This is a genomic window from Pseudoalteromonas sp. QJM3NY_22 (assembly GCF_056173065.1).
This window is the reverse complement of record NZ_CM149655.1, coordinates 3399171-3514513: the sequence shown is the minus strand read 5'-3', so window position 1 is coordinate 3514513 and position 115343 is coordinate 3399171. Positions and strand designations below refer to the sequence as shown.

Annotated in this window: 91 protein-coding genes, 2 tRNA genes, 1 other RNA gene and 4 pseudogenes (2 of these 98 cut by a window edge); 62 read left to right on the top strand and 36 right to left on the bottom strand. The window is 38.3% G+C overall.

What is annotated here, in order from left to right; genetic code table 11:
- Together AC0VZ4_RS16130 and AC0VZ4_RS16125 are read left to right on the top strand one after the other, a co-directional pair.
- Positions 1 to 458, top strand: partial view of an efflux RND transporter periplasmic adaptor subunit gene (locus AC0VZ4_RS16130; RefSeq protein WP_007378385.1) — the 3' end only. 859 nt of this gene lie to the left of the window's left edge; 458 of the gene's 1317 nt are visible here — the last part of the coding sequence; its start codon lies beyond the left edge, outside the window; it ends in the stop codon at positions 456 to 458.
- Entirely contained in the window at positions 455 to 3538 is a 3084-nt protein-coding gene (locus tag AC0VZ4_RS16125; protein WP_475440162.1) for an efflux RND transporter permease subunit, read from the top strand. Before AC0VZ4_RS16130 ends, AC0VZ4_RS16125 begins: the two co-directional genes overlap by 4 nt.
- Before the next feature lie 137 nt (positions 3539 to 3675).
- Here AC0VZ4_RS16125 and ssrS read toward each other — a convergent pair.
- A non-coding RNA gene (ssrS, locus tag AC0VZ4_RS16120) (6S RNA) lies at positions 3676 to 3858 on the bottom strand.
- A gap of 193 nt (positions 3859 to 4051) precedes the next feature.
- Between ssrS and AC0VZ4_RS16115 the strand changes: the two genes are divergently transcribed.
- From AC0VZ4_RS16115 to rlmB, 8 genes are all read left to right on the top strand, one after another.
- Complete coding sequence (locus AC0VZ4_RS16115) at positions 4052 to 4615, top strand: UPF0149 family protein (RefSeq protein WP_007378383.1); 564 nt, start codon at positions 4052 to 4054, stop codon at positions 4613 to 4615.
- Positions 4616 to 4643: 28 nt separating this feature from the next.
- Entirely contained in the window at positions 4644 to 5966 is a 1323-nt protein-coding gene (pepP, locus tag AC0VZ4_RS16110; RefSeq protein WP_475440161.1) for a Xaa-Pro aminopeptidase, read from the top strand.
- 15 nt (positions 5967 to 5981) lie between these two features.
- Positions 5982 to 7169: a 2-octaprenyl-6-methoxyphenyl hydroxylase gene (gene ubiH, locus AC0VZ4_RS16105; RefSeq protein ID WP_475440160.1), complete on the top strand. Its 1188-nt coding sequence runs from the start codon at positions 5982 to 5984 to the stop codon at positions 7167 to 7169.
- The gene (locus AC0VZ4_RS16100) at positions 7166 to 8332 is read left to right on the top strand and encodes an FAD-dependent monooxygenase (RefSeq protein ID WP_475440159.1); all 1167 of its coding nucleotides are present in this window, start codon (positions 7166 to 7168) and stop codon (positions 8330 to 8332) included. Before ubiH ends, AC0VZ4_RS16100 begins: the two co-directional genes overlap by 4 nt.
- A 421-nt stretch (positions 8333 to 8753) precedes the next feature.
- Entirely contained in the window at positions 8754 to 9488 is a 735-nt protein-coding gene (locus tag AC0VZ4_RS16095) for an enoyl-CoA hydratase/isomerase family protein (RefSeq protein WP_306725177.1), read from the top strand.
- 147 nt (positions 9489 to 9635) lie between these two features.
- Complete coding sequence (locus tag AC0VZ4_RS16090) at positions 9636 to 10895, top strand: IS4 family transposase (RefSeq protein ID WP_475439645.1); 1260 nt, start codon at positions 9636 to 9638, stop codon at positions 10893 to 10895.
- Positions 10896 to 11063: 168 nt separating this feature from the next.
- Positions 11064 to 13559, top strand: a complete 2496-nt coding sequence (gene rnr / locus AC0VZ4_RS16085; RefSeq protein ID WP_475440158.1) for a ribonuclease R — start codon at positions 11064 to 11066, stop codon at positions 13557 to 13559.
- The gene (rlmB, locus tag AC0VZ4_RS16080) at positions 13556 to 14299 is read left to right on the top strand and encodes a 23S rRNA (guanosine(2251)-2'-O)-methyltransferase RlmB (RefSeq protein ID WP_475440157.1); all 744 of its coding nucleotides are present in this window, start codon (positions 13556 to 13558) and stop codon (positions 14297 to 14299) included. The genes rnr and rlmB overlap by 4 nt, the downstream gene beginning before the upstream one ends.
- Before the next feature lie 429 nt (positions 14300 to 14728).
- Here the strand turns inward: rlmB and AC0VZ4_RS16075 are convergent, their stop codons facing one another.
- The 3 genes from AC0VZ4_RS16075 to AC0VZ4_RS16065 form a co-directional block, all read right to left on the bottom strand.
- Entirely contained in the window at positions 14729 to 16885 is a 2157-nt protein-coding gene (locus AC0VZ4_RS16075) for a TonB-dependent receptor family protein (RefSeq protein ID WP_475440156.1), read from the bottom strand.
- A 91-nt stretch (positions 16886 to 16976) separates the two neighbouring features.
- Positions 16977 to 17861: an IS982 family transposase gene (locus tag AC0VZ4_RS16070; protein ID WP_475441613.1), complete on the bottom strand. Its 885-nt coding sequence runs from the start codon at positions 17859 to 17861 to the stop codon at positions 16977 to 16979.
- Positions 17862 to 18161: 300 nt separating this feature from the next.
- Entirely contained in the window at positions 18162 to 19007 is an 846-nt protein-coding gene (locus AC0VZ4_RS16065) for a LysR family transcriptional regulator (RefSeq protein ID WP_007378851.1), read from the bottom strand.
- 126 nt (positions 19008 to 19133) lie between these two features.
- On the opposite strand from AC0VZ4_RS16065, the gene AC0VZ4_RS16060 reads away from it, so the two are divergent.
- The 4 genes from AC0VZ4_RS16060 to gcvP all read left to right on the top strand — a co-directional run bounded on the left by AC0VZ4_RS16060 (position 19134) and on the right by gcvP (position 24430).
- The gene (locus tag AC0VZ4_RS16060; RefSeq protein WP_096793690.1) at positions 19134 to 19733 is read left to right on the top strand and encodes a hypothetical protein; all 600 of its coding nucleotides are present in this window, start codon (positions 19134 to 19136) and stop codon (positions 19731 to 19733) included.
- Between the two features lie 98 nt (positions 19734 to 19831).
- Positions 19832 to 20914: a glycine cleavage system aminomethyltransferase GcvT gene (gene gcvT, locus AC0VZ4_RS16055; protein WP_182736215.1), complete on the top strand. Its 1083-nt coding sequence runs from the start codon at positions 19832 to 19834 to the stop codon at positions 20912 to 20914.
- 73 nt (positions 20915 to 20987) lie between these two features.
- A complete protein-coding gene (gene gcvH, locus AC0VZ4_RS16050; protein WP_024590231.1) occupies positions 20988 to 21377 on the top strand; it encodes a glycine cleavage system protein GcvH in 390 nt (129 codons plus the stop codon).
- 161 nt (positions 21378 to 21538) lie between these two features.
- The gene (gene gcvP / locus AC0VZ4_RS16045) at positions 21539 to 24430 is read left to right on the top strand and encodes an aminomethyl-transferring glycine dehydrogenase (protein ID WP_475440155.1); all 2892 of its coding nucleotides are present in this window, start codon (positions 21539 to 21541) and stop codon (positions 24428 to 24430) included.
- A 34-nt stretch (positions 24431 to 24464) separates the two neighbouring features.
- On the opposite strand, the gene AC0VZ4_RS16040 is transcribed toward gcvP, so the two are convergent.
- Entirely contained in the window at positions 24465 to 24590 is a 126-nt protein-coding gene (locus tag AC0VZ4_RS16040; RefSeq protein ID WP_262501067.1) for a hypothetical protein, read from the bottom strand.
- A gap of 103 nt (positions 24591 to 24693) precedes the next feature.
- Here AC0VZ4_RS16040 and AC0VZ4_RS16035 point away from each other — a divergent pair.
- A protein-coding gene (locus AC0VZ4_RS16035) for an IS3 family transposase (protein WP_475440154.1) occupies positions 24694 to 25874 on the top strand; the annotation gives its coding sequence in 2 pieces (ribosomal slippage) (positions 24694 to 24952 and positions 24952 to 25874; 1182 coding nt in all).
- 2524 nt (positions 25875 to 28398) lie between these two features.
- On the top strand, positions 28399 to 28785 hold the full coding sequence (locus AC0VZ4_RS16030) for a hypothetical protein (protein WP_033038093.1): 387 nt from the start codon (positions 28399 to 28401) through the stop codon (positions 28783 to 28785).
- A gap of 229 nt (positions 28786 to 29014) precedes the next feature.
- On the opposite strand, the gene AC0VZ4_RS16025 is transcribed toward AC0VZ4_RS16030, so the two are convergent.
- A complete protein-coding gene (locus AC0VZ4_RS16025; protein WP_475440153.1) occupies positions 29015 to 29824 on the bottom strand; it encodes a DUF2306 domain-containing protein in 810 nt (269 codons plus the stop codon).
- Positions 29825 to 30103: 279 nt separating this feature from the next.
- On the opposite strand from AC0VZ4_RS16025, the gene AC0VZ4_RS16020 reads away from it, so the two are divergent.
- Together AC0VZ4_RS16020 and AC0VZ4_RS16015 are read left to right on the top strand one after the other, a co-directional pair.
- Positions 30104 to 31186 carry a helix-turn-helix domain-containing protein gene (locus AC0VZ4_RS16020; RefSeq protein WP_475440152.1) on the top strand — a complete coding sequence of 361 codons (1083 nt, stop codon included), beginning with the start codon at positions 30104 to 30106 and terminating at the stop codon, positions 31184 to 31186.
- 406 nt (positions 31187 to 31592) lie between these two features.
- Positions 31593 to 32903 (top strand): hypothetical protein, encoded by a 1311-nt coding sequence (locus tag AC0VZ4_RS16015; protein ID WP_008134260.1) that lies wholly within the window; start codon positions 31593 to 31595, stop codon positions 32901 to 32903.
- A 285-nt stretch (positions 32904 to 33188) separates the two neighbouring features.
- Here the strand turns inward: AC0VZ4_RS16015 and AC0VZ4_RS16010 are convergent, their stop codons facing one another.
- Positions 33189 to 34232 carry an acyltransferase family protein gene (locus AC0VZ4_RS16010; RefSeq protein ID WP_008134261.1) on the bottom strand — a complete coding sequence of 348 codons (1044 nt, stop codon included), beginning with the start codon at positions 34230 to 34232 and terminating at the stop codon, positions 33189 to 33191.
- Between the two features lie 444 nt (positions 34233 to 34676).
- Positions 34677 to 35774 carry an ISAs1-like element ISPsesp1 family transposase gene (locus AC0VZ4_RS16005; RefSeq protein WP_475440151.1) on the bottom strand — a complete coding sequence of 366 codons (1098 nt, stop codon included), beginning with the start codon at positions 35772 to 35774 and terminating at the stop codon, positions 34677 to 34679.
- Between the two features lie 61 nt (positions 35775 to 35835).
- Here AC0VZ4_RS16005 and AC0VZ4_RS16000 point away from each other — a divergent pair, with 61 nt between their 5' ends.
- Positions 35836 to 36831: a metal-dependent hydrolase gene (locus AC0VZ4_RS16000; protein ID WP_475440150.1), complete on the top strand. Its 996-nt coding sequence runs from the start codon at positions 35836 to 35838 to the stop codon at positions 36829 to 36831.
- A gap of 72 nt (positions 36832 to 36903) precedes the next feature.
- Here the strand turns inward: AC0VZ4_RS16000 and AC0VZ4_RS15995 are convergent, their stop codons facing one another.
- Complete coding sequence (locus AC0VZ4_RS15995) at positions 36904 to 37212, bottom strand: hypothetical protein (RefSeq protein WP_008134263.1); 309 nt, start codon at positions 37210 to 37212, stop codon at positions 36904 to 36906.
- Between the two features lie 433 nt (positions 37213 to 37645).
- Between AC0VZ4_RS15995 and AC0VZ4_RS15990 the strand changes: the two genes are divergently transcribed.
- The 5 genes from AC0VZ4_RS15990 to AC0VZ4_RS15970 all read left to right on the top strand — a co-directional run bounded on the left by AC0VZ4_RS15990 (position 37646) and on the right by AC0VZ4_RS15970 (position 40992).
- The gene (locus AC0VZ4_RS15990) at positions 37646 to 38392 is read left to right on the top strand and encodes a CPBP family glutamic-type intramembrane protease (protein WP_008134264.1); all 747 of its coding nucleotides are present in this window, start codon (positions 37646 to 37648) and stop codon (positions 38390 to 38392) included.
- A 491-nt stretch (positions 38393 to 38883) separates the two neighbouring features.
- Positions 38884 to 39378, top strand: coding sequence for a hypothetical protein (locus AC0VZ4_RS15985; protein WP_007378461.1), 495 nt, complete (start codon positions 38884 to 38886; stop codon positions 39376 to 39378).
- 156 nt (positions 39379 to 39534) lie between these two features.
- Positions 39535 to 40122, top strand: coding sequence for an acyl carrier protein phosphodiesterase (locus tag AC0VZ4_RS15980; RefSeq protein ID WP_008134267.1), 588 nt, complete (start codon positions 39535 to 39537; stop codon positions 40120 to 40122).
- A 54-nt stretch (positions 40123 to 40176) separates the two neighbouring features.
- Positions 40177 to 40368: a hypothetical protein gene (locus AC0VZ4_RS15975; protein ID WP_008134268.1), complete on the top strand. Its 192-nt coding sequence runs from the start codon at positions 40177 to 40179 to the stop codon at positions 40366 to 40368.
- 282 nt (positions 40369 to 40650) lie between these two features.
- Positions 40651 to 40992, top strand: coding sequence for a YajD family HNH nuclease (locus AC0VZ4_RS15970; RefSeq protein ID WP_475440149.1), 342 nt, complete (start codon positions 40651 to 40653; stop codon positions 40990 to 40992).
- Between the two features lie 3 nt (positions 40993 to 40995).
- On the opposite strand, the gene AC0VZ4_RS15965 is transcribed toward AC0VZ4_RS15970, so the two are convergent.
- The 5 genes from AC0VZ4_RS15965 to AC0VZ4_RS15945 all read right to left on the bottom strand — a co-directional run bounded on the left by AC0VZ4_RS15965 (position 40996) and on the right by AC0VZ4_RS15945 (position 46254).
- Positions 40996 to 43173 (bottom strand): GAF domain-containing hybrid sensor histidine kinase/response regulator, encoded by a 2178-nt coding sequence (locus AC0VZ4_RS15965; RefSeq protein ID WP_007378465.1) that lies wholly within the window; start codon positions 43171 to 43173, stop codon positions 40996 to 40998.
- Positions 43174 to 43469: 296 nt separating this feature from the next.
- Positions 43470 to 44147, bottom strand: a complete 678-nt coding sequence (locus tag AC0VZ4_RS15960) for a DUF799 domain-containing protein (protein ID WP_007378466.1) — start codon at positions 44145 to 44147, stop codon at positions 43470 to 43472.
- A 1-nt stretch (position 44148) separates the two neighbouring features.
- Positions 44149 to 44496 carry a DUF4810 domain-containing protein gene (locus tag AC0VZ4_RS15955; RefSeq protein ID WP_007378467.1) on the bottom strand — a complete coding sequence of 116 codons (348 nt, stop codon included), beginning with the start codon at positions 44494 to 44496 and terminating at the stop codon, positions 44149 to 44151.
- Entirely contained in the window at positions 44496 to 45176 is a 681-nt protein-coding gene (locus tag AC0VZ4_RS15950) for a CsgG/HfaB family protein (protein ID WP_475440148.1), read from the bottom strand. Before AC0VZ4_RS15950 ends, AC0VZ4_RS15955 begins: the two co-directional genes overlap by 1 nt.
- Before the next feature lie 307 nt (positions 45177 to 45483).
- Positions 45484 to 46254, bottom strand: a complete 771-nt coding sequence (locus tag AC0VZ4_RS15945; RefSeq protein ID WP_007378469.1) for a DUF1223 domain-containing protein — start codon at positions 46252 to 46254, stop codon at positions 45484 to 45486.
- A gap of 176 nt (positions 46255 to 46430) precedes the next feature.
- Between AC0VZ4_RS15945 and AC0VZ4_RS15940 the strand changes: the two genes are divergently transcribed.
- Positions 46431 to 47108 (top strand): glutathione S-transferase family protein, encoded by a 678-nt coding sequence (locus AC0VZ4_RS15940; RefSeq protein WP_007378470.1) that lies wholly within the window; start codon positions 46431 to 46433, stop codon positions 47106 to 47108.
- A gap of 235 nt (positions 47109 to 47343) precedes the next feature.
- Here the strand turns inward: AC0VZ4_RS15940 and AC0VZ4_RS15935 are convergent, their stop codons facing one another.
- Entirely contained in the window at positions 47344 to 50397 is a 3054-nt protein-coding gene (locus tag AC0VZ4_RS15935) for a hypothetical protein (protein ID WP_475440147.1), read from the bottom strand.
- 770 nt (positions 50398 to 51167) lie between these two features.
- On the opposite strand from AC0VZ4_RS15935, the gene rpsF reads away from it, so the two are divergent.
- The 9 genes from rpsF (at position 51168) to alr (ending at position 57573) form a co-directional block, all read left to right on the top strand.
- Positions 51168 to 51509, top strand: coding sequence for a 30S ribosomal protein S6 (rpsF, locus tag AC0VZ4_RS15930; RefSeq protein ID WP_007378473.1), 342 nt, complete (start codon positions 51168 to 51170; stop codon positions 51507 to 51509).
- 44 nt (positions 51510 to 51553) lie between these two features.
- Entirely contained in the window at positions 51554 to 51871 is a 318-nt protein-coding gene (gene priB, locus AC0VZ4_RS15925; protein WP_033015549.1) for a primosomal replication protein N, read from the top strand.
- Between the two features lie 12 nt (positions 51872 to 51883).
- Positions 51884 to 52111, top strand: coding sequence for a 30S ribosomal protein S18 (gene rpsR / locus AC0VZ4_RS15920; protein ID WP_007378475.1), 228 nt, complete (start codon positions 51884 to 51886; stop codon positions 52109 to 52111).
- A 35-nt stretch (positions 52112 to 52146) separates the two neighbouring features.
- Complete coding sequence (gene rplI, locus AC0VZ4_RS15915) at positions 52147 to 52599, top strand: 50S ribosomal protein L9 (protein ID WP_002962755.1); 453 nt, start codon at positions 52147 to 52149, stop codon at positions 52597 to 52599.
- A 437-nt stretch (positions 52600 to 53036) separates the two neighbouring features.
- The gene (locus AC0VZ4_RS15910) at positions 53037 to 53585 is read left to right on the top strand and encodes an RNA polymerase sigma factor (protein WP_008135684.1); all 549 of its coding nucleotides are present in this window, start codon (positions 53037 to 53039) and stop codon (positions 53583 to 53585) included.
- A complete protein-coding gene (locus AC0VZ4_RS15905; protein WP_096793670.1) occupies positions 53572 to 54054 on the top strand; it encodes a hypothetical protein in 483 nt (160 codons plus the stop codon). The genes AC0VZ4_RS15910 and AC0VZ4_RS15905 overlap by 14 nt, the downstream gene beginning before the upstream one ends.
- 9 nt (positions 54055 to 54063) lie before the next feature.
- Complete coding sequence (locus tag AC0VZ4_RS15900) at positions 54064 to 55002, top strand: DUF4097 family beta strand repeat-containing protein (RefSeq protein WP_475440146.1); 939 nt, start codon at positions 54064 to 54066, stop codon at positions 55000 to 55002.
- Positions 55003 to 55114: 112 nt separating this feature from the next.
- Positions 55115 to 56494 (top strand): replicative DNA helicase, encoded by a 1380-nt coding sequence (gene dnaB, locus AC0VZ4_RS15895; RefSeq protein ID WP_002963050.1) that lies wholly within the window; start codon positions 55115 to 55117, stop codon positions 56492 to 56494.
- On the top strand, positions 56494 to 57573 hold the full coding sequence (gene alr / locus AC0VZ4_RS15890; protein WP_475440145.1) for an alanine racemase: 1080 nt from the start codon (positions 56494 to 56496) through the stop codon (positions 57571 to 57573). Before dnaB ends, alr begins: the two co-directional genes overlap by 1 nt.
- Before the next feature lie 18 nt (positions 57574 to 57591).
- On the opposite strand, the gene AC0VZ4_RS15885 is transcribed toward alr, so the two are convergent.
- Positions 57592 to 57831: a DUF2960 domain-containing protein gene (locus AC0VZ4_RS15885; RefSeq protein ID WP_007378480.1), complete on the bottom strand. Its 240-nt coding sequence runs from the start codon at positions 57829 to 57831 to the stop codon at positions 57592 to 57594.
- 100 nt (positions 57832 to 57931) lie between these two features.
- Between AC0VZ4_RS15885 and AC0VZ4_RS15880 the strand changes: the two genes are divergently transcribed.
- From AC0VZ4_RS15880 to AC0VZ4_RS15870, 3 genes are read left to right on the top strand one after another with little or no spacing between them, the layout of a single operon-like run.
- Entirely contained in the window at positions 57932 to 58183 is a 252-nt protein-coding gene (locus AC0VZ4_RS15880) for a hypothetical protein (RefSeq protein ID WP_008135690.1), read from the top strand.
- A 39-nt stretch (positions 58184 to 58222) separates the two neighbouring features.
- Positions 58223 to 58840, top strand: coding sequence for a nicotinamide riboside transporter PnuC (pnuC, locus tag AC0VZ4_RS15875; RefSeq protein WP_002963042.1), 618 nt, complete (start codon positions 58223 to 58225; stop codon positions 58838 to 58840).
- Positions 58841 to 58843: 3 nt separating this feature from the next.
- Positions 58844 to 59650: a phosphotransferase gene (locus tag AC0VZ4_RS15870; RefSeq protein ID WP_475440144.1), complete on the top strand. Its 807-nt coding sequence runs from the start codon at positions 58844 to 58846 to the stop codon at positions 59648 to 59650.
- Here AC0VZ4_RS15870 and AC0VZ4_RS15865 read toward each other — a convergent pair.
- Positions 59647 to 59829: a helix-turn-helix domain-containing protein gene (locus AC0VZ4_RS15865; RefSeq protein WP_475440143.1), complete on the bottom strand. Its 183-nt coding sequence runs from the start codon at positions 59827 to 59829 to the stop codon at positions 59647 to 59649. The genes AC0VZ4_RS15870 and AC0VZ4_RS15865 overlap by 4 nt on opposite strands.
- A gap of 244 nt (positions 59830 to 60073) precedes the next feature.
- Here AC0VZ4_RS15865 and AC0VZ4_RS15860 point away from each other — a divergent pair.
- The 4 genes and pseudogenes from AC0VZ4_RS15860 (at position 60074) to AC0VZ4_RS15845 (ending at position 62938) form a co-directional block, all read left to right on the top strand.
- Positions 60074 to 60148, top strand: a tRNA-Arg gene (locus tag AC0VZ4_RS15860).
- 363 nt (positions 60149 to 60511) lie between these two features.
- Positions 60512 to 60832: pseudogene (locus AC0VZ4_RS15855) on the top strand (DUF3391 domain-containing protein); the annotation flags it as partial.
- A 74-nt stretch (positions 60833 to 60906) separates the two neighbouring features.
- Positions 60907 to 62004: an ISAs1-like element ISPsesp1 family transposase gene (locus tag AC0VZ4_RS15850; protein ID WP_475439755.1), complete on the top strand. Its 1098-nt coding sequence runs from the start codon at positions 60907 to 60909 to the stop codon at positions 62002 to 62004.
- On the top strand, positions 61967 to 62938 hold the full coding sequence (locus tag AC0VZ4_RS15845; protein ID WP_475440142.1) for an HD-GYP domain-containing protein: 972 nt from the start codon (positions 61967 to 61969) through the stop codon (positions 62936 to 62938). The genes AC0VZ4_RS15850 and AC0VZ4_RS15845 overlap by 38 nt, the downstream gene beginning before the upstream one ends.
- Here AC0VZ4_RS15845 and AC0VZ4_RS15840 read toward each other — a convergent pair.
- On the bottom strand, positions 62898 to 63221 hold the full coding sequence (locus tag AC0VZ4_RS15840; RefSeq protein WP_475440141.1) for a hypothetical protein: 324 nt from the start codon (positions 63219 to 63221) through the stop codon (positions 62898 to 62900). The two genes, AC0VZ4_RS15845 and AC0VZ4_RS15840, sit on opposite strands and share 41 nt — an antisense overlap.
- Positions 63222 to 63505: 284 nt before the next feature.
- Here AC0VZ4_RS15840 and AC0VZ4_RS15835 point away from each other — a divergent pair, with 284 nt between their 5' ends.
- Complete coding sequence (locus tag AC0VZ4_RS15835) at positions 63506 to 64774, top strand: outer membrane protein transport protein (RefSeq protein ID WP_337119352.1); 1269 nt, start codon at positions 63506 to 63508, stop codon at positions 64772 to 64774.
- A 113-nt stretch (positions 64775 to 64887) separates the two neighbouring features.
- Here AC0VZ4_RS15835 and AC0VZ4_RS15830 read toward each other — a convergent pair whose 3' ends face one another.
- The 3 genes from AC0VZ4_RS15830 to pepA form a co-directional block, all read right to left on the bottom strand.
- Positions 64888 to 67743, bottom strand: a complete 2856-nt coding sequence (locus AC0VZ4_RS15830) for a valine--tRNA ligase (protein WP_342863031.1) — start codon at positions 67741 to 67743, stop codon at positions 64888 to 64890.
- Positions 67744 to 67803: 60 nt separating this feature from the next.
- A complete protein-coding gene (locus tag AC0VZ4_RS15825) occupies positions 67804 to 68250 on the bottom strand; it encodes a DNA polymerase III subunit chi (RefSeq protein WP_007377064.1) in 447 nt (148 codons plus the stop codon).
- Between the two features lie 158 nt (positions 68251 to 68408).
- Positions 68409 to 69920, bottom strand: coding sequence for a leucyl aminopeptidase (gene pepA, locus AC0VZ4_RS15820; protein ID WP_475440140.1), 1512 nt, complete (start codon positions 69918 to 69920; stop codon positions 68409 to 68411).
- A gap of 288 nt (positions 69921 to 70208) precedes the next feature.
- Between pepA and lptF the strand changes: the two genes are divergently transcribed.
- Both lptF and lptG read left to right on the top strand, forming a co-directional pair.
- Positions 70209 to 71321 (top strand): LPS export ABC transporter permease LptF, encoded by a 1113-nt coding sequence (lptF, locus tag AC0VZ4_RS15815; RefSeq protein ID WP_007377062.1) that lies wholly within the window; start codon positions 70209 to 70211, stop codon positions 71319 to 71321.
- Positions 71318 to 72385, top strand: coding sequence for an LPS export ABC transporter permease LptG (lptG, locus tag AC0VZ4_RS15810; protein ID WP_337119350.1), 1068 nt, complete (start codon positions 71318 to 71320; stop codon positions 72383 to 72385). Before lptF ends, lptG begins: the two co-directional genes overlap by 4 nt.
- Before the next feature lie 91 nt (positions 72386 to 72476).
- Here lptG and AC0VZ4_RS15805 read toward each other — a convergent pair whose 3' ends face one another.
- On the bottom strand, positions 72477 to 72971 hold the full coding sequence (locus AC0VZ4_RS15805; RefSeq protein ID WP_007377060.1) for an RDD family protein: 495 nt from the start codon (positions 72969 to 72971) through the stop codon (positions 72477 to 72479).
- A gap of 729 nt (positions 72972 to 73700) precedes the next feature.
- Between AC0VZ4_RS15805 and AC0VZ4_RS15800 the strand changes: the two genes are divergently transcribed.
- The 3 genes from AC0VZ4_RS15800 to AC0VZ4_RS15790 all read left to right on the top strand — a co-directional run bounded on the left by AC0VZ4_RS15800 (position 73701) and on the right by AC0VZ4_RS15790 (position 74959).
- A tRNA-Leu gene (locus tag AC0VZ4_RS15800) sits at positions 73701 to 73785 on the top strand.
- A gap of 268 nt (positions 73786 to 74053) precedes the next feature.
- The gene (locus tag AC0VZ4_RS15795; protein ID WP_475440139.1) at positions 74054 to 74428 is read left to right on the top strand and encodes a hypothetical protein; all 375 of its coding nucleotides are present in this window, start codon (positions 74054 to 74056) and stop codon (positions 74426 to 74428) included.
- A gap of 75 nt (positions 74429 to 74503) precedes the next feature.
- Positions 74504 to 74959 carry a hypothetical protein gene (locus tag AC0VZ4_RS15790; RefSeq protein ID WP_475440138.1) on the top strand — a complete coding sequence of 152 codons (456 nt, stop codon included), beginning with the start codon at positions 74504 to 74506 and terminating at the stop codon, positions 74957 to 74959.
- A gap of 466 nt (positions 74960 to 75425) precedes the next feature.
- Here the strand turns inward: AC0VZ4_RS15790 and AC0VZ4_RS15785 are convergent, their stop codons facing one another.
- Complete coding sequence (locus tag AC0VZ4_RS15785) at positions 75426 to 76685, bottom strand: IS256 family transposase (protein WP_475439694.1); 1260 nt, start codon at positions 76683 to 76685, stop codon at positions 75426 to 75428.
- A gap of 214 nt (positions 76686 to 76899) precedes the next feature.
- On the opposite strand from AC0VZ4_RS15785, the gene AC0VZ4_RS15780 reads away from it, so the two are divergent.
- Complete coding sequence (locus tag AC0VZ4_RS15780; protein ID WP_475440079.1) at positions 76900 to 77415, top strand: hypothetical protein; 516 nt, start codon at positions 76900 to 76902, stop codon at positions 77413 to 77415.
- A 142-nt stretch (positions 77416 to 77557) separates the two neighbouring features.
- On the opposite strand, the gene AC0VZ4_RS15775 is transcribed toward AC0VZ4_RS15780, so the two are convergent.
- Together AC0VZ4_RS15775 and AC0VZ4_RS15770 are read right to left on the bottom strand one after the other, a co-directional pair.
- Positions 77558 to 78226, bottom strand: coding sequence for a hypothetical protein (locus tag AC0VZ4_RS15775; protein WP_475440137.1), 669 nt, complete (start codon positions 78224 to 78226; stop codon positions 77558 to 77560).
- An 87-nt stretch (positions 78227 to 78313) separates the two neighbouring features.
- Complete coding sequence (locus AC0VZ4_RS15770; RefSeq protein WP_475440136.1) at positions 78314 to 78823, bottom strand: hypothetical protein; 510 nt, start codon at positions 78821 to 78823, stop codon at positions 78314 to 78316.
- A gap of 298 nt (positions 78824 to 79121) precedes the next feature.
- Here AC0VZ4_RS15770 and AC0VZ4_RS15765 point away from each other — a divergent pair, with 298 nt between their 5' ends.
- Positions 79122 to 79925, top strand: a complete 804-nt coding sequence (locus AC0VZ4_RS15765) for an ADP-ribosylglycohydrolase family protein (protein WP_475440135.1) — start codon at positions 79122 to 79124, stop codon at positions 79923 to 79925.
- A gap of 135 nt (positions 79926 to 80060) precedes the next feature.
- On the opposite strand, the gene AC0VZ4_RS15760 is transcribed toward AC0VZ4_RS15765, so the two are convergent.
- The gene (locus AC0VZ4_RS15760) at positions 80061 to 82436 is read right to left on the bottom strand and encodes a hypothetical protein (protein WP_475440134.1); all 2376 of its coding nucleotides are present in this window, start codon (positions 82434 to 82436) and stop codon (positions 80061 to 80063) included.
- A 637-nt stretch (positions 82437 to 83073) separates the two neighbouring features.
- On the opposite strand from AC0VZ4_RS15760, the gene AC0VZ4_RS15755 reads away from it, so the two are divergent.
- The 5 genes from AC0VZ4_RS15755 to AC0VZ4_RS15735 all read left to right on the top strand — a co-directional run bounded on the left by AC0VZ4_RS15755 (position 83074) and on the right by AC0VZ4_RS15735 (position 91885).
- Positions 83074 to 86964, top strand: coding sequence for an AAA domain-containing protein (locus tag AC0VZ4_RS15755; RefSeq protein WP_475440133.1), 3891 nt, complete (start codon positions 83074 to 83076; stop codon positions 86962 to 86964).
- A gap of 45 nt (positions 86965 to 87009) precedes the next feature.
- Positions 87010 to 87759, top strand: a complete 750-nt coding sequence (locus AC0VZ4_RS15750; RefSeq protein ID WP_475439649.1) for an IS5 family transposase — start codon at positions 87010 to 87012, stop codon at positions 87757 to 87759.
- 23 nt (positions 87760 to 87782) lie between these two features.
- Positions 87783 to 88865 (top strand): DEAD/DEAH box helicase, encoded by a 1083-nt coding sequence (locus AC0VZ4_RS15745; protein ID WP_475440132.1) that lies wholly within the window; start codon positions 87783 to 87785, stop codon positions 88863 to 88865.
- A 5-nt stretch (positions 88866 to 88870) separates the two neighbouring features.
- Complete coding sequence (locus tag AC0VZ4_RS15740; protein ID WP_475440131.1) at positions 88871 to 90256, top strand: hypothetical protein; 1386 nt, start codon at positions 88871 to 88873, stop codon at positions 90254 to 90256.
- Between the two features lie 513 nt (positions 90257 to 90769).
- The gene (locus tag AC0VZ4_RS15735) at positions 90770 to 91885 is read left to right on the top strand and encodes a cysteine desulfurase family protein (protein WP_475440130.1); all 1116 of its coding nucleotides are present in this window, start codon (positions 90770 to 90772) and stop codon (positions 91883 to 91885) included.
- Positions 91886 to 91968: 83 nt separating this feature from the next.
- Here the strand turns inward: AC0VZ4_RS15735 and AC0VZ4_RS15730 are convergent, their stop codons facing one another.
- From AC0VZ4_RS15730 to AC0VZ4_RS15720, 3 genes are read right to left on the bottom strand one after another with little or no spacing between them, the layout of a single operon-like run.
- Entirely contained in the window at positions 91969 to 93048 is a 1080-nt protein-coding gene (locus AC0VZ4_RS15730; protein ID WP_475440129.1) for a phosphoadenosine phosphosulfate reductase domain-containing protein, read from the bottom strand.
- On the bottom strand, positions 93049 to 96279 hold the full coding sequence (locus tag AC0VZ4_RS15725; RefSeq protein WP_475440128.1) for a hypothetical protein: 3231 nt from the start codon (positions 96277 to 96279) through the stop codon (positions 93049 to 93051). It lies immediately after the preceding gene.
- Complete coding sequence (locus AC0VZ4_RS15720; RefSeq protein ID WP_475440127.1) at positions 96279 to 97223, bottom strand: DUF4007 family protein; 945 nt, start codon at positions 97221 to 97223, stop codon at positions 96279 to 96281. The genes AC0VZ4_RS15725 and AC0VZ4_RS15720 overlap by 1 nt, the downstream gene beginning before the upstream one ends.
- A gap of 252 nt (positions 97224 to 97475) precedes the next feature.
- Here AC0VZ4_RS15720 and AC0VZ4_RS15715 point away from each other — a divergent pair, with 252 nt between their 5' ends.
- Genes AC0VZ4_RS15715 through AC0VZ4_RS15705 form a run of 3 tightly spaced genes read left to right on the top strand, consistent with a single transcriptional unit; the run spans position 97476 to position 101837 of the window.
- Complete coding sequence (locus AC0VZ4_RS15715) at positions 97476 to 99284, top strand: hypothetical protein (RefSeq protein ID WP_475440126.1); 1809 nt, start codon at positions 97476 to 97478, stop codon at positions 99282 to 99284.
- Positions 99277 to 100791, top strand: coding sequence for a methylation-associated defense system protein MAD7 family protein (locus tag AC0VZ4_RS15710; protein ID WP_475440125.1), 1515 nt, complete (start codon positions 99277 to 99279; stop codon positions 100789 to 100791). The genes AC0VZ4_RS15715 and AC0VZ4_RS15710 overlap by 8 nt, the downstream gene beginning before the upstream one ends.
- Positions 100788 to 101837 carry a hypothetical protein gene (locus AC0VZ4_RS15705; RefSeq protein ID WP_475440124.1) on the top strand — a complete coding sequence of 350 codons (1050 nt, stop codon included), beginning with the start codon at positions 100788 to 100790 and terminating at the stop codon, positions 101835 to 101837. The genes AC0VZ4_RS15710 and AC0VZ4_RS15705 overlap by 4 nt, the downstream gene beginning before the upstream one ends.
- 20 nt (positions 101838 to 101857) lie before the next feature.
- Here AC0VZ4_RS15705 and AC0VZ4_RS15700 read toward each other — a convergent pair whose 3' ends face one another.
- On the bottom strand, positions 101858 to 103075 hold the full coding sequence (locus AC0VZ4_RS15700) for an IS4 family transposase (RefSeq protein WP_475439829.1): 1218 nt from the start codon (positions 103073 to 103075) through the stop codon (positions 101858 to 101860).
- A 274-nt stretch (positions 103076 to 103349) separates the two neighbouring features.
- Here AC0VZ4_RS15700 and AC0VZ4_RS15695 point away from each other — a divergent pair, with 274 nt between their 5' ends.
- Positions 103350 to 107459 (top strand): FtsK/SpoIIIE domain-containing protein, encoded by a 4110-nt coding sequence (locus AC0VZ4_RS15695; protein ID WP_475440123.1) that lies wholly within the window; start codon positions 103350 to 103352, stop codon positions 107457 to 107459.
- Here AC0VZ4_RS15695 and AC0VZ4_RS15690 read toward each other — a convergent pair.
- From AC0VZ4_RS15690 to AC0VZ4_RS15675, 4 genes and pseudogenes are all read right to left on the bottom strand, one after another.
- On the bottom strand, positions 107407 to 108090 hold the full coding sequence (locus tag AC0VZ4_RS15690; RefSeq protein WP_475440122.1) for a DNA phosphorothioation-associated putative methyltransferase: 684 nt from the start codon (positions 108088 to 108090) through the stop codon (positions 107407 to 107409). The genes AC0VZ4_RS15695 and AC0VZ4_RS15690 overlap by 53 nt on opposite strands.
- Positions 108087 to 108428 (bottom strand): annotated as a pseudogene (locus tag AC0VZ4_RS15685) (integrase core domain-containing protein); the annotation flags it as partial. The pseudogene AC0VZ4_RS15685 and the gene AC0VZ4_RS15690, both read right to left, overlap by 4 nt.
- A 9-nt stretch (positions 108429 to 108437) precedes the next feature.
- Complete coding sequence (locus AC0VZ4_RS15680; RefSeq protein WP_475439694.1) at positions 108438 to 109697, bottom strand: IS256 family transposase; 1260 nt, start codon at positions 109695 to 109697, stop codon at positions 108438 to 108440.
- Between the two features lie 97 nt (positions 109698 to 109794).
- Positions 109795 to 110642, bottom strand: a pseudogene (locus AC0VZ4_RS15675) (IS3 family transposase); the annotation flags it as partial.
- Positions 110643 to 110714: 72 nt separating this feature from the next.
- On the opposite strand from AC0VZ4_RS15675, the pseudogene AC0VZ4_RS15670 reads away from it, so the two are divergent.
- Positions 110715 to 110984, top strand: a pseudogene (locus AC0VZ4_RS15670) (response regulator); the annotation flags it as partial.
- A gap of 16 nt (positions 110985 to 111000) precedes the next feature.
- Positions 111001 to 111615 carry a fumarylacetoacetate hydrolase family protein gene (locus tag AC0VZ4_RS15665; RefSeq protein ID WP_475440121.1) on the top strand — a complete coding sequence of 205 codons (615 nt, stop codon included), beginning with the start codon at positions 111001 to 111003 and terminating at the stop codon, positions 111613 to 111615.
- Positions 111616 to 111669: 54 nt separating this feature from the next.
- Here AC0VZ4_RS15665 and AC0VZ4_RS15660 read toward each other — a convergent pair whose 3' ends face one another.
- Positions 111670 to 112722, bottom strand: a complete 1053-nt coding sequence (locus tag AC0VZ4_RS15660) for an aldo/keto reductase (RefSeq protein ID WP_475440120.1) — start codon at positions 112720 to 112722, stop codon at positions 111670 to 111672.
- 12 nt (positions 112723 to 112734) lie between these two features.
- Positions 112735 to 113166, bottom strand: a complete 432-nt coding sequence (locus AC0VZ4_RS15655) for an acyl-CoA thioesterase (RefSeq protein ID WP_007377033.1) — start codon at positions 113164 to 113166, stop codon at positions 112735 to 112737.
- A 202-nt stretch (positions 113167 to 113368) separates the two neighbouring features.
- Here AC0VZ4_RS15655 and dinB point away from each other — a divergent pair, with 202 nt between their 5' ends.
- Both dinB and AC0VZ4_RS15645 read left to right on the top strand, forming a co-directional pair.
- On the top strand, positions 113369 to 114421 hold the full coding sequence (dinB, locus tag AC0VZ4_RS15650; RefSeq protein WP_475441671.1) for a DNA polymerase IV: 1053 nt from the start codon (positions 113369 to 113371) through the stop codon (positions 114419 to 114421).
- A 130-nt stretch (positions 114422 to 114551) separates the two neighbouring features.
- Positions 114552 to 115343, top strand: partial view of a M17 family metallopeptidase gene (locus AC0VZ4_RS15645; protein WP_475440119.1) — the 5' portion only. The gene runs 744 nt beyond the window's last position; only the first 792 of its 1536 coding nucleotides appear in the window; it begins with the start codon at positions 114552 to 114554; its stop codon lies beyond the right edge, outside the window.

Here is a 115343-nt window from a genome sequence, read left to right as displayed (position 1 = left end):
TTAATGACCCGTATAAAGCAACAGCAAATAACCAGTACCCAATAAAAATTGGGCAGTATATAAAAGCGCAAATTACCGGCAGAACAGTATCTAACGCACTTATAATTCCTAACAGTACAATTTATCAAGGAACGTACGTTTACATTGTTGAAGGTGGCGTACTTAAGCGCAAAGACATCACACTAGCTTGGCAAAATGCGACTCAGGCGATGATAAAAACCGGTTTAAACGCAAATGACAAGCTTGTTATTACGCCGCTTGGGCAAGTGAGTTCAGGAACTCAAGTAAGTATTTTAGGTGAACAAAGTGCAGATCAACCTAAAAGCCGTGGAGCGAATGGGCAAGGTAAAGGAAAGCGCCCTACAGCTGAGCAACTTGAACAAAAAGCAAAAGAGCTTGGTATTAGTGTTGAAGAGTTAAAAAAACGCCGTCCAGCAAAGCAAGGAGATAAGCCATGATAGCTTGGTTTGCCAAAAACCATGTTGCAGCTAACTTATTGCTAGTAACGTTGCTGCTGTCGGGGCTTTTTAGTTTATCGACTAAAATACCGCTTGAAGTATTCCCTTCATTCGAAACCGACATGATAAGCGTGAACGTAAGTTTGCGTGGCTCAACACCAGAGGATGTAGAGCAAGGCGTAACAATTCGTATAGAAGAAGCCGTACAAGATTTAGAAGGTATTAAGCAAATATTTAGCCGCTCTTCTGAAGGCTCAGGCTCTGTAACAATTGAAGTTGAAACGGGCTACGACCCGCGTGAGCTTTTAGCTGATATTAAAAGTCGTGTAGATGCAATTAACACCTTTCCAGCCGATGCTGAGAAGCCAATAGTCGCGCTTGCGGAGCGAATTCGCGAAGTTATCGCGGTTACTGTATCAAGTGATTACGGCGAAAAAGAAACGCGCGAATACGCGGAAACAGTACGCGATCAAATTCTACGTTTACCTAATGTAACACAGGTAGAGCTAAGTGGCGTTCGTGATTACGAAATTGCCATTGAAGTAAGCCAAGACGTTCTTCGCCAGTACGATTTAAGCCTTGCACAAATATCGAGTGCCATTGCTAATTCAAGCTCTGATATTTCTGCTGGTAACTTAAAAACTGAAGGTGGGGACGTACTTATAAGCTCTAAAGGGCAAGCATATCGTAAAGATGAATTTGCCAATATTGTTGTTAAAAACCAAGCTGACGGCACGATTATTCGCTTAGGCGATATTGCAATAATTAAAGACGATTTTGAAGAAACCCCAGTACGTACTCGCTTTAATGGTAAGCAGGCTGCATTTATCGACGTATATCGAATTGGTCCGCAAAGTGCGATTACTGTTGCTGACGAAGTTAAAAATTACATAAAAGAGCAACAAAGCTCTCTCCCGCAAGGGTTTGAACTAAGTTACTGGGATGATGATTCGGAGCTGGTTAAAAGTCGTATTTCGACCCTTACTACCAATGCTTTACAAGGCGGTATTTTAGTACTGGCTTTACTTACTTTGTTTTTACGCCCTGCAATTGCATTTTGGGTATTTATTGGTATTCCGGTTTCGTTTATGGGCGCGTTTATAGCGATGCCTATTTTTGGCGTAACCCTTAATATTATGAGCTTATTTGGCTTTATATTGGTACTGGGGATTGTTGTTGATGACGCCATAGTTACCGGTGAAAACGTCTACACCCATTTAAAAACAGCTACGTCGGGCGAGCAGGCCGCAATTTTAGGTACTCAAGAAGTAGCAACACCAGTAACATTTGGTGTGTTGACTACCGTTGCTGCCTTTTTACCTTTGGCCTTTATTGAAGGGGCGCGTGGTGCCTTGTTTGCACAAATACCGGTAGTGGTTATTCCGGTATTATTGTTTTCATTGATTGAATCTAAATTTGTACTACCAGCACATTTAAAATATATAAAACTACGCCACGAAAAAGGCGAACCTTCAAAGTTTGATGTTATTCAACAGCGTTTTGCAGATGGATTTGAAAACGCGATTTTAAAATACTATCAACCCACTTTAAATTTAGCACTGCGCCATAAATTGGCTTCGGTAAGCTTGTTTATTGGTGTATTTGTTATAATTTTAACCATGATCACCAGCGGTTGGACTAAGTTTGTATTTTTCCCGCGCATACCAAGCGAAACAGTCCGCGTTAACTTAACACTACCGACAGGTACACCGTTTGAAGTAACTAATAAATACGTAATTGACATGTCGCAAAAGGCGCAGCAATTACAAGAAAAATACCGCGATCCAGATACTGGCGAAAGCGTTATTTTAAATATATTAGCCACAACAGGCGGGCGTGGTGGTGTATCTAATTCAGGCTCTGTACGCTTTGAAATAACACCGGCTGAAAAGCGTGAATCAGACATAGGATCACGAGAACTTGCCAGCGAATGGCGCGATTTAATTGGTGTCATTCCAGGTGCCGAAAGTTTAACGTTTAGAGCCGAAATTGGCCGAAGTTCTGACCCAATTGATGTTCAGCTTAGCGGCACTTCGTTGACTATTTTACAAGACGTGGCTGATCACATTAAAACCCGTTTATCGACCTATCCAACGGTATTTGATATTGCCGATAGTATGTCCGACGGTAAAGAAGAGTTACAAATAGAGCTTACGCAACAAGGTTTGGCGCTGGGCTTAAATAGAGTTAATGTTGCAGGGCAAGTGCGTAACTCGTTCTTTGGCTCACAAGTACAGCGTATTCAGCGCGGACGTGATGATGTACGTGTAATGGTTCGCTTACCTATAGATGAGCGTCGCTCTGTAGCCGATTTACAAAATATACTTATAAATACACCAGCTGGTGGCTCGGTGCCGTTATCGCATGTTGCAACCCTTACCGCAGGACAAAGCCCGTCAACTATTAACCGAATAGACCGCTATCGTACTTTAAATGTAACAGCGGATATCGAAAAAAATAACACCAACATGACCATACTTCAGGCTGACCTAACGGAGTATTTAGATGAGTTAATGCAACAATATCCTGGAGTAGATTACAAACTAGAAGGTGAGGCTAAAGAGCAGCGAGAGTCTTTTGGGTCGTTGGCTTGGGCACTTGTGTTTGTATTTTTCATAATTTATGCGCTATTAGCAATACCGCTTAAATCTTACTTACAGCCAATTATAGTAATGAGTGTAATTCCATTTGGCATGATAGGTGCCGTAGTCGGGCATTGGATTATGGGTATGGATTTAACTATTATGAGCTTGCTTGGTATGCTCGCCTTAACTGGGGTGGTAGTAAATGACTCCCTTGTACTAGTTGATTTTATTAATAAAAAGCGCAGTGAAGGTGGAAAGTTATTAGATGCGGTTAAAATTGCAGGTGCATCGCGTTTTCGCCCTGTAATGCTAACTAGTTTAACGACCTTTATTGGCTTAATGCCGTTATTATTTGAAAAAGCGACTCAGGCGCAGTTTTTAATACCTATGGCGGTAAGTCTAGGGTTTGGGATTATTTTTGCGACCTTTATTACTTTATTGTTAGTGCCAATAAACTACATGATGATGGAGCGCTTTCAAGGTTGGTTTAAGTAAATAAGCGTAAGCATTTAAAATTTAGCTGTAAGTAAGAAATTGTTTGCAGCTTTTTTTTGCCAAAAATTATAAAAATAATGTACGAAGGTATAGCAAAGAAATGAATAAGTAATAAGAGGGAGTATAAAAATAAGAAGGTGTTCCCCAAGATACGGTACTCGGTTTCAGTCCTGAAACCAGAAGGTTTCAGGGCGGGAATCTGCGGTTTACCGTAGGCTTCTCGGTACATGCCGAGCTTGCACAATAGTAGACGAACAGAAACCCTAGTATAAAATTTATCGGCTCAGGGACTTAACTAAGCTCCGGTACCCCAGGGAACAATTTAAGTATATAAGACATAATCCAATCCTTAAACCCCAAACGTAAAAAATTAAACTGTTCGCTTAGTTTTTCCGCATCTTTAACCCGTCATTTACTTAATTGCATGGTTTTTGAGCTTGATCATACAATTAATTGGAGTTGCTTTTTATCGAGTGGTAGCATTGCCTTAACTTGCAAAGCGAAGATTCGATTATGAACGATTTACCCGATTACGAAAAAGCTCAACTGCTTTTAGAAAAAAACGAAATATTTGTATCACCTGCCGAAGCGCATGGTGTAATTAGTGGTTTACTTGCGTGTGGTTTAACCATTGACGACAAAGAATACTTAGGCCTTTTAAGCGATGTGTTTAATGATGGTGAATCGTTTAGTAACGATTTAAAGCAGTTTTTTGGCACTATTTATAAGCAAGTAGTTGCGAGCTTTAATGATGATGAATTTCAGTTTGATTTATTTTTACCAAGCGACGACGAAACACTCATCGATCAGGCTAATGGTCTCGTATCATGGGTAGCAGGCTTTATGCTTGGTTTTGGCTTAAAGCAAAAAGATTACGGTAAACTATCGAGCGATGTTAAAGAAGTTATTACTGATTTTAGCGAAATCACTCGCCTAGATACCACTTTTGAAGAAACCGAAGAAGACAGCCAAGCGCTGCACGAAGTGATTGAATATGTGCGCGTATCAGCACTACTTTGTTTTGCAGAGCTTGGTAAAGAGCAAAACACGCAAAGTACTAAAAAAACACTTCATTAGTTTAAAAAGTTAAACGGGTTGGTTAATAATGGTTGAAGTACAAAAGTCAGAATTTAAAGCACGCCGCGAGCGTTTACTTACGCAAATGGATAAAAATAGCGTTGCTATTATCCCTGCTGCGAGCGAAGTGACGCGTAGCCGCGATACCGAATATGCATTTAGACAAGATAGCGACTTTTTTTACCTAACAGGCTTTAACGAACCCGACGCTGTACTTGTACTATGTAACAACAGCGATGCACCCAGTACTTTATTTTGCTTAGATAAAGACAAGCTTGCCGAAATTTGGCATGGCCGCAGGGTTGGCTTTGATAAAGCTAAAAGTGACTACTTGTTTGATGAAGCTTACCCGCTAAGTGAATTAAACGATAAGCTACTCGATATACTAAATGAAAAAGATGCGATTTATTTTGCACAAGGTGCTTATCCTTCATTTGATACTAAAGTGTTTTCGTTACTAGGTACACTTCGAAGTGGCTCACGAAAAGGCCTTAATGCACCGAGTACTTTAAAAGAAATACGCGGCCTTATTCATGAAATGCGTTTGTTTAAATCGCCAAGCGAGATAGATGTTATGCGAGAAGGCTGTGAAATTAGTGCGCGAGGGCACATGCGCGCTATGCGTTTTTCACACCCCGGAGCTACTGAATTTCAGCTAGAGGCTGAGCTACATCATCATTATGCTATGAATGGTGCGCCGCATCCGGCGTACGGCACAATTGTTGGTAGTGGCGACAACGCCAATATTTTACATTACACGCAAAATAGCGACGTATTAAAAAATGGCGACCTGGTACTTATAGACTCCGGTTGTGAACTACAAGGTTACGCCGCCGATATTACCCGTACTTTTCCAGTAAATGGACAATTTAGTGAAGAGCAAGCCGCGCTTTATAATATTGTACTTAAAGCGCAAGAAGTTGCCTTTGGTGAAGTAAAACCCGGTGGTTACATGTCGCATGCTAATAAACTAGCAATGGAAGTAATGACCCAAGGTTTACTTGATTTAGGTATTTTAACCGGCGACTTTGATGAGCTAATGGCAAAAGGGGCATGTAAAGAATATTACATGCACGGGCTTGGGCATTGGCTTGGTTTAGATGTACATGATGTTGGCGATTACAAAGTAAATAACGTTGAGCGTGCATTTGAGCCGGGTATGGTACTCACTATAGAGCCTGGGCTTTATATCAGCGAAGACTCAAGCGCACCGCAAAAATACAAAGGCATTGGTATTCGTATCGAAGATAACTTGCTAGTTACCGAAACCGGCCATGAAAACTTGACCCTAAGCGTACCTAAAAAAATTAGCGATATAGAAGCACTTATGCAAAGTGCTAAAAACGTATAAAGCTCGGAGAGTAAAGTGGCTAAGCAGTTTGATGTAGTTATTATTGGCGGTGGTTTAGCGGGAGCAAGCTGCGCATTAAGTGTGGCTAAAACTAATCCCGCGTTAAATATTGCCGTTGTAGAAGCTAATCAAGTAACCGGCGACTACCACCCAAGCTTTGACGACAGAAGCATTGCACTTGCTCAGCAATCGGTAGAGTATTTACAAAGCCTCAATTTATTTGAGCAAAATGCCCCTTACACCGCAGCAATCAAAAAAGTGAGCGTGTCTGATAGAGGCCACTTTGGCAAAGCGCACATTAATTGCGACGAATTTGCTAAGCCCTCACTTGGTTACGTAGTAGAAGTAAATCCATTTGGCCGAGCGCTTCACCTGCGTTTAACGCAGTCAAATATTACGCTTTTGTGCCCCGATAGCGTAACTGCCATTGAGCAAACTCTGCATAGCAATACACTCACCCTACAAAGCGGCGAGCAATTAAACGCAGCGCTATTGGTTATTGCTGATGGCGCACAATCACCAACACGTAGTTTACTTGGGCTTGGTTTTAATACCCAGCCTTATGAACAAGGCGCTATTATTGCTAATGTAGAAGTGGCTGGTGGGCATAATAATCATGCCTTTGAGCGCTTTACACAAAACGGGCCTATGGCGTTATTACCCATGAGCAATAACCGTTATTCGTTAGTATGGTGTATGCGTCAAGATCAAGTCGAACAGCACATGGCACTTAATGAACAAGACTTTATAAGTGCACTGCAAAGCGCGTTTGGTTATCGCGGTGGGCAATTTACTAAAGTAGGCATGCGCACGAGTTACCCGCTCGTTTACGGGCAAGTTGAGTCTTTAATTGCGCACCGTACAGTGGTTATTGGTAATGCTGCACATGCTATTCATCCTATTGCAGGGCAAGGTTTTAATTTAGGCCTTCGCGACGTGCAAGTACTTAGTAATTTAATAGCAAACAGCCAACACGATTTAGGCAGCTATGCGTTTACACGTGAATATTCAAAAAAGCGCTGTGATGATATAAAAACCGTAATGAGTTTAACCGATGCACTTGTTAGGCTTTTTTCAAACTCATCGCGAGTGCTCGCATTGGGGCGCAGTATTGGGTTGTTTTCGATGGATTTATTTCCCGTATTAAAAGCGCCATTAGCCAAACAGTTAATGGGGCAAGTTAAACAAGGTAGGCGTTTATGAAGCAAGCACAGGTTTGTATTGTAGGTGGTGGCTGCGTAGGGTTGACACTGGCACTTGGATTGGCAAAAGCCGATATAAGCGTCGTTGTACTCGACGGCGCACCAACACAAGCGTTGCCAACTGACGAATATGGTTTGCGCGTAAGTGCGCTAAGCATTGCAAGTCAAACCTTGCTTGAGCAATTAAACGTATGGCCCGAAATTATCGCACAGCGAGCGTGCGCTTATACGCATATGGATGTACGTGATGCCGACAGTTTTGGCAAAATAGCGTTTAATAACGAACAACTTGAGCTTGAACATTTAGGCCATATTGTTGAAAACGACATTATCCGCTACGCGCTTATAAAAGAGCTAGAGCAACAACCAAGCGCCACGCTAATGTTCGATACGCAGTATCAGCAAATACATCAAAGCGAATCAGATGTATTTATAACGCTTAAAAGCGGCGAGCCTATTATTGCTAAGCTGCTGGTGGCGGCCGATGGCGCAAACTCGGCTATTCGTAAACAATTTAATATGGCGCTTAGCTTTAAAGATTACGACCACCATGCGCTAGTTGCGACTGTTAAAACTAAAGAGCCGCACGCAAATACCGCACGCCAAGTGTTTTTACCAACCGGGCCACTGGCATTTTTACCTCTGAGCGATGCAAATACGCATTCAATAGTATGGTCTACAAGCCCAAACCACTGCGATGAGCTGCTTGCAATGGATGATTGTGCCTTTAATAAAGCCGTTATGGCTGCAATAGATGGTCAATGCGGTTTGTGTGAAGTGCAAAGTAAGCGCGTGGCTTTCTCACTTAAAATGCGCTACGCTCAGCAATGGGTTTCAGGCAAAGTGGTACTCATTGGCGATGCTGCACATACAATCCATCCACTTGCAGGGCTTGGTATGAACCTAGGCCTAAAAGACGCCGCTTATTTAATTGAGCTTTTAACAAGTAATAATAAAGAATTTGCAAGCACGCGCACACTGCGCGATTACGAACGTACCCGTAAGCTCGACGCACAAAAGCACATCGCCATGATGCAAGGGCTAAAAGAGTTATTTGAAGGGGCTAATCCGTTTAAAAAGCTTATTCGCGGAGTAGGGTTGTCGCTAGTTGATAACCTAGGGCCAATAAAACACTTGTTCGCCAAAGAAGCGATAGGAAAGTAAAAACATCGACAATAAGTTTTGTAAAGAACGATGCTTAATTTAAGAGCGCCTTTTTTAATGTTTATATTGAGTTAAATTAAGTGCTTCTTATTTTTTGAAATTCATCCAAACTAAACACTTGAATTCAAGACGATTAATTACCAAACCTCGAATATTACAAGCGCCAAGTTAAACATACCGCTGGAAATTTAACCTCAAAAAATAAACATGCCTTATACCAATACTTAATCAATTTGAGGGATTAAATCTGACACTAACTGTGTTAAAATTTTCTGATATAGAACAACTAATTTGCCTTATAATCGACAAGGTTTTCTTGCCCCAAAATAGACCACTTAATTAATCGAGTTGGTATTATTGATAACTATAAAAATAATGAACTGCGCTTAAAGTTAACTTAAAAAGCAAAAAAGAGGATTTAATGGCAAATTTAATAGAACTAACAACTAAAAATAACACCGCTATACTCACCATGAATACCGCTGAAAACCGTCATAATCCAGCGTTTTTGGCTGAGTTTAATTTACACCTAGACCACATTGAAGCAGATCAAAATATTAAGTCAGTTATTTTAACGTCTTCGAGTGATAAAAATTGGTCATTGGGTATCGACCTTCAATGGATGTCTAATCCAAGTATTTTACCTGCAGCAATTTCTGACTTTATGGTGCAAATAGGCGATTTATTTAAACGCATCGTTACTTTTCCTATGCCTATTATTGCTGCGTTAAACGGGCATACCTATGGTAATGGTGCTGTACTTGCGTGTGCGTGCGACTTTAGATTTATGAAATCAGACAAAGGCTTTTTTTGTTTTCCTGAAGTGGATGTAATGGTGCCGTTTGTTCCGTCGATGTTTCCTATAATTAATAAAGCAATTTCGCAAACATTCTTTAATCGTCTAGCTATGTCAGGAGAGCGGGTTGGTGCAGAGCAGCTGCTAGAGAACAAAGTAGTTGAAGCTGTGTTTGCAAATAATGACGAACTACAAGCGGGTGCACTTGAGTTTGCCCAGCAGTTTAATAAAAACCGTTGGATTTACGCTCAAAATAAAACACAAATGAATAAGCAGATTTTACTTACGATGAAAGAAGAAGACCCAAGCTTTATTGATAATATAAGTAAACTGCTGTGGAAAAATCTACAAAAAAAATAGTATAAGTCTTAGTATTGTTACTAGATGACTAAATGCTTTGCAGTTAAGGGATCGTTCATAGGTTGGATCTTAAGAAAACTTGAAGTTGAACTCTGTTAATGATCAAATAGTTACGCCAATAAAAACATGACTAAAAACAGAGTTCACATGCAGATTAACCAAGTTTCAAACCAATTAAAAGCCCTTATCTCAGAAAAACACCTCATTGAGCTTGCAAAAACCTCTGGATTTCAAGTTCGACACCGTTGCCTGTCGATCGTTTCTCTGCTCAAAGCCGTATTTAAAAGCTTATCTTGCCTGCAAGACGCTAACTTGTCAGATATCCATCAAAACTTGCGAACGCAGGCTGATTGCACGATAAGTTATAAACCCTTTCATAATCAAATTCGAAAACCAGCCTTGACTGAGCTTGTCCGTGAGCTCGTTATTCAAGCGATGTCTAAATTGACTGTAAACACGCTGGATAAAACCTTTTTTACCCAGCGAGGAATACAGCGAGTGTTATTGCAAGATGGTTCTTCATTTGCTCTACATGATGAATTAGCGCAGGTTTTTGCTGGTCGTTTTACTGCTGTAAGTCCTGCCGCAATTGAGTTGCACGTTACCTATGACCTATTTAATGAACAACCCTGCGAAATAGATATCCGTCCTGATGTTGAAACTGAGCGCGCCTTTTTACCAGGTAGCCACACACTTGAAGATACGTTATTACTTGCTGATGCTGGGTATTTTGACTTAGATTACTTTGAGCAAGTAGCTCAAGATGGCGGATATTTTTTGATCAGAGCAAATAAAAACATTAACCCAATCGTTACATCAGCCTATTGCGCGGGTATAGAACTTAAAGAAAAGAACATTAAACTCAAAACGTTACTCGATAAATTCGCAAGCCAACCACTTGAATTAACAGTACGTTGGAAGAAAAATGGGCCCGAGTACAGGCTTATCTATTTACCGAATGAAAAGCGCCCCGTTTTCCTTGTTACTAATTTAAAAGAGGCACAGTTTAGCTTTGACGAGCTACTCGATATATATGCAACTCGTTGGCAAATTGAGTTGTTTTTCAAAGAACTAAAGTCATGGAATAACCTTAAAGGGTTCATCACACGAGATCCTCATATTGCCGAATCATTGGTTTGGCTGAGTATACTGCAAACACTTATCAAGCGTTTTATCTGCCATAGTGCAGCGGGTATGTTTAAGTGTGCGATCTCGACATTTAGAGCGAGTAAGTGCAGTTATCTTTGGTTGGATGATATTCTGGATTGCATAGAACAAACACGGTGCAGCCATAAGATACATCGTGTATTTGAGCTACTAGCGGTAAATTGTAAGCGGCAAAGCATTGAGAAAAACAATGATATTTGCCGTTTTAAGATAGGAAGTCACACGGTCTGTGTTCCTTAAGAACTAAGCTATGAGGGATCGTTAAGCTCCATTGCGCTAGATTTTTCAACTATACACCAAGGTAAACAGCAAGGTAAAAGTGCTTTCTTAAAAGTTTAATAGCTTTTACCTGTCTCATTATAACTATATGGGTTAAAATACCTACATAACCAACTAACAAGATAGTGAATGTCAAACCAAGATCCAAATCTCAGTCGAGAACAAGAAAAGTACGAAAACCCAGTCCCTAGTCGTGAGTTTATACTTACTCACCTTCAAGAGCGTTCAAAGCCTGCTAACTACGCGCAATTATGTGAAGAACTAGCAGTAAACGATGACGAACGCCAAATAGCATTTAAACGCCGCCTTCGCGCTATGGAGCGTGACGGACAGCTGTATTTCAATAAATTTAAATGCTACGCCCTAATTGACGAAGCCGGTTTAACCAAAGGCAAAGTAATAGGCCACAGAGACGGTTTCGGCTTTTTAGAAGTTGAAGGCGAGAGTAAAGATTGGTTTATTGCTAAGCACCAAATGAATATGGTGTTACATGGCGACATTGTACTAGCTAAAGGCACTAAACGTGGTTCTGGCTCAAAATGCGATGCACGTATTATAAAAGTGCTTACTAATGAGCGCGCGCCAATTGTTGGCCGTTACTTTGTTGAGCACGGTGTTGCTGTGGTAGTCGCTGAAGACCCGCGCATAACGCAAGATATAATGATTTTACCAGGCAACGAAAACGGTGCCCGCCATAACCAAATGGTGCAGGTTAAAATTACGCAAAATCCAAGCCGTAACATGAACGCGGTAGGTAAAGTTATAGATGTACTTGGTGAGCATTTAGCCCCAGGTATGGAAATTGAAGTTGCACTGCGCAATCACGATATTCCACATGTATGGCCAGAAGAAGTTGAAGCACAAGTTGCTCATCTAGGTGAATTTGTTGAAGAAGCTGACAAACAAGGTCGCGTAGATTTACGTGATTTACCACTTGTAACTATTGATGGCGAAGATGCACGCGACTTTGATGACGCCGTATATTGTGAACCTAAAAAATCAGGTGGCTGGCGCTTATGGGTTGCCATTGCCGATGTATCGCATTACGTAGGAATGAACACGCCGCTTAACAAAGAAGCAATTTTGCGTGGTAACTCAGTGTATTTTCCTGAGCAAGTAATTCCGATGCTACCAAAAGTGCTTTCTAACGGATTATGTTCGCTTAATCCAAAAGTAGATCGCTTATGTATGGTTGCCGAAATGACCGTATCGAGCGCGGGTAAGCTTTCGGGTTATAAGTTTTACGAAGCCGTGATGAACTCGCATGCACGTTTAACTTACACCAAAGTAAATGCCATTTTACAAAACGACGAAAAACTACGCGAAGAATACTCAGCCGTTGTGCCACATTTAACTGATTTACAGCAAATGTACATGGCACTTAAAGCAGCACGCCAAGACCGTGGTGCCATTGAGTTTGAAACCCTAGAAACACGTTTTGTATTTAACGCTCAACGTAAAATAGAATCAATAGTGCCTGTTATTCGTAACGACGCGCACAAACTCATTGAAGAATGTATGATTTTAGCCAACGTATCGGCGGCTAAAATTCTTGAAAAGCATGAAGCGAGTGCGCTTTATCGTGTGCATGACGAACCAGACCAAGAAAAACTAGGTAACTTTACTAAGTTTTTAGGCGAGTTAGGTATCGAAAGTACATTAAGCGACGAACCAACACCAAAAGAAATAACGCAAGTATTAGCGCGATTAGGTGAGCGCCCAGAAGCTGAGCTTATTCAAACTATGCTACTGCGCTCAATGAAACAAGCTGTATATCAGCCAGATAACATTGGTCACTTTGGTTTAGCGTTATCGGCTTATGCGCACTTTACATCGCCAATACGTCGTTACCCAGATTTAGTAGTACATCGTGCTATTAAAGCAGTAATAAAAGCACAAGGTCAGCAAACGTCTGGCGAATACGCTTATACCGACGACGAAGTTGATCAGCTAGGTGAGCAGTGTTCTACAACAGAGCGCCGCGCCGATGATGCAACTCGCGAAGTAGCCGACTGGCTTAAATGTGAGTTTATGCAAGATCACGTAGGTGACGAGTTTAACGGTGTTATTTCATCGGTCACTAACTTTGGTTTGTTTATTCGTTTAGATGATTTACAAATTGATGGGCTTATTCACGTTACTAATTTAGGCGATGAGTTTTTTGCACATGATGCTGCAAAACACACCCTAATAGGTGAGCACTCGCATACTGTTTATCGCCTTGGCGATAAAGTAACAGTTAAAGTTGCGTCGGTTAGTTTAGACGATCGCCGTATAAACTTAACGCTTAAAGGCGATGTTGCACAAGACAGGTACTCACGTCGTCGTGCACCTAAAAAGGGCTCAGGTAAATCTGAGCATGCACCAGCAAGTGTTCGTTCGCAATTAAAAGCAGGCAAAGTACCGGGTAAAAAGTCGCACAGCGATGGCAAACCAAAAGGTAAAAAAAAGCCAGCAAATAAAGATAAAGGCAAGCCTGCAAATAAGTCTGCAACAAAACCTGCAGATAAAAAAGCAGCAGACACTGCCGTAAAGAAAAAACCGAAGAAAAAGGCCGTTAAAAAGCCTAAAAGAGCAGGCAAAAATGCCCGTAAACGTACTAGCCCAGGAGCAGACAATACGTGAGTAATGAATTAATTTTTGGCTTTCATTCTGTTGAAGCAATTTTAGAAAGCGAACCAGAGCGCTTTGTAGAAATTTATGCCCTTAAAGGTCGTGACGACAAACGCTCAACTCCGATTATTGATGAAGCACGTAAATTTGGTATTTCAGTACAGTTTATGCAGCGCAAAGCCCTTGATAGCAAATCAAAAGGTGAGCAGCATCAAGGTATTATTGCTAACGTAAAAGCAGCGCCAACGTTTAATGAAAAAGATCTTGATGAGATAATCGCTCGAGAAGACACACCATTTTTACTGGTGCTTGATGGTATTACCGATCCGCATAACTTAGGTGCATGCCTACGTAGTGCAGACGCGGCAGGTGTTCACGCTGTGATTGTACCTAAAGATAAGTCGGCTAAGCTTAACGGTACTGCACGTAAAGTGGCATGTGGCGCAGCCGAAACAGTACCGCTTATTCAAGTGACTAACCTTGCACGTACGCTTCGCGAAATTAAAGATGCAGGCGTATGGGTTGTAGGTACTGCTGGCGAAACTGATAACCACGTATTTGATGCAAGCTTAACAGGCCCAATGGCTATTGTTATGGGTGCAGAGGGCGAGGGCATGCGACGCTTAACGCGTGAGCATTGCGATATGCTTGTTAAAATTCCAATGGCGGGTACAGTTTCAAGCTTAAACGTATCGGTAGCCACGGGTATTTGTTTGTTTGAAGTTTTACGCCAACGTAACGCAAATAACTAATACCTAATAAATAATACCTAATTTAAATTAAGTATTAAAAAAGCCGAGATTGAAATTCAATCTCGGCTTTTTTGTATCTGTAATTTACGCTTTAACTTTACACCAACTGATGCTCTATTATAGCGATAGGAAAATAGCTCTATAGCAAGGCAAAAATAACGAAATATAGTTGTTCTTATATCAGTTGTTTTTAAAGCAGCTAGTGAACCATTTCTCCTATACAAAGCGCAGGTAAACGGTTTAATAACAAGGCAATAATTTAGATGTGTAGTGCTTTTACATAAAAAATTATTAACGCTGTTAGTGAACCACTTACCCTATACAAAGCGCAGGTAAACGGTTTAATAACAAGGCAATAATTTAGATGTGTAGTGTTCTTACATAAAAAATTATTAACGCTGTTAGTGAACCGTTTAACCAGCTTTCAATTTAGAATGAGTAAGTGTAGCCCATCTGTACAGTACGCGGCTTACCAGGTTGAATGCCACCGTTTGAACGGTTTGCAACGTATGTTTTATCAAACAAGTTATCAACGCTTAGGTATACTTTTTGATTTTCATCGATTAAGTATTTAGCGGCTAAATCCCATACTACGCGGCTATCAATTGCGTTTAAGCCCGACTCAGTTAAGTTAGCATGCGCATCAGATACGTAACGTATTTGGCTGTTAACTACAAACGCAGAAAACTCTGCACCTAACGATAACGCTACTTGGTTTTCTGGTACGTAAGGCATTGCATCGCCTTTTTCTACCGCGCCCCAAATTTCTGAATCAAAATCGTTTTTAAACTCAGAGTCTGTGTAGGTGTATGTTAATTTAACTGGGAACATAGCTGTATCAGTTGCAAACGTACGTGCTGCACTAAATTCAAAGCCTGCTACTTCTACTTCACCGTAGTTGTATTGGTCGCCAATGTTGTCGTCGCTACAACCAACCGCTGCAGTACAGTTACCGTGCATGTTGTCGTAGTCAGAATAAAAGGCAATTATTTCACCACTAAAGCTATCCATGTTGAAGCGAGAGCCAAACTCAATGTTTACGCTTTCTTCTTCTTCTTGGTCTGCATTACCAGGTGCTGCTGGCGCATAACCTTTTTGAATGCCCGCAAGTAGCGTTACGTTTTCGTTAAGCGTGTAAGTAGCACCTAACGACGGAACTAAAATTTCGGTATCGTTCGACACATCTTTAGTTAAACCGTTGCTGCGCGTTGGATCTGATTTAGACCACTCTTCACGCGTAATAGTAATGTCTTCATATCGAAGACCAGCACTTACTACTAATGCATCAATTGTCCACTCGTCTTGAATAAACAAGGTGCTTGCTTCGGCACTATCTACGCGGTTGCTATCAGAGCCCGGAACGCCTTGCTCTGTAAGCGTTAAGCTTAGGTCTTGATTAAGTGTGTATTTGTCTTCCCATTGAAAACGATCCATTTCGTCTTCGTGGTAACGTACGCCAACAGTCACATAGTGATCGCCTGCAGGAATATGTAATTCAGACTGAATACCTTTAGCTTGGTAATCGCGGTTATTAGCTTTAACGCCAATACCTTCAATGCCTTCGCTTGTTGGGTTTGCTTCAAAATCGCTGTACTGCTCAAGAGTACTTAAACCTACGCTGCTGGCTTTATACCAGTTACGATGAAAATCGTTTAAGTAAGCCGTAGCTAAAAACTCATAGCCATCACCAAAACGGTATGCATAGTTAAGTTGGTATGCGTTGTGGCGCGTATTCATTTCATCGTTTTGCGATGCAGCATAACGACGATAAGGACTTTCTTGATAGTCTTCGTCAGTTAAGCCCATGTATGTTTCGTCTGATGTTTCGTCAGAGTACTTAATTTTTAGCTCAAGATTATGCGCATCGTTTTGACCAAACGTATGGCCAAACTTTAATAGTAAATCTGTTTTTTCAAAGCCGGTGTTGTCATTGCCTACTGGCAGCTCTTTAAAGCCGTCTGCGCCGTAAGTAAATACTTCAATTAAACCTGCTGTGTTATTTTTTTCTTTACCAAAGTAAGCGTGGCCTTTGTAGTAACCGTCGCTACCAAGGGCTGCATCTACCATACCTTTTGAGCTATTTGGCTCAGTGGGTAAGCTGCGCGAAAGTAAGTTTAAAACACCACCCGTAGTACGCGGGCCGTACTTAACTGAGGCTGCGCCTTTTAATACTTCAATAGATTCCATACGACCCATAGTAGGGAAGTAGTATGCAGAAGGTGCTGAATATGGTGCTGGTGCAACTAATACACCGTCTTCCATTACTGATATTTTATCGTTACGGCCAGTACCTGTACCGCGCATACCAATATTAGGACGAAGGCCATAACCGTCTTCTTCTTGCACGTAAACGCCCGGAACAGACGCTAAAACGCGAGAAATATCGGTAAACTGGAATTTTTGAAGCTCTTCTTCAGAAATAAACGTAGCTGAACCAGGAATATCGTTAATTGCTTGCTGAGAGCCAATAACAGTGATTTGTTCAAAGCGTTGTTCTTTATTGCTGGTGTCTTTTGCTATTGCAGTAGCACTAAAAGACAAAGCAACCGCAGTTGCCAAAGTAGATACTAAAAACTTAGGGTTCATTGTGTTCCTAATTATGTCAATTATCCAAATTGGCGTAATTGGAACACGTTAACGAATACGAATCAATGTTATTAACTAACCTGAGTTCTGCTTAAGCGATAACTAATGCGTTAAGCTCTACGTCAGTTAAATTAAGGTGTGGCTTCTTTTCTTTCAAGCAATAAGCCACCAATCCAGCGACTAAATTCAACATAAAGCCGTTCATACTCCGATGTCTTGAATGTTCAATGAAGGATATGTTCTTGAGCTGGTCATTAATTGTTTCGATTATAAAGCGTTTTGAAAGCATTGCTCTATCCCATAATGACATCGCTTTTGCCTTCATATTTTTGCGAACCGTCGTAATGAGCTTTACCCCTTTATCGAGTAAATCGGCTTCTAAAGCTTTACTTAAATACCCTTTGTCACCATATAATTTATCCGTCAGGCAGCTCGCTAACTCACGCACTGGTTGAGTATCATGTACATTTCCTGTTGTCACTTTCGCAGCAACAATTTCACCATGGTGATTAACGATTAAATGTAGCTTGAAGCCATAAAACCATCCCATTGTTCCTTTGCCACGCTGGGCTATTCCATCAAAGGTTTTGTGTCTTGGAATACGAATATTATGGCACACTTTAATACATGTGGAGTCAATGAATTCAACGCCTGTGGGTTTACCTTTAAGTGAAGTAAAATAGGCACACATCGGCACAATTACCCTTGGCATAACGGCTAAAAATAGTGTGTAACTGAGCAAGTTGGGAAATTCACTTTTGTACATAAGTGATACATAGCCAAGGTAGTAATTTTTGAAATCTCGGTGATGTGACATATGAAAACTAATAACAATAGTCATAATTTCACTGGTCGTCATACGTCCTGAACGCTGACGTTTTTGGGTGCCATCTTCGAGTAATTGTTTTTCCCATTGGGGTATAAATACTTTGCAAAAATCATCGACATCGCAAAATAATTCAACTAATTTAATCATGCCTGTTCCTTGCTTATCCAATCGTTTTTGGTCGAAAGATCGGATCTCGGAACAGGCATTTAGTTCAATTTCTTAAACGAGATTCAGGTTAACTATTTAATGATTCAGTTTTTTAGAACTAAAAACACCTACTTATGCAACTTAGTTAACTAAATTATTTCTTTTGTAGCAGTTTGTAATTACTTAACTAGTTATAAAGTTTGAACTAGGTATATTTACTTTTAAGCGCTTTATATTAACTGGTTTAGATGTGATTGTTGTTAATTTGTTTTGTTTTTCAATTGGTTATGTTTATTAGTGTTAGCCTAAACGTAGTGCGATAAACTCAGCAAGTTTATCTACTGCATTTTCCGACTCGCCCGAACTTTTAACCAAACTAATACCAATATTACCAAGAGCAGGTAAATGCTTGGTTTGAACTTGATAGTTAAGTTCACTCGGTACTGTGCTTTTAGCAAGTACCGTAATACCTAAGCCTTCTTTTAACGCGGCAATAAGACCGGTTAAATCGGCGTTGCTATAGACAATTCGGTATTTTATACCTGCACTTTTTAATGCATCAGTAGCACGGCGACGATAAATACACCCCTCTGGTGCGGTAACCAGCGTAACCACGTCGTTTTGTGCAAGTGATAGATCGCCCACCCATACGAGTTTGTCTTGCATAAAAATAGGGAATTTTTCAGAGCTGAGACGCTCATTTAGCGCCAGCACTAAATCAAACTGATCTTGCCTTGAGGCCGAAAGCAAATGTTTACTTAAACGCGATTTAACTTCTAATGACACCTCTGGGTAGAGTGCCACAAAGTCGCCAATAATTGAGGGTAAAATACGCGCCGCAAATTCGCTCGGAATACCTAAGCGCACTTTACCTGCAATGTTTTCTGAGGTGAACTGCTGCAAAATAGCATCGTTGTGTTGCATCATCTGCTTTGCCATAGGCAGTAATAGCTCGCCGTACTGGTTTAATACTTGGCGCTGTCCTTGTTTTTTAAATAGTTTATAGCCAAGCACATCTTCTAAACGTTTTATTTGTAGGCTTACCGCAGGTTGCGATAGGCCAAGTAAGTCGCCTGCTTTAGCAAAACCACTTACTTCAACTACCATTACAAAGGTGCGTAAGCTGTCGGTTGATATGTTTTTCATATTTATAATTACAATTTATATGGCTATATATATAAGTATTATTTATCAATTGATAAATAATTACAATTTGTTGTTACACACCTCGCGCAATATACTTTTAGCATTGAAAATACACAGGTGTTTGTTATGACTTTTAACCCAATAATGTTTGCCCGCCACAGCAACGCAAGTAGTGCGGTTACTAACGCTTTGCAAGCAAACAGCAGCAATGTTGTAATGGATTTTAGTGGCACCGAAACCAGTGTATTTTTAAGTTCTATTTTAGGCCTTGATTTAACTAAGCTTACCGCCAGCGGTTTAGGCTTAAAAGGCACGCTTGATGGCGACTATAATTCTGACTACAGCTTTGCTGTTTATTACTTTAGCGAAACTGCGTTTAGATTCGTACTGCCACACAGCGCAAGCCTTCAATTACAAGCGCTTATAAATGAGCAACAACTTCGTTTTGATATCGATTATGTAATGCGAACCGACCTAGCTACTTTTACTCTAAGCGGTAGCAATGCATTTGACACCCTAGTAAATGCTTTTAAATTAACACCAGGTTTGCGCCTTTCTGACGCGCAACTTTGTTACGGTGCACAAAGCGGTGATGTATTTATTACCGCCATTGATAAAAACGACGAACAACACTTTGTATTAGTCGCTAAACAACAAGAATTACAAAAATGGCAAAGCTACATGCAAGCGCAAGGTTTTGCACTTATGCATAGTGAAGCCGCATAACGAATACAAACAACAGGTAAGCATAACAATGTTTACCTGTTTTTATATCTATTTAAGCCACGCCCTAAACAGGGTTAATTTAAACGTGAAGGAATGTTATGACTTCTAAAACTGTACTACATGCTAAGCACCTAGAAGCGGGCGCAAAAATGGTTGATTTTCATGGCTGGGAAATGCCAATCAACTACGGCTCACAAATAGAAGAACACAATAGCGTACGTACCGACGCTGGTATGTTTGACGTATCACACATGACTATTGTTGATATTGAAGGGCCTCAAGCAAAAGCATTTTTACGTAAGCTAGTAGCTAACGACGTTGCAAAATTAACCGTACCAGGCAAAGCGCTTTACACAGGCATGCTTAACGAGCAAGGCGGTGTAATAGACGACTTAATTATTTATTTCTTTAGTGAAACGTTTTACCGCCTAGTTGTTAACTCAGCAACGCGCGAAAAAGACCTAGCGCATTTAGCTAACGTATCGAGCGACTTTGACGTAACTGTTACAGAGCGCCCAGAGTTTGCAATGATTGCAGTGCAAGGCCCTAACGCTAAAGCAAAAACAGCCACTCTTTTAAATGCTGAGCAACAAGCCGCTGTTGAAGGTATGAAGCCATTTTTTGGTGTTCAAGTAGGTGATTTATTTATTGCCACAACGGGTTATACTGGCGAAGACGGTTACGAAATAGTAGTACCGAACGACCAAGCAGCCGATTTATGGCAACAACTGCTAGACGCAGGTGTTAAGCCTGCTGGTTTAGGTGCACGCGACACGCTACGTTTAGAAGCTGGTATGAACCTTTACGGTCTAGATATGGACGAAAGCGTATCACCACTTGCAGCTAACATGGCATGGACCATTGCATGGGAACCAGAAGATCGTGACTTTATTGGTCGTGACGTACTTGTTAAGCAACGCGCAGAAAAAAGCACTGACAAACTAGTTGGCTTAGTGTTTGAAGAAAAAGGCGTTTTGCGTAGCGGTTCTAAAGTAATTGTTGACGGTGGGATAGGTATTATTACATCAGGTACTTTTTCACCAACACTTGGTTTTAGTGTAGCCCTTGCACGTGTACCACGTTCAACAGGCGATACAGCTCAAGTAGAAATGCGTAAAAAATTAGTAAACGTTAAAGTAGTAAAGCCTAGCTTTGTACGTAACGGTAAATCAATAATTTAAATAATTTGGTTATACCAATCACAATAATTATTGTGATTGGTATCCTCCCAATATAAACCAAAGGACAAATAAAATGAGCAACATTCCTAGCGAGTTAAAATACGCACCTTCACACGAGTGGGTTCGCAGTGAAGGCGACGGTACATTTACTGTTGGTATTTCTGAGCATGCACAAGAACTTCTTGGCGACATGGTATTTGTTGAATTACCAGAAGTTGGCGACGAAGTAGACGCTGGCGAAGACTGTGCAGTAGCAGAGTCAGTTAAAGCAGCATCAGACATTTACGCACCTATCAGTGGCGAAATTGTTGCTATTAACGAAGAACTTGAAGATTCACCTGAAACAGTAAACAACGACGCTTACGGCGACGGTTGGTTATTCCGTATTAAAGCATCTGACGAGTCTGAGCTAGATAACTTATTAGACGCTGAAGGTTACTCGCACACTATCGACGAAGAATAATCATTTTTTGTAGATAACTAAAAGCCCCGTTTAATGTATAAAAATGGGGCTTTTATGATTTTACAGCGCACAACCCCATACTGAGTGAGCTGTTAAATCGTCAAATATTTTAATTAATGCTAGTTACCCATTAGCATTTAGGATCATAGGAATCTGGATTCATGTCAAACGCCAAATCTCTTGAAGAACTAGAGCAAAAGCAAGATTTTATTCGCCGCCATATTGGGCCAAGCCCAGCACAAGTAAGCGATATGCTAAGTGCTTTAGAAGTATCGAGTGTGCAAGAGCTGATCGACCAAACTGTACCTGCAAGCATTCGCTTAGAGCAGCCATTAACAGTTGGCGAAAGCCGTACTGAAGTTGAAACACTAAGCTACTTAAAATCAGTAGCAAGCAAAAATAAAGTTTTCAAATCGTACATTGGCCAAGGCTACCACCCAACTAACGTACCGCACGTAATTTTACGTAACGTACTAGAAAATCCAGGTTGGTATACAGCGTACACACCGTATCAGCCGGAGATTGCACAAGGGCGTTTAGAATCATTATTAAACTTCCAAACTATGACCCTAGATTTAACTGGTCTTGATTTAGCAAGTGCATCACTACTTGACGAATCAACAGCCGCTGCAGAGGCTATGGGCCTTGCAAAACGCGTATCAAAAGCTAAAAAAGCCAATGCCTTTTTTATTGCCGACGACGTACACACACAAACTATCGACGTAGTAACAACGCGTGCCGAGCAGTTTGGTTTTGAAATAATTGTAGGTAAAGCAGAAGATGCCGTAAACCACGACATTTTTGGCGCATTGTTCCAATACCCAACTACATCAGGCGAAGTGGTAGACATAACTGACCTAATTGCTGGCGTACAAAGCAAAAAGGCCATTGCCTGTGTTGCTGCCGACATAATGAGTTTATTACTATTAAAAGCACCGGGTAAACTAGGCGCAGACGTAGTACTTGGTTCGGCTCAACGTTTTGGCGTACCTATGGGTTACGGCGGTCCACACGCTGCATTTTTTGCAACACGTGACGCGTACAAACGTTCATTACCAGGTCGTATTATTGGTGTATCTAAAGACCGTTTAGGTAACGACGCACTACGTATGGCAATGCAAACGCGCGAACAACACATTCGCCGCGACAAAGCCAACTCAAACATTTGTACAGCGCAAGTATTACTTGCCAATATGGCAGCGTTTTATGCGGTATACCACGGTCCACAAGGCTTAAAAACTATCGCGCAGCGTATACATCGCTTTGCTGATATTTTAGCAAGTGGCCTTAAAGCTAAAGGCATCGCACTTAAGCACAGCACTTGGTTTGATACGCTAACAGTAGTAAGCGATAGCAAAGACGACGTAATAGCGCGTGCAATTGCAAAAGGCGTAAACTTTGCAACAAATCACGAAGGCGAGTACTCAATTTCGGTATCAGAGACAACAACACGTGCCGATATTACTGAGTTATTCGATATTATTTTAGGCGAAGGCCATGGCCTAAGTGTTGACGCTATTGCAGCCGACGTTGAAGCAAATGGCAGCGAGTCAATCCCTGCAAGTTTAGTACGTGACGACGAAGTACTAACGCATCCAAACTTTAACAGCTACCACAGCGAAACAGACATGCTTCGCTACATTAAGCGACTAGAAAGCAAAGACTTATCGCTTAATCACTCAATGATCTCGTTAGGCTCATGTACCATGAAACTAAACGCGACTGCTGAGATGATCCCAATTACGTGGCCTGAGTTTGCAAACCTTCACCCATTCTGCCCGCTAGATCAAGCAGAGGGTTACCAAATAATGATTGGCGAGCTACACGACTGGCTGGTAAACATTACCGGTTACGATGCAGTATCACTACAGCCAAACTCTGGCGCGCAAGGTGAATACGCAGGCTTAATCGCGATTCGTAAATACCACGAGTCACGCGGTGACGCACACCGTAATGTATGTTTAATCCCAAGCTCTGCGCACGGTACTAACCCTGCATCAGCGCAAATGGCAAGCATGAAAATTGTAGTAGTTAACTGCGATAAAAACGGTAACGTAGACATGAGCGACCTTAAAGCGAAAGCTGAGGAAGTGTCTGAAAACTTATCGTGCATCATGATCACATATCCGTCTACGCATGGTGTATACGAGGAAACAATTCGCGAAATTTGTGACATTATTCATGAGCACGGCGGCCAAGTTTACATGGACGGCGCAAACATGAACGCGCAAGTTGGTGTAACAAGCCCAGGCTTTATTGGCTCAGACGTATCGCACTTAAACTTGCATAAAACGTTTTGTATTCCACACGGTGGCGGTGGTCCAGGTGTTGGCCCAATTGGTGTTAAATCACACCTTGCGCCGTTTATGCCAAACCATAGCGTAATTAACGTACCAGGTACTAACATCGGTAACGGTGCGGTATCGGCAGCACCTTACGGCTCAGCTGCTATTTTACCTATTTCATGGGCTTACATCACCATGATGGGTTCAGAGGGCTTAAAACAAGCCACTGAAATGGCAATTGTTAATGCTAACTACTTAACGCATGAGCTAAGCAAGCACTTCCCAATTTTATACCGTGGCCGTAACAACCGTGTTGCTCACGAATGTATTGTTGACTTACGCCCGCTTAAAGAGCTATCAGGCATTACTGAAATGGACGTAGCTAAGCGCTTGCAAGACTACGGCTTCCATTCACCAACTATGTCGTTCCCAGTAGCTGGCACATTAATGATTGAGCCAACTGAGTCTGAATCAAAAGGTGAGATTGACCGTTTTATCGAAGCAATGGTGTCGATTAAAGGCGAAATTGAAAAAGTAATCTCTGGCGAATGGTCAATCGAAAACAACCCGCTAGTGTTTGCACCGCATACACAAGGCGACGTATTAGGTAATGAATGGGACCGTGCATACGACCGTTTTTACGCTGCATTCCCAGTGCCTGCAGTGGCTAAAAACAAGTTTTGGCCAACCGTTACACGTATTGATGACGTGTACGGCGACCGTAACTTAGTATGTTCATGCCCAGCGGTTGAGACATATAGAGATTGATAATTTTTAAAATTTCCAATTAAAGATTGGGAATTTATAAAATTGAAAAAGCCGTTGCAGCAATGTAGCGGCTTTTTTGTGTGTGTTTAAACATTGTAGACGCACAGCTTGCTGGCGTGTTGGGCGCAGCCCAAAAGGTGTTTAATTGTTGAAGGCGCATACTTTGTTTCCTTTTGGCTCATTGAGTGTAGTGGTACAGTGATTTTGGCCACCCATTAAGAAAGAAATGTTATGCTAATAAGCATACAAATTTGGGTGAAAAAATGACGAAATTAAAACGCGCAACATATTCAGCGGCAATTAAATTAGAAACGGCTCAGCTTGTAGTAGACCAAGGTTATACGCAAGAAGACGCAGCAAAAGCGATGGGGGTGGGTAAATCAACCGTAAGTAAATGGGTTACTCAATTAAAGCTAGAACGCAATGGTCAGACACCCTTAGCTTCACCAATGACGCCCGAACAAATTGAAATCCGTGAGCTTAAAAAGCAAATACAACGCATTGAATTAGAAAAGGATATATTAAAAAAGGCTACCGCTCTCTTGATGTCCGACTCCCTGAACAATTCTCGTTAATCGAGAAGTTAAATCAACGAGAGCGTTATCCAATTAGTCTGCTGTGTAGCGTATTCAATGTGCATCGCAGCAGCTATAAGTACTGGGCCATACGGGATACAGCGCCGACACCTGAGCAAGCAAGGTTAGAGGCTGAAGTAAAAGCAATACATGCGATGAGTGGTGGTTCAGCAGGGGCACGGACAATCGCAGCGATAGCAACGAACAATGATTTTGAATTGAGCCGTTATCGTGCAGCTAAGCTAATGGTTAAATTAAAGCTCGAAAGCTGCCAAGTACCTCAACATTCATATAAACGTGGTGGTAATGAACACCTTGAAATCCCAAACCTGCTTGATAGACAGTTTGATGTTGTTGAGCCTGATACCGTGTGGTGCGGTGATGTGACGTATATTTGGACGGGCAATCGCTGGGCTTATTTAGCCGTCGTTATTGATTTATTTGCACGCAAAGTGGTTGGCTGGGCAATGTCGTTATCACCAGATACTAATTTAACGCTAAAAGCGCTTGAACTCGCGTATGAAAGCAGAGGAAAACCGACAGGACTGATGTTTCACTCTGACCAAGGTAGTCATTATACAAGTTTAAAATATCGCCAACGTTTATGGCGCTATAAAATCACACAAAGTATGAGCAGGCGTGGAAACTGTTGGGATAATGCGCCAATGGAGCGATTTTTTAGAAGCTTTAAGACGGAATGGATGCCAAAGAGTGGATATGGAAATTTTATAGACGCTAAATATAGCGTTAGTGATTACATAAATGGATATTACAATAATGTTAGGCCGCATCATTATAATGCCGGTTTAGCGCCAAATGAATCTGAGGTCAGATACAAAGATTCTAAAACTGTGGCCAAATTTTATTGACCACTACAGAGGGATTAGAAACCTTATTCAAGGTTTTGTCGCGCTGGCGACGGCAGCCAAAGAGGGGCTGCCGCTGGTCTCTCTCTGGACACTCTCAGCGCACCCGAGCATCACGCTATTCCCTTCAAAACACAGTTGATGTGAACGTAAACGGCGAAGATAGGCCATCCATGGCCTAGTTTCGCCTTACCGCGCATCCATGCGCGACATTACTCATCAATTGCTTATTTTCAGGGCGTGATGACGGGGAAGGGTGTTAAACGTGAGATTGGTGCTTGGCCTTGGCAAGAAGCAAGGCCTGACCCTCTGTATTTCCTCAACACAAATTGCATGGGCTGGGTAGATGGGAACGAAACCCTACGAGGTTGATTTAAATTGTAGGTCGTCCTTTAGGGCGAAACAGTGAATTTAACTTGCAGAGCTTATTTGAAATTCTGTGTTATTGCGTGTAAATATGTTGTTTTCAAACTTGCTAACTTACATATATTGTCGGCATAAATCCGCGACCTACATTAAAAAACCTTATTCAAGGTTTTGTCGCGCTGGCTTGGTGAGCCAACGCGGAGCTATAGATTTTCAAACTTAACGCTGCTGCAAGTAATTCATCCTTGAAGCTGGGTTACTGTCGGCATCCATGCCTTCACTTCCTCATACTGCGAAGCTGCGCTTCGGTTATTCGTCACCTCTCAGCGCACCCGAGCATCACGCTATTTCCTTCAAACCACAGTTGATGTGAACGTAAACGCCATGAAAGCACATCCATGTGCAAGCATGGCTTTCATTTCATCCATGAAATGCATTACTCATCAATTGCTTACTTTCAGGACGTGATGACGGGGGAGGGCGTTAAACGTGGGGTTGGTGTTTGGTCTTGGCAAGAAACAAGACCTGACCCTCTGTATTTCCTCAACACAAATTGCATAGGCTGGGTAGATGGGAACGAAACCCTACGAGGTTGATTTAAATTGTAGGTCGTCCTTTAGGGCGAAACAGTGAATTTAACTTGCAGAGCTTATTTGAAATTCTGTGTTATTGCGTGTAAATATGTTGTTTTCAAACTTGCTAACTTACATATATTGTCGGGATAAATCCGCGACCTACATTAAAAAACCTTGTTCAAAGTTTTGTCGCGCTGGCTTGGTGAGCCAATGCGGGGCTACAGATTTTCAAACTTAACGCTGCTGCAAGTAATTCATCCTTGAAGCTGGGTTACTGTCGGCATCCATGTCTTCACTTCCTCATACTGCGAGGCTGCGCTTCGGTTATTCGCCATCCATGACGAAGTCACGGCTTTCATTTCATCCATGAAATGCATTACTCATCAATTGCTTATTTTCAGGGCGTGATGACGGGGAAGGGTGTTAAACGTGAGGTTGGTGTTTGGTCTTGGCAAGAAGCAAGACTGACCCTCTGTATTTCCTCTAGGTTGAGTGAAACGAAACCCAACAAATCACAAATATACTTACTCGCTCAAAAGCCAAGAGTATGTGTTATTTATTGTAGGCGTTTAGCTTGCTGGCGCGCGGGCGGCAGCCCGAATAAGTATTTGAATAGGTGTTTGAGGTTACTATTACAGATAGCGATAATACGTTTTGCACTTCTAGAAATCAGAAACCTAATTCAAGGTTTTGTCGCGCTGGCGACAGCAGCCAAAGAGGGGCTGCCGCTGGTCCCTCTCTGGACTCTCTCAGCGCACCCGGGCATCACGCTTAATCCTTCAATGCACAATTGATTTGAACGTAAACGGCGAAGATAGGCCATCCATGGCCTAGTTTCGCCTTATCGCGCATCCATGCGCGACATTACTCATCAATTGCTTATTTTCAGGGCGTGATGACGGGGAAGGGTGTTAAACGTGAGGTTGGTGTTTGGTCTTGGCAAGAAACAAGACCTGCACCTCTCTGTAGTTCCTCTAGGCTGGGTAGAGTGTAACGAAACTCAGCAAATCCTAAATATACTTATTCGCTCAAAAGCTAAGAGTATGTGTTATTAGTTATAGGCGTTTAGCTTGCTGACGCGCGGGCGGCAGCCCGAATGAGTATTTAAATAGGTGTTTGAGGTTTATCATCACCGATAATGTGAATACGTTTGGCACTTCTAGAAATTAAAAAACCTTATTCAAGGTTTTGTCGCACTGGCGACGGCAGCCAAAGAGGGGCTGCCGCTGGTCCCTCTCTGGACACTCTCAGCGCACCCGAGCATCACGCTTAATCCTTCAAACCACAATTGATGTGAATGTAAACGCCATGAAAGCACATCCATGTGCAAGCATGGCTTTCATTTCATCCATGAAATGCATTACTCATCAATTGCTTATTTTCAGGGCGTGATGACGGGGGAGGGTGTTAAACGTGAGATTGGTGTTTGGTCTTGGCTTATAAAAATAGGAATGACTAAAGTAATTTTTGATATTTGCACAGTTTTATATTCAGCTAGTGTTAACTTATTGCTTTTTAAACACCTTTTTACCTGATATATTTATTGAAAATGTGGCTGAATAGTTACATAAAAATAGGTTTTAATAATGAAAAAAATACTGACTGTTTTAAGTTTATTCATACTTACAGGCTGCTCTAGTTATCACAATATAAATGAAGACGGTGAAAGCTCATTAGGTGGGGGATTTAAAGATCGTATTATTGCTGATGGTGTCTATAAAATCACTGCTCAAACAAATTTTGCACCATGGACTAACTTTGATGCAGCCAATGAAACGTTTAATCGTAGAGCTAAAGAGTTATGTGCTGGCAATTATAACGTAATCAAATCAGCAGAAGATGAGTTTGAGCATGTTGAAACTGCTGGAGCCGCAAAGTATATAATTTCGAGGGTAAAAGGCTATGTTCGTTGTGAGACTTCAAAATTGTCAGACGAAGAAGCTCTAAAAGAAGTTGAATCAAGCTTCTATTAATAAAAATCTTATCCAAGGCTTTATTGAAACCAAAGGCACTAAACTTTGAATACACATCAAGTGCCTAGGTTTTTAGTTTGTTGCTCGTTGAGTTAATTACTATGTCTAGACCGCTATGAATAGAATAAAAAAATACACTTTTTAAGTGATGACGTTTTTTAACTTTTTTTTACACTGTATTTGTCCACCTACATCGTTCTCTTTTCTTCTTCAATGATTATTGAGTATGTTAGCCAACTATCGCTGGGTACCAACTTGCAAACACTACACCAAATAAGCCGACTAAAAATACAATGGATATCAACATCATTGAAGCAGTGGTGGCGATTATTATTACTCTATTAGATGTTTTACCTGCGTACCTGACTAACTCAGCTATAAGCAGCGGCATAATATAAGAACATACGCTAATAGTTAACACGGTTGGACCTGTAAACGTTGCAGTATCAATTCCTAGTGAGCCGAATATTAAAAACCAGGCAAAAATCATTAGCCTAAAAAATAAAACGCCGTTTGCTGCAAGGTATAAACGTATCGCCCAAATTTTATGTTTAGTGATATTCCGCTTTCTGGCTGCTTGTACGGTTAATATACTCGCTAAAATAACCACGCAACCACCAAGCATAGTCAACGCATGCATCAAGGTGTTACCAACGGTTCCTCTGGCTATCATAAGGTACATACCTGCTAAAGAGATGGTACAGGCTAACATTACGAACACGCGGCCATTATAGCGGTGAAACTTAGTATACTTTGCTCTTATTGCGGGTATTAGCTGTAAGCTACCGCCAATTATCATCACGATGGCGAGTAACACATGCAGAGCGTACATTGAATTACCGGTGGGATCGCTGGCAACATAGGCGGTGCTATTTAGACGACTCCAGCCAGATATTCCCGTAGTGATCCCCGTAAGCCCGTATCCCAAGGAGAGGTAAATAACAAAGCAGATTTGTGCCATTAACAGGCACGTGAACCACATTTTTTTACTCATCTCAAGTAGCTCATTGGGCGTTTTTTTTATTATTTGCATTAACATGTGCTTTTCCAGAAAATCTTTTCAATAGCCCAAATATAAAGACTTTCATGGTGATTGCTTCTCAAATTCGGAATTTGAGCAACGATATATTGATAATTTTTTTGTAATTAGCTAGGGCGGTATAGGTACATTCACTAACAAAGTTTTTTTGCCAACATGCATGTTAATTTGTACCATGTAATTCAGGCCACGTTGTTGGTTAAAACGTCATTTTAAGAGCACGCTATTATGCAAAATTATTCCCCTTATTATCTTCTTCTTTTTGTTTGTATGGGGTTAATGTTTTTAAATGCGCTGAAAAAAGATAAGCAGCTGGTTCATTATTTATTTGTGATATTTTGTGGCTCCCTGTGTATGGTGGCAGCACAAAAGCTCAGTGCGCAAAGTATTGGCGCGTATCAATATCTAATCGGGTTGTTCACTTGCGCAACATGTAATGTTTCATGGCTGATTGCAAGAACGTTATTTCGTGAGCATTCGCCAATTTCCTGCAGGCATGTGGCTTTTGCTGCAACCATTGCCGGCTTGATCATGTTTAATCAAACATGGCACTACTTAGTGAGCCTTGACCCTCAGCCTTTACCTACCAGTGATATAATGTGGCGCTTAAAGCAAGGGGTGAATGAGGTCACCATATTGCTTTCATCAAGTATCCTTGCGCTTTCTTTTTGGGAGGCGTTTAGAGGTTATAGTAAAAAAACACAGTCACAAAAAATGCAATCAGTCATCTTTGGGAGCGCTTGGGTTTTAGCTGTGTTTAATGCAAATATTTTTCCTAAGTTTATTTTTAGTGCGACTGAAATTGAGCTGTATAACCCCATTATCATAACTTCGTCTGCACTTTTAATTGTATTTGCAATGCAGGGAGTTCTGCTGCTTCAAGCAATTACTACTAATAAGCAAAAGTTACATCACAATAGTAAGAGCAAGACTGCTTTTGATACTGATGATGTAAAAGAGTGTTGCGATAGTGTTCATCACCAACAGCAAGTGCCCCCAGAATTAATAGGAGGTATTGCTGAACTGATGAACGAGCAGCAGTTATTTTTACAAACTAGCGTTAAAATTTCAGATTTTGCACAAGCGCTCAAAGTGCCGGAATACAAAATTAGTAGAGCAATTCGCTATCACTACAAAGTAGCCAACTTTAATCTGTTTATTAACCAATACCGTGTAAATTATGCGAAGACATTATTAGCAAGTGAACAAGCCAAAGAGTGGAGTATTTTGAGCATTGCACTTGAAAGTGGCTTTTCTTCTCTTGCTACGTTTAATCGTGTGTTTAAAGATATTGTCGGCGGTATTCCTAACGAATATCGAAAACGAAAGGGCAATTATAATGAGAATATTAGAGCTTGTTGAGTTAGTTGCTATTTATCCCCTTTTATTTAAAAGCTTCCGCTACTTATAGTTTTTGAGTATTACCAATAAGATCCCTCAGGATTTGCCCCCAAGTCCGTGAAAACACATCCATGCTTGCCTATTTTCAGGGCATAGTGACGGGGAAGGTGTTAAACGTGATACTTGTTTTGGTCTTGGCAGAAACAAGACCTGACACTTAGCATTCTTCTGTATTCTAGGTTTTAGCGAGTAACTTTAGCTTTAATAAATGTTTAACTTTGCAGGGATGACTATTTGTTGGCTTTGTTTGTGAGGTGTATGTTTTATTTTTGTTTACAAATTATTTCAATTTAGTTACTTGCTAACCTGTTTTTGACCTAATTAAATTGAGATAATGAAATGGAATAAACATAATGGACTAATAAAAATGAATAAATTTATACTTACCCCACTCGCTATTGCACTTTCTTTAACGCTCAGCGCATGTGGCGGCTCTTCATCAGAGGGGAACTCTGTAAGCTCATCAAATGGCGGCAGTACTGCTCAGCTTCAAACCATTTCATTACAAACATTAACTCGCCAGTGTGGAACCGATTCTGCGTATCAAACTGATGTGGTATTTCACAATGATGATGGTGATGCTATCGGCTCTGTTAAAACCGACGCCCAAGGTAGTTTTTCAGGTGAACTACCTTCTGGTACAAAACATGTATCAGTACTGGGTGATGTTGTTGATGAAGCCGATGGTGCTTATAGGCACATATTTACAGAGCTTGATATTGAAAATAGAACTAATTTAGGTAAATACCATTTTAATAAGTTTAGCGAAAGCTGTGGTTGTCGCGCAGTGAGCATAGATACATCTGAACTAAATACAATACCTAATGATTACAGGGTGTATCAATACGAAGGCTCAGAAATTTCAGATTCTGTTTTTATTTGCCCAACTACAGAAAACCTTTACCTTACCGCAAAATCTTACTTTTCAAATGACGCTAAGGTGGCTGTTATTGAAGTTCCGCAAAATGCGTCTGTGATAAAAATAACGGATACAGATTTTAGCCATGATGGTGTGGAGGTGGCTAATCAAGGCAGTTTTAATGCAACTTCTGTTAGTACTCGAGGGTATATAGAAGATATAAATTCCTATGAGTTTGTACAGTTTACATACATTAACTCCCCTGAACCGCTATTTGTTTTCCCAACGGTGACTGAGCATAACTTTTATGTACAAACAGATTCATCGGTTGAGCCAACAACAGTTGATGGTGCCCGAATCGACATGCATAGTTATGCTCGAAGTAGTGTGGATTCAGATGGTAGTTATGAGTTGACAGAGCTACCTACTATAACCGAAGACTTAGGATTCAGTTTACTTCAATTTACTGAAAGCAATGATTCAAGCTTTGATTTTAGTAATGTTGATAGCCGATTTGCAAGAGCAGTATGGGATTATAGCTTTTTGGTTGATGATGAAGCAGAAAGCCGATTTGATTGGACAATAAGAGGTGGCATAAGCGGTCAAATTCCAGATTTATCTTTTGGTACTGTGTTTCCTGAACCTACTGATGAAGTTATATTAGAAGAACTCACATTATTTCTGTTTGGTTACGCAGGTAATGCAACTGATGCAAACAGTTATGCAAAGCTTTTAGATACGATTACTGAAGGCGGGCATTTAACTAAGCCTGAATTTAGTAATTACGTATATGTATTTTTAAATGCTGAATTAGATTAATAATTACGTTTAATTTTGTATTATAAGGCCACATTTGTGGCCTTATAAATTATGATATTTTTGCTTTTAATAGTTATGAAGGTTTATTGGATAACACCATACTCTCAATTAATGGCACCGTAACATAAGCACTCCACTTTACTGTTAAGTTACTTTTTTAGTAGGCGGTGTTTGGCATGACAAATTTTTTACTTGAAATCCAAAAGGACCAAACCTTGAGGAACTCCACATTTTTATCCGAACGACAAGTACTCACCACAACCCTTATTTAATTGTACCAATACGTTAGGTGCCGATTAGCTTTCGTGAGTGTCGCCCTATTGGTTTCTTTATTAGCCATGCGAAGGCCATCGTTGCACCGACACCAACAATCATATTTGCAATACCTAATAAGCCGATAATGAAAGCATCTCGATGACTTTGAATATAGTCTTGCAGGCCCATAATTAGAAAACCAACGAAGAAAACATGGTAAAAATAAATAGAAAACGAATATTCACCAATGTTGCATATGGTTTTGGGTAGACGTGTTTCAATATTTTGAAGCCACTTTAAGAGTAGTAAACAAGCTAATATTTTTTGAATGTAGAAAAGAGTTTGTCGAGATGAATACCACCCATCTACTTTATATTCATTAATATATTGGGTAAGGATGGCTGCGCTGATCAAGGCAATAAAAGCGATTAACCACGTTTTATATTGATTGACCTTAGCCATTGTCTTTTCGTAATGACTCCCTATTATCATTCCGAAACAATATGCACCACAAAAATACACCAAACTCTGCATGCTTAGAAAATCAGGAAAGGCGCTGCGGGATATAACCAAGGGCACGCATGCAAGAAAAAACATCAGCTTTGGTGTGCGTTTATTCACAAAATCTAGCAATGGTGTCAATATGAAAAGTACTAATAAAATCGGGATGTACCAAAATTGAATAGCTGCGGTTCCGGATACTAGGTTTGTGGCGACTGTGATAATAAACGATATATCGGTTGCTGCACCATCAGCAAGATAATATTGCCAGTACACAGCTGTCGCTATTGTGCTTGCGGCAACATAGGGTAAAACAACATTTAGTATTTTACTCTTATAAAATGAAATCCACCCTTTATTCTGTAAAATTTTACTGAAAAGTAATCCCGAGATAATGGCGAAGTATAGTGTGCTGCCGTGAAACAATAGTTCAGTTGAGTAAAAAAGCGTTTTTAAACCGAGGGAATCTAAATCGCCAGTCCAAAAAATAGCAAATGACCACGCATGTGCTGCGACAATACTTAAAATCGCAATGCCTCTAAAGGCTTGTAAATGAGAAATATATGAAGACATAGACAAAAATCATCGCTCGTTAAATATACGTTATAATTATGTTACTGTTCAGGTGGTGCGATAGATACCCATTACATACGTATTCAGGGCTTACAAATTTAAACGAGGTAAATCTTACTACTCCAAATTTATCGCCAAAATGCCACCTTGAGCTTTTTGTATCTTGCCTTTTTCATTTTATAACGCAGTGATTTAGTGTTTTTTAATTACTAATCCAAACACGATGCAATAGATAATGAGTCGCTTGAGGGGTCTCACTTTGCGTCTTTCTCGCTAATGTATATTTTACCAAACCCAACAAGTGCCTATTTTTTAAGATCGACAGAGCCTGCGAAGCAGTACATTATAATGCGTGCTTTAATTGATTTGAAAAAAGGGGATTTAATTGGATTCACTCACACAAGTGGTGCTTGGCCAGGGCGCGAGCATACTTTGTTAAAAATGTTAACCAAAAAGAAGTTCTTCTCTAAAAGCATCATCATAACAAGCTCTTACACACTTACTTCTTATTGACCCCTTGCTTTTCGTATGCTGCTTTATCATGTTCCTAACGACGCGTCTAAATAGTGCCATATGTTGCGCACTTAATGGCTCATGTATTTGACAGGCATCTTCTTTAAATACGACATCCAGTATCCAGTGTTGCTGATTTTCTATCAGCCAATGTTGTCTTATTGCTTTACTTATCAATATATTGTCTGTCAACGATGTTAGGTAGTAATGTGTGTCAATACTCGTTCTATTACCCTTCGTTCGCTCTCGCTGCACCGCAACGATTGTTCTAACTGATGGCCAGCTCTCTTTAATTTCACTCGGTAATAAACGCGCATCAAGACAATCTATCGTGCGTACTTCTTTTCGCCCATGCCCTTCATCTTGTGTTACATGACTAAGTATCTCTGAGTTTTCAGATTCATACTGGTGTGTAAATGCATCTTGAATCGCGCTATAAAGTTTCTTTTGATTACCCTTTGCTTGCACTAGATAATCTGCATGTCTGCTAATTAGCTGTTTTAGCGTTTCTTTTTGGCAGTGCAAAGCATCAAGTGTAATGACGGTGTTATTGATATCGAGTATTTTCAATAAATCCCGAACTGCCGGTATTTCATTCGTCCTACTGCCAACTGTTTGGTGGAATAATGTGAGACCTGCTTCACAATCAAATGCTGAGACGAGATGTAATTTATCAGCAATGTGTTTACTTGCTCCGCGAATAGTTTTGCCATCGAAGGCAATGACAGGATGCGCTGACTTAACGCGGTTTTGATTGACCCAGCTATACATCGCGAGTAGTAATGAGTCAGTATCAACGGTTCTAAAAATCCGAGCAATACTATGTCGAGTGGGTATGCCATTTTTGAAAGAACGAAATCCTCTTAACCAATTAAGCTTACTTTCGCCATAGACTTCAATGTCTTGCCAGTTTTCACACCCTGATGTAACGGCAGTAATAATAAGAAAAAGCACATCAACTAAGTTATGGTGCTGATTTATATGTGAACGATTATCTTTGACGAGTTCTAAATGTGAGAAGAGTGACATAATAAGTTTAAGGTGATGAAATTTATGGTATTAGATCATAAAATTTGTTTATTTACAAAGTGTGATCCCGCCCTGGGTGCTTGGCAGTGCAGTTGCTTATGCAACATTGGGCAGTAAATTAGGTCGCAAATCTTTATTAATTGGGGCGGCGTTTGGCACTTTACCAGATTTAGATGTGCTAATTAATTTTGGTGGCGATGTTGAAAATTTTGTTTATCATCGTAGCTTTAGTCATTCTTTGTTTATACAGCTGTTATTGAGCCCCTTATTTGCGTGGCTTTTACTCAAAATGAATTGGGCTAAATGTATAACGATGACGCGTTGGTCGGCTGGCATTTTTTTAATTTTAAGTACGCATTCATTACTCGATAATTTTACCGTTTACGGTACGCAGTTGTTATGGCCGTTGTCAACATATCCTTTTAGTATTTCGAGTATATTTATTATTGACCCTGCGTATACTTTGCCTCTTGTGTTGTCTTGTATAGCGCTGTGTTTTGCACGTATGCGACCGCATGCACAACTTATAAACACGAGTGCGTTAGTCATTAGTTCGTTGTATTTAATTTGGGGCTTTGCGGCTAAATACCACATTAATAGTAAAATTTATCAGGCGCTGAATCAAAAAAATATCACATTCTCACATTTTGAAAGCACGCCGACTCCGCTTAATACTTTGCTGTGGCGCGCTGTGGCTATTACTAAGCAAGGTCATTATGAGATTTATGTATCTGTGTTTGATGAAGTTAAAAACGTTGATATTCAATTTTACCCTACAGAAAACGCGTTGTTAACTAAGCTCAATGATGCAAAGCAGATCGTGTTATTAAAACGATTTACCAAAGGGCTTTACGGTGTTTATCAGCAAAATGAACAGGTTGTTATTAGTGATTTAAGAATGGGGGTAGAGGGCAACTATGTATTTTCATTTGTGGTTGCTGAACAAAAAGATCAGCAGTTGATCCCAGGGCAATATCAGAAGCTCAGTAATCGATTGCCGCTAGATAAGCTTAAGCTGGTTTTTGCTCGTATTACAGATCCAAATATCGATTTATAAACGAGCGTGGCAGTATCCACTTTTTTAATCATGGGTTTTAGTTGGGATTGCTCACTATTACCTAAGCCTAATTTAGTCATCAGGCCCTTTGAGCGTAAATATTAAATGCTTGCGCATATCTTTTAAAATAACGCCTTTTTTAAGCATTTCGCCACTTAAGCGTTTTTGCCATTTTAATAAGTTTGGCTCTGCGGCCGCTAAAGCTTGCTCGTTTTCAAACTGAAAACACAAAAGTAGTGAACTTGGAAATAAGTGATATTGAACATCAAACCAGCATTGCAGCATGCTTGGGAGCTCAGCGCGGCCTAGTTCTTCTAATTTTTCAGCTGTATTAAGTACAAGTGCTTGCTGTTTTATTTGCACCGCAGAGAGTTTTTTCATTATTAAAATCCAAGTTAGCGGCTAAAAAGTGCAGCCGGAATGGGGGCATTATACGCAAGCTTGTAGGCAAGCAACAACCGTAGGTTGATTTGAGTTAAACGAAACCCAACGCATAGCTAATGTAACAAACAGAGCTATAGATAAATGTGAATGTTATTCGTTGTTGGCGCATAGTTTGCCGATGCGTTGGGTGATAGCTCAATAAGCGGATTCTACCGCCAGTGCTTAAGTGTTTCGCTCAAGGTATAAAATTTTATTCAAAGTTTACTGCGTTTACAAAAGCTCTCCAAATACGCCTCTGTAATTTATGAAGCCTAAGGCTACTTTACTAACTAAGTAGCTGTTTAATAATATCCAATTTAGGATTAGTATTAGAAACTACTTAAATAATAATAAAAGTAAGAAGCAATGCGCCCTTACTAAAGAGGTATACATGGAAGATGCATTCATAGCCGTATTTGCAAATGTCGGTGTTATCTTAATTTTAGCTTTAACATTAAAAGCATTTAATAAAGTCGATATAAATATAACGTGGTCTTTAATCTCATTAGGCATTTTTACGTGTTACGTTTTTGCTCTATTTAGAGGCGCCGAGGTAATTCCTTTGGATATATTTTTTACTGATATGTCTTGGAATTGGTCAGGAAAAATAGCTGTAATTATCCTGTGGGGGAGTGCAATCCTAGCCTTAGCGAAATATAAACATGGCTTTCGTATTGCTGATGCTGGTTTTACTTTCAAACAAAGTGAAGGTTCTTTAAAACCTGCTTTTATTGTTTTGTGCTTGTTTGTAGTTCTCCAAGTCATTGTTTCATGGTTCTGGAGTGGCGAGCCTCGCTATGATTTAGAAACATTACTTTATCAAGCAACCATGCCAGGGTTTGACGAAGAACCGATGTTTAGAGGGGTCTTACTATTTTGTATTTCCTTGGCAATAGTATCTAAGCGATACAGTTTGGCGAGCGCGCCGATAAATATAGGTGGATTACTTTTAGTTTTGTTATTCGGCTTGGTGCACGGCGTTATGTTTAGCGCTGGTGAGTGGTACTTTTCGTTTACCTCTATTTTATTAACCGGAGGTTATGGTTTTATTTTACTGTGGCTAAGAGAGCGAACGGGGAGCTTGGTATTTCCAATTCTAGCCCATAATAGTGTTAACTTTGTTGGGCAATTAATTTAGGCAATGACTAAAACCTTGCTTAAGGTTTTTTCGCTCTAGGATTGCAGTGAAAAGGAAGGAGTCTTCGCTTTCTCTGGCCCCGATCATTACGTTTGATTCCGGAGGCAATTAATTGATTTGAACGTAAACGTCATGAAATAAATTATTCATCAGTTGCTTATGTCCAGGGCATGGTGACTTGGAAGCTCGTTTTTATTTATGGTTACGCTATTCATGCTTGCCACAGGGCATCAATACCTTTATGTGCTGTAAGTGAACTCCGGGATCTACTTAACTAGAGTTCATGTTATTTATATAAAAACGCGCACTACTTGTTGATGAGTGTAATTATATGGGTAGGAGTTTTTTACAAAATTTAGTAATTTTTACTTTAATAATAAGAATGTTAGAACTGGATTTTAATTTATCTCATTGATTTAAAATAATAATTTATTTGGTTCGAGTTTTGCTCAGTAGTAAGTGTATTTTCTTAAATAAATAAAGGAGTTATTATGAGTACCGTTATTACTGGGTTATTCGAAAGTGCATCACAAGCAACACTCGCAATTTACAGATTAGAAGCTTTAGGTATCAACGAAGCTGATATTAGTATTGTAGCCAACGACTCATACGCAAAGGAAGATTTTGCTGTAGACGAAGGTACTAAAGCTGCCGAGGGCGGCATTATAGGCGCAGCTTCAGGTGGTATTCTTGCTGCAATTATTGGTGGATTTACTGCCGTAGGGACTGTAGCAACAGGTGGTACAGGCTTATTAGTTGCCGGTCCATTAGTCGCTGCATTTGCCGCTGGTGGCGCAGGCGCTGCAGTAGGTGGTACTTTAGGGGCCGCAGTTGGTGCGTTTATCCCTGAGCATGAAATTAAGTATTACGAAGATGCCATTGAAAAAGGCTCTATATTAATTGGTATTAAGTACGATAGTGACAACAAAAACGCTATTGAAGAAATACTTAATAATGCAGGCGCAAGTAATGTTTCTACAGCGTAATGCTAATTAATTAGTTTCAAAATTAATAAAAAAGGTGAAACTTAGTTTCACCTTTTTTATGCTATTTTGCTTTTGATTAGGCATAAATCTCACTTTAAGTAGCGCTTACAATTAAGTTATTATTTTAACTGTATTAATACCAAGCCCGAGAACACTTTGAATTATTTAGCTCACCTTTATTTAGCACAGCCTACAGCCGATTCTCACTTTGGGAACTTATTGGGCGACTTTGGTGGTAAAAGGCATGTAGAGCACTTACCAAACACGGTTAAAAATGGGCTCGATAACCACTATTTAGTCGATAAATTTACCGACTCCCATCCTTTAGTTAAACACGCCAAGCAGTACTTTTCACCCGAGCGTAAGCGATTTGCTGGTGTGGCTATTGATGTGGTGTTTGATCACTTTTTAATTGTGCATTGGCAACACTTTAGCAAGCAATCTTTAAGTGAGTTTAAGTACACCAGCTACCAGCTTTTAAATCAGCGCATACCTATTATGCCAACGCGTATGCAGCATGTTGTAACAAGTATGACTAAAAACGATTGGTTTAAAGAATACGAAACCATTGATGGAATAGGGCTAGCACTTGATAATATTGCCAAGCGTATTCGTTTTACTAACACTTTTTCGGGTGCGGCTGATGATATAGCGCGTAACTACGATGAATTAGAAGCCGTGTTTCTAGCGTTTTTTCCGGAGCTAATTAAGCATGTAAGTAAGTCTGGTTTTGAAAGCACTTAAAAAAGTTAGATAAAGAGCTTTATTTAAAGTCAGTACGCATAACTATACGATGATTTGGCTGGGCGTTTTTTTGCTATTAACGACATTGAAATTGGTTATTCAGCCGATATTTTTGAAGATGATGTTGAAACAAAAACACAAGATATACTGCTTTCTTATAGAAAATTTAAAAATTCTAACATCACTTTTAACTATCAAACGCTTGAAGGGCTGCAAGGCACGGCTAGCAATTTAGGCGGCAATTAGTTAGGACAATTTTCTCGAAAAATACACGTTCAACTAAGTTTGAGCTATCTGGCCAACACAACTCTTATACCTTCAATAATACAAATCCAGATCTAGGTTTAAAAGATCTAGGTAGCGACATACAGCGGTGAAATTTCTTGGACTTCCGACAATAAAAAACTTATGGTCGTACTACGCGCTTGAGAACAAACAGGCCGACATATAGATACTTTTTTTGGTGACTTGTCAGTAATTAAGTTTTTTAGTATTGAGCACCGTAATAGTGAATTTAGCAGGAATATTATGAGTAAGGATAACGATGTACCTCAGGCTTATGTGAAGCAAGAGGAAGGCTATCGAATAAAGGCCTTAAGATTGTACCCTTGGGTATGCGGGCGTTGTGCTCGTGAGTTTGAGTACTCTAATTTACGTGAGTTAACGGTGCATCATGTTGATCACAACCACAGTAACAATCCTGATGATGGTAGTAATTGGGAGTTATTGTGTATTTATTGCCACGATAATGAGCACAATAAATACCACGAACACATTATGTATGGTGGGTCAACTACAGAGCGAAAAGTAGAGGCTGCAACGCATTCTCCGTTTGCCGATTTAAAAGCGATGCTTAATAAATCAAAGTAGCTACTATGATTTCAACTGTTTGGATAAAAACAAGGTTGTTACATCAGCTACTTTAATAAGTGACAGTTTATCTGCATGGCTCCATGAAATTTTTGAGCCAACACTTTCACAACAAATAACACCTAGCGGTTTGTTATCAATAAAGTAGATGTAATCAAGCAAGGAGTAAATGTTTGATGGTTCAAAATAAACCTTGGTTAAGTTTTTAGTGATTTCGTGGTTTCTCGCATCTGATGCGTCTAATACTTTATGCTCTAAAATATAGTCAAAGTATGCAGGAAAGTCTTTAGCTTTTAAAACTGCATTACTTACTATCTCATTTTTTTCATCAAGGCAAATTAAGCTATTAATGGCAGTATAGTCGTGATTAAACAACCAGAGACTGACTCTGTCGGCATTTGAAATTAACTTTTTTAGCTCATTGCATATCTGTTTTAGCTTACGTTCACTCGTAATGTTTGGGTTACTAACTTTAACTGCTAAATTTTTGAGATTTGAGTTTTTTGGATTATAAACATTGAGCAAGCTATTTAAATGATCTTTATTAAATGGCTTCGTTAAATAGCCATCCATACCAATATCTAAATAATGTTCAATATCTGGTTTCATGGTGTTGGCTGTCATGGCAATAATTGGCGTTGTTTTATCTGTTTGTTGCGCTCTAATTATCTTAGTGGCTTGCACTCCATCCATCACTGGCATTTGAATGTCCATAAAAATTAAATCAACATGGTTGGCAAAAAAGTAATCAACGCATTCTTTGCCATTTTCGGTAAATATTACTTTCGCATTATGAGCTTGTAGCATTTTACTTACGACAACTTGATTTACTTTATTGTCTTCGGCAACCAAAATAGTGCACCCTTGTAAATCGGTTATTTCTTTATTTGGTTTTAATAATTCATCGAGTTCTGATGTTTCAAAGCTTTGTTGGTAAGTAAATACAGAACCTTTATCTTCTTTACTCGTGAAGTTGATTTTGCCATTCATTAAATCACTTAGCTTGGTGCAAATAGAGAGACCAAGTCCCGTGCCCCCGTACTTTCTAGATGTAGATGAATCTGCCTGATGAAACTCTTGAAATAAATTTTGCTGTGCAGCTTTACTAATACCAATACCCGTATCGATTATTTCAAATACAATATTTTGCGTGTTTAAGAGGTTCTCCTTTACAGTGACTTTAAACTCTACCTGGCCTTGTTGTGTAAATTTAATCGCATTTGAGCATAAGTTATTTAAAATTTGAGAAACTCTGACAGGGTCGCCTTTTAGGGTTGTAGCGATATTTTTATCTATAGATGGAATAAATTTTATGCCTTTATCTGTGGCTTGTTTCATTAGTGGATTAATTACATTGTTAATGACTTCGCTCAGGTTAAAGTTAATATTCTCAATATTTAACTTACCCGCTTCAATTTTTGAAAAGTCTAAAATGTCATTTACAATATTTGAGAGTATATTCGCGGAGCTTAAAATACTCTTTAAGGCGTTATCTTTTTGTATATTTGAAGTCTCTGCTAGTCCAAACTCAGCTAAATTTAAAATGCCGTGCAGCGGAGTTCTTAGCTCGTGCGACATATTTGCTAAAAATCGACCTTTTAGAGTGTTAGCTGTATCAGCTTCTTTTTTTAGTTCTTCAAGATTTTTATTATGTATTTGTTGTTGTTTTAATGCAGTGGCCAGCTTTCTGTTGTTTAACCTGAGCTCAAGTTGTGCGATAACTTCTTTGCCAAGTATTTTCAGTGCGTTAATTTGTGTTTGAGTTAGCTTTTTTGGCTGGTCGCTGATAACACATAATGTACCAATTGTGCTGCCACTAGGTGTAACTAGCGGTGTGCCCGCATAAAACCTAATGTTTGGATCGCTGGTTACTAGAGGGTTATCATAAAAACGTTCATCAAGTAGAGCGTTTTGTATTTCAAATACTTGGTCTTGCAGTATTGTATGAGAGCAAAATGCGATATCTCTTTCGGTGGAGTCTACATCGATACCATACTTTGATTTAAACCATTGCCTTTGTGGATCAACTAAGCTTATAAGTGATATGGGGGCTTCACAAATATCAGAAGCAAGTTGAGTTAAATCATCAAATACTTTTTCGGCTTCAGTATCTAATATTTCATACTCGTAAAGGGCCTTTAATCTAGATTCTTCGTCAGCTGGTATTTGTGCTTTTATCATAGTATTGCTCAATATTTATATAGATTCACTATAAGAGTAATTTAGTGATAATGACAACTTTAACATGTAAATCAGGCTAATAAATAGATTCTGTATTTTGCTACTCCATTATTACTTTTTTGAAATGTTTTTTCTATTGTGACTAATATTGGTTTTTAAACTCGTATTTTAAAATCTGCTCTAAATACTTAAAAGTAACTTTGCTAAGCTTTTTAGCTAAGTAAGCTGTTATTAAAAAGGCCGAACCCCATTTAATGGTTCGGCCTTTTCAAACTTTAGGTTAATAACAATAAAAGTTATTTTTTCTTTTCGCTTGGTGCTGGTTGGCCATAATTAGGTGAACGAGGTCCATATAACAAGCCGTTGTAAACATCTGAAGAAAGTAAGCGTGTTGAAGTCATTGCTGCGATTTCAAAGCCTTTATCGGTTACAGTTTCAGCAATTTGATTAATTGCTGCAATAACAAGCATACCTACAAGGCCACCACCGCCATTACTTTGTTGTTCAGCGGAAGAGGCTCTTGCTTTACCTTGCCACAATTGCTCGCCAGTGCGTAAATCAACTAATGAAGCAGATACAGTAACAGCAGTTTCGCTAGAAATAACAACATAGCTAGTACCGTATTCTTCAATAGTGATGTAAAGCGCAGAGTCTGCACCAAAAATTTCATGTAATTTATTTACCGGTACTTGGTGCACGTCGCTTGCAACAGTGAGGCCATTACCTTTAAAGGTTTGCTCAACTAAAGCAACAGGAAAAACATAGAAACCCGACTCAGCTATGGGCGCGACCATTTGAGTCATCACACTGTATGGTGCAATTACTTCCGGTGTATTATTTAGCGGAGGTAAAATAATAACAGAGTGAGGGTCTGCTTGTTTAAATGCTGTGTAGTCATGTGCTGGTGGAGGTGAAACACAACCAGCGAGTAATGCGACTAATGCGATCGCTGTGTATGATTTTAAATTAAGCATATTAAGCGCCTTTCGCAGATTTTAGAAGGAAGTCGATGTAATGAACTGATTCTGGGAAAAGTGATTTCTCAGTTTCGAAGTGAGTAGTACCTAATGAAGGATTACCCGTTTCAAAATACAGCATACCTAGGTGAGCATGTAGGCCAGGCGCAACATTCTTACTTTTGTTTGCGGCATCGACAATAATTTGCTCAAGCATACTAATTTGCTCTTCGGCTGTTACGTCATCTGCTTTTAAATAGGCGTATACGGCAGTGCTATAGTCGCCGTAATAGTAAATAGGTTCTTTCGTTGCGTTACAACCTGTTAGGGCTATACAAACAAATGCTAAGGTAATTAGCTTTTTCATTATTTATTGCCCCATTGGCCAGCTTCAAGACCAGTAACTAACTTGTTAACTACTTCACGAATAGCTAGGTCAAGTACTTTGCCATTTAATGTGGCATCGTATGAAGCTGTGCTACCAAAACCAATAACTTCACGTTCTGATAGGCTGTACTCACCAGCACCTTGTACTGAATAAATAACTTCTGATGTAGTAACATCCACAACATTAAGCGTTACTTTAGCATAAGCAATTTGCGATTTACCTTTACCCAATAAACCAAAAAGTTGGCGATCGCCAATAGCTTTACGGCCAAACTCTGTTACATCACCAGTTACAACAAATTTAGCACCGCTAAGAACTTGTTTTGTACCTGTTAACTTTGCTTCTTCTGCAAGGGCTGCCATATTGTCGCGATCAAGCACACTAAAGCGATTTGTTTGTTGTAAGTGGCTCATTAGTGTTGTTTTTGCTTGGCTGCCTAAACGGTCTTGGCCTGATGAAAATATACCATTTTGAAAGCTTGAACGGTTTACAAACTGACCTACGACTAGTTTGCTTTTTGTACCTGAGTAGGTTGTGTTATAGCTAGCAACAGTTGGTGTTTCTATTACTTTTGATGATGTTGTAGCACACCCAGCTAAAGACGAAGCTGTAATTGCAGCGATTACAATTGTTTTAATGTGGCTTTGGTTAATTAGCATAAATTTTTGTCCATATAGATAATTGCAGAAGTTTTTATTGATAGGCGCTTGATTTTTATACTTATAAGTCAATTACTTATTTCAAGAGTCCATTCAACTTACTTTATAAACAAAAGTCGATGTAAATACAATGTTATTTATGTTTTATGCAGGGTCAAGCAAGAATAATTAATAAATCACTCTCAATAATAAAACTAAATCATTGGTTTTTTCGGTGGTTTACAGCCTTATGGCTATAATTGATATGTAGCCACTTAATTTACATATAAAGCTGTTAGTTAAGGTTTTATTTGAGTCAACTAAAGTTTTAAAACCAATCTGCTGCAACTTGTAGTGGAGTAGGGTCGCCTTTTTTAGATACCCAAAACACTAAGGCTTGCTTTGTTGGCGATATTTTTTTAGCGCGAGGCAGGGTTAAGTCAGTTAATGATAATTGCCGCTTAGTTTGCATGTTACTTTGCTCGTAACCAATAACGACAAAGTCGTGTTTTAACTTATGGCCTGCGTTTTCGCCGCTGTGTATTTGTGTTTCTATACCAAAGCCTAACAGAGCTACATGAGCTATTAAGTTTTGGTTAGTTTTATCTTTGGTATTAACGGTATCGTATTCGAGATTAATTTTACTGTTGTTTATAGTCGCTTTTAAATTACCTAAATAAGGGATTTTAGTTATAGGTATGGCTTGTTTATAAAACCAACCTTGCCACCCGCTGCCGTTAACCATAAACCCGGGTGTTGCTACAATACGGCTTTTACCTAAGGCTTTATAGGTGCGTTGTCTTTTACTAAAAACAGCAGAGGCAAAGGGGTCTTTCCATCCTAAATAATCCCAATAAGTAACATGAAAATTAATAGGGATTAAATCAGTCCATAGCTTTTCATCATCTGTAAACGTTGAAATCCAGCGCTCTGCTGGTGGACAACTACTGCAACCTTGCGATGTGTAAAGCTCTAAAAAGGTAGTTGGATTAGCTGTGCTTGCAATGGTTACTTGCTCAGCAGCTTGGCTTTGAGAGCAAAATATTATTAACCCAGCCAATGCTGGAAAAAGCGATTGAGACAGTGTTTTAAAAGGCATGTTACTTCTCGAAAAGATTTATACTGTTTGTAGCATAAGTGATATTTGTAGATGAAGTATCACGAAATACTCACAATTAAATCACGTTTTAACCGTATATTTATCTATTAAAAACTTAATTTGAACACCCGCTCAAGCTGTGCTTTAATCATTGTTCAATTATTGAGGGACTTTACATGATTAAATTTTATTTTCACCATACGCCTAACCCAATGAAGGTGGCACTCTTTTTAGAAGAAGCAGGCTTGCCGTTTGAGCTTGTTCCTCTTGATACTTTGAAAGGTGAGCAACATACACCTGAATTTAAAGCAATTAATCCAAACGCTAAAGCACCTGCCATTGTCGATGGTGAAACGCGTGTGTTCGATTCGAATGCTATTTTAATGTACCTTTCTGAAAAATATGCAAAGCTAGAGGGTAAGGCCGATGACCGCGCTGAAATGCTGTCGTGGTTAATGTTTATCGCATCTGGTTTGGGTCCGTATTCTGGGCAAAGTGTTCACTTTAGACACATGGCGCCAGAAGGGCTTGATTACGCGGTTAATCGTTATTTACGTGAAGCGCAGCGCCATTACGAAGTACTTGATACTCATCTTGAAGGTCGTGACTTTATAGTGGGTGATACATATACCATTGCTGATGTATCTGCATGGGGTTGGATTGATAAAGCACCGGTTGTATTAGGTGAAGAGGGTTTAGCACCTTATCCTAATCTTAAACGTTGGTTTGAAAGCATTGATAGCCGCCCAGCGGTTGCACGTGCACGCGTAATTGGTACTGATATAGCCTTTAAAAAAGAGTTTGATGAAGATGCTAAAAAAGCATTTTTCCCTTCCAATTACCCTAAGCAATAACTTATAGCAAGCGAGCTTATTATGGGTTGCTAGTTAACCTGAACTCTGGATAATAAATCTACTTCAAGCAACTATTTTCAGCGCTCACTGCGTTGAATTTACTTGCAATAGGCCAGCTATTGACGCGTAAATTCGCCTTGTTTTCACTGAAAATCTCTGGCTAGAGAAAATAAATTTAAATATCATTATAATTCAGTAGGTTAGTAAGTGTCTTGACCAGAATCCAGGTTGATTATCAAATTTTAATGATTTCTCTATTGTTGGACTGATTACTTAACGTGATGGTCGTTAAAAATAGTGAACTCTCAAGTTCGATAGAGTCCTCTAGTAAAAGACAAAAAATAAGTAAACGCGTATTTATTCCTGCTTTACCCCATCCTAATTTTGAGAATAAATCACCTATCAGGTTTTGCGTTATGCTTTTAACCCCAATCCAATAATCTAAGTCTTCTTCCAATTCGTGAGTGAGTTTTAGTAAGGTTTGATTTAGTTTTTCTAGCGTTTCAAAATGGTTTGTACTGGCATCAAATGCTTTAACTGCTTTTTTTACATTTTTTAATGTTGTTGGAAAACGCTTTAGTGCTCTTGCAGCTTTTCCAATGGTTGTAAGGCGTTTAGCTACTCCCTTCCATGACTTATTTGCATTGGCACCATTTTGAGAATCAGGGACAAGCGCAAGATAGTCATCCCATTTATCTGTATTTTTTAAATCTTTTTTAATACGACGGAAATCAACGGTTCTACTAGAATCCCCATCTAATAAATGGTCAAACAATATACTTAGATCATTATATGATTCATCTTTTAGGGCATATAAATGCAGTATATTAAAAATAACTTTCCTTTCAAAAGGCGAATCACTTTGTAAGTAAATTAAATAACGTGCTGCATTATGATATAGCTTATCGCCATTTAGTTGTTCAAATTGTGCATAGACTTCATGCCCAGAACGCATCGTCATTGCTATGACGCTACTAGTATAAATGTTGCTGTTTTCAATACTATGTTGATAACGATTAATTGCGACTTTTATATTTTGCTCGGGAATAAGTATGGGTACATTTATTGGTAAAGAGTCGGCATGACGGTGGGTCGATAAATCAAGGGAATCAAAGAAGTCTTCAATCTCTCTTAAATTGTGCAGTTTGTTATCTTGATTTGTATATTCAAGTGAAATAGCACCATTAAACTCGGGATCTAATGCTGATTGCGCAACACCAAAGATGATTCCTAATTTTGCTTGTCTGGATTCTGAAAGCCCTGATGCAGTTCCTTTAATGGTGTAATCGTGTTTAACATATAAGTTACCATTAGCATCAACTTCAACCGTTAAGTCTCGATTAATATCGCGTACTTTACTAATATCAAAGCCAATAATGTTTAGGCCCAGCCGAGTTGAACTATTAAGTGCTGTTTCAAACCGTGTAGTGATAGGTATTAAGTTTATTGCACCCGCTCTGTTTAATGCTTGCATAAGTAATGAGGCTTTTTTCCCGTCGCCTATCGCTAAACAGCGGAATAAGGTTTGTACTTGTTTATTTTCTGGTTGGAGGATTGTTATTTTTAATTTTTGAAGTTCGAATAAACGTTGTTGTTTAATCGATTCTAAATTAAGACCAAACTTAATGTTGGCTGCTTTTTCTAATTTTTCAGTGATGTTCTTTTTAAATATCTGGTATCGATTTATTACACGATTAAAATTAGCTTCTATATTTTGATCAAAATTAGCAATCGTCTGTGCTACGTCATCGCCGAGCGAAGCGATAGGTTTTAGTTGGGAAGCTGTTTTCTCTTTTAAATCGTTAGCAAACTCATCCGCTTTCTCACGAAGTTTTTGCTGTAATATTTTTATTTTTTCAGACAGATATTTTTCTGACTTGTGCTGAGCAGCCATAAAAATAGGGTCAGCATTTGATTGCACAACACCAAATAAACTCAGTAATCTATTAATTATAGATGTTGCTAAGTCGTCTGGGGCCGCTTCTGTTGAGAGCAATGTCTTATTGAATTGCACGATTAGCTCATCATCAAGTAACTTTTTAATTACATCATCGATCTCATTTTGTCCTAGTGTGATTTCGGCTATTGGCTTGTACCATGTATCTTCATCAATTGTATGTAATATGTCATCAACCAAGATTTGGCCAGGGTTACTGTATTCCTCAAGCTTACTAACCAGTTCATTACCTTTACCAAGCAGCATTTCTATGTACTGTTTGGCGAGTGCATCCATTCCTTCAATTTCTGCTTCAAGTGCTAGTTTTAAGGTGTTTTTTGTCTGCTCTGTTTCTCTTAAAGTTAGTAATAGTTCTATTTGCTGTTGATCATTACGATATACATCAAGTTCCAAGTCACCAGCTATTTCTTGGCGCCTTGAAAGTGAGACTGCTACGGAGGCGTCTACTCCAATAAGATGCCCTTTAAGATTTGTTTTTGAAGCGAGTGATTTTCCAATTTCTAATTCGCCAGATAATATTAGAGAAGATGCCATTTTAATTGAAAATGCACGATATCCCTCTCTAGCATCACTACTAGTACGCTTGACTAATTGAGTGTTTATATCGTTCAAGTTCCAAGGGCGAACTGGTTTTTTAAACATACTCCACAGGGTTTTATAGCTAGTAGTTTCTTCATTTACTTGGTAGTACGAATCAAACTCCACACTACCTGATTTATCTAAACCGGCACCTATTTTAAAAATATTAGCAGAGGTTGATGTTGATACATTAATATCATAGGCAGCTTTTACATCTTGATTGACGAGGCAAAACCCATTTGGAAGTGTTTTGGATAAAAATGTTGGGCGCTTTGTGTCATTTAAAACAGAGATACTAAATTCACCGTAGGCACCAGCTGTTACACCAACACTAAGTTGATCAATTTTTGATTTGTGCTCTTTAGTAAATTCAAACTCTTTTTTTAATCCGTTAGTTTGTTCACCAATTGGTGTTTCAAGAACAGACCAAAGTTGAAATGCTTTATAGGCTTCTTGATAAATTTCAGAGCTTTTAATTTTTTTTATTTGTTCAGCTGAAAAAAGAACGACTATATTTTCAATGACCTTTTTTATTTCCTCGACTAGGTCATCTATATTGGGGTCTTTAATAATTCCATAAGCACTGTTAACCAAGGTAATAATATCAGAAAGCTTAGTGCTATTTGCTTCATCAATATTAAAGTACTTTTTTAAATTTGCAGTAGAGGATAGGCTTTCGAGTAAGTCGTGGGCTTTAGCTGGTGCTAAATATGAGGAAGGAACAACGCGATCAAGTGATGTTAGTGATATCATTTTAAAAATCCTTTTGATTTTAGTTTATATTTTATTGATCACCTTTTATGCGACTACATCAACTGTAACCTAGAATAAATTGCTGTTAAATAAATGGCAAGGCTATATTTTAAACAACATATTGATTGAATCATAAGTGCTTAATTTTTGGTTATAAGCGTAACTAGAATAAACGATTTAATTAAAAGCTGCGCTTTTCACGCGAGCAAGCTCGGCGTCTGCAATAAATATTAAACCCGAGTTTAGCTTTATTTGTAGGCGTACAGCTTGCTGACGCGACGAGCAAAGCTCGTAATGTTTTTTGGTTGCAAGCGTAACTAGAATAAACTATTTGATTAAAAGCTGCGCTTTTCACGCGAGCAAGCTCGGCGTCTATAATAAGTATTAAACCCGAGTTTAGCTTTATTTGTAGGCGTACAGCTTGCTGACGCGACGAGCAAAGCTCGTAATGTTTTTTGGTTGTAAGCGTAACTCGAATAAACTATTTAATTAAAAGCTGCGCTTTTCACGCGAGCAAGCTCGGCGTCTACAATAAATATTAAACCCCAAGTTTAGCTTTACCTGTAGGCGTACAGCTTGCTGACGCCTACAGGTAAAGCTCGTAATACTTACCTATATACACTTATCTATAAAAGCTTTAAAAACTTGCTTGCTTAATTATCCTACTAAGCGTAAAATGCGCGCTCATTTCGGCTTTTAAACTATTAATTCCTTGCCTTAAACCGACCGGCCGAAACGGTAGAAGGCTCTATTAACCGTAAGGAATATCCATGCGTCATTACGAAATCGTATTCATGGTTCACCCAGATCAGAGTGAGCAAGTTGCTGGTATGATCGAACGTTATACTGGTTCTATCACTGAAGCTGGTGGTGTTATCCACCGTCTTGAAGATTGGGGCCGTCGTCAATTGGCTTACCCAATTAACAAGCTTCATAAAGCTCACTATGTTCTTATGAACGTTGAAGCACCAACTGAAGTAATCAGCGAGCTAGAAACTACTTTCCGCTACAACGATGCAGTGCTTCGTAACTTAGTTATCCGCACTAAAACTGCTGAAACTGAAGCGTCTCCTCTTGCAAGAGAAGAGAAGAAAGAAGCACCAGCTGCTTAATTGTTTTGAGTCCAAGCATGGCGTTTAACTGGCGGTAAATATAAATGGTTAGCCCTTTTATGAATCAGCTGGTTATATCTGGGGTAGTTTGTAAAACGCCCAAGTTTAGCCAAAGCCCAGCTGGCATCCCGCATTGTATTTTTGTTGTAGAACATAAATCGATGCAAACCGAAGCAGACCTTAACCGTAATAGTTACGTGAGGCTTCAGGTAGTTGCCAGTGGAAAGCAAATGCAACAACAGACTCAACATTTGCACGTTGGGCAGGCATTGCAAGTGAGTGGTTTTTTAAATCGCCACGAAGGTCGTAACGGCCTTAGCCAATTGGTTTTGCATGCTCAGCATATCGAAAGAATTATTTGAGGAATTAATCTCATGGCACGTTATTTCAGACGTCGTAAGTTCTGCCGCTTTAAAGCGGAAGGCGTAAAACAAATCGATTACAAAGATCTAGCTACTCTTAGAAACTATGTTACAGAAAGTGGCAAAATCGTACCTAGCCGTATCACAGGTACTAGCGCTAAATTTCAGCGCCAGCTAGCAACTGCTATTAAGCGTGCTCGCTACTTAGCCCTTCTTCCATACACTGACTTACATAAGTAAGCAGCGGATTAACAGTTTTTAAAAGGTGTAGAAACATGCAAGTTATTCTACTAGATAAGATCGCTAACCTAGGTAGCCTAGGTGAACAGGTTGTAGTTAAATCTGGTTTCGCACGTAACTTCCTTTTCCCTCAAGGTAAGGCAGTTCCTGCGACTAAAGCTAACATTGAAACGTTTGACGCTCGTCGTGCAGAACTTGAAGCGAAAATCGCTGAACAGTTAGTAGCTGCACAAGCACGCGCTGAAAAACTAGAAGCATTAGCAGAAGTTACATTAGTATCTAAAGCTGGTGACGAAGGTAAGTTATTCGGTTCAATCGGTACTCGTGACATCGCTGACGCTATCTCAGCTGTTGGTGTTGAAGTTGCTAAGTCAGAAGTTCGTTTGCCTCTAGGTACTATCCGTGAGACAGGTGAATTTGACGTATCAATTTCAGTTCACTCAGACGTAACGGCTACTATCAAAGTAATCGTAATCGCTGAAGCTTAATTTTTAATTAAGCGACAAAAGCCGTGCTATTAGCACGGCTTTTTTGTGCCTATAATTAGGCTAACTTTATTAGTTAAGGGCACTGTTAAATAATACCAATCCGCAATAATACTTAATCATGTTGCGGGGCTAAACGTGTCGCTACCTGTGTTAAAAAATTCTCATTTACGACTGCATGGATGCAGAAGGTAGAGCAATGCAGGAGCAATTGCCGAGAACAACTAAATAGCGAATTTTTTGTCTAGCTATCAACACGTTTTTCCATCCTCAAAATAGATCACTTAATTAAGCGAATTGGTATAAAGCCTCGTATAAGCCCCTTTTTTATTCAATTATTTTTTCATTCTCCTTAAACCTTTTCGAACTGTCATTACGTCTAACTTATCAATACACTTAAATAGCAATTCAACAATAATAATTAAAAGGCGGCATCACGGATGTTACACGTTAAACCCGAACTAACGCCTTTGTGCGAAGCTGCACTCATTGAGCGAGTTAAATCGGGTGATCAAGGCGCATACACAACGCTTTATGAGTTACATATAAAACGAGTATACGGTTTATGTTTACGCTTATTAGCAGACCAAGCACACGCCGAAGACGCCGCCCAAGAGGTATTTGTACAGGTATGGCATAAAATAGCATTGTTTGATGGGCGTTCGCAGTTTTCTACTTGGCTATATAGTGTTGCCAGTAATGTAGCGATAAGTTACCTGCGCAAGCAAAAAAACTGGTTACAAAAAGTAGTAAGTATTGAACACAGCGGTATGGATGAGCAATCAGCTAACGACTGCAAAGGCTTAAATGGCCTCGATAAGTTAATAGTAAGGCTTCCTGAGCGCGCACGTATGGTATTTGTATTATTTGCTATTGAAGGTTACAGACACGAGGAAATCGCGGAGCAATTAGGTATGGCTGTTGGTTCAAGTAAGTCACAGTATCATCGTGCTAGGCAGTTATTACAAGAGTGGTATGAAAATGAGTAAACCAAACTTTAACGACTACTTAAATAAGTCATTAAACACGCTTGATAAAGAAATTACGCCACAAAAAGATTTATGGGCGGGGATTGAGCGAGCAATTGTTAATAATAAGCAGAGTCCAAACAGCACTATTATTTGGCCAAAACTAACGGCAATAGCTGCGTGTACTGTGGCTGCTTTAATTGCTGTAAATATATTTTTTATAGCACCTGAACCACTGCCCGTAGTGGCTATAAGTGATTACTTTTCGGCTCAAAAAAATAGTTTGTTAGTTGAATACGAAAATAAAGAAGCATTGACCACTAACTGGCAAACGCAACTACAAGAACTGGAAGAAGCTGAGCAAGCAATAAAGCAAGCTCTTGAAAACGAACCACAAAACCAAGCGCTACTGACAATGTTAGCGCAAATATATCAACAACAACTTGATTTAATTAACAAGGTGCACGCGCCACGTTGGCAGCACATTTAGGAGTACGACATGAAAGCGATTTTATTAGGACTGAGCTTATTTCCGTTGGCGGTATTAGCGGGTGAAAAAATAGATAAGCAAATAGACGTACCAAGTGGCGGCACTATTTTTATTGAAAACCAACGCGGTGATATACATATTACAGGCTGGGATAAAAACGAATTTAAAGTATCTGGCGAGCTTGATGATAAAGCACAAGGTTATGAGCTTAAAACAAGTGGCGATAAAACACAGTTTATTGTAAAAATGCCCCGTAAATCAAATTGGGGTAATAGTGGTGACGGCTCAAACCTAACTATATTTATGCCTAAAAGCAGTAGCTTAGAGTTTGCTGGCGTTAATGTATCGGTGACTGCAAAGGAGCTTAAAAACGGCGCTGAAGTTGATGTGGTTAACGGTGAAATTACGGTAAATGATATTACTGGCAACATTAAGCTCACCACTGTAAATGGTGATGTGAACGCTGAGAACTTAAACGGTAATATTCAATTTGAAACCGTAAATGGTGAAATTAACGATAGGCAATCAGGTGGAGAGCTGCGTTTTAGTGCTGTTAATGGCGATATTAAATCAACCTCAAGTGCCAATGATGTGCGCCTTGAAAATGTAAATGGCGATATAGATTTTACGCTATCGTCAATTAAAAACCTACGTATTAATACGGTCAATGGCGAAGCAGAAGTACAGATTAACGAGCTTTTAAAAGGCGGTGATGTACGTTTTGAATCAGTAAGTGGTGATGCCGACTTTTATTTCCCACAAAGTGTATCAGCAAAGTTTGAAATTAAAGCCCATGCTAATGGTAAAATCATTAACAAAGTCAGTAGTGACAAAGTCAGTAAAGCTAAATATGGCCCAGCCAGTGATTTAGAGTTTAGTATTAATGGCGGTAATGCAAATGTTGAAATGGATACAATTAGTGGGCGAATAGAGCTGCGTACCAAATAACACTCATTCCCCATCACGATTACAAAAAGCAGGAAAGATTTCCTGCTTTTCTATTTGCACAGCCCCTGCAAGTCGATAGAATAGAGCCATTCAATTTTACTACTGTGAAGTTATGGCCAAACCAGATAAGCAAGTCGATACTCTTAAAGTTCCTCCCCATTCAATAGAAGCTGAACAATCTGTTTTAGGTGGCTTAATGCTTGATAACCAAGCTTTTGACCGCGTAGCTGAGCTTGTTGTATCACAGGATTTTTATACCCGCACGCACAAGTTAATTTTTGAGGCGATGACGGCACTTGCTGAGATTGGCGATCCGATAGATTTAATCACTATTTCTGAAAGTTTAGAAAAAAATAATAAACTTGCAGGCATTGGTGGTTTTGCTTACTTAGCCGAAATTGCTAAAAATACCCCAAGTGCAGCCAACATTGATGCCTACGCAAACATTGTACGTGAGCGTGCTGTTGTACGTGAAATGATTGGCGTGGCAAATGAAATAGCCGAAGCGGGTTTTAATACCGAAGGGCGTACTAGTCACGACCTACTCGATTTTGCCGAAAGCAAAGTATTTAAAATTGCCGAGCAACGTACAAAAAGTACGGAAGGCCCGCAAAGTATTCATAACATACTCGAAAAAACCGTTGATAAAATAGAAGAGCTTTATCAATCACCACAAGATGGTGTTACGGGTGTAAGTACAGGTTATGCCGATCTAGATAAAATGACGACAGGCCTGCAACCTTCTGACTTAATTATTGTTGCAGCGCGTCCATCTATGGGTAAAACCACTTTTGCGATGAACCTTGCAGAACATGCCGCAATGACTCAAGACAAACCCGTGCTAATTTACTCGCTAGAGATGCCTTCAGAACAAATTATGATGAGGATGCTAGCGTCTCTTGGCCGTATTAACCAAACTAAGGTACGTACAGGTCAGTTAGATGATGACGATTGGGCGCGACTTTCATCAACAATGGGCTTGTTGATGGAAAAAGGCAAAATGTATGTTGATGATGCCTCGGGCTTAACACCTACCGATGTTCGTTCTCGTGCACGTCGTATTGCGCGTGACCACGGCGGCATTAGTATGATCATGGTCGATTACTTGCAGCTAATGCGCGTACCTAGCCTTGCTGATAACCGAACGCTTGAAATTGCTGAAATTTCGCGTTCACTTAAATCGCTAGCAAAAGAGCTAAAATGTCCGGTTGTTGCGCTTTCGCAGCTAAACCGTACGCTAGAGCAACGTGCCGATAAACGCCCAATTAACTCAGATTTACGTGAGTCAGGGTCGATAGAGCAGGATGCCGATTTAATCATGTTTATTTACCGTGACGAAGTTTATAACGAAGACAGTACCGATAAAGGTATTGCCGAAATCATCATAGGTAAACAACGTAACGGCCCAATTGGTAAAGTGCGTTTAACATTCCAAGGTCAATTTTCTCGCTTTGATAACTATGCGGGACCAGCGGTAGATGACGATTACTAATGCGCTTAGCCACTGCTGAAATTAATTTAGCTGCACTTGCGCATAATTTAGCGCAAGTTAAGGGCTTTGCACCTAACAGCAAAGTAATGGCGGTGCTAAAAGCAAATGCTTACGGGCATGGATTAGTAACGATTGCGCAGCATTTAAATAATGCTGACGCATTTGCTGTGGCGCGTATTGATGAAGGGCTTGCCCTTCGAGCTGGGGGCTTAACAAAGCCAATAGTTTTACTAGAAGGCTTTTTTAACAAAGCTGACTTACCTATTTTACTCGCTAATAACTTTCAAACTATTATTCATGATGAATACCAATTAGCTGCGCTTGAAAAAGCAAAGCTCGATGCGCCAATAACATGCTGGTTAAAAGTAAATACAGGTATGCATCGATTAGGTATTGCGCCAGAGCAGTTTGAAGCGTTTTATAACCGCTTACAAAAAACACCTAACGCTAAAAATACCGTTAATTTAATGACCCACTTTTCGTGTGCTGATGACGTTGATAATGCTAAGACGGTTCAACAAATTACGTTGTTTGATAATTTAGTGAATGGCATTGAGCAAGCGCATTGTTTATCAAATTCGGCTGGTATTATTGCCTGGCCAAGCGGTCATGGTGATTGGGTACGTCCTGGGCTTATGCTCTATGGTGTATCGCCAATGGCAAATAGCATTGGGCAACAACACAAATTAAAACCAGTTATGCGTTTAACTACGCGCGTAATTGCAGTGCGTGATGTGCCTGCTAATGAGGCTGTTGGATATGGTGGTCGTTGGAAAAGCGATAAACCAACCAAGTTAGCTGTTGTAGCTATGGGTTATGGCGATGGTTATCCTCGGCATGCTAAAGAGGGGACACCGGTAATAATTGGTGAGCAGCGTTATGGTATTGTAGGAAGCGTAGCGATGGACATGATCAGCGTTGATATAGGCGCTAATGAGCATAATATTAAAGTAGGCGACAGAGTCACTATGTGGGGCCCTGAACTACCAGTTGAAGAAATAGCACTGTGCGCTGGTACCATTCCTTACGAGCTATTATGCAATATTACACCGCGCGTAAGTTATGAGTATCAGCGTTAATACAGCTATAAGCGATACTTACTCTTTTATAAAGTAAATGTCGCTAAAGCCCATACGGGCAAATTCTTGGTCGCGAAAGTTACGCACAGAAGCAGACCCTTTTGAGGTCATTTCTATTTGGCGTACCATGCTTAAGTAATTTGTTAAATCAATACCTTCGGCGGCAGCAATAGCTTGATACATGTCGTGGTATTTATCTTTTGCGAAGTTAATTTCGCGCGGTTGGTTTTTAAACGTATACGTTATTCTACGTGCCATAATAAGCTCAGTTAAATTGAGTGTTAGTATAATTTTACACTGTATTGAACTGGCATTGAATGATTTGTTTAAATCAAATAATTAAAAAGTAGAGTTTAAAATGAAATTATCAGTAGAGATCAGTAAATATCCACTTCACCAAGATTACATTCCGTTTATTAAAGGCTTTATCGACCGCTTAAACGAATACGAAGATTTAAAAGTGATTACTAATACGTTATCAACGCAAATTTTTGGTGATTACGATTTAGTTATGCAAGTGTTAAATACCGAAATTAAGCGTTCATATGAAGAATTTGGTAAAGCTATTTTTGTATGTAAGTTTCTCTCTGGCGACTTATCGCCTGAATAATTTATAACAAATGGCGCAACTAAACGGTGATTGCATAGTATGGACTTTTTAACACAAACCTTAAGTGGTTTTACAGCGATGTCGCATTGGGAATACATAGCGGTGGGGTTGTCGATGGCGTACTTATTATTGGCAATAAAAGAAAGCTTATGGTGTTGGCCAGCAGCATTTTTTAGCACACTCATTTATACAATAATGTACTGGAATGGCGCATTATTAATGGAGTCATTACTTAATTTTTATTATATGTATATGGCTGTGTTTGGATGGGTTGTATGGCGAAAAGGCAAAGCTGAAAATTTAAATATTACATCGTGGTCGATAAATCGTCATGCTGTTTTAATCAGTTTAACAACCGTAGCTGCAATAACTATTGGTTACGTTATGCAAAACTATACGCATGCCGATTTTGCTTATCTTGATAGCTTTACAACATGTTTTGCCGTAGTAACTACTTACTTAGTTGCTAAAAAAGTCCTCGAAAACTGGCTGTACTGGATTGTAATAGATGCTGCTTCTATGTATTTATATTATGAAAAAGGCTATTACCCGACGCTTGCGCTCTTTATATTTTATACCATTATGGCGGCGTGGGGCTTTAAAACCTGGTACGAAGAGTACGAACAAAGCCAAGCTAAGCCTTTAGCACAGCTTTAATTAATGATTGAGCATAATCAGCTAGTAAAAATGTGTAGGGCGTTTATAGAGCCTACTAGCGTTATTTCAAGCGAGCGACTACTTAATGGCTTTAGTAACGATAATTTTTTAATACGTACCAAACAACAAGGTTATTTATTAAAGTGTTATAAAAGCTATTGGCCAGCCATAGGGCTTGAAGCACAGCGTTTTTTAAGTGACTTGGATATATGCCCTGCGCCTGTTTGGCTCGATAAAAAAAATAGCCGTGCGGTATTTAATTATATTGAGGGTGAAACTGCAAAGTCAGATATAACGCTCAGCTTAGTTAATAAATTAGCCCAAGTACACAGTTACACCGTAACGACCACACCAATGGATATAGCCAAAGAGCTGCACTTTCATCAAAATACGGATGTATATACGTTATACAAATCACAAATAGAGCGGGCACTAAAAGCAGTTACAGCGATGCCATTTAATGCGGGCTTTTGTCATAACGATTTAGTAAGAGACAACATTGTTGTAAATACTTCGGGTATGTATTTAATTGATTTTGAGTACGCACAAACTAACGATGTGTATTTTGATTTAGCCGCGCTGTGCGTGAGCTTTAATCTGGATTGGCAAAGTGAAGGTGAGTTATTAGATAATTATAGTAAGTACAGTAGAGCCGGTGTAAGCTTTTTTAAATCAGTAAATAAGCTTGATTTTTTTAAGCTGTTTTTTTTAATATTGTGTATAGGATGGTATGAGCAGCGCGACATAACTAATCACTTAATTGAATTACGCGCGCAACTAAATAAACTCATTTTATCTATGGGTTTTTAAAGACCACCAAAACGTGCAGCTAGTTCTTTATATTTTTTTACTTCATCAGAATCAAATTGTGGTTCGCCATTTTCACCCTGCGATTTCGCAATTAGTAAACTTTCACGAGTAAGGCGTTTAACACGCTCTACTTTTACACCTAAAAACTCAGCAACTTGCTCAGTAGACATCAAACTCATAATCACTTCCTCTTTTAAATCAAATCACATAGTCACTATAATAGTTAAAATGTTGCTAAACAGTTACTTTTTTTATCTAATATTGATAAAAAGCGTGTTTTTAACTAATTGTGAAGTGTTTTATTCTAAATCGCTTAATTAATAGGCATCTAAACGCATGGTGCTGGCAATTAACGACGGATATCTTTATCATTATAGACGCCAAAGTATTGATATCGCGAGTTAGTGCTGCGGCAACAAATGTGCTCTCGTGGTGAAATGGATATCACGTGGCCCTCCGGAGGCTGAGTTGTAGGTTCGATCCCTACCGAGAGCGCCATTTGCTTTATATGTTTATGCCCTAAATTATTTCAGTACTTTTGTATAATCAAACTCTTTTCAATATCTAAAATTGGTTAACGATACTAGATAACATTAATTGAACTTCATTTTTATAAAAATAGTGCTCTTATTAATTACACTTAAACTTGAATGAAAATAAGCTTTTAGTATCTCAGTTCAAGACCCTTTAGACTTCCCCGTTAAATTAAAAATAACGCAAAATTAAATGAGATATTATTTAATAATATAAATTACTACTTTTTAGTGAGTTATAACTACTAAAGTACGAATGAATGGACTTTAAGTATTAAACAATGCTATTTAAGGTAGATATTCATTAATTGTAGAAATAGCCGCTTTTATGCTAATAACTTTACCTATCCCTGAGCTAATACCTGGTATGTATGTCGACAGTGTTACTAAGCAACATGAAGGGATTAATAGTATAAAAATTAAGACTAGCGGGTTAGTCAGAGACAAATCTATAATTAAGCGTTTAATTGCAGAAGGGGTTCTTGAACTTCTTATTGATTTCGCTAAGAGTGAAGTCGCAATCCCCGCCAAATATAAGCCACAAAATAAACCTAAAACATCGAGCAGCCAACAAAAACCAGTTAAGGCCAAATCTGCAATAACGGTACAGCAAGAATTTGCTAAAGCGAGTGTAAGCTACGACCAACACAGGGCGGGATCACACTTTGTAAATAAACAAATTTTATGATCTAATACCATAAATTTCATCACCTTAAACTTATTATGTCACTCTTCTCACATTTAGAACTCGTCAAAGATAATCGTTCACATATAAATCAGCACCATAACTTAGTTGATGTGCTTTTTCTTATTATTACTGCCGTTACATCAGGGTGTGAAAACTGGCAAGACATTGAAGTCTATGGCGAAAGTAAGCTTAATTGGTTAAGAGGATTTCGTTCTTTCAAAAATGGCATACCCACTCGACATAGTATTGCTCGGATTTTTAGAACCGTTGATACTGACTCATTACTACTCGCGATGTATAGCTGGGTCAATCAAAACCGCGTTAAGTCAGCGCATCCTGTCATTGCCTTCGATGGCAAAACTATTCGCGGAGCAAGTAAACACATTGCTGATAAATTACATCTCGTCTCAGCATTTGATTGTGAAGCAGGTCTCACATTATTCCACCAAACAGTTGGCAGTAAGACGAATGAAATACCGGCAGTTCGGGATTTATTGAAAATACTCGATATCAATAACACCGTCATTACACTTGATGCTTTGCACTGCCAAAAAGAAACGCTAAAACAGCTAATTAGCAGACATGCAGATTATCTAGTGCAAGCAAAGGGTAATCAAAAGAAACTTTATAGCGCGATTCAAGATGCATTTACACACCAGTATGAATCTGAAAACTCAGAGATACTTAGTCATGTAACACAAGATGAAGGGCATGGGCGAAAAGAAGTACGCACGATAGATTGTCTTGATGCGCGTTTATTACCGAGTGAAATTAAAGAGAGCTGGCCATCAGTTAGAACAATCGTTGCGGTGCAGCGAGAGCGAACGAAGGGTAATAGAACGAGTATTGACACACATTACTACCTAACATCGTTGACAGACAATATATTGATAAGTAAAGCAATAAGACAACATTGGCTGATAGAAAATCAGCAACACTGGATACTGGATGTCGTATTTAAAGAAGATGCCTGTCAAATACATGAGCCATTAAGTGCGCAACATATGGCACTATTTAGACGCGTCGTTAGGAACATGATAAAGCAGCATACGAAAAGCAAGGGGTCAATAAGAAGTAAGTGTGTAAGAGCTTGTTATGATGATGCTTTTAGAGAAGAACTTCTTTTTGGTTAACATTTTTAACAAAGTATGCTCGCGCCCTGACGACCAACATAACCGTAAAATACAATCTTTATATAGCGATTTAATAGCCGGTTTAACTCTTAACGTAAAAGTACTTGATGAAATAGCAAATGAAATCGTTGCTTCAGTATTTCGTAATGCTAATGCGATGACAATCCTTACTCGAATTAAAGATAAGCACAGCTATAATTGGCGTCATATGATCAACTGCGCCATTTTTACGAGTGTATTTGCTAAATACCTAGGTTACAAAGAAGCGCTTGTGCAGGAGCTTGCTATGGGCGCACTACTGCATGATTTAGGGCAATCTAAACTACCGCAAGGCATACTATCAAAACCAGACAAAGTTACTAATAACGAAATGGCGAGTATTAAAAAACATGTTGCTTTAGGGCTGGGTCTGGTCAAAGGTGAAAAAAGTATTTCGCCACTTATGTTAGATATGATAGTCAATCACCATGAACGATTAGATGGTTCAGGTTATCCCCGCGGCATTGCTGCAGAAAAAATAAGCCGTCCCGCACGGATAATGGCAATTGTAGATGTATATGATGCGATGACAGCAGACAGGCCTCATCAAGATGGCGAAGAACCTATTAATGCACTGCGTTACTTATTGGCTAACAAGCAAATGTTTGACGCTGAATTAGTGCAGCGTTTTATAAAGTGCTTGGGCGTGCATCCCGTAGGGACTATTGTGAAGCTGACTAATGAACGCCTAGCGTTAGTATTGGAGGGGAATAACTTGAATCCGATAAAGCCAAAAATTAAGTTATTTTTTAATGCTAAACATGGGCATCATGTAACTGCTAAAGATATTGATTTAAGTGATAGTAACCAAGAACTTAAAATTTTAGCGAGTGTTAAACCACTAGACTATAAAATTAATTTGTCTCGTTTGCTAAAAGAGCATCTGCTTGCGTAGTGTTTGTGCACTTTCGTTGATTGCTTTTCTTAGCTGAAATAAATGCCCCTAAAAAACAACTTCCCATCAGTGTTAGCCACAATAAAGTGCCTAGCTCTACATGCAGTGCTAAACAACAAAATGCGAGCGAAATTAGTGCGTTTAGCATAGCACCAAGCCAATAGTGATTTACTGGATTGTCGCATTGTCCTGCTTGCGTACATGCGCAGTAATTTGCTTTATAAAAACAAAATACACTCGTACCACAAAAAATAAGCCCAGCTACAATAAGTGAAATGATCACAGTTTTATTTCCTTTGTGATTTTGTAGTGAGTGTAAATTGCTAACTACTTTAAGTCAATCTAAATGATAACCAATTACATTTAGAGTATATGCTCTAATAGCACAGATCTAGTCCGATGAGTTTTAATTGGTTGTTAAAATGTCGTTAAAAATCATGTTTTTCATAGTATTTTGACGTATTCATAGAGTCTTTTATAAAAAAATCAGGTAGTGTAGCCGGGTTTGAAATCCTAATAACAACACACATAGCTATCCAAACAGTTAGTTTGGTTAAGGACACAACAATGAAATTTACTAAAACTCTTATTGCAGCTTCGCTTGCATTTGTTTCTGCAGACAGTTTTGCAGCTGCATTTCAACTAGCAGAACAAAATGCATCAGGTTTAGGCCGTGCATATGCTGGTGAAGCTTCTATTGCAGACGACGCATCTGTTGTTGCACGTAACCCAGCACTAATGACTTTATTTAAAGACAAGCAACTAAGTGTTGCTGCTATTGGCGTTATTCCTGATGTAAGTCTTGAAGGTGAAAGTACTAATAACGGTATTGACCCAAGCGCATTAGATGATGACAGCATTGCTCCTAGCGCCGTTGTTCCTGCAATTTACTTTACTATGCCTTATAACGACAAAGTATCAGTTGGTTTTGGTGCTTTTTCTAACTTTGGTTTATCTACTGAGTTTAAAAATGACTACGTAGCAGGGCAAATTGCAGGTGAAACAGAAATATTTACTGTTAATCTTAATGCAAGCGTTGCTTATAAAGTATCTGAGCAATTTAGCTTTGGTGTAGGCCTAAATGCTATTTATGCTGATGCAACAGTTATTCGTAAAGTTGGCGCAAATGCAAGTGGCTTTGACTTTGGTACTGATGCAGTAAATCTTCAAGGTGATGATACTGGTTTTGGTTTAAACGTAGGTTTAATGTATCAATTAGATGAAAACAGCCGTTTTGGTTTTAACTACAGAACAGAAACTGATATCACGTTTGATGGTGATTTTTCTAATGGGCTACCTGCAGCCGCTGGCGGCACACAAGGCACAGTGCTTCCTGGTTCTGTAGAAATCACTTTACCAGCTATTGCTGAGTTTTCTGGTTCGCATCAATTAGACGAAAAATTAGGGCTGCACTACAGTGTATTATGGACTGGTTGGAGTAGCTTTGAGTCTTTAGAAGCGCAAGTAACAGCACCAACGGGTAACAAGTTTACCGCGTTTGAAAAGAACGAGAGTTTTAGCGATTCATTCCGCTACTCAGTCGGTGCAGATTACCAGTTAAACGAAGATTTATTACTACGTGCCGGTGTTGCATTTGATGAGTCTCCTGTATCACAAACACATCTATCAATTTCGATTCCTGATACAGACCGTTTCTGGTTCTCGTTTGGTGGTAACTACACTATCGATCAAAACTCTAATGTTGATCTTGGTGTAAGTATTATCCGTGGTAAAACACAAACGTTTATAGAAGCTGATGACTCAGGCAGCCAGTGGGGCTTCGAATCTAAAGGCCACGCAGTACTAATTGGTGCTCAGTATAACTACAAATTTTAATGTAGGAGTGTCTTGTGGTTAATCACAGGGCACAAAAAAGCCGCTCACTTTAATTAAAGTGAGCGGCTTTTTTAATGCCTATTAAATAGTGTTAATAGGCATTTTATGAAAGCTTATAAACTTTCTATTTTAGTTTTTTGCTCAAGTAGCTTAGTTTTAGCATCGCTAAACTCAGCCAATTTTGCATTTTCTTTAGCAAGTACCGCTTCAGGAGCGTTATTAACAAACTTTTCGTTAGCGAGTTTGTTTTGCACTTGTGCTAGGCCTTTTTCTGCTTTTTCGAGTTGCTTATTAATACGCGAAAGCTCGGCTTCCACATCAATTAAGCCCGCCATTGGGATCATGATCTCAAGGTTGCCAACATAAGAAGTCGCACATGCTGGTGCGTCGTCTTTGTTTTCAAGCATTGTAAACTCTTCAATTTTTGCAAGTGATGCTAAAAATGATTTGTTTTCTTCAATGCGGCGCACGTCGTCGCTTGATGCATTAGCAAGTAATACGCTAAGTGGTTTACTTGGACTAATATCCATTTCACCACGAATATTACGAATAGCTAAAATGAATTGTTTAACCCACTCTAAATCGTCCATCGCTTTAGCATCAACGCTTGCTTCATTATATACAGGGAACGGCTGAACCATAATGCTGGTGTTCTCTGTTTTAAGGCCTGCAAGTGGTGCAACACGTTGCCAAATAGTTTCAGTGATGTATGGCATCATAGGGTGCATTAAACGCAGTAAGCTTTCAAGTACGGTAATAAGTGTATTACGTGTACCACGTTGCTGCGCTTCATTACCTTTAAATAATACCGGCTTAGTGAGCTCTAAGTACCAATCACAAAATTGGTTCCAAGTGAATTCGTAAAGCGTGTTAGCAGCTAAGTCAAAACGGTAGTTATCTAAATGCTCTGTATAGGTTTTAACAGTAGCTTCATACTGACCTAAAATCCAACGATCAGCTAATGAAAGCTCCGTTTGAGCACCGTTTGCAAAACCACAGTCTTGCTCTTCTGTGTTCATTAATACGTAACGGCTCGCGTTCCATAATTTGTTACAGAAGTTACGGTAACCTTCAAGGCGGTTCATATCCCAGTTAATATCACGACCAGTAGATGCCATTGCAGCAAGTGTAAAGCGAAGGGCGTCGGTGCCGTGTGCTTCAATACCGCCTGCAAATACTTTACGCGTATCTTTTTCGATTTTAGCGGCAAGTTTTGGCTGCATCATGTTGCCAGTACGTTTTTGTACTAGGTCTTCAAGTTCAATGCCGTCAATCATGTCTAATGGGTCAAGTACGTTACCTTTTGACTTAGACATTTTATCGCCATTGTCGTCACGTATTAAGCCAGTTACATACACGGTTTTAAACGGAACTTGTGGTTTGCCATTTTCGTCTTTTACAAAGTGCAGCGTCATCATAATCATGCGCGCAACCCAGAAGAAAATAATATCAAAACCAGTTACCAACACGTCAGACGGGTGGAAGGTTTTTAAATCATCGGTATTTTCTGGCCAACCTTGTGTAGAGAACGTCCAAAGCGCTGATGAGAACCACGTATCAAGCACGTCTTCGTCTTGGCTTAGCGTTACGCTGTCTGCAATGTTGTTTTCACGGCGTACTTCAGCTTCGTCGCGACCAACAAATACATTGCCTTCACTGTCGTACCAAGCTGGAATGCGGTGACCCCACCAAAGCTGGCGTGAAATACACCAATCTTGTACGTCGTTCATCCACGAGAAGTACATGTTTTCGTATTGCTTAGGTACAAATTGAATGTCGCCGTTTTTAACTGCGTCTTTTGCAGGTTCAGCTAGTGGTGCAACACGTACATACCATTGGTCGGTAAGTAGTGGCTCAATTACCACGCCAGAGCGATCGCCGTAAGGAACGGTTAAACCATGGTCTTCAATTTTTTCAAGTAGGCCTAGCTCTTCAAATTCTGCCACAATTGCTTTACGCGCAGCAAAACGATCAAGCCCGCGCAAGCGCTCAGGAATTGGCGCATCAAACTCAAGCTCTTTACCGTCAAAGGAGTATGTTTCACCTTGGGTAAGAATAGCGGCGTCTTTATCGAAAATGTTGATCATCGGCATTTGATGACGCTTGCCCACTTCGTTATCGTTAAAGTCGTGCGCTGGGGTTATTTTTACACAGCCCGTGCCTTTATCTTTATCGGCATGTTCGTCAGCAACAATTTTAATACGACGATTAACGATTGGTAATAAAATCTCTTTACCGATTAAATCTGTATAGCGTTCGTCATCTGGATTTACTGCAACACCCGAGTCGCCAAGCATGGTTTCAGGGCGAGTTGTAGCTACTACTATGTAGTCTTTTCCGTCTTGTGTTGTTACGCCATCAGCCAGTGGGTAACGTAAGTTCCACATGTGGCCTTGCTTGTCTTTGTTTTCAACTTCAAGATCAGAAATAGCAGTGTGTAATTTAGGATCCCAGTTTACTAGGCGTTTGCCACGGTAAATTAGGTTTTCTTTATGAAGGCGTACAAACACTTCTTTAACGGCTTCAGATAAACCATCGTCCATTGTAAAGCGTTCACGATCCCAATCAACCGATGCGCCAAGGCGACGAAGCTGCTTAGTAATAGTGCCGCCTGATTCTTTTTTCCATTCCCAGATTTTATTAATAAAATCTTCACGGCCTAAATCGTGGCGTGTTTTGCCTTCTTCAGCATGCAATTTACGCTCAACCAACATTTGCGTTGCAATGCCTGCGTGGTCAGTACCTACTTGCCATAATGTGTTGTTACCTTGCATACGTTTAAAACGCGTTAAGGTATCCATTATTGTATCTTGGAAGGCGTGGCCCATGTGTAAGCTACCTGTGACATTTGGCGGCGGGATCATAATTGAATATGGTACGCCTTTGCCAGATGGCTTAAAGTAGCCTTTTTGTTCCCAGTCTTGATATAGAGACTGTTCAATATCTTGCGGATTGTAGGTTTTATCCATTACACAGAACCTTAAATAAGTACTTAAATTAGTTGGTTAGCTATTTAACTAAACGTGTTTTTAGTTATTAATATCTTGCGTGGTGAGATTGGCACCGAGTTGGCGCAGCTTTTTAAAGCGCTCGCGAGCAGCTTGCTTAGCAACGGGTTCTACGGGGACAAAATCAAAAACTTGGTTAAATCGACGAATAAAATCCGGTAAGTTATTAGCCAAATTAATTAAAACTTTACGATTACCAACAGGAGGCGTTATACCAATTTCTACAGGTGCGCCGCCTTTAGGGCCTTCACCTTGTAGGTTATGAGGTACAAAACTGTCGGGATCGAATGCCCAAATTATTTCATCAATAGCACAGGCGGTCTCGTTGTTATCGACACATATAAATACGCGTTGACCGTTTCGATACTGATCGGCTGCAATTTGAGCTGCCAAAGCAAAATGATCGTCTGGCTTTGCCAACGATTCATCTTGTTGCTTTAGAACGAAAAATTGGGCGTTCATGTTCATTGTATCGGGGTTTCCCATAACATTAAATGTGCACTAAGTTGATACACATAAATTAAGAGGCAGATTTTGCCATATAACGCGTTTTGCTTCAATTAATACACAAATAAATAAGGCGCCAAACGGCGCCTTATAAACAGGTTTAAAGTTAAGTGTTCACTTTAATCTTGAGCGGCTTCACTTACGCCAGCTCTATTTAACAAGTACTGAGTAAGCATAGGAACAGGGCGACCAGTTGCGCCTTTTTTAGCGCCACTTTTCCACGCTGTACCGGCTACGTCTAAATGCGCCCAATGATACTTTTTAGTAAATTTAGACAAGAAACATGCAGCGGTAATTGTGCCAGCAGAACGTCCACCTAAGTTAGTAAAATCAGCAAAAGGGCTATCTAGCTGATCTTGATAGTCGTCCCACAGTGGCAACTGCCATGCGCGGTCACCACTTTGCTCAGACGCTTTTAATAAATCGTGTGCAAGTGGGTTATGGTTTGACAGTAAACCAGTCGCATGCGCGCCAAGGGCTACAATACAAGCGCCAGTAAGTGTTGCTACGTCAATAACCGTATCTGGATTAAAGCGTTCAACGTACGTTAGCGCGTCACACAATACTAAACGGCCTTCAGCGTCGGTGTTTAACACTTCAACCGTTTGCCCTGACATAGTTGTTAAAATATCACCCGGGCGATAAGCATTTGGACCAGGCATGTTTTCACAGCCCGCTAAAACACCAATAACGTTAATTGGCAATTGCATTTGTGCAAGCGCACGCATTGCGCCAATAACACCTGCAGCGCCGCCCATGTCGTATTTCATTTCGTCCATGCCTTCGCCTGGTTTTAACGAAATACCGCCTGAGTCAAATGTTAAACCTTTACCAACAAGTACAATGGGTGCTTGGTCATCGGCTGCGCCTTTATAGTTAATAATCGACATAACAGATTCATTAATGCTACCACGACCAACAGCTAGGTAAGAGTTCATGCCTAGCTCTGCCATTTGCTCTTCGCCAATAATATCAACAGTGATGTTGTCAAAATTAGTTGCCAGCTCTTGTGCTTGCTCACCTAAGTAAGCAGGGTTACAAATATTTGGTGGCATATTGGCTACGTCTTTACATAACTTGCTACCTGCAGCAATGGCTAAACCATGCTCAATGGCACTTTCGCCAATAGTTAGTTCACGGCGTGTTGGCACGTTGAATACCATTTTACGTAATGGACGACGAGGGTCTACTTTTTTGCTTTTTAATTGGTTAAACGTATATAAACAATCTTGCGTAGTTTCTACCGCTTGGCGCACTTTCCAGTAGGTGTCGCGACCTTTAACGTGTTGTTCTGTTAAAAAGCATACCGCTTCCATTGAACCAGTATCGTTTAAGGTATTTATTGTTTTAGAAATAATTTGTTTGTATTGTTTATCGTCAAGTTCGCGTTCTTTACCACAGCCTACAAGCAATATGCGCTCGCTTAATACATTAGGTACATGATGCAATAATAAAACTTGACCTGGTTTACCTTCTAAATCACCACGGCGAAGTAAGTTTGAGATATAACCGTCACTGATTTTATCGAGTTGTTCACCAATGGGGGATAACCTACGTGGCTCGTAAACGCCAACTACAATACATGCGCTACGTTGTTTTTCTGGGCTACCACTTTTTACGCTAAATTCCATTGTCACTCCTGGTTTTGAGTCGATTAGGCTATTAAATAGGGGCTAAAAAAAAGATTTCTAGTCTAATAACTCTAATATTAGCTGATTTTGCTAGACTCTTACTGTGTAATTGAACTTTATATGCTTAAGGGCTACTAATGCAACATTATATCGTGCTCTTAGGTAGGATAATTAAATTTGATGGCTTATAATAATGGCTAATTTGCCAGTACAAGCTGCGTAAAATAGCTATTTAACTATTAAATTATCACTATCTTAGTGAAATTCCATGTTTAACAGGGGCGAGCATTGCTAATTTTCCGTTATTTGACCTCAGAAGTTTTAAAATCGCAGGTCGCCGTATTTTTAACTTTAATGACCATTTTTTTGTCACAAAAGTTAGTTGTTATTTTAGGCGATGCCTCCGAGGGTAGTATCCCTGCCAAACTAGTTCTGTCGATGATTGCACTTAAATTACCGCAATTAGCCTCTTTAATACTTCCGCTGAGTATATTTTTAGGCATTATTTTAGCTTACAGCCGTATTTATGCTGATAGCGAAATGACCGTGCTTAAAGCCTGTGGCGTAAGTGAATGGTACGTTGTGCGCGTTACGCTTATATCAAGTGCAGGGTTGGCATTTCTAGCCGCAGCGCTCACCATGTACATCGCACCATGGGCAAGTGAGCAAGAGTACCAATTAAAAGAACAAGCTAAAGCCGATGCCGGTTTATCCGCGCTAAGAGCGGGGCGATTTCAAGAAACCGGTAACGAAAAAGCCGTGGTATTTATTCACAATATTGAAAAAGGCGGCAAAGAGCTTAATAAGGTATTTGTAGCGCAACTACCTAACAGCGAAAAAGATAACCTTGCACGCCTAGTTTACGCAGAACAAGGCGTAGTAGTAGAAGCCGTTAATGGTGAACAGCAGTTAGTGCTTACTGATGGTAAACGTTATGAAACTGACGGTTTAACACCTGCACTTAATTTAACTGAATTTGACGGCTACAGCGTACAAATCCGCGATCAAGAAATAGAGCATCAACGCCGTAAGCTAGAAGCGGTGCCAACTAATCAGTTGCTGGCAATAAATACCCCTGAATCTATAGCACAATGGCAGTGGCGTCTCGCTATTCCACTTTCTATTCCACTGCTTACTTTGCTTGCTGTGCCATTAAGTGTTGTAAACCCGCGTCAAGGTAAGTTTGCTAAATTAGTGCCAGCTATTAGCTTGTATTTGGGTTATTTTATTTTACTTAATGCAGCTAAATTTGCAGTTGAGGATGGTAAAATACCACCATCAATAGGGTTGTGGTGGATCCACATAAGTGCCCTATTTATAGGTGGGCTATTAATAATTAAAGGGCGTCCACTGGGCGCTTGGCTTAAAGCTGTTGTAACTAAGCGAGAACTAGGCTCATGATGAAAACGCTTGATTGGTATTTAGGCCGCAGTATTTTACAAACAACAGGCTTTGCCTTATTGGTATTAGTGGGTATTAGTACCCTCATAAAATTTATTGAACAGTTAAAATCGGTAGGGCGTGGTAGTTACGACTTAATTACCGCAATGCTTTACACTTTATATACTATACCGGGTGACCTTGTTGTATTTTTCCCTATGGCTGCGCTAATTGGCGGATTAACGGGTTTAGGTGCACTCGCCTCAAACAGTGAGCTGGTGGTAATGCAAGCGGCAGGTATGTCGCGTTTACAAATAATCGGCTCGGTAATGAAAACGGCCGTATTTATGGCTTTTTGTATGATGGCACTTGGCGAGTGGGGTGCACCAGAGGCACAGCTGCACGCTAAAGAAATGCGTAATCAGGCAATACATGGCGGTGATGTATTTAATGCGCAAAAAGGCGTATGGGCTAAAGATGGTAATAACTTTATTAACATAGAAGATGTTGATCAAAATGGAATGCTGCATGGTGTGTACATGTATCATTTTGATAAATCATTAGATTTGACTCAAATTACTAAAGCAAAAAATGCTTTGAGTCGTAATGACGGTTGGCTACTTCGTGATATAAATAAGGTAATTATCACCGACGAAAAAATTACCACAGAACAGGTGCCTGAAGAATTTTATGCCTCACAACTCACCGCTGAAAAGCTGGGTGTTGTATCAGTCAAGCCAGAGTCGTTATCGTTTACTGGTTTATGGTCGTATTTAGGGTATTTAGAACAAAATGAGCAAGACACTAGTACCTACGAGCTTGCCCTTTGGCGTAAGTTTATGCAGCCTGTATCTGTTGCGGTAATGCTGCTGGTGGCGCTCTCGTTTATATTTGGCCCACTACGTACCGTTACTATGGGGGCGCGTATTATTATGGGTGTTGTAACCGGTATCGTGTTTCATTTAACTAACGAAATATTTGGCCCAGTGGTTATGGTTTATCAAATACCAGCTATTGTAGGTGCTGTATTACCAAGCATAATATTTATAAGTTTTGCGGCATACTTGATGAATAAACGAGTTTAATGCTTTTAAAATAGTGTAGGTAATAAACTTATAAACATAAAAAAGAGTGACAGTAGCCACGCTTTTTTACTTTAAAATAAGTGATATAGGTTCAATCTAGCTCACGATAAATACGCTTGTTTTCTTCTTTTGTTAGTGCAATTACTTCGGTTTTAGAAATATAATCTTGTAATGCATTTTTGTTTTTAAAATCAACTAACACCACTAAATTGCCTAGCCCAAGTAGTGAGCTTACACAGCGGATAATCGCTTGAGGCCAGCTAATAAGGTTACCGTCGAGTGTTTGTACTTTTAAACGCCATGCGCGCATACCAATGGTTTGGCCACTTTTAGTCCAAAAGTAAGCAAAAAAGAAAATGTTTATACCTACAAATAACGTACTTCTAATGCCGTATAGCAGTGGGGAATCCTGTATATAAGCTGCAGGATCTTCTGCTTGAGCAATAAAACCCAAGGCACTTAGTCCTTGAATTACTGCAAAATAAAGTATGGCTGTAAGCATAGATAAAGAAATTACGACTAAGGCATCGTAAATTAAAGACGCAAAACGACGCCAAAAACTCGCCCGTGGAAACTTACCAGACATAAAGACACTCTCACTATTAATATGCTCGCTAGTTTAGCAAAAAAGCTTACAAATACTAAGTGCTATAGTTTAGCGATACTATTTAACCTAACAATCTCTTTTGTAAATGTTAATAGATGGCTAAATGTTAAGCGGTTGATCATGCTAATGTCATAAAACGCTTGCTGCTGCATGTATTGTTTGTATAATGCTTGGCATAGAGACGAAGGCATATAAACAAACCTTAGCTCTAAAGTGGTTTTTCTTTATCTTCTCGTGTTTAGAAGGTTAAAGAAAAATGACGCCAGCGTGATGAAATTGGTAGACATGGGGGATTCAAAATTAAGGCTGTCTTTCGAATCCTTGTTTTTAATTTGTTAAATATCAACAACTTATTGCTTTTCGGTTTGGTTGAGAAGTTATACAGAAGTTATACAGTTTTTGACGAAAAAATATTTTAAATTTATTTATAAAATATTTTTCATAGTAAAAACTTAAAATAGTAATAAAGTTATACAGTTTTAATGCCCGAGTGGTGGAATTGGTAGACACGATGGATTCAAAATTAAGGCTGTTTTTTAAGTTTTTATTTTTAATCCCTTAAATATCAATAGCTTATCGCTTTTTAAATGGGCTAAAAAGTTATACATAAGTTATACAGTTTTTGACGTAATAAATGTTTGATATTTATTTTTAAAATATTTTTTATAGTAAAAATTTTAAATAGTAATAAAGTTATACAGTTTTAATGCCCGAGTGGTGGAATTGGTAGACACGATGGATTCAAAATCCATTTTCTTCGGAAGTGACGGTTCAAGTCCGTCCTCGGGTACCATTAAGATGTATTTTAATGTTTTTTTGAAAATAGCACTCTAGTAAATATTTCGTTCTAACTCACTTCTAAACTTCCCTAGTTAATTTCTTTTACTTTAAAATTTCATATGCGTTTTTCTGCTCTTTTATCTCTTCAAATAGTATCTTTTTTTAGTTCCATCTGCTAACTTTAATTAGTGATGTAAATAATTATCAAATATAAATAAGTTACAATGGTTAGTAATTATCATTATACATTACTTGCATTAGGGTAATAACAAGGAAAGTTTATGAATATTAGCAACGGTAAGATGGATATATTTTTTGGTTATAATATGCGTGTAGGTGACGTAAACGGACTAACTGAGTCTGCTAGCAGATATGCGGAAATGGCAAAAAATGCTGAAACACCTGAAGAGCGTGAACGTTATGCCAACGCAGTAACTCAGATTAATGATGCGCTACCAAAGTTGAAGCAAGAAATGGATACGTTAGGTAAACAACTTGGTTTAAATGGTGATGATATAGGTCAAGCAATAAGTAAAAAAGTTTTAGAAGAAAAAAACGACACAAAATCACACTCTTTATTTGAATACCTTGAAAGTGGTGATCCATCCTATAAATCAAATTATCAACCAGGTAAAATTTTCTCTAAAAATATTTAACTATTTTACTAACGGAAGCACTCTCATGGTGAGTATGTTTCTTTTAGTAAAATAAATTTAATACAGGATGTAAATATGTTTAAGAAAAGTGCCTTATTGGCTTTAGGTTTATCAATATCACAATTTTCAATGGCTGAAGTGGTTGTTAACGTAGAAAATGACTCTCAAGTATATGATTTAAATATTACAAGTAAAGATGTGCAAACATCAACTTACTTTCCTCAACCATTAGGAACAATATCAGCTGATGACAGTGATCAATTCAGCGTAATTAGTACCTATCCTGACACTCTGACTATTGTTGATGTAGAGTATTCTTATGGAACTCATAGTTATGATCCTAAATGCCACTTCAGATATGTTATTTTAAAAGACTTCCGCTCAGGAAGTATGCTACCACAAAACATAATTGCAGAAAATGAAGGCGGATCTTACAGAGATAGAGCGACTTGTTCGGGTAAGATTAATAGCTTTGATCCAACCACAGGTAATTCTAACATTACATTATCGGTTAATCGTAGAAAGTATTAACAGCTAATACCTTAATTCTAATAAAAACCAAGTCTCACAACTTGGTTTTTTTCCGTTTAAAGTTAAAAAACATCATTAATTTAAAACTCTTTTCGCAAGTTAAAATCGCAAAAACCAGAAAAGCGAGCTTGCTCGCAATGCACTTGGCCAGAAGGCCGATAAAAACCAAAATTAACACTAATTTAAAGAACTCGCTACCGCTCAAACACTCGTAAAAAAACACTCGTAATTAGTCCTTATATAGATATAAGAGAAGAGCTATTTATTTATCCCCAGTTTTAGAGATTTAAAAAAAAGCTATGGGTAGTCCAGACATACCCATTAATGTTCCATATTTTACCAATTATATATGTAACCTATTGATTTAAAAGGAATGTCTGTGGGTGAGGTGTGCTTGTGGTGTTATTTAAGTAATTGATTTATATCGCTTTATCTTTCAGGGTGCAATGGTGCATTAGAGTTATTGTCAAATCTGGTGTATGAGCTCATCTTGATGCTCTGTTTGATCTTGAGTTATTCTTTCGCCGTCTTTAAATTTTACCCCTGTAATTACTTCAGCCAGTAACTTAAACCCTCGCAAGCGGTACCATTTTTTCTCTGCCGACTGCGCGAGTTTAAAAACCATCATTAAGGTGGTTGTCCGGCTGCCACAACTCTTCACTTTATGCGTTCTCAGCCTTACCGTCGCAAACGTTGACTCTATCGGATTACTCGTTCTTATGTGCATCCAATGCTCAGCAGGATAATCATAAAATGCCAGCATTTCATCTTTATCCTTCATCAAGCAATCCGTCGCTTTTGGGTATTTGACTGAGTAATTTTTAACAAATAAATCATACGCTTTATAAGCAGAAGCTCGACTCTCTGCCATCCAGATATCTTGTAAATTCGCTTTGATTTTAGGTTGCATTGATTTCGGCACTTTGTTTAGCACATTCGCGATTTTATGCACCCAGCAACGTTGATGTTGGGTTGTTGGCCATACTTTGGTGAGGGCATTCCAAAACCCCAGCGCACCATCCCCTATGGCCAATTTTGGTGGTATTGTTAGACCCTGTGAGCGCAACTGATTTAACACTTCAGTCCAGCTCTGCTCAGACTCACGAACCCCGTCAACCACCGCCAATAGCTCCTTTCTGCCCGTTTCATCTACCCCCATAATTACCAGTAAGCACAGCTTATCATCCATTCGAATTTTACTGTAAATCCCATCGGCCCAGATATACACATATCGACGTTTAGCCAAGGAACGTTTAGACCACTGCTGATACTCCGTTTCCCAGGTGGATTTCAACCGAGAGACACTATTGGCCGACAAACCTTTGGCTTGCTCGCCTAAAAGAGACACTAAAGCGGGCTGCATATCACCCGTCGAAATTCCTCGTAAATAGAGCCATGGGATCAGCTCTTCGATATTTTTTGTCCGTTTCAGATAAGGCGGGATCAAGGCACTATTGAATTTAATGCCTTCCTTTTTTCGATCCCTGACTTTAGGTATTTTGACCTCAATATCACCAAGGCCTGTTTGGATCGTACGCTCAGGCTGGTGACCATTTTTGACGATCCGCTGAAGTCCCTCGACGGTCTCATGCTGGTATTGAGCCAATAAAACAGCCAACTCAGCCTCAATCGCTTGAGCTAACAACTGCTGCGCCCCGCTTTTAAGCAACTGCTCTAACGGATTGTCTGGTTTTTCAATGGAAATAACATTATCATTTTCAGTCATTGCGATGTCTCTCTGGTTAATTGTTGATCTGGTCAAGATCAATTAACAGATTACATCGCAATGACTTTTTCTCATACACCAGAAACGACTATAGCTCGGTGCATTAATGTATCACTCATTACACATCTTCGGTATTTATTTACACAACTTGGTTTGACAAAAATTATTTATATGGATCAATAATACTATTCAAACAATTTATAAGGAGAATGTTATGAATAATTTAGCTGTTGCAGAAAGATATACTACGAAAAGAGAAGATGATCAGGTTTGCCCTGTTGATTTAGAGACTGACAGTGAAACAGGCGAAAAAAAAGCAAAACAGAAGAGCGCACCATTTTTTTCTTGGAACAAACAGAATTATAAAGCCAAAGTACAACTTGCGATACAAGAGCCAGTTGCTAACTCAATATTAGAGTTTTTCGTCAGTGAAATGGATAATAGCAATGCTATTTGCGTTTCTATGGCAACTTTAGAAAAGTTGTTTAAATTAGGAAGAAAAACAATAGCAAAACATATTAAAGTTTTAGTTAAAAGAAAGTTTATAGAGATATTTAAAGTTGGAAATATGAACGCTTATGCAATAAATGCATTTGTTGTATTTACGCAAGGTGATGCGAACCTTTGGAAAGCCAAGTTTAGCGCTACTATGTATATAGATTATGACGAGCAAACAGCCATGATTAAAAAAGAATATACAAAACAAATAACAACAAAATCAGGGAGATAGTTATGAAAGAAAAAATTTAGGTACTTGTTCTAATTGTGATTATAACCAGACGAAATGGGCAATATTCAGTTTATTACAGAGTCATATGATAATTTAGTATAAGCCGAATTAATTAAACAACAACAGGCTAATAAAATTGCTATCAAATAAAAACATCAATTTTCTTTTTATCGGTTAACAATAAAGCAGCCTTTTCTTGATATATATCAAATGTATCATCAGATATAAATTTATCAAACGTATTAATTATTTCTTTCATGTAGGAGGCTCTTGCTTGATAAGTTCGGCGTTCTGGGTATTGTTTAGCAAGCCCATCTAATTTCTCTGAACTGCTAGAAAAATACTCCATAACATCAATTTTTTTATCAGGAGCTACATCACCTCCACCATAAGAAAGAATCTCAAGAGTAGTCTCTAAGCTTAGCATATCCTCCCTTTTTTTTGATATGATTGGGTTACCTGACTTACCTAATCTAACTGGTTCATCACTGCCGTATTTTTGTGTGTATTCCCACTGCATATCATTCGCACTTTTAACAATACTATGAAGTTCATTTATACTCATATTAGAAAAATCAAGTTCTTCTTTGTTGAATAGTTGCTCATAACCACTTCCCTCAATTAATGATGAATCAAAGGCATTATTATCTTTTTTTTCTTTAATTTTAGGATCGAGGTGAGTTGTGTTTAAGTTACTTTCGGCTATAGTATTTTTTTCAGGAATATTTTCAAGTTTTTCGCTATCTACTTTTTTAAAAGTAGTGCCGCTATTTCCAAGTTGGGTATGTAATGAGTTATTATTAATTTTCATATAAAATCCTTTTTCATATATTGTCTTATTTTATCGGCATAACTTTATAAAACTTAAACTTTCATTTTAAATCATTATTTATATTAACTAGCCACCAGATCTTACTTCATATGTAATTCCACCATAAGTAGATCCTGTCGTTGTCTTATTCTTAACTATCCAATAATAAGTACCTGCGTCAAATAAAGAAGTAGAAACAGCTACACCATAGCCACCCGCAACTCTTTTACCTGAACTATCAACTAAAGTTACCTTGAAATCATGCCCCTCATAGTTTCTTAAAACAGCAAAACCGTATCTACGACAGCTACCACCATCATAAGTAAAGCTTGTAATAGATTTTTCATCATCCAATTTTATACTCGTGTAGCGAGTATAAACCGTAGCACTACAACGTTGATATGCACTGGATTGAATACCATTGGTAGCTGCTTCTTCAAACTCTTGAATAGAGTTAAATGCAGCAATTTCATCATGTGGCTCTTGTACTTGGATTGAAGATGCCCCTGTAACTGAAGTATCATCACTGATTGCATTGAAAGAAAAACTTGCAGCAACAACAAACATTGTTGTAGGGAGTAAATGTGAAAATTTCATAACTTAAATTCCTTTATTGAGTTATTTTTAGGGTGCTATAAATGTTCATAGCCCAATAACATTACCGTACTTTAAATCGGCAGTCATCATTTTTTACATCGTTCAATGAAAAAAATAAAATCTTTTGAATACAATACAGTCATAACATTAAAATATACATCAAAGACACTCATGTTAGAACGCACACAGGCAGCGTGTATGAGCTAATAGGACCAGGTGTTGAGTACACTGCTAGCTATGCTCAACTGATTTTACTAGGAAAGGGGCTTAGTCCAACTGAATTGAATTTGGAGCGTATATGATTGGCGGAATCGTTGGAAATTACATAGGTGTTGAGTTCGAAAATATAGCAATAAAGACATATAATATTATTGAACTAACAAGTACTAAAAGCGCAATTTCATCGCATTCATTAATGCTCGCTAGTACAGCAGATGCATTGCTCAACGACCTTGATTTTGGTGAGTGTTTCATGAAGTGGGGCCTGCAAAATACTGTTACTAATTTTGATGATGCTACTGAATTTTGGCTGCTGCAAGGCGATATAAACTACATGCAAGAAAGCGCGGGAAGCGCTGCTGCTGTGCGTGCAGGGGTGATTGGTACTTTGGACGTCCAGTTATTTCAGATATTAGAATTAGCGGCTGAGAGTTGTAGGCCTACTCACAATAGTGTTGAGGCTATCACAAGCGCCCAAGCTGTCTGTTATGTCGTTCATGCAGTTAAAGATAAGTCGGCTGATCAGATTTATGACTATTTGCTGTCTAATTTCAATTATGCTCGACCAAAAGATCACATTGAACTTCAGCAAAACCTAAAAATTAATGGTGACGCAAAAAATGTAGTCTTGGCAGCAATATACATCGCATTGTCAACGAGGGACTGGGAAGACTCAATACGTTCATCTATATATTATTTTGGTGGTGGTTATCATACGAATTCAATTATGTGCATCGCATCACTAATCAAGTCTCAAGCATGCTCCGTCAGTGAGCGATATAAGCAACAAACGAAGCGCTGGTTGTTCAAAAATCATCAGCCTGTACTGCAAATGATTGAGGAATTTGAGCACAAAAAATGGATGTGCCAGTTACCGTTTTAATTCACGAAATATATAGCAAAAATACTCTTAATTGCTTGTTTTTGTGTGCAATAAGGGCTGTTGTTGTTATAATGCAGGATAAGAAAGCGGCACTACTCTCGCCGCCCTGAGGCAGGTTTGGTCACCTGCCTTTTCTTATGCCACCAATAGAACTTTTGAAGTAAACCTGCTGTTTTGGATGTGTTCTAACCACATTTTCGTATCACTTGAAAGGTTAGCAATGTAAGCTCTCTGTTTGTCTTTTTTGCCTTTTTGAATTGGCTCAATACATAGTTCATTTTTAAGTACTGATGTGATCGTTGGTAATGCACTTGAAGCTTTAGCTTGCTCAAAATTTTCGTAAAAAACATCGATTGCTTTGCGACTTTGAATACCAACCTTAATCTCATTATTAAATAAGAAGTCATGAAATTCTTTAGCATCAGTATTGTTGTACCTAAATTTCTCATCATGTAATTGCACTGTACTAATGAAGCGCTGAATAAGTCGTTTTTTGAACTGTCCATCAATCGTCAGTGTTTTGGCCGTATCTTCTGCAAGCATAAGGTTTTTAAGTATTAGAGCTCCTTTACCATCATTATCAAAATCAAGTAATTCCTGAGTTACCTCTGCTACTCTATAGAAGTTTCTTAACTCATAGTTTCTTAGTTTGTGTTTATTGTTATTATTGGCGTGTTTACCCATTACTACAATATTTTTGGCTTCAATTTCAGTAATTTTATCAGCTGTAATGATTTTTTTATCGCGAGTAGCTTTCTCTTCAGTTGTACTGGCTTTACGATTTCTATTGCCTTTATCTCTTGCTTCTTTATCATCAAAAAACTCAATTTCATGACTTAAGTATCCATAAATAGAAAGTACTGTAAATTCATAGTTTTCACGCATTTTATTCTTGAATGCAATGCGAGAAGCAATACATTGTAAGTGCGGGTCGCTTAGCATGTCATTTAGCATATCTGCTGTAAGGGTATCGCTAAACTCTTTGTTAATCATGTTAACCAAAATACTTACGGGGTTTGTGCAAAGTCTACGTTCAGGCTTATCAAAGCTTAACCAAACTTGCTCTCTGAGTCTAAGGCGACCATCTGCCTGTACAAAATCATTTGGTGCTGATGTGCCATGTCCAAGTACCGATACACGTTTATAATCAGTATCAAGTATACTTAAACCATTCTTTGCGGCGGTATTATAGAATACAACTTGAACTGCGCTGGCAAGTTTCGAGATATCGCCAATTTCTTTTGATTTTTCGGAGTGCATGAAAGCAGCGTCAATTTGTGCATAATCGGCAATGTATTCTTGCTCGTCTTCCTGAATTTCCTTTTTCTTACCATTTATAGCTATGATATTAGCTTCAAATTTTGACTTTACTTTATTGTGTTGGTTGTCTGAGAAAATACCGCTTTTTTCGCCATTGATTATTGAGCGTCTACTTAACTCAAGATTGGTTGCATAGGGCATAACGCGAATCAAAGGCTTTTTAAATTGGCTTTTCTGGTTGTATACATAGATTGTCTTTCCTGACTTTTCAGCTAACTTATATAGCCAATCTAAAGTATCGTCATTAACAAAAGCATCTGCGCCAAAAGCAGAAGTAGATTTTATGATTTGCTCTTCCCATCTTTGAAGAAGAAGCTTTTTGTCTTCAAGAGTTCCGTTGCCAACGATCTCTGATGTTGATAGATCTCGTAAGTCTTCAAGCTCATCCATGAAAAGTGATTCAGAGTCATGGCGCAAGTCATGGTAGTTATCATCAAGTAAAAGCTTTAGCATTACTCCAAGAGCACCGCGAGCGAATGAGTCTGCATATGCGTATTTGTAGTTCAGCATATCGTCGCCGATCAATTCTTCAGTCAGCACACGAGAAGCTGACATGTAGATAGGGTAGCGCCTGTCAATGTGCGCTTCTTTAAATAAGCGCATGAGCAATTCTGATTTTCCTGTGCCACGCTCGCCGGTAAATAAATGAATACCTGGAGTGGTAACAAGGTGATTTAGGTCATCTTTATAATCCGCATCAACGAACTTAACTTTTTTGTTATCAGGACTGATGCTAATTGATTTAATGACTTCGGCTTTTCCTTTGGCTATATCAGTTTTTAATTCACTAATAAAAAGCTCGTTTGAGTCTGAAAGCTTTTCTTTGATGACTAGCTCCAGGCTTTCCATTGTCATTTTGGTTAATGCTTTCTTGCATTCTTTGAATGCTCTAGCTTTCTCTCTAAGGATATCTTTGTTACGGCTAGCCAGAGTTAAGATAAATAGTGATTTGGCCAATGGAGTACTTCCTAAACTTACCTTAGTTTCGCCAAGTTGTAGCTTTACTTGGTGTGAACGTGCGATACATGCGTCACGATAAATATTGTTTTCATCACTAACGATAATGATGTTTTTTTTCTCAAATCCGCTTTCAATGGCTTCTTTAACTGCTGGTGAAATGTAGTTAGTTATTTGCTTTTGTGATTCAGCTGGAATTGCAGGGGTGTCGATATGACTAATAAATAGTTTCATTGCTTTTACTCTCTTTTATGTGTCTACATCTGGTCAGTGATGCTGAGTCAGATTTCTGACTCGCGACTTTTGTACTTTTTAATTTACCAGAGGAGCAATTTTCTGATGCTGTGATAGGGGTTAAAAAAATTGCCTATTGCAATATTTTGTGTGAAATACGGGAAACAATGTATTTTAGAGTGATAAAAATAATGATTGGCTTAGTAAAGTTCTTTTTGATACCTGGCTTCGCCAGAAAAAGGACCAGTTTATTGATTTAGTAATGTGGGACAAATTAATACAAAAACTAATTTGTGTATAATATAAGGATTAAGGCATATTTGTGCCAGCCCAATAGACCAGATGTTCTGGCTACTCTTCTTTGGAGTGTAACGACAAAGGCCTATTTAAACATAGTGTTTAACGGTATGTTTAGTCTCCTTTTCTCATTTTAATCAAATTTAAACGCTAAACCTACTCCTGATAAATATCAGGATGGTTAGACTTTAGATGTTCTAGTTCGACTAAATAATGATAGACTTAAATCAATGATAAATGATGAAAATTTTGACATTGATGTGAAGCACAAACTCGCAGAGTAAAACTTAACAGATCACAACGAGCAGTTAATAACACTAAAAAAGAATAAGAAGTAAATATGGATATCAAATATTGGGACGGTGGCCTAGAGCGCCACGAAATCGATGCGATTAAAAAAATTGAAAATGTATTAAGTACACCAAATGCGCAAAATCAGAAAGGTAAAAGTTCAAATCAAGGACATGGATTTGAAGCCCTTCAAGCCTTAAAGAAGCCCTTTAATGAAAGCTGGAAAGGTTATGCAGGCTTTCGCTTTATCAATAAACATAAGCAAGGTGAAATAGATTTATTGATAGTAACCCACTGTAATATTTTAATTATTGAATTGAAAGATTGGAATGGTAAACCTATTACTGAAAATCGAGGAAAATGGTTTTGGGGTAATGAAGACAGAGGTACATCCCCAGTAGAGCTCACTCGAAAGAAAGAACATATACTTACAAACTTACTTAAACCATTTGCAAGGAAGTTTAAAAATGAGGGGCGTCTTCCTCGTATCCACTATTTAGTAGTAATGAGCGGTGATAGTAACTTTTCTAAGCTACAAAAAAATGATTTAGCCCATACCTTAACGTTAACTGACTTTTGTAAATTATGTTTTAACGAAGGCCAATTTAATAAGCGTTTTACTCCACATCCTGATGCAAAAGTCTTACTTCAAGATATCCCTCTTTTAGAAAACAGCTTGCTACTAAATGATAAAAAAGTAGAAGCTAGACCGTTATCAGTTGAAGGTTGGTTAGGCCAAGAGCAAATTTTTGATCACCCGAATGAGGTTTATAAAGAGTACCTTGCTCAAAGTGAAGCCGACAAAAATGATCGTGCCATTATCCGCAGCTGGGATTTTGATAAACTTTCAAATCATGATGCTAAAACCCCTGATGGACGTATAAAAATTGCCTCTCGTGAACGTGAAGTACTCACCAAGATCAAAAGAGAAAATAGAGAGCTATACGAGCATTGTGTTTCTTCACTAACAATACCGACTAAAGAGAAGATAACCTCGCAGTACAACGAGGTTGTTGAGCTTCCTCATGGTCATGAGCGCCTTAATGACTTTATCGCTACCTATGGTGAAAACTTAGCCATTGATGAGCGTGTTAACTTGGTTAGAGTGTTAATAGCTCGCTTTGCAGACTTGCACCAATTACAACTCGCCCACCGAGATATCGGTAAACACAGTATTTGGTTAAGTACCGGGCAACGTGTTGCGCTTTCAAACTTTATTTCGGCCTTTGCTCGCAAGAAAGAAACCGTAGGTGATATTCGTGATGAGTTATCGGTATACAACCAAGCTACGCCTTCGCTATCTCCCTATCATTACGATGTTTCTCGCCTTGCGATTATTGCCTGGTCAATTCTTGAAGCCAAGCGGTTAACACCTGCGCTTGAAAAATCACTAGAGAAAGACCTCTCACAATGTGATGCTTGGTATGGCGACACCTTATTAAAAGCACTTAACGGTAAAAACTTTGCTAATGCTGGTGAGTTTTTAGATGTATTGGTTGAACAAGAGCCAAGCAAAGAAGCCGCTTTTAGCTTTTCAACGCAAGAGCTAGAACGATTTGTTAAGGCTAGCAAAATAAGCAAATTGCATCCTGAAGTAGAAGAAATTTCTGCAAACGATTCAAAAGAAGTCTATAAAGCCGATACCGGTGTAGTAAAAGTTTGGAATAATATTAATCCTACTGATATTAATGCTGGTCTCGGGCTGCGCACGTTATCGTTTTTAGAGCGAGTCGAAAAGCTGCAAAGCCTCAATTTAAGCTTTATCCCGTCTATTGTTGATTATGGCATTACCGCACGAGATAGCTCGTTATATTTGGTGAGTGAATGGGTTGAGGGTGAAGCTTTAGATCCTTATCGTATGCGTAATCGCAGAAACGATATTGTGAAAAGCTTAGTTGCCCATATTGAGCATATGCACTCATTAGGCTTTGCACATGGCGACTTAAAGCCTGAAAACGTTCTTGTAGATAAGCATGGTGACGTTTTTATTATTGATGTTTTGGATTTTCATCATGATGCAGAAGAGCTGCTTAATACCGAATATAGCCCCGCAGATGTTGATAATAGTTCAGCCTTTGAACGTGATAACTATGCGGTAATGAAAATAAGTGCAGAGTTACTAGAAATTGATTGGGGCACTGAAAGCTCAAACTTTGAAGCAGTTAGCCGAGCTATTATTCATGAACTTGAAGACGTTGATTTTGGCTTTAGGGAATTAACTCGTTTTAAAGATGCTGTTTTAAATCCAGAAAAAACAACACAACCATCGGTTGAAACGATTGATATTGAAATAGGAGGAGCAAGAGAAAACTTTGATCCTCTAACAATATACCCTGATAACGGTAAGTTATATGTTTCGATAGAAGAAAGTGATAAGAAAGCTTCTGGTTTGGTAATGAGCTTTTGTGGATTAGGTGGCTTCTTTAGGCTTTTCTTCGATCAAGTAAGTTTCACTTTTGAACATGGCTTAGCGCCTAAAAAAAGAGATAGTATTTTTCCTAGAGATATCGAAAATGCTGTTTTAGAACTTCCTTTTGCTATTCGTATTACTCAAGGTAGAGCAAGTAATCTAGAAGTGCTCAATAGACGTATTCGACAGTTTTATAGTTTCGAAAATGCAGTTAAACAATTTCAGTTAAAACAGAGAAAAGTAGCGCCGCTTTCAATAGAACAACCCAACGATATTATTGAGGATGAGATCAGTGTTGAGCCGATATCGACCAAAGAGCTTTGGAAGGCAATTCTTAAAACAGAGACTGAATCTCATCCATATGTAGAGCTTATTGGTGAGCCTAGAACACATAAGGATGATAAAGACATTCTAATCCTGCCATATGAAGCTGAAAAAGATCCACTTGATGGCTTTACCGCTAAAGATCAGGTTGAAGCTATTGTCGTTAATGATGAAGAAGACTACTTTATTGGCGAAGTCAATTTATCTGCTTCAGGATTGAATAGAGTGCAGTTATCTCGTTATTCGAATAGAGCTCACCGTTTAACTGAAGAAGATATCATTTTCTTTCGCAGTAAAGCTGACAAGTCGTCTTTTAATAAGCGAAAGAACGCATTAACTCGTATTCTTGATCAAGATTCAATTGTTGAAAACTTATCCGATTATTTTGAACCTGACTGTAACATAGCACCTACAGACTATGACTTAACTGTCACTGACGAAGATTTTAAACGTTATGACCGTAAAGACGATAACGGTAATGCTATTAAGCTTAATGATAAACAACGAATAGCTTTTCAAAAGCTTCTAAGGTTCGGCCCACTTTCAATGTTGCAAGGTCCCCCGGGAACAGGTAAAACCGAGTTTATTGCAGCTTTTGTTCATTATTTAATAGAAAAACAAGGCACTGAGCGAATTTTATTGGTAAGCCAGTCACATGAAGCTGTGAATACTGCTGCTGAACGAATTCGAAAACATTGTGGCCGTTTAAAAACGGATCTTGATGTAGTGCGTTTTAGTCGAAGTGAATCAACTATTTCTCACTCTTTACGTGATGCTTATTCTGACAATATTGTTAGTCAAAAAGTAGAACAATTTGAGACTCAATTAAAATATCGAGTGTTGAACCTAGCTAAGTCATTAAAAGCTCCGGCTGATTATTTAGAAGCCTATTTAACGTTAGATAAGCAAATCCTTTCACACATTACCGAGCAACAAAGTGTATTAATAGCACTTGAGGATAAAGAATTAGTAGCTAAACAGAAGAAAGAGCTTAAAAAACAAATTGGTGAAAGAAAGTCATTAATTAACAGTAGATTGCCTCAGAGTATACGTACCAACAAAGATTGGCATGATAACTTAAGTGATGTTCGTGAAGGCTTAATTAAAAATTTAAACCATGAGTATGCTATTGAACCTAATATCTCTAGTTCAGTTCAACGATTAGGGGCTGTTGATCTTTGTTTGAATTTTGTGCGTAAGCGGTAATCTCGTATAATTTACTTCGCCAAAAACAAACCTTACGAGATTACCATGCCCCGATTAATGCTCACTGATAAGTTGTGGTCGAAGCTAAAATCAATTTTGCTTGAAGATAGAGTTTATAACAAGCTTGAACACAGACAAACGATGGAAGGAATTTTATATCGCTTACGTGTTGGTTGCCCATGGCGTGACCTCCCTGAGTGTTTTGGTTTATGGAATACTATTTACCGCCGATTTCTACTTTGGTCTAAAAAAGGAATATTAATAAGGTTGTTCAAATCATTATCCGCCAATAGTGACACTGAGTGGGAATTCATTGATGGCAGTTATGTTAAAGCACATCAACACAGTACAGGTGCTGCGTCTCAACAAGAACAAGCGATAGCATTAAGTCGTGGCGGTAATACAAGTAAAATTCATTTAGCTGTTGATAGTTATGGCTTACCAATTGAATTTATTATTACAGGCGGCGATGTTCATGATAGTAAAGTGGCAAATGAACTGATTGAATTATTGCCCCAAGGCGATTTTGTTATCGCAGACAAAGGCTATGATAGTGAAGTCATTAGAAATAAGGTTCGAGAGAGAAACTCAAGCCCAGTGATCCCTAGAAAGAAAAACTCAAAAACAGGTAATGGTGATATTGATTGGTGCTTATATAAATATAGGCATTTAGTTGAAAATGCCTTTGCAAGGCTAAAGCACTTCCGTGCTATAGCGACAAGGTACGATAAATTGAAATTACAGTTTGAGAGTATGTTAGCGCTGGCATGTGCAATGATTTGGCTACCAATGTGAAAGATCAACAGCCCCTAGTAAAATTGTCGAAAGATATGATACGGGTTATGCAATCTGGCAATGCGAATATGGACGAGTTTTTGGCTCGTTCAAAGCAGTTGGTTGCGGGTACTTGTGTTGGTATTGGTAACTGGAATATTGATATAGCAAGTAATCAATATGACTGGATCATTATTGATGAAGCGGCTCGTTCCATAGCAAGTGAACTTGCAATAGCTATGCAAGTAGGTAAACGAGTGCTACTGGTGGGCGATCATAAACAATTACCTCCGCTTTATACCGACCCTCACAAAAAAGCGTTAGCAAGACATTTAGGTATTCAATCATCGAATGATATTGATGAATTAATTGAAAGTGACTTTGCTCGTGCGTTCGAAAGTGATTACGGAAAACAAGTAGGTGCAAAACTACTTGTACAATATCGTATGGCTCCTGCTATTGGTACTTTGGTCTCTCAGTGTTTCTATGATGGTGAACTAGAAAATGGTGAGAGAAAGATCCCTGATATCTACCGTGATGTACCCAAAGCATTGAGTTCAGCTACAACGTGGCTTGATACGTCGAATTTAAACAAAAAAGCAAATCATCAAACGGGTTCTGGTCGAAGTATATACAACGATGCTGAAGCTGATGCTATTGTCGATTTGCTTAAACAGGTTGATGAAAACGAGACTTTTGTTCATTCATTACTAGAGCAAGTAAAAGAAGGTGAAGCCGCTATTGGTGTTATTTGTATGTACGCCGAGCAAAAAAGACGTATTAGACAAAAAGTTAAAAAAGCCTCTTTGTCTGATGAACTAACCAAATTATTGAAAATTGATACTGTAGATAGTTATCAGGGTAAAGAAAATCGCGTCATTATTTTATCGGTTACACGTTCAGAGCAAAAACAAGGTTCAGGATTTTTAAAGCTACCAAACCGAATTAATGTTGGCCTTTCAAGAGCTATGGACCGTTTGGTAATTGTTGGTGATAAGAGAATGTGGCAAGGAAAGAATAGCCAATTGCCATTTGGAAAGGTTATTAAGTTTATGGAAGAAAATGCTAGTGAAGACTTGTATCGCTTTGTAGACATTACAACCAAGAAATTTAAGAAGGCGGTATAACTGTTATGGAAAACACAACGATTGAATTTAATGAAGTGGATTATATTGTGCCTACTGAAACATTCGGCATTGAATACTCTTATTTAAGTAAACAAGGCTTTCCTTTCATAAAAGAATTTTTGCTTAAAGCACTTTATATTTCACCGCTTTCGAAGTTTGAACTGTCTTCGTTTTTTGGCTTTAACCAACGTGAATTAGCGGCTGCTATTGAGGAACCAATAAGCAAAGGTGAAGTTGCATATTCTGACGAGGGAAAGCTATTTTTAACCACATTGGCAAAAGCTTATTTTTCATCATTAGATGATAAACCTATGATCGAAAAGCCACAGTCTAGAACTTCTTCTGTTTCATTTGAATTAGCTGGGTTTAATAAAGTTAAAAACCAGCATGAAAATTGGCACACAGGTCTTCGTTTAAATGTTAACCATGAAGTACAAAGCTTAAGTGAGCAGCATGCAAGAGCTATGTTTATTAAACACTTTCAGCGGCTAGTAGAAAGAGGTGAATTGGGTGTTATTAAAACTCATGATAACTCGTTACCTAGCCTTTATTCAGTTGATAAAGTGTCTAGAAAAAAAACTATCGCTCACAGAGTTAAGCGTAAGTTTGAGGTAGATTTAGACAGCCGAATTAAGCCTTTTTACGTTGATAAACTTTACGAAAATGATGAGGCGATAACACAGGCTATTGCACAAGAAACTGACAACATTAGATTGGGTAACAACATAGATAGCATTGCTGCCGCATGGGATGCTTTTGAAGATATGTCTGTTAGTCGTTTTATCAAAGATGACAGTATCGACTTTCGAGGAATGCTGGCTGAAATGGTAGCTGGCTCTTTTGATAAACCGTATGAGCTTTTGGTTGGCCCATTATATGGTAAACAGCCTTGGGCTGTTATTGAAAACAATTTAAAGAAACTCAAGCCCCATAAAAAGACGCAAAAACCAAGAGAGCTTTGCTGGTTTGGTGCTAATACTCATTATTGGGGAATGAGTGAAGGCTTTAATAAAGCTAAAGATAGCCTGAATAACTATAAAACGAATGGAAAAAATACGAATTATAAGCTGAAGGTGTATTTACCTTGTGGTGACCATCAGAATGTTGAAAGGCAAGCTGGTAGAGCATGGAAACATAAATTAGGTAGCATTGATTTTTGTGAAGGTATTAGAAACGGTTTATTTGATGGTAGCGTTGAGATTTTACTCTTAGATAATGAATTTGCTGCGGTAAGTTATCACTTATCTATGCCTGACCTTAGTCCGGTTCCTGTGCCTCTAGGTTTTTTCACCACTGACCAAAAGTTAGTTGCCAAAATAGCTAGAGTTGTTAATGAGTTTTTGAAAGGCTCGGTATCACACGGTAAACCGAATTTAATCGGTAAATTATAATAATCAAAGGATTTTCTGAGGCGAATATGAAGTTTACAGAAGCACAATTAGAAGCGGCCATTATAGAGTTACTCAGCTCTCTACACTGAGAGAGGTTAAAATATAACGATAAATTGAATAAGAATGTTGGTTTAATCATAAACAATCCTGGCTTTTTTTTCTGCCGTGAGCAAAGCGAACAAAGGTCTTTAAAGAGCTGACAGGAAATACCAAAGCATGAAGGGGGGAAGATGATGATAATGTGGACGCTGAAATCTCAAGTATCTCTCAATTTGGCTACCCACATAGCTTTAACTTATAGTTGTTAATATTCATGTTGATTCGGGCCACCTTTGGTGAAAACAAACCAGTGTAATGTAGCTATCAAGCCAACTGGTATCATTCGCCGAAGGCGGTCCATAAAAGTGAATTGTTATTGGAGGTACTAACACGGTTAAATTACAAATCTTTCATTCCCTCATAACAAACCATGTTATCCTGATATATAAAATTATTTAACTTAATGACAAACGAATGATTTATTTAGATACTGCCGCGTCTTACCCTATGCTGCCTGAAGTCAAACAGTCCCTAAATGAGGCTTTTGAACATTATTATGCTAACTCTGCATCGAGTCATTTATTAGGAGAGCAAGTTTCTGATGAAATTAATAAAGTCCGAGAACAACTAGCAGATCAAATAGGTGCATACCCAAGTGAAATTGTGTTCACAAGTGGTGCGACAGAATCTAATAACATTGCCTTTAAAAGCTTACTTTTGGGTAACGAAATAGCCAAAGAAAAAAAACATATTGTAACCACGCAAGTTGAACATAAATGTGTATTTGTCATATGTGATTACTTGAAATCCATTGGTTATGAAATTACCTACGTAAAACCAAATAGAAATGGAATCATTGAGACTGATGCAATCACCAATGCAATTAGGCCAGATACTGCTCTAGTTTCAGTAATGCATGTAAATAATGAGCTAGGCACTATTAATCCTATTGAAGAAATAGGGCAAGTTTGCTTTGATGCTGGTGTCTTATTCCATAGTGATGCCGCTCAAAGTTTCCAAAAAGTAGATATTGATGTTGATGACCTAAATGTTGATGTTATGTCATTTTCTGCCCATAAAATTGGAGGCCCTAAAGGCATAGGAGCTATCTATATTCGAGACTTAAGAAAAAAACATTTAATGCCTGTAATTCATGGAGCCGGGCAAGAAGAAGGTTTTCGGGGAGGAACTGTTGCAGCTCCCTTAATTACAGGTTTTGGCGCTGCTATTAATTATTTTACAAAGTATTATTCCACTTTTAAATCTACAAACATTAAAGAGTATTTACTAAATAGACTAAAAGAAGAAAATATAAAATTTATTGTAAATGGTACAAATACATTAGTGAGTTGTTTATCGATAACGCTACCTGAAACAGATACAGAGACATTAGTTAGAAAAAACGAATCGATATTATGTTTAGCACAAGGTTCGGCTTGCTCGTCAAAAGAAATAGAACCATCACATGTGCTAAGTGCCATAGGGCTAACAAGAGAATTGGCCGATAAAACATTTAGAATAAGCTTTCCTCTTGACATCAATAGTCGCTCAATCGATAAACTCACCAAAGAAATTAAGGCTTTTTCTTAACTGTAGTAGCTTACAATTAACCTCGTCGTTAACCCATTATTATTATTCCTGCCATGTAATGGGGGCTTCTACTCGCTATATCTCTATTTATAACAAGTTACACAAGCTCCGCCACCTTCAGCTTCATCGTATATGTCATCCATATAGTCGGTATCTATCTCTTTAACCGCTATTTGAAGGGCGTTACGTCGTTTATTTTTTTTCTTTAAGAAACGTTCAAACTTCTTTTTATGATTCGTTTCTATTTGATCTTTTCTTGCGTCAGACTCTAAAGTTGAAAGAGGGGTGTCTTTGCCTAACCAATAAAAAGTACCATCTTCTCGTTCATCTTCAGCAGCTTTTTCATATTTTTTAGCTTCTTCAAAAGCCTCAGGATATATTTCTTTTAATCTTAACCATTCAATTTTTTGTTGATAAAAACAAAATGTACAACCACTTCTAGACCGCCAACCGTAATAGCCGGGCTTACCATCATCCATGGCTTCAACAATTTTTTGTAAAGTCTTCGCGTCAACATTCCCTTTATACTCAGGATCCCTATGCTTCTTTTCCACTAAAGCACTAAAGTGTGCAGTTATTTCACTTTCACTGCGTTCTTTAAGTTCACGGTACGAAATTACATCTGGGTGATCGGAAAATAAGTCAGCTTTTCTGAGAATGTCAAAAACACCATTACGGTCAATACCATCTTCCCTAAAAGGCATTTTAATTTTCATATAGTTTTCAGAGATAGAGTTAGTCATAAAGCCTGTTCGCTCAGGTTCATCAGCTCTAATTCCTACATACGAAACAACTTCTTCATATCCTTCGTCTTTCATTTTCTTATTTACCCACAACTCGTATGGCACTAATTTCATCTGAATAGTGCACCATCGTGCTTGGGGGGACGGGAGGTAATTTTTATGTTTTTTTAAATGGAAATCAAAATCTTTCTTTTCCCTGTTAGATGTATAAACTTCTTCATAAGGATCAATAATAGTTCCGACATAACCTTCCAATCTATTAACAAAATCAATAACTTCAGGTAACTCTTTACCTGTATCAGTAAAGTAGTAATGTATATTTAGGTCGGGGTAATTTTTTCTCATGTACATAGCAAGTGCAGCGCTATCTTTACCGCCAGAAAGGCCGAGTACATGTAATGTCTTCTTTGTAGAATCCACTTAAACTTCCTTTGTTTCTAGTGACTCAATAACTCTTAATAGAATAGCTCGTTGCTTAGCCGAGTCTATTGTTTTAAGTGTCGCTTTTACTGAACTCATTTCTTGTTTAAATTCACTATCTACTTTATTCATGGATAAGTCACCTAATACAGCATAGTGAGAAGCTGTTTTAAACTTATCTATCATCTGAACTAATTCAGAATTAGCCTTTTCAAGCGCTATATCATTCCAGTTTCGTTCAGCTACACCTGATAAAAGGGATATAATACTTGAAATCCACTTTTCGTTACTGGCAAACTCCGCTAAGCGTAAAGCGAATGTTTCAAGTTTATAATCAGATGTGTATTTAGCAACATTTTTACATCGAGTAAGTAACTTATGATCCAACTTGAAAAATGATGATATACGTGCCCTATAAGCATTAACCATGTCCGAATGTGCAGAACGCAATTCACTAATTACTTCAGAAATTTTGTCTGTTTCAATATTAACTTTATGTTTATTGAACAGCTTAGGAATGTCGTCCATTAAGTACTGTGTAGGGTCTGATGCTAACAAGGTAAGGTCTCTAAAACCGCGAGCAAGCTTTGAAAGGTTATTCGTTTTTTTCGTCCAAGGAGTCAATTCACTAACGAATTGAACATATTCTTGAGCTAACTTCAGTGTTGAAGGCTTTACTGAACCACTGTTTATGGCACTTGCTAGAGAAGCAAGGTGGTTCAATTTTATACCATCCATTGCAACAAATTTAATACCAACGCTTTGTGGTTCTTTTATTAGTTTTATTGCAAATTCTTCATCAGGTTGCGAAATAAATATATCGTTATTATTAACGTCCTTATCGTAAAAAGCTAAGTGCTCAGTGTTCGCCATTAAAAACGCTAGACACCAAATTGGCAGTATACCTTTTGCAACACCAAAAGGTTCTTTACTCCATAATGAATAAATCTCAGATAAGTAAACAATACTATTTTTATTTTCTTGTAAGTAATTAAACGCATTACTAAATAATAACGCCATATCAGCATTATCTTCGTTTGGCATGTAAAAATCAGCTTGCTCACTTTCAGGGTCAAATTTATGTAGCCCTTTCTTAACTATACATGAAAGATACAAGCCTTTTTCAGGAGGAAAACCATCTGATTCAAAACCTAAATCTCTTTCATCAGCATAATCAACCATTCGAATAAGTAGTTTTTTAATAGCTGCATTAGCACTACCTGAGGGCTTAGATCTATTAACCAGCTCATTAATAGCTTTAGGCGCGTCACTGAATACATTATCAGCAATAACTGAAGCTACTTGAGAAAGAGAACGTCCAGCTATTTCCTCAGCTTGATGCTTCCAGGTAGAGTATTGAAAAACTGACGATAACTCTTTTTCAACATGTTGAGATGCTAATGAAATTCGACTATCAAGCTCTTTCGTTGCAATTAGATCATGTTCAATTTTATCTTCTTCTTTTGCTATTTGGTTTAACGCAATTAATTCAATTGCAGCTTCTTTTAATCTTTGTAAAGAGCTAGCATTACCAATAGCTGCAAAAGGCAGGTTTGGCATTGCATCAGCTAACTCCTTTGCCACCTCAATGGAAGCAGGGAGAAGAAAACTAAGAAATGAAGCGCCTTTCAAAGGCTCTTTCTTTAACGAATTAATAAAACCAGGCTCAATTTTATTTATTAGTTTTGTATTTGCCCAACGCATGGAGCCAGTTCTATGATAATGTGCAGTTGCTAAAATATTTTGTGGAATATCACAAACTTTTGTCCAATCAACCCCTTGGCTAACTGACTCAATACGTTCTAACACCATGTTGTGAATATCAATATCACTGCCCTGAAATACAAACAAAGCATTATGATTTTGACGATAAATAATTATCGTCCAAGATTCTAAATCTTTAATGGCCTGAGAAGTTTTTGCTTTACTAACACCCTGAGCTGAAAAGTAAGAAGTTATAAACCCTTTTTTCGCATGTAAATGATGTTGAAAACCAAATATAGTTAATAGCGCAATAACTTTTGTTATTGATACGTGTAACTCTGTACCTTTTTGCTCCGCTCGATAAATAGCATCACACCCCTCCAACCAAGCTTTACTGTCATGAGAAGTAACAATGAGATGGTGTAAATTGTAATGTAGGTAATCCCACAGTAATTCAGGACGATATAGATCAGTTGATTCAATCCCTGAATCGTAATTAGTCGATAAAAATTCTCTAAACCCTAATTTTTCATGGGAGGCTAAAAAGCCGAATAAGCTTCGTTCATTTTGTGAGAAACGTCTTCTAGAAATGGGACCAAGCAACAAACTTACAATTGGATCAAGTGGGAGTGTTTTTAATAATGCTTTTTTATTGATGTTTTTATGTTCAAAGCATGCTAATACATTACTAATTAGATTTTTATGCTCTTTTTCTAAAACATGAATAATTTCAGATGTTTTTGTAATTGAATCTCCCACTAATACAAGTGACTCATCAATTGAAGGGTTAAAGCTTAAATCTCTATAACGGCCTTGAACTTTTGCCCATTCTTTTTGAGCTTTAGCGTCTTTATTTTTTGCATAATCTGAAAATGATTGATGTAAAAAACCTACAAGTACAACCGAGTTTTTAGCTTGTTGCGCAATATCAGCAAGTGATTGGAAAAAATGTAAATCTTTATTATTCCTTGATTGGTAATCAAGTGCTTTACCCATCTCATCAAGAAAAATAAGCGTGCCATCAATTTTATTTGAAGTAGTTCCTAACGTACGCTTAATTTCAACTAAACATTTATCATCATCAAAAGAATTAACTTCTTCGACACTAAAATTAATTTGAAAAGCTCTATATACACTTTTCAAAATAGAGTTCGCTGGTGCTTCAAGACCGCAAACATGCTTAATTACCTGCCAACCCTTTTTAACACTAAAACGATGAGGAAAATCATCAAGAACGCCTTCAACCTTATCAAGTTTAGTTGTTGCATATGTACGTTCTGCTTTATTTATAGAAAGTAGGCTAGCTAAAAACAATGCAATTGTTGACTTACCTGAACCGTATGGGCCCGTTAGCGTATAGGCTCTTTGTTCACTACCTACAAAATCACGGCTAATTGTATCTAATACATTTACCGCTGTACCATGTAATATGAAATCATTTAAAAACGGTTTGAAATCATCTAGTTGACTGTCAATTCTAGTTGAACTTTTATAGCGCTGATTTATACTAATTAATGAGTTCATCATTATGAAGTAGCTCCATAGAATTTGTTAAGCACAGCTAAAGGATTACTCATATACTCATTATTTATTTTTACCTGACGTAGCCCCAGTGAATCAAACCAAGACACTCCATCTTTAGAGTACTCTTGTGCTTCATCCAATTTTTGCCCTAAACCGCTTTCTGAAAGCCTAAATATTCTTCCAGGCGAGCAAGGTTTCGTTAATAATGAATCGAAATCAATACTGTTAATCTTTGAATCTTTAGTTTCGTTTTGAGCAAATTTAATTAGCCCATAAATAAAAACTTCAATAGGAAGTTCAGGCCGCTCAGCTAAATCGCTTACATAAAAACCTCCACCATTATCGGTAACTAAATTAAGTTCAGTTAAAGGTGAGGTAAAATGTTCTTCATCTATTGTTAGCTTTTTCTTAACAGCAACACTTTTAAATTTTTTACTATAAGTATTTAAAAAACAGTCTATATCTTTTTTAAGAGTACTCTCATTACCTATATCATTAGTAACCAATTTTTTAGCGTCACTTGAACAGTCTGAAAGAAGTTTCGATTTTTCAAAATGCTGCACATGAGAAAAATTAAAAAAGTAGCGATAAGCGCTAAGGTGTTGAAAATTAAAATTTAGCCAAAAATGAACAAGCCACACTGAACCTATTTGCTCTAAATACGGATCTTTTCCTGTAACTGCATTAAATAAGTAATCACCGTTTTCAGAAATGAAATAATCAATATTTGATTGAGTTCTTTTACTTGAAAGCAACTCAGCAGACTCTGCCCAATACCTAATAGCATTGACCATATTTTTACCCACACCAAGTTTAATTATTGCTTGTTGAGTTTCTTCTTCCTTGCTCGTCTGTAATTTACCACCTGAATTCAAATGGTTAACAGCTTTAAAGAGCCAACCATATCTAAGGGGAAAAGTATCGTGACCGGTAAATTTAGCTTTCATTCCTGTTGCTACCTCTGGAGAAATTGTCCAGAGGCAATAGTATAGCGTTTCTCTCTCAGGATAAAGGAATTTTCACTGTATATTTAAACAGAAAGTACGCACTTGTAAATAAACGTGGTTTATGTGTAATTCTTTGTTGGAAAACAACTTTTTCTGCTTTTAAAGTTGAAAGCTATTTAATATAGTGTTTGAATGATTTATGTATAGAATTTTTATTTTCGCAATAGCTATTTGAACGGTAAAGGAATGATTATGACTTGGAAGCAAAATAATTGGGTCAAATATTTAGAGGGATATTGTCAGGGAAAGAATCAAATTCAAGATGAATACGTTAGAAAAGTTGCGGAAAGCTTAGGACTTGATGAGCCATTAAATATACAATTTGAATGGCAAAAACAAATTACCCAACAATTTGAATCTGAAGATGCTCATGGAGTTATTATACTTACAGGCACCGCAGGTGATGGAAAAACAAAATTATGCAGAGATATTGTCAAACAGATAGATGGTGATTCCTTCGATGAGGATAAATGGAATGCTAAAAGCTATTTTTGTTCTTCGGAAAGGACAATAGTTAAGGATTTCTCAGAATTACAAAATGAGAAGTCGTTAGTAATTCAAGAGCTATTAGATGTATTAGTAAATGGTGCTTCAAATAAACCCATACTAATTGCTGTTAATGATGGGATTTTAGTCGAGGAGATAGACAATTTCATCTTAGCCTCACAAAGTGAAGAGTCTGAAAAAAGAGCAACTCAGCTAAAAGAAATCATTGAAGATAAAATCAATCTTGGATTTAGTAATTGTGAGCAACAAGAGCTGATCAAGCTTATTAATTTATCTAAACTCAATGCAAAGGAAAACTTTTCTCTAATTTTGGATGAAATTATTAACCATTCTGGCTGGGAAGGTTGTAATTCATGCGAAGGGCAATCTAATAATTTATGTCCTATTTACAACAAATATAGCCTTCTAAAAACAAATGGTAATATCCAGGAAAATCTTAGTAATATCATTTTGTTACTTCAATTGAATAATGAGCATTTTACAATTCGAGAGCTACTAAACTTAGCAACCAATACAATTTTGGCGTCTACTCCTAAGGCCAAACATTTAAAAGCAACGAAGAAAGATACAAATTATCCTATTTTTAATTGTAATCGAGTACGTAGAGTTAATTCTTTTGAAGAGTTTGAGTATGAATCAACAATAGAAGTCGGATATTGGGGTATGAACCTTGGACCACACAAAATGAATAATGCAAGGCCTTACTCTGAAATCAATAAATTAATGTTCGGGGAGTTATCTACCAACCATTGGGATAATTACCTTAAGAAAAAATCAGAAAGAAAAGTTGAAATACCTTTAGATGATTTTAATGATTTATTAAATTCCAAGAAAGCTACTGACTTAGATATTGATGCTGACTTATGGGGAGCAATCGTTAGGCGTTCTCGAATACAACTTTATTGTTATCAAAATGGTGATGATAAGGCATTCAACTTACAAAAATTTGCGAGTTTTTCATACTTCAAAAGTATGGTGTTTGATGAACTTCAAGAAAATGATAACTGTCATAATATTGATTTAATCTCCCTCATTGTATTAGCACTTAATAGAATATTTCATGGAAGATATATTTCTGAAAATACAGGTAAAGACCGCCTTTATATACCAGAAAAAGACCAAGGTTCTATTACTCCTATATCAATTTTTCATGGAGATGAACTGAGAGATAGAGATATTTATATTACTAAAGTAAAAGGTGATTTTGAGTTGACAGGATCACGGATTGAACCTGTTATTGTATTTGATATTGATAGAAATATATCTTTAAAGCTTTCTTTGACAGTCGAGTTATTTGACTTTTTATACAGAGTATCTAAAGGCTCACCTCCAAACACAACTAATCCAAGGCTTTACAAAAAATTACTGATCTTTAGATCTAAATTAGCATCACAAATTAGCAATACAAGTAAATTAAGTGGAAAAAGAATTGAAACATATACAATAAAGGATGGAGAGTTTAGAACCTCAACCCTAAAGGTGAATCATGGATAGTTTACACACATACTCTTCAGAATTGATGAAAAAATACGGAATCAAACATATTCCAATTATTGAAAACATGTGGGGGCATAGGTTCAGAACAGACCAAACACCTTCAATAATTTTTTTTGAATTATTGTGCGTTATTGAAAGCCAACTTCAGGCTAAACGCGCAGGGTTAATAAACTCAATTTTCTCTTCAGAAAATAAAACTCTATATTTTAAGCATAGGCAGTTTTTTAAACTAAGAATATTGATTTATCAGAATGAAATATTAGAGACACTTATTCATTCAGAGCTTTCAGACGAAGACCGATGGGAGCGTCAGTTTGAGTATCTTAGAGGTATCAATGGAGAGTTATTTCAATTTAAGGATGAGGATATAGAACACTTGAAAAACAGCTTTTCTTCTTTTGAAAGCTTCTATAATGCTATCAAGATTTTAAGCTCATTAACTTTTGATCCATTATCAAATAAAAGATGGACATCAAAATTTATTTACCCGATTTCATCCGACTATATTTGGTGTGATTTCGATAATAGAAAATCAACGGAAGATAGAAGATTCTTTTGTCGGGGTGGTGAACTAGCGTATTTAATGCTTTGTAGAGCTGGAAATGAAGTTTGTGAAGAGCTAGAAAAGTATTTTGAGCTATGGCTAGATAAGCAGGACAACTCTTTCGCAAAATTAGCTAACCTACTAGTTCGTGAAGAAGAAAGGATTCAGTTACGTGAGGAAAGCCGTAAAGACCTAGGTTATTTACCTTACAAAAAACTTCCTATTTTTACAGACTTTGCGAATGATCTTTCAAAGGTGTTATCACTGGAGTTAGAAAGGTTAGATAAAGTTAAAGTAATGATTGATATGGTAGGCTATCACATTGGTAATTATGTTCTATCTATAGGTGAAACGTATCATAAATCCTCCAATCCTGCTGAATTGAAAAAACCATCTTACCTTGTCGAGGTGCTTTCTAAGGCTACAAACAGTATACGAAAATCCTCAATCCAGAGTATCTCAGCACAACGGAATAAGCTAAAAAGAAGTTTGACACTTCGAGCTGATGAAATAATACATTTGTACGAAGACGTTATAGACTCAGAGGAAGAAACAGAGATACAAAAAAAATCTAAGGAAGAGTTGTCATACGCTGAATCCTATTTAGCAAGTCATATTTCAAATTACTCTAATGTTTGTTTTAGACACATTGGTTTTTTGTCAAAAAAGAATACTCGTAGCTATAGATATGTTTTAACGGAAGATTTTCTCCATTCTCTTGTTGTTACTATTCTTGGGAATGAGAAACGAATGGAATTTAGTAATTTTGTTAAACAACTAAGAAGCCAATATTCAATCTATGTAGATACTTCACCTGAAAATGAGCGTGAATTGATTCAAAGGGATTTAAATCGAAATTCAAAAAATTTAGCAAGTTTACTGTATCAAATGGGAATGTTAAGACATTTATCTGATGCATGTAGCTACGTAATTAATCCGTACAGGGAGGACTCGGTATGAGATCATTGGCAAAGTATTTTTACGAGATAATAAAACAAGAATATAACGATTGGGTTAATTCAAGCAATGGTAATGGAGTTCCTGGACGATTAATTTTAAAGGAATTTGACACTAGGTTAGTTCGAGAAATTCTCTTAAATATTAGCGAATCTGGTGATTTTCCTATTGTTGAAATCGGATCTCCAGACGGCTTCATTATTGCTGTGGAAGATCATGAGCACTATCAAAATATTAATGTTAAAAAGCACACCTTTGCAGATCTTGCACATGAGAGAAATAGAGAAGGCAATTTTTTCTGTTTAATGTTTATTGCTGAAATAAAACCAACTCTTGAGCAAGTTTCGGGTATTGATCAGAGCACTGTTTTTGAGCAAACAGAGTTAAAAAAATGGGTAGAATTAGCTAAGTACCAACAACAAGATGGTCAAGCATTCTTAAATGAGTATGTTGAAGAGCTGGCCAGATTTGTCTCCGAATTAACAAACTCAAAATGGAGTAATAGGCCATTTATTGAAATTGATAAAATAAATGCATTTATAGATGGTGTAATTAAAGCAACTATAAAAGATGGTTTGTTTTATGATGCTTTGGGGAGAAGTTGCACAAACCTTGGTGGTATCAATAGACTGAGTGACTTTCTACCTTTAAAAACTTCTGGTAGTTCATATAGGCGGATTTTTAGAAGTATAGTCACAAAAACTTTATTGAAAGACATCGAATTTTGGAGAGCTATTCATAAAAATAAAGAAGTTGAACTTGATGAAATAAGAGAGAATTTAAATAGCATCAAGGAGAGTGAAACCGACTTTAATGAATTTTGTGAAACTGTAGATAAATATTTTGAAGCTTATTATCAGGGAGATAGAAGAGAAGAAAATAAGCAAAGAGATGAACTACAAAATAATTTTGATTGTTTATATCCATACGGTTCAGTCCTCCAAGCAAAAAATGTTAAGCCTAAATTCTATTTAGGTGAAGAAACAATATCCTTTTTTTCTGACAATGATATTTCTCTGTCAGAAGACTTCACTGAGCTGTTAGGCTAAGGGATCCCCAAAAATAATCATTAAGTTTCAATTACATCACTCACATCCATATTTTTCCAATTGAGTTGCACTACCACTTGTGCGAAATAGGCGAGCCCTTCTAAATAATCTCGCCGTCGCAGTTTAATGGACTGTTTTTTGAAGTATCGCAACCCAACAAATGCCCATGACACTACTCGCCTGCTTTTGGTTGAGTTAGCTTGAAAAGATCCTGTCTTTCCTGCTTTGTCTATCACTGCACCCAGCATCATTGAGAACCAATGCGCCAGTGTTGCGAGCAGTAAAAGTATGTCTAATCGGTAGAGTTTGTTCGTTCTGTGTAGATCTGAGCCTAAGCCGAACCTAACACTTTTTTGATCTCGAAATCCGGCTTCTATTTGCATTCTCATACCATATAATTTGAGCACTTTTTCGAGAAAGTGGTGCTTTTTTGGAAGTGAAGAAACGAGTAGCCAAGGCTCCTTATAACCACGTTTTTTATCTCTTTTTAATAACTTATGCCCCTTGCCAACCAGCACTGCATGCGTTTGATATTTTGCACTTTTGGTCAACTCGGTCGCGCCAAGATACTGGCTCTTACGTTGATTGCTCTTGAATAGTGACTGGCATGGAACAAACTCATCGCTGCCCTGCGTTTTCAAGTGTGCCGTACCTCGAACTCGGCTAATATAATGCCAGCCATTGTTTCGCACGGCTTTGAGCCAAGGAACTTTAAAGCCCGCATCCGTCACAATGACGGGCCGGCAATCACTCGGCAAGATCAGTTTGAGCATCTTCAAGAACCGTTTTTGTACTTTTGGGCAATGATATTGAAAGCTGAGTGCACTTTCCTGATACAGGGTTAAAGAGCGACCTTCACTGACAATGCTGGCACGCAGAATACAATATTTGGTTTGTGTATCGGCATGACTCCAATCAACCAAAATGACGGGATGCTTTTCAGTGACCACAAAACGGCTTAAGTGAACATAAACCGTTGTTGATTCACGTAAAAGCTCGTGGTTACTGAGCAGTCGATCAATACGTTTAATATCATGTTTTTCAGTGGTTTTTGAATTCAAATTGCGACCGATAGACGTCAAGGTGCATTGCTGACAGTGCAAAAGAGATTTAACGGCAGCGACTAGAGTATTAAATCTGGCTTTATGAATTGATTTAGGGGTGACAGCGCGGAGCATATTGTGCAAAATAGTAAAAGCATTCATGGTGTTTAGCTCTGTTGTTTGTAAGTGATTCATAAGATCACAAAACACCATGAATGTTCCCTCGCTTCCCACATTTTTTAATACTGTTAGTTTATTGATATATAAAGGCTAATTCTGGGGATACTTTAGGCTGTTAGGTTTAGTTGATAAACCAGCACAAAAGCCTGAAATAAATGAACTGCGAAAGTTTTATTTTATTTATTCAAAGGATATATCAGAGAGTTCAAAATTAGATAAAGCTTGGCTCAAGGAAATAACTAACTCAAAAGCAAATGTGTGTAATGACCTAGTTGAAGGTGTCTTAGCTGTGCTATCAAAATCTCTTCTATTAAAAGATATTGGTGATGACATTATTGAATTGAACTTAGCAAAAGATAGAACGAGAAAAAGCTTAGAAAGAAAAAACTGGTATGCCTTAAATTACTTTAATAATGAATATAAAGATTTAGAGGTTTTTTGGTCTAAATTTGGTGATAACTTTAAGATAAAGTTTGGTAAGGCATTTAATGAGGATTTTGCATCATCTGTTGAACGTAAAAATAGAAAATATGGTGATGGCAAGGCAGCTAATGAGCTTCACTTTCGTATTGTTAGACGTTCACAAGAAAATGAGACACCGATAGACAGTTGGGAATTAAAGTGGGTTTTTAATCCTTTTGGATTTGAGTCTTCGAAATACTTGGATTATGCAAAAGTATCAAGCCGTAAAGGGTTCTTTCATAGACATGCACTATCTTTAGATCCACTTTTTATCAAAAGATCTGAAAATATACCGACAATTAATAATATTCATATGTTCTTAGCTGTGAGCACCAGTATGAAAAAAGGTGCTGTAGTGAGAAAGCTGGATAAAGAATCTACTTTGTTTTTTGATTTATTATCAGAGCTGAAAAATCATAAGTACTTAGATAATGATGAATTCAACTATATTCACAGAGCTTATCAAAACTTTACAACAGAATGGTTAAACTCTATTGAAGAATTACTTCAACATCCCCTTTGTGGAAACTTTACAAAGTTAGAGCAAGCCTTAGCAGCTCTTCTGCATAGCATTAACTCATTAAATATTAATAAGGAAAAATCCAACGAATTAGTTTATGAGGTGATTTCCGCCCATACCATTAACATTACAGAGAACTCAAACTACAGTGTTTATCTGCCTTGGTCCCCATACAGCCTTTTAGCACAATTTAAAAGAAATTCGATGCTGAATAACATAGCTAAGCAATATAAAGAAAAAACACTGAGTATTGCTAATAAAAGTGATGGTGTACTAGCAAAATTATTTAAAGAACTATTGGAAAATAATGGAAAAAGTCTCTATTTAAAGAAAACAAAAGAGAACAGTTTTGTGGATTTAGTTTCTACAAAATCCAACTCTGGGTATTTTGAATTCGGTAAGTTAAGTACTTCGAAAAATGCTATAAGTGATGCGGAAATAAAATCAGTAATTAATGCTACAGCGTTTAAGTTTTTAGAAACTTATCCAAACGAAAGACACCATCTTCAAATTTTATGTATAGGCTTGTTCTCATATCAACACCTCTTAGCTGTTTATGATGAGCTTCTTAAAGTTTCTGACAATCATGAGGAAGAACTGTCTATTTCACTAGCATTTAATTGTAGTGATAGAGGTGCACTTGATTCAATTTATCAAACTGTTTGTGAAAGTTTTGATTCTGCAAAGGTAGACTCTAATATCACCATTAAAATAGTAAGTCATATCAATGAAGTTGAAGATGGTGAAATAGATTTAATTTACAATTTTGATCCTTTATTTTCTCATAATAAAATTGCGACTGTTCCGCCTAAGTATATCGAAAGAGAATTTGAAGGCTTGAATTGGGAATTCTGCTCCTCTAGAAAAGTACCTTCAGATCCTGTTGCTAGAAAAACACAATTTTCTATGAATAATCATATTCAAGATAGTACAGGGAAACTTTTCCATTCTGCTTTCATGAAGTCTAATAATTTGGACGAAAACTCTTCTTTTTGTAGGGAAGTTAGTCAAACAGGGTTGAAGGGAGAAATTTCAAAGGGATTGAATAAATGTAATTGGTTAGTTATTTATGATTTCTTATTAAGCAAAGAAACTTTATCTGCATGTAGTGATGAAAAAATAGCTAATAACCGAAGGGTATTAAGGTATATACAAGGGGAGGGAAGTAAACGTTCCCTTGCTATTATTACTGATAAAGAAACTCAGTATATTACCAAAAACTTAAACACTGACCTTAGATCGTGGCAATTAGTTCATCCAGATAAAGTACCTGCTTTAGTAGAGGAAATATTTACTTTATCGAATTCATTCAGCAGCGACACATTACTTAGGTCTGTAGGAAATGGAAACTTCTCTCACGACCTGGTTGGAACCGCTGGTGCAGCTTCCCTTTTAGAGAATATTTATGAACGGCAAGATAAAGTATCCCCAATTTTCTGGGTTCATCTAGATGATTACTTGAGTTGGTTTAAATCATCAATTGAAGATGATGCTTTTAAATCAATTGGGCGAACAGTTAATTATATATCTGACTTACTCGGAATTTATATTTCAAAAGGTGAAGATAATACAACAGCAATCAACTTGATAATTAGTGAGTCTAAATTAACTAAAGGCTCAGAAGAGCAATCTACTAAGTCGTGCAAACAAATCAAGTCTACAGTTGATTTGATAGCTTCAATGCTAAGTTCTTCACAAGATCTAGATTTTGAATACTGGTTAAATAAATTTTATGAATTTATCGTAGGTCATTTTAAATTTGTTCCTAATCAGTTTGAGTTTGAAGACTTGATATCCTTGGATAAAAGTAAAGTTAAAATAAACGTTTCTGGGATTTCTGTAGTATTCCATTATGATAATGCTCATATGGAAACTACCTCTGATCCTGTTTACGATACTAATCATTTAATTCAGTTGAAAATTAGTGCAGATGATACTAAATCTGTTTTTGGCTCGATGTTAGAACAAAAAAAAATTATAGATTTATTTAATGATTTTGTATTTACTCCGCTGAAGTTAAACAGGAGCAATAAAAGTTGCCTTACTGACGACCATGGTGAGAATACTTCTAAAACAGTTTCAATCGAAGCTGACTTATCAATCAACATAGATGTAGAACCAAAAAATAATACAGAGAGCCTGCACGAAAAAGATAATCCTGCTGAAAGCACTGAAAGCACTGAAAGCATGCATTCAGCCAATAACGAAAAAGCTCCTATTTCACATGATAGTGACTCTTTGCAGTTAATTAGAACTTGTGTTGATTTTCTAGAAACTAACACTAGTCATGAGGCAATAAAAGAATTAGATATTTCTACAATAAAGGCGAATATAAGAAAAATATTTGGTCATGCAAATTTGCCTTCAAATTTTGCAGATACTTTAGTTACTCCTAATTCTATTGTTATAAAACTTCATGGTGATGTAAACCTTAACCCATCCAAAGTTCTGAAATTAAAAGACAATTTTTTATCAGTTGTAGGGCTGTCTCTACGTCAGGTTTATCCTGCACCAGGAATAATGGTTTTGGTTTTCAATCGAGAAAAGAGAGAAACTGTTTATTTTGGTAAATTGGTTAATTCAACTCTAGCCTCTAGAATGAGTACCATTAAACAAAGTTTTAATAATAAAATTATGTTAGGTCAGGATGAATATAGTGAAAATGGAGTGTTCTTTAAACTCGATGGAGCAAGCCCGCATGCATTAATAGGTGGTCAAACTAAGTCAGGTAAATCTATATTGATGAATAATATGATTATTGACCTGTTAATGACAAACTCGCCAAATAATTTACATTTAAGACTTTTTGATCCTAAGCAAGTTGAATTTGCTGCCTACTCAAACACTCCGCATCTCGCCCACCCTGTAGTTTTAGATAAAGAGGATGCAGTTACAAGGCTTAAAGAGTTAGAGAGCTTAATGAATGAACGTTACATACGTTTAAAGAGTTTAGGTATGAAAGATATTGAGGCTTATAATCGAAAACAACCGAATGATCGAATGGCTAGAGAAGTTGTTTTCTTTGATGAATTAGCGGATTGGATCTTAGATAATGATTTTAAAGCTGAAGCTAAAGACATTATAGTTAGACTTTCCTCAAAAGGGCGAGCTGCGGGGGTGCACTTGGTTTTAGCTACACAGCGCCCTAGTGCTGATGTAGTATTTCCTCTTTTAAGGGCAAATTTAGATACAAAAATTGCTCTTAAGGTAGATAGAGATCAAAATTCAGAAATCATATTAGGTGAAACAGGTGCTGAAAATTTGTTAGGTTATGGCCATGGAATTGTCAAAACAGAAGGAGAAACTCACTCAATTCAAGTTGGATTTACTGAACCTCATATCTTTGATGAGCTTGTTGAACTTGTCATTTCTTATTGGAATGATAGAAGCGATAACCTTTCAACGATACCTGATTAGTCTCTAAAATTGCATATAGACTAGCTTGATTTAAAAATCCTCCAGTAATGCTGGAGTTACTGAGTTCTAATTGAAGGCGTTTATTAAACGCCTTTTGCTTTTTATAATCTTCAAAACTTTCATCAATGTAGTTAATTTTATCTAGCAGAAGAGAGCTTTGGTTTTTATTCATGTAGTCAAAAAAATCTACATCTTGATCAGCCATCTTTATTTTTACACGCTCTTTAAGTTGAGGAAGTGGTGAATCATTAAAACCTTCATATCCTAATAAAGTAACTTTACCAGATGTAATATGAATTTTAATAAGTTGAATATCATCTAGTTCACCATAGAGTTGAAGGGCAGAGTATACATACACTCTTAATAATGGTGATAATTCATCAATAAAGTTTTTATGCAGTGTCAATGAATGCGGTTTTCCATTCTCCAAAGAGAGTTTAGAAGCTGATAAGGATTCTGTTGCTTTTAAACATTCTATAGTTACCTTGTCAATATTAGCTATGTCGAATAAAAGTTCCTTAGCTTGATGCATAGCGACTTTATGTGTATTAAAAAATGCTTTGATGTCTCTTTTAAGGTCCTCGGCTAAATGAGTGTACGCTTTTCTTCCTTCAAACATTGTAGTGGTCAATAAAATTTGGCCACAGTTTTAGAATCTTTGTATCTGACCTCAGATTCATTTGGCGCTAAACCGGCATTATAATGATGCGGCCTAACATTATTGTAATATCCATTTATGTAATCACTAACGCTATATTTAGCGTCTATAAAATTTCCATATCCACTCTTTGGCATCCATTCCGTCTTAAAGCTTCTAAAAAATCGCTCCATTGGCGCATTATCCCAACAGTTTCCACGCCTGCTCATACTTTGTGTGATTTTATAGCGCCATAAACGTTGGCGATATTTTAAACTTGTATAATGACTACCTTGGTCAGAGTGAAACATCAGTCCTGTCGGTTTTCCTCTGAGTTATTGTCAAATCTGGTGTATGAGCTCATCTTGATGCTCTGTTTGATCTTGAGTTATTCTTTCGCCGTCTTTAAATTTTACCCCTGTAATTACTTCAGCCAGTAGCTTAAATCCTCGCAAGCGGTACCATTTTTTCTCTGCCGACTGCGCGAGTTTAAAAACCATCATTAAGGTGGTTGTCCGGCTGCCACAACTCTTCACTTTATGCGTTCTCAGCCTTACCGTCGCAAACGTTGACTCTATCGGATTACTCGTTCTTATGTGCATCCAATGCTCAGCAGGATAATCATAAAATGCCAGCATTTCATCTTTATCCTTCATCAAGCAATCCGTCGCTTTTGGGTATTTGACTGAGTAATTTTTAACAAATAAATCATACGCTTTATAAGCAGAAGCTCGACTCTCTGCCATCCAGATATCTTGTAAATTCGCTTTGATTTTAGGTTGCATTGATTTCGGCACTTTGTTTAGCACATTCGCGATTTTATGCACCCAGCAACGTTGATGTTGGGTTGTTGGCCATACTTTGGTGAGGGCATTCCAAAACCCCAGCGCACCATCCCCTATGGCCAATTTTGGTGGTATTGTTAGACCCTGTGAGCGCAGTTGATTTAACACTTCAGTCCAGCTCTGCTCAGACTCACGAACCCCGTCAACCACCGCCAATAGCTCCTTTCTGCCCGTTTCATCTACCCCCATAATTACCAGTAAGCACAGCTTATCATCCATTCGAATTTTACTGTAAATCCCATCGGCCCAGATATACACATATCGACGTTTAGCCAAGGAACGTTTAGACCACTGCTGATACTCCGTTTCCCAGGTGGATTTCAACCGAGAGACACTATTGGCCGACAAACCTTTGGCTTGCTCGCCTAAAAGAGACACTAAAGCGGGCTGCATATCACCCGTCGAAATTCCTCGTAAATAGAGCCATGGGATCAGCTCTTCGATATTTTTTGTCCGCTTCAGATAAGGCGGGATCAAGGCACTATTGAATTTAATGCCTTCCTTTTTTCGATCCCTGACTTTAGGTATTTTGACCTCAATATCACCAAGGCCTGTTTGGATCGTACGCTCAGGCTGGTGACCATTTTTGACGATCCGCTGAAGTCCCTCGACGGTCTCATGCTGGTATTGAGCCAATAAAACAGCCAACTCAGCCTCAATCGCTTGAGCTAACAACTGCTGCGCCCCGCTTTTAAGCAACTGCTCTAACGGATTGTCTGGTTTTTCAATGGAAATAACATTATCATTTTCAGTCATTGCGATGTCTCTCTGGTTAATTGTTGATCCGGTCAAGATCAATTAACAGATTACATCGCAATGACTTTTTCTCATACACCAGAAACGACTATAGCTCTTTTCCTCTGCTTTCATACGCGAGTTCAAGCGCTTTTAGCGTTAAATTAGTATCTGGTGATAACGACATTGCCCAGCCAACCACTTTGCGTGCAAATAAATCAATAACGACGGCTAAATAAGCCCAGCGATTGCCCGTCCAAATATACGTCACATCACCGCACCACACGGTATCAGGCTCAACAACATCAAACTGTCTATCAAGCAGGTTTGGGATTTCAAGGTGTTCATTACCACCACGTTTATATGAATGTTGAGGTACTTGGCAGCTTTCGAGCTTTAATTTAACCATTAGCTTAGCTGCACGATAACGGCTCAATTCAAAATCATTGTTCGTTGCTATCGCTGCGATTGTCCGTGCCCCTGCTGAACCACCACTCATCGCATGTATTGCTTTTACTTCAGCCTCTAACCTTGCTTGCTCAGGTGTCGGCGCTGTATCCCGTATGGCCCAGTACTTATAGCTGCTGCGATGCACATTGAATACGCTACACAGCAGACTAATTGGATAACGCTCTCGTTGATTTAACTTCTCGATTAACGAGAATTGTTCAGGGAGTCGGACATCAAGAGAGCGGTAGCCTTTTTTAATATATCCTTTTCTAATTCAATGCGTTGTATTTGCTTTTTAAGCTCACGGATTTCAATTTGTTCGGGCGTCATTGGTGAAGCTAAGGGTGTCTGACCATTGCGTTCTAGCTTTAATTGAGTAACCCATTTACTTACGGTTGATTTACCCACCCCCATCGCTTTTGCTGCGTCTTCTTGCGTATAACCTTGGTCTACTACAAGCTGAGCCGTTTCTAATTTAATTGCCGCTGAATATGTTGCGCGTTTTAATTTCGTCATTTTTTCACCCAAATTTGTATGCTTATTAGCATAACATTTCTTTCTTAATGGGTGGCCAAAATCACTGTACCACTACAGATCGTGATTGCATCGAGTTGCGCGCAATGTTTACAAATACTCAATCACGATCAGCAATTTAATAAAGTATTGTTAGATATGCACTTACCTGATGGGCGTGGCATTGATTTAGGCCAGAAAATTAACGAGCGTTACCCAGAACTACGCTTGGTGATTGTAAGTGGCGCAGAGCCAGAACCTAGGGAAATAAAAGATTTAAATATTGACCGAGTTTTACTTAAACCTATTAATTTGAGCTTGTTAGAAACGCTTATAAGCTCATAACAGAGACGTTACTCATATGCATTCAATAAAGCTAGTATCCGAAGAATTAACGCCAACAAAAATAGTGTGTGTTGGCCGTAACTACACCGCACACATTGCAGAGCTAAACAACGAAACGCCAGATCAAATGGTGTTATTTAACAAACCAAACAGCGCGATTACTAATACGCTATTTGCAGCTCATAACGGCGATACGCTGCATTACGAAACCGAGTTATGTTTTGTAATTAAAAATAAAAAATTTGCAGGTGTTGGACTCGGCCTTGATTTAACTAAGCGTACCGTGCAAAGTAAATTAAAAAATAAAGGCCTCCCTTGGGAGCGCGCTAAAGCATTTAATGGCTCGGTTATTTTAAGTGATTTTGTAGAGCTAACCGATGCGATGAAGCATTTTACATTTGAACTTAAAATTAATAATGAAGTAATTCAGCAAGGCGATACTCATTTTATGCTGCATAACCCTGACTCAATTTTACACGAAATTAGTGAATTTATGAGCCTAGAAGATGGTGATGTGATCATGAAAGGTACGCCGTCAGGCGTAGGTGAAGTGATTGCCGAAAGTGTGTTCACAGTAAGACTTTACGCTAATGAGCAATGCTTACTTGAGCAGCAATGGAGTGTAAGTTAACTGGACAATTAAACAGGTAATTAAATGTGATTTAGTTACCTGTTTAGGTTTGTATTAATAGGGCATTGGATTGTTTCTAAAAATAACATCGATACTTGTAAGTACTTCGTTACTTAGCGTGATATCAAATGCATCAATATCTTCTTTTAACTGCGCCATATTTGTTGCGCCAATAATTGAAGACGTTACACCATCTACTTGGTTACACCATGCAAGAGCTAGTTGAGCAGGGGAAATATTGTGATCATGCGCAAGTTCAACATACTGTTTGGTTGCTTGCTCTGCGTTTGGTGTATCTCTAAAAATACCGTTGCGTTGCATAAAGGTCCAACGAGAGCCTTCAGGGCGAGCGCCGTTTAAGTATTTACCCGTTAATAAACCGGCAGCCAGAGGCGACCATGGTAAGTAGGCAATATCTTCATGAACACATTGCTCTATTAAATACGGCCAGTCTTTAGCATGCGCTAGGCTAAACTCGTTTTGAATAGATACCATGCGCGGTAAGTTATGCTCTTTTGACAGGTTTAAAAATTGGCTTATTCCCCAAGGTGTGTCGTCAGATAAACCACAATGCTTGATTTTACCTGCTTTAACACAATAGTTTAAACCTTCTAAAATATCCAGCATGCCAGCTTGGTGTTCTTGTGTGTTTACGTCGGTAAATTTAAGCATACCTGGCCATTGTCTACCAAAGTGTGGGGTAGAGCGGTTTGGCCAATGTAATTGGTATAAATCTATGTAGTCAGTTTGCAAGCGTTTTAGTGATTCATCAACCGCCTCTATAACAGTTTGGCGAGTAATATTACCGCCATCGCGAACCCATGCTAAGCCGTTACCAGCAATTTTGGTTGCAAGTACAATTTTATCGCGCTTTTGTTGGTTGCGAGAGAGCCAGTTACCAATAATTTGCTCAGTTTTACCATAGGTATCGGGTGATGGAGGAACTGCGTACATTTCGGCTGTATCAATAAAGTTTACGCCTTGAGCAAGTGCGTAGGCTATTTGTTCATCTGCATCATTTTGGGTATTTTGCATTCCCCAAGTCATGCTACCTAAACATACTCTTGAAACATTAACACCACTGCTTCCTAGTGGACTGTATTGCATAAAATTTCCTTATTACTCGTCTTGAGCGTAGCTAATTAAAGCCGATAAAAGAGGCTCTGAAATAGGGGCTTTTTGACCTGTTTCAAAATCAAACATAACCACTTTCGAATTACCGGTTGTGGTTATGGCATTTTGTGCGTGACTAAATACTGTATAATTCATCATAAATCGGTCTGTTTTAATGTCAGAAATAGTGACGCCTACAGTAAGGGTATCTGGAAAAGTAACAGGGCGCTTATAACGAATATTATTTTCGCTTATAACAGGGCCAATGCCGCTTGGGCTAATTGTATCAAATAAGTTTATTTTATTTAAAAAGTCGATTCTGGCTATTTCAAAGTAACGCAAGTAAACCACATTGTTTACGTGTTGAAGGGCATCCATATCGGCCCACGCTACAGTAATGTCAGTATGAATAGGGTGCTGATCTTTAAACGTTTGCATGCACTTTAACTCTTTATTTTAAAGCACTAGATTATCAATATGACGATATGACCTCAAGGTAATTAGTGCGCTGTTTTTATGTATGACGAGTTTACTAAACTTGAACCCACCATAATAAATCGATTAATCAGAGTTTAGGAGCTTGCTTATTAATAATGATTAAATAATAATGGCTGTATAAATAAACAGTGTTGTAATGGTGATGAAAAAGTTTATTCATATAGATATGGACTGCTTTTATGCGGCAGTTGAGATGCGCGATAATCCTAAGCTGGCCAATGTGCCGCTTGCTATTGGTGGCAATAGTCGCAGAGGTGTACTTTCTACAGCCAACTACATTGCCAGAGAGTATGGCGTGCGCTCAGCTATGTCTAATTATCATGCAAAACAATTATGCCCTGATTTAGTTATTGTACCTGGGCGCATGGCTGTTTATAAAGAAGCTTCAAATCAAATACGTGAAGTATTTAATCGTTACACCAACTTAATTGAACCACTCTCTCTTGACGAAGCTTACCTTGATGTAACTGATAGTAGCGTTTGTAAAGGCAGTGCTACGCTTATTGCGCAGCAAATAAGAGCTGATATTTATAATGCTACAGGGCTTACTGCATCCGCTGGTATTGCACCTATTAAATTTATTGCCAAAATAGCGAGTGATGAAAACAAGCCTAACGGTCAGTTTGTTGTATTACCTGATGAGGTGGATGATTTTTTAGCACAGTTACCTCTGGGTAAAATTCCGGGTGTCGGTAAAGTAACGCTCGAAAAACTCAATTTAAAAGGATTATATACAGGTAAAGATGTACGCGAAAAAGGCGTAAATTGGATGCAACAGCATGTAGGTAATTTTGGCGTATCGCTTTACCAAAAATGTGCAGGTGAGTATGTCGGTAAGGTATCTACTAATCGTATTAGAAAGTCGCTAAGTGTTGAGCATACCTATGAGTATAACAAAACCAGCTTACAAGAATGCCTAGAACAGTTGCCTACGTTGTTAGATGAGTTAAAGGTGCGCTTGGAAAAACAACAATTACAAAATCGGATTAATAAACTGAGCGTTAAAGTTAAATTTGCGAATTTTATAGTAACCTCTGCGGATCAGGCTTATCACCAATTAAATACAGAGGTTTTTACACAACTACTTACTAAAGCTTTCCAGCGAGGTGTGCAGCAACCGGTCAGGCTTTTAGGTATTGGGGTGGGTATTAAAAATCAACCAGATCAAAACCTTCAACTTAGTATTCTCGATTAAGCTGTAAAGCCTGTAATTGCAAGTTGCCACTAAAAAGTGGATTAAACTAAACACTTATCGCAGCTTGCTGGTCTTCAATATTCAAATCGACGATAATAGGGGCTTATGTTTTTTAACAGGACCTTTATTTATGGCATATCCAAAAGCCGTGTTGGCTCAGCCAGTAAGTGCTAGCCTTGAATCCGCATCACATGATGCATTAATCATTATTAGTGATGACTTTTCTCAATTACCAAATAATTCGCTACGTGATGCTGTTTTAGCACAATCAAAAGTAGATTCTCGCATTGGTAAGCAAGTTATTTTATTAGTGATTGAAAATAAGCGTGTAGTACTTGCGCCAACCGGTCCGCTAAACAGAGATTATGACGATGTGCGCCGTTATTTTGATGCAGCTAAACTTGCAATCAACGAAGCGAAAGCATCGGGTAGTATTAACCCTGCATTATTTTTACCAAATTTAAATGGCGATAGCCGTTATCAGCATGCTTTAGAAGTTGCTTATTTAGGTGCTTGCCAAGCATTATGGCAGCCATTAGAAGCGCGTGAGTTTCATGGTGAAGGTATTGAACCGATAACAAGTATTGGTTTAGTTGGTGCTAGCGAGCAAACAATTAAAGCCGTTAATGCAATTGCTGCTGGTCAATATGCTGCGCGTGATTTATGCGGTACTGAACCTGAACGTATGGCTCCACCGCGCTTTGCAGATTACTGTGTTGATTTATTTAAAGGCTCAAACATTGCGGTTGATGTAATCGATGATATTGCAGCTATTGATAAAAATTACCCAATGTTAAGTACAGTTGCTCGCGCATCGTATGCAGTTGAGCGCCATCACCCACGTGTTGTTAAGCTTGAATATGTACCAGAGGGTGAAATTACTCGTACCCTAATGTTTGTTGGTAAAGGCCTTGTATACGAT

Excerpts from the sequence above, each read along its gene's own strand:
- AC0VZ4_RS16125 (WP_475440162.1), top strand. The coding sequence starts at position 455 with ATGATAGCTTGGTTTGCCAAAAACCATGTTGCAGCTAACTTATTGCTA.
- AC0VZ4_RS16115 (WP_007378383.1), top strand. The coding sequence starts at position 4,052 with ATGAACGATTTACCCGATTACGAAAAAGCTCAACTGCTTTTAGAAAAA.
- pepP (WP_475440161.1), top strand. The coding sequence starts at position 4,644 with ATGGTTGAAGTACAAAAGTCAGAATTTAAAGCACGCCGCGAGCGTTTA.
- AC0VZ4_RS16100 (WP_475440159.1), top strand. The coding sequence starts at position 7,166 with ATGAAGCAAGCACAGGTTTGTATTGTAGGTGGTGGCTGCGTAGGGTTG.
- AC0VZ4_RS16095 (WP_306725177.1), top strand. The coding sequence starts at position 8,754 with ATGGCAAATTTAATAGAACTAACAACTAAAAATAACACCGCTATACTC.
- AC0VZ4_RS16090 (WP_475439645.1), top strand. The coding sequence starts at position 9,636 with ATGCAGATTAACCAAGTTTCAAACCAATTAAAAGCCCTTATCTCAGAA.
- rnr (WP_475440158.1), top strand. The coding sequence starts at position 11,064 with ATGTCAAACCAAGATCCAAATCTCAGTCGAGAACAAGAAAAGTACGAA.
- AC0VZ4_RS16075 (WP_475440156.1), bottom strand. The coding sequence starts at position 16,885 with ATGAACCCTAAGTTTTTAGTATCTACTTTGGCAACTGCGGTTGCTTTG.
- AC0VZ4_RS16070 (WP_475441613.1), bottom strand. The coding sequence starts at position 17,861 with ATGATTAAATTAGTTGAATTATTTTGCGATGTCGATGATTTTTGCAAA.
- AC0VZ4_RS16065 (WP_007378851.1), bottom strand. The coding sequence starts at position 19,007 with ATGAAAAACATATCAACCGACAGCTTACGCACCTTTGTAATGGTAGTT.
- AC0VZ4_RS16060 (WP_096793690.1), top strand. The coding sequence starts at position 19,134 with ATGACTTTTAACCCAATAATGTTTGCCCGCCACAGCAACGCAAGTAGT.
- gcvT (WP_182736215.1), top strand. The coding sequence starts at position 19,832 with ATGACTTCTAAAACTGTACTACATGCTAAGCACCTAGAAGCGGGCGCA.
- gcvH (WP_024590231.1), top strand. The coding sequence starts at position 20,988 with ATGAGCAACATTCCTAGCGAGTTAAAATACGCACCTTCACACGAGTGG.
- gcvP (WP_475440155.1), top strand. The coding sequence starts at position 21,539 with ATGTCAAACGCCAAATCTCTTGAAGAACTAGAGCAAAAGCAAGATTTT.
- AC0VZ4_RS16040 (WP_262501067.1), bottom strand. The coding sequence starts at position 24,590 with ATGCGCCTTCAACAATTAAACACCTTTTGGGCTGCGCCCAACACGCCA.
- AC0VZ4_RS16030 (WP_033038093.1), top strand. The coding sequence starts at position 28,399 with ATGAAAAAAATACTGACTGTTTTAAGTTTATTCATACTTACAGGCTGC.
- AC0VZ4_RS16025 (WP_475440153.1), bottom strand. The coding sequence starts at position 29,824 with ATGTTAATGCAAATAATAAAAAAAACGCCCAATGAGCTACTTGAGATG.
- AC0VZ4_RS16020 (WP_475440152.1), top strand. The coding sequence starts at position 30,104 with ATGTTTTTAAATGCGCTGAAAAAAGATAAGCAGCTGGTTCATTATTTA.
- AC0VZ4_RS16015 (WP_008134260.1), top strand. The coding sequence starts at position 31,593 with ATGAATAAATTTATACTTACCCCACTCGCTATTGCACTTTCTTTAACG.
- AC0VZ4_RS16010 (WP_008134261.1), bottom strand. The coding sequence starts at position 34,232 with ATGTCTTCATATATTTCTCATTTACAAGCCTTTAGAGGCATTGCGATT.
- AC0VZ4_RS16005 (WP_475440151.1), bottom strand. The coding sequence starts at position 35,774 with ATGTCACTCTTCTCACATTTAGAACTCGTCAAAGATAATCGTTCACAT.
- AC0VZ4_RS15995 (WP_008134263.1), bottom strand. The coding sequence starts at position 37,212 with ATGAAAAAACTCTCTGCGGTGCAAATAAAACAGCAAGCACTTGTACTT.
- AC0VZ4_RS15990 (WP_008134264.1), top strand. The coding sequence starts at position 37,646 with ATGGAAGATGCATTCATAGCCGTATTTGCAAATGTCGGTGTTATCTTA.
- AC0VZ4_RS15985 (WP_007378461.1), top strand. The coding sequence starts at position 38,884 with ATGAGTACCGTTATTACTGGGTTATTCGAAAGTGCATCACAAGCAACA.
- AC0VZ4_RS15970 (WP_475440149.1), top strand. The coding sequence starts at position 40,651 with ATGAGTAAGGATAACGATGTACCTCAGGCTTATGTGAAGCAAGAGGAA.
- AC0VZ4_RS15965 (WP_007378465.1), bottom strand. The coding sequence starts at position 43,173 with ATGATAAAAGCACAAATACCAGCTGACGAAGAATCTAGATTAAAGGCC.
- AC0VZ4_RS15960 (WP_007378466.1), bottom strand. The coding sequence starts at position 44,147 with ATGCTTAATTTAAAATCATACACAGCGATCGCATTAGTCGCATTACTC.
- AC0VZ4_RS15955 (WP_007378467.1), bottom strand. The coding sequence starts at position 44,496 with ATGAAAAAGCTAATTACCTTAGCATTTGTTTGTATAGCCCTAACAGGT.
- AC0VZ4_RS15950 (WP_475440148.1), bottom strand. The coding sequence starts at position 45,176 with ATGCTAATTAACCAAAGCCACATTAAAACAATTGTAATCGCTGCAATT.
- AC0VZ4_RS15945 (WP_007378469.1), bottom strand. The coding sequence starts at position 46,254 with ATGCCTTTTAAAACACTGTCTCAATCGCTTTTTCCAGCATTGGCTGGG.
- AC0VZ4_RS15940 (WP_007378470.1), top strand. The coding sequence starts at position 46,431 with ATGATTAAATTTTATTTTCACCATACGCCTAACCCAATGAAGGTGGCA.
- AC0VZ4_RS15935 (WP_475440147.1), bottom strand. The coding sequence starts at position 50,397 with ATGATATCACTAACATCACTTGATCGCGTTGTTCCTTCCTCATATTTA.
- rpsF (WP_007378473.1), top strand. The coding sequence starts at position 51,168 with ATGCGTCATTACGAAATCGTATTCATGGTTCACCCAGATCAGAGTGAG.
- priB (WP_033015549.1), top strand. The coding sequence starts at position 51,554 with ATGGTTAGCCCTTTTATGAATCAGCTGGTTATATCTGGGGTAGTTTGT.
- rpsR (WP_007378475.1), top strand. The coding sequence starts at position 51,884 with ATGGCACGTTATTTCAGACGTCGTAAGTTCTGCCGCTTTAAAGCGGAA.
- rplI (WP_002962755.1), top strand. The coding sequence starts at position 52,147 with ATGCAAGTTATTCTACTAGATAAGATCGCTAACCTAGGTAGCCTAGGT.
- AC0VZ4_RS15910 (WP_008135684.1), top strand. The coding sequence starts at position 53,037 with ATGTTACACGTTAAACCCGAACTAACGCCTTTGTGCGAAGCTGCACTC.
- AC0VZ4_RS15905 (WP_096793670.1), top strand. The coding sequence starts at position 53,572 with ATGAAAATGAGTAAACCAAACTTTAACGACTACTTAAATAAGTCATTA.
- AC0VZ4_RS15900 (WP_475440146.1), top strand. The coding sequence starts at position 54,064 with ATGAAAGCGATTTTATTAGGACTGAGCTTATTTCCGTTGGCGGTATTA.
- dnaB (WP_002963050.1), top strand. The coding sequence starts at position 55,115 with ATGGCCAAACCAGATAAGCAAGTCGATACTCTTAAAGTTCCTCCCCAT.
- alr (WP_475440145.1), top strand. The coding sequence starts at position 56,494 with ATGCGCTTAGCCACTGCTGAAATTAATTTAGCTGCACTTGCGCATAAT.
- AC0VZ4_RS15885 (WP_007378480.1), bottom strand. The coding sequence starts at position 57,831 with ATGGCACGTAGAATAACGTATACGTTTAAAAACCAACCGCGCGAAATT.
- AC0VZ4_RS15880 (WP_008135690.1), top strand. The coding sequence starts at position 57,932 with ATGAAATTATCAGTAGAGATCAGTAAATATCCACTTCACCAAGATTAC.
- pnuC (WP_002963042.1), top strand. The coding sequence starts at position 58,223 with ATGGACTTTTTAACACAAACCTTAAGTGGTTTTACAGCGATGTCGCAT.
- AC0VZ4_RS15870 (WP_475440144.1), top strand. The coding sequence starts at position 58,844 with ATGATTGAGCATAATCAGCTAGTAAAAATGTGTAGGGCGTTTATAGAG.
- AC0VZ4_RS15865 (WP_475440143.1), bottom strand. The coding sequence starts at position 59,829 with ATGAGTTTGATGTCTACTGAGCAAGTTGCTGAGTTTTTAGGTGTAAAA.
- AC0VZ4_RS15850 (WP_475439755.1), top strand. The coding sequence starts at position 60,907 with ATGTCACTCTTCTCACATTTAGAACTCGTCAAAGATAATCGTTCACAT.
- AC0VZ4_RS15845 (WP_475440142.1), top strand. The coding sequence starts at position 61,967 with ATGATGATGCTTTTAGAGAAGAACTTCTTTTTGGTTAACATTTTTAAC.
- AC0VZ4_RS15835 (WP_337119352.1), top strand. The coding sequence starts at position 63,506 with ATGAAATTTACTAAAACTCTTATTGCAGCTTCGCTTGCATTTGTTTCT.
- AC0VZ4_RS15830 (WP_342863031.1), bottom strand. The coding sequence starts at position 67,743 with ATGGATAAAACCTACAATCCGCAAGATATTGAACAGTCTCTATATCAA.
- AC0VZ4_RS15825 (WP_007377064.1), bottom strand. The coding sequence starts at position 68,250 with ATGAACATGAACGCCCAATTTTTCGTTCTAAAGCAACAAGATGAATCG.
- pepA (WP_475440140.1), bottom strand. The coding sequence starts at position 69,920 with ATGGAATTTAGCGTAAAAAGTGGTAGCCCAGAAAAACAACGTAGCGCA.
- lptG (WP_337119350.1), top strand. The coding sequence starts at position 71,318 with ATGATGAAAACGCTTGATTGGTATTTAGGCCGCAGTATTTTACAAACA.
- AC0VZ4_RS15805 (WP_007377060.1), bottom strand. The coding sequence starts at position 72,971 with ATGTCTGGTAAGTTTCCACGGGCGAGTTTTTGGCGTCGTTTTGCGTCT.
- AC0VZ4_RS15795 (WP_475440139.1), top strand. The coding sequence starts at position 74,054 with ATGAATATTAGCAACGGTAAGATGGATATATTTTTTGGTTATAATATG.
- AC0VZ4_RS15790 (WP_475440138.1), top strand. The coding sequence starts at position 74,504 with ATGTTTAAGAAAAGTGCCTTATTGGCTTTAGGTTTATCAATATCACAA.
- AC0VZ4_RS15785 (WP_475439694.1), bottom strand. The coding sequence starts at position 76,685 with ATGACTGAAAATGATAATGTTATTTCCATTGAAAAACCAGACAATCCG.
- AC0VZ4_RS15780 (WP_475440079.1), top strand. The coding sequence starts at position 76,900 with ATGAATAATTTAGCTGTTGCAGAAAGATATACTACGAAAAGAGAAGAT.
- AC0VZ4_RS15775 (WP_475440137.1), bottom strand. The coding sequence starts at position 78,226 with ATGAAAATTAATAATAACTCATTACATACCCAACTTGGAAATAGCGGC.
- AC0VZ4_RS15770 (WP_475440136.1), bottom strand. The coding sequence starts at position 78,823 with ATGAAATTTTCACATTTACTCCCTACAACAATGTTTGTTGTTGCTGCA.
- AC0VZ4_RS15765 (WP_475440135.1), top strand. The coding sequence starts at position 79,122 with ATGATTGGCGGAATCGTTGGAAATTACATAGGTGTTGAGTTCGAAAAT.
- AC0VZ4_RS15760 (WP_475440134.1), bottom strand. The coding sequence starts at position 82,436 with ATGAAACTATTTATTAGTCATATCGACACCCCTGCAATTCCAGCTGAA.
- AC0VZ4_RS15755 (WP_475440133.1), top strand. The coding sequence starts at position 83,074 with ATGGATATCAAATATTGGGACGGTGGCCTAGAGCGCCACGAAATCGAT.
- AC0VZ4_RS15750 (WP_475439649.1), top strand. The coding sequence starts at position 87,010 with ATGCCCCGATTAATGCTCACTGATAAGTTGTGGTCGAAGCTAAAATCA.
- AC0VZ4_RS15740 (WP_475440131.1), top strand. The coding sequence starts at position 88,871 with ATGGAAAACACAACGATTGAATTTAATGAAGTGGATTATATTGTGCCT.
- AC0VZ4_RS15735 (WP_475440130.1), top strand. The coding sequence starts at position 90,770 with ATGATTTATTTAGATACTGCCGCGTCTTACCCTATGCTGCCTGAAGTC.
- AC0VZ4_RS15725 (WP_475440128.1), bottom strand. The coding sequence starts at position 96,279 with ATGATGAACTCATTAATTAGTATAAATCAGCGCTATAAAAGTTCAACT.
- AC0VZ4_RS15720 (WP_475440127.1), bottom strand. The coding sequence starts at position 97,223 with ATGAAAGCTAAATTTACCGGTCACGATACTTTTCCCCTTAGATATGGT.
- AC0VZ4_RS15715 (WP_475440126.1), top strand. The coding sequence starts at position 97,476 with ATGACTTGGAAGCAAAATAATTGGGTCAAATATTTAGAGGGATATTGT.
- AC0VZ4_RS15710 (WP_475440125.1), top strand. The coding sequence starts at position 99,277 with ATGGATAGTTTACACACATACTCTTCAGAATTGATGAAAAAATACGGA.
- AC0VZ4_RS15705 (WP_475440124.1), top strand. The coding sequence starts at position 100,788 with ATGAGATCATTGGCAAAGTATTTTTACGAGATAATAAAACAAGAATAT.
- AC0VZ4_RS15700 (WP_475439829.1), bottom strand. The coding sequence starts at position 103,075 with ATGAATCACTTACAAACAACAGAGCTAAACACCATGAATGCTTTTACT.
- AC0VZ4_RS15680 (WP_475439694.1), bottom strand. The coding sequence starts at position 109,697 with ATGACTGAAAATGATAATGTTATTTCCATTGAAAAACCAGACAATCCG.
- AC0VZ4_RS15665 (WP_475440121.1), top strand. The coding sequence starts at position 111,001 with ATGCATTCAATAAAGCTAGTATCCGAAGAATTAACGCCAACAAAAATA.
- AC0VZ4_RS15660 (WP_475440120.1), bottom strand. The coding sequence starts at position 112,722 with ATGCAATACAGTCCACTAGGAAGCAGTGGTGTTAATGTTTCAAGAGTA.
- AC0VZ4_RS15655 (WP_007377033.1), bottom strand. The coding sequence starts at position 113,166 with ATGCAAACGTTTAAAGATCAGCACCCTATTCATACTGACATTACTGTA.
- dinB (WP_475441671.1), top strand. The coding sequence starts at position 113,369 with ATGAAAAAGTTTATTCATATAGATATGGACTGCTTTTATGCGGCAGTT.